This is a genomic window from uncultured Phycicoccus sp. (genome assembly GCF_947495705.1).
In the GTDB taxonomy this organism is placed as follows: domain Bacteria; phylum Actinomycetota; class Actinomycetes; order Actinomycetales; family Dermatophilaceae; genus Phycicoccus.
The window spans coordinates 1-113381 of the sequence record NZ_CANLZR010000002.1; the positions used below are offsets into that span (position 1 = coordinate 1).

At 73.1% G+C, this 113381-nt stretch carries 105 protein-coding genes, 1 other RNA gene and 2 pseudogenes (1 of these 108 running past the window's edge); 30 read left to right on the forward strand and 78 right to left on the reverse strand.

The window, feature by feature from the left end; translation table 11 throughout:
* Nucleotides 1-197: hypothetical protein (locus Q0963_RS03320; RefSeq protein WP_299442497.1), on the reverse strand; the 197-nt coding region annotated here is incomplete at its 3' end.
* A 116-nt stretch (nucleotides 198-313) separates the two neighbouring features.
* Between Q0963_RS03320 and Q0963_RS03325 the strand changes: the two genes are divergently transcribed.
* Complete coding sequence (locus tag Q0963_RS03325) at nucleotides 314-829, forward strand: putative immunity protein (protein WP_299442500.1); 516 nt, start codon at nucleotides 314-316, stop codon at nucleotides 827-829.
* Between the two features lie 39 nt (nucleotides 830-868).
* On the opposite strand, the gene Q0963_RS03330 is transcribed toward Q0963_RS03325, so the two are convergent.
* Nucleotides 869-1045, reverse strand: coding sequence for a hypothetical protein (locus Q0963_RS03330; protein ID WP_299442503.1), 177 nt, complete (start codon nucleotides 1043-1045; stop codon nucleotides 869-871).
* A 100-nt stretch (nucleotides 1046-1145) separates the two neighbouring features.
* On the opposite strand from Q0963_RS03330, the gene Q0963_RS03335 reads away from it, so the two are divergent.
* Together Q0963_RS03335 and fahA are read left to right on the forward strand one after the other, a co-directional pair.
* A complete protein-coding gene (locus tag Q0963_RS03335) occupies nucleotides 1146-2003 on the forward strand; it encodes a hypothetical protein (RefSeq protein ID WP_299442506.1) in 858 nt (285 codons plus the stop codon).
* 16 nt (nucleotides 2004-2019) lie between these two features.
* A complete protein-coding gene (fahA, locus tag Q0963_RS03340; RefSeq protein WP_299442509.1) occupies nucleotides 2020-3240 on the forward strand; it encodes a fumarylacetoacetase in 1221 nt (406 codons plus the stop codon).
* A 1-nt stretch (nucleotide 3241) separates the two neighbouring features.
* Here fahA and Q0963_RS03345 read toward each other — a convergent pair whose 3' ends face one another.
* From Q0963_RS03345 to hppD, 3 genes are read right to left on the reverse strand one after another with little or no spacing between them, the layout of a single operon-like run.
* Nucleotides 3242-4009 (reverse strand): RDD family protein, encoded by a 768-nt coding sequence (locus Q0963_RS03345; RefSeq protein ID WP_299442512.1) that lies wholly within the window; start codon nucleotides 4007-4009, stop codon nucleotides 3242-3244.
* Entirely contained in the window at nucleotides 4006-4704 is a 699-nt protein-coding gene (locus tag Q0963_RS03350) for a hypothetical protein (RefSeq protein WP_299442515.1), read from the reverse strand. The genes Q0963_RS03345 and Q0963_RS03350 overlap by 4 nt, the downstream gene beginning before the upstream one ends.
* A gap of 13 nt (nucleotides 4705-4717) precedes the next feature.
* Nucleotides 4718-5956 carry a 4-hydroxyphenylpyruvate dioxygenase gene (gene hppD, locus Q0963_RS03355; protein WP_299442518.1) on the reverse strand — a complete coding sequence of 413 codons (1239 nt, stop codon included), beginning with the start codon at nucleotides 5954-5956 and terminating at the stop codon, nucleotides 4718-4720.
* Nucleotides 5957-6063: 107 nt separating this feature from the next.
* On the opposite strand from hppD, the gene Q0963_RS03360 reads away from it, so the two are divergent.
* On the forward strand, nucleotides 6064-6561 hold the full coding sequence (locus Q0963_RS03360) for an Lrp/AsnC family transcriptional regulator (protein ID WP_299442521.1): 498 nt from the start codon (nucleotides 6064-6066) through the stop codon (nucleotides 6559-6561).
* A 10-nt stretch (nucleotides 6562-6571) separates the two neighbouring features.
* Here Q0963_RS03360 and Q0963_RS03365 read toward each other — a convergent pair whose 3' ends face one another.
* The 8 genes from Q0963_RS03365 to Q0963_RS03400 all read right to left on the reverse strand — a co-directional run bounded on the left by Q0963_RS03365 (nucleotide 6572) and on the right by Q0963_RS03400 (nucleotide 16491).
* Nucleotides 6572-8416 carry a bifunctional UDP-sugar hydrolase/5'-nucleotidase gene (locus Q0963_RS03365; protein ID WP_299442524.1) on the reverse strand — a complete coding sequence of 615 codons (1845 nt, stop codon included), beginning with the start codon at nucleotides 8414-8416 and terminating at the stop codon, nucleotides 6572-6574.
* Between the two features lie 89 nt (nucleotides 8417-8505).
* A complete protein-coding gene (locus Q0963_RS03370; protein WP_299442527.1) occupies nucleotides 8506-10272 on the reverse strand; it encodes a DEAD/DEAH box helicase in 1767 nt (588 codons plus the stop codon).
* A gap of 95 nt (nucleotides 10273-10367) precedes the next feature.
* A complete protein-coding gene (locus tag Q0963_RS03375; RefSeq protein ID WP_299442530.1) occupies nucleotides 10368-11327 on the reverse strand; it encodes a zinc metalloprotease in 960 nt (319 codons plus the stop codon).
* 122 nt (nucleotides 11328-11449) lie between these two features.
* Nucleotides 11450-11770 (reverse strand): DUF3039 domain-containing protein, encoded by a 321-nt coding sequence (locus tag Q0963_RS03380; RefSeq protein WP_299442532.1) that lies wholly within the window; start codon nucleotides 11768-11770, stop codon nucleotides 11450-11452.
* Between the two features lie 23 nt (nucleotides 11771-11793).
* Complete coding sequence (locus Q0963_RS03385) at nucleotides 11794-12354, reverse strand: YqgE/AlgH family protein (RefSeq protein ID WP_299442535.1); 561 nt, start codon at nucleotides 12352-12354, stop codon at nucleotides 11794-11796.
* The gene (locus tag Q0963_RS03390) at nucleotides 12351-14438 is read right to left on the reverse strand and encodes a DEAD/DEAH box helicase (RefSeq protein WP_367180026.1); all 2088 of its coding nucleotides are present in this window, start codon (nucleotides 14436-14438) and stop codon (nucleotides 12351-12353) included. The genes Q0963_RS03385 and Q0963_RS03390 overlap by 4 nt, the downstream gene beginning before the upstream one ends.
* A gap of 212 nt (nucleotides 14439-14650) precedes the next feature.
* Nucleotides 14651-15031 carry a VanZ family protein gene (locus Q0963_RS03395; protein ID WP_299442538.1) on the reverse strand — a complete coding sequence of 127 codons (381 nt, stop codon included), beginning with the start codon at nucleotides 15029-15031 and terminating at the stop codon, nucleotides 14651-14653.
* Nucleotides 15028-16491 carry an NAD-dependent malic enzyme gene (locus Q0963_RS03400; protein WP_299442541.1) on the reverse strand — a complete coding sequence of 488 codons (1464 nt, stop codon included), beginning with the start codon at nucleotides 16489-16491 and terminating at the stop codon, nucleotides 15028-15030. Before Q0963_RS03400 ends, Q0963_RS03395 begins: the two co-directional genes overlap by 4 nt.
* 82 nt (nucleotides 16492-16573) lie before the next feature.
* Between Q0963_RS03400 and Q0963_RS03405 the strand changes: the two genes are divergently transcribed.
* Nucleotides 16574-17188, forward strand: coding sequence for a hypothetical protein (locus Q0963_RS03405; protein ID WP_299442543.1), 615 nt, complete (start codon nucleotides 16574-16576; stop codon nucleotides 17186-17188).
* Nucleotides 17189-17230: 42 nt separating this feature from the next.
* Here Q0963_RS03405 and Q0963_RS03410 read toward each other — a convergent pair whose 3' ends face one another.
* Nucleotides 17231-17575, reverse strand: a complete 345-nt coding sequence (locus tag Q0963_RS03410) for a J domain-containing protein (protein ID WP_299442546.1) — start codon at nucleotides 17573-17575, stop codon at nucleotides 17231-17233.
* A gap of 451 nt (nucleotides 17576-18026) precedes the next feature.
* Nucleotides 18027-18458 carry an Hsp20/alpha crystallin family protein gene (locus Q0963_RS03415; RefSeq protein ID WP_299442549.1) on the reverse strand — a complete coding sequence of 144 codons (432 nt, stop codon included), beginning with the start codon at nucleotides 18456-18458 and terminating at the stop codon, nucleotides 18027-18029.
* A gap of 185 nt (nucleotides 18459-18643) precedes the next feature.
* Between Q0963_RS03415 and Q0963_RS03420 the strand changes: the two genes are divergently transcribed.
* Nucleotides 18644-18967 carry a MerR family transcriptional regulator gene (locus Q0963_RS03420; protein WP_299442552.1) on the forward strand — a complete coding sequence of 108 codons (324 nt, stop codon included), beginning with the start codon at nucleotides 18644-18646 and terminating at the stop codon, nucleotides 18965-18967.
* A gap of 60 nt (nucleotides 18968-19027) precedes the next feature.
* Nucleotides 19028-21709 (forward strand): pyruvate, phosphate dikinase, encoded by a 2682-nt coding sequence (gene ppdK, locus Q0963_RS03425; protein WP_299442555.1) that lies wholly within the window; start codon nucleotides 19028-19030, stop codon nucleotides 21707-21709.
* On the opposite strand, the gene Q0963_RS03430 is transcribed toward ppdK, so the two are convergent.
* The 3 genes from Q0963_RS03430 to Q0963_RS03440 form a co-directional block, all read right to left on the reverse strand.
* On the reverse strand, nucleotides 21634-22539 hold the full coding sequence (locus Q0963_RS03430; protein ID WP_299442558.1) for a phosphatase PAP2 family protein: 906 nt from the start codon (nucleotides 22537-22539) through the stop codon (nucleotides 21634-21636). The genes ppdK and Q0963_RS03430 overlap by 76 nt on opposite strands.
* A 75-nt stretch (nucleotides 22540-22614) precedes the next feature.
* Nucleotides 22615-22983: a transfer-messenger RNA gene (gene ssrA, locus Q0963_RS03435) on the reverse strand.
* 134 nt (nucleotides 22984-23117) lie between these two features.
* Nucleotides 23118-23939 carry a hypothetical protein gene (locus tag Q0963_RS03440; RefSeq protein WP_299442561.1) on the reverse strand — a complete coding sequence of 274 codons (822 nt, stop codon included), beginning with the start codon at nucleotides 23937-23939 and terminating at the stop codon, nucleotides 23118-23120.
* 166 nt (nucleotides 23940-24105) lie between these two features.
* On the opposite strand from Q0963_RS03440, the gene Q0963_RS03445 reads away from it, so the two are divergent.
* Both Q0963_RS03445 and Q0963_RS03450 read left to right on the forward strand, forming a co-directional pair.
* On the forward strand, nucleotides 24106-27486 hold the full coding sequence (locus tag Q0963_RS03445; protein ID WP_299442564.1) for a pyruvate carboxylase: 3381 nt from the start codon (nucleotides 24106-24108) through the stop codon (nucleotides 27484-27486).
* A gap of 127 nt (nucleotides 27487-27613) precedes the next feature.
* A complete protein-coding gene (locus tag Q0963_RS03450; protein WP_299442567.1) occupies nucleotides 27614-27787 on the forward strand; it encodes a CsbD family protein in 174 nt (57 codons plus the stop codon).
* A gap of 57 nt (nucleotides 27788-27844) precedes the next feature.
* On the opposite strand, the gene Q0963_RS03455 is transcribed toward Q0963_RS03450, so the two are convergent.
* The 5 genes from Q0963_RS03455 to ftsE form a co-directional block, all read right to left on the reverse strand.
* Entirely contained in the window at nucleotides 27845-29815 is a 1971-nt protein-coding gene (locus Q0963_RS03455) for a DUF2207 domain-containing protein (RefSeq protein ID WP_299442570.1), read from the reverse strand.
* Between the two features lies 1 nt (nucleotide 29816).
* The gene (gene smpB, locus Q0963_RS03460) at nucleotides 29817-30293 is read right to left on the reverse strand and encodes an SsrA-binding protein SmpB (protein WP_299442573.1); all 477 of its coding nucleotides are present in this window, start codon (nucleotides 30291-30293) and stop codon (nucleotides 29817-29819) included.
* A 59-nt stretch (nucleotides 30294-30352) separates the two neighbouring features.
* Nucleotides 30353-31702 carry a M23 family metallopeptidase gene (locus Q0963_RS03465; protein WP_299442576.1) on the reverse strand — a complete coding sequence of 450 codons (1350 nt, stop codon included), beginning with the start codon at nucleotides 31700-31702 and terminating at the stop codon, nucleotides 30353-30355.
* Between the two features lie 159 nt (nucleotides 31703-31861).
* Nucleotides 31862-32767: a permease-like cell division protein FtsX gene (ftsX, locus tag Q0963_RS03470; protein WP_299442579.1), complete on the reverse strand. Its 906-nt coding sequence runs from the start codon at nucleotides 32765-32767 to the stop codon at nucleotides 31862-31864.
* Nucleotide 32768: 1 nt separating this feature from the next.
* On the reverse strand, nucleotides 32769-33473 hold the full coding sequence (gene ftsE, locus Q0963_RS03475) for a cell division ATP-binding protein FtsE (RefSeq protein ID WP_299442582.1): 705 nt from the start codon (nucleotides 33471-33473) through the stop codon (nucleotides 32769-32771).
* A 264-nt stretch (nucleotides 33474-33737) separates the two neighbouring features.
* Here ftsE and Q0963_RS03480 point away from each other — a divergent pair, with 264 nt between their 5' ends.
* Nucleotides 33738-35807: a cell wall-binding repeat-containing protein gene (locus Q0963_RS03480; protein ID WP_299442585.1), complete on the forward strand. Its 2070-nt coding sequence runs from the start codon at nucleotides 33738-33740 to the stop codon at nucleotides 35805-35807.
* Nucleotides 35808-35831: 24 nt separating this feature from the next.
* Here the strand turns inward: Q0963_RS03480 and Q0963_RS03485 are convergent, their stop codons facing one another.
* On the reverse strand, nucleotides 35832-36347 hold the full coding sequence (locus tag Q0963_RS03485) for a TY-Chap domain-containing protein (RefSeq protein WP_299442588.1): 516 nt from the start codon (nucleotides 36345-36347) through the stop codon (nucleotides 35832-35834).
* 5 nt (nucleotides 36348-36352) lie between these two features.
* Entirely contained in the window at nucleotides 36353-37468 is a 1116-nt protein-coding gene (gene prfB / locus Q0963_RS03490; RefSeq protein WP_299442591.1) for a peptide chain release factor 2, read from the reverse strand.
* A 125-nt stretch (nucleotides 37469-37593) separates the two neighbouring features.
* Between prfB and Q0963_RS03495 the strand changes: the two genes are divergently transcribed.
* Complete coding sequence (locus tag Q0963_RS03495; protein WP_299442594.1) at nucleotides 37594-38457, forward strand: hypothetical protein; 864 nt, start codon at nucleotides 37594-37596, stop codon at nucleotides 38455-38457.
* Between the two features lie 11 nt (nucleotides 38458-38468).
* On the opposite strand, the gene Q0963_RS03500 is transcribed toward Q0963_RS03495, so the two are convergent.
* The 7 genes and pseudogenes from Q0963_RS03500 to Q0963_RS03530 all read right to left on the reverse strand — a co-directional run.
* Nucleotides 38469-38930, reverse strand: coding sequence for a pilus assembly protein TadG-related protein (locus Q0963_RS03500; RefSeq protein ID WP_299442597.1), 462 nt, complete (start codon nucleotides 38928-38930; stop codon nucleotides 38469-38471).
* Entirely contained in the window at nucleotides 38927-39376 is a 450-nt protein-coding gene (locus Q0963_RS03505; RefSeq protein ID WP_299442600.1) for a pilus assembly protein, read from the reverse strand. Before Q0963_RS03505 ends, Q0963_RS03500 begins: the two co-directional genes overlap by 4 nt.
* Nucleotides 39373-39759 carry a TadE family protein gene (locus Q0963_RS03510; RefSeq protein ID WP_299442603.1) on the reverse strand — a complete coding sequence of 129 codons (387 nt, stop codon included), beginning with the start codon at nucleotides 39757-39759 and terminating at the stop codon, nucleotides 39373-39375. Before Q0963_RS03510 ends, Q0963_RS03505 begins: the two co-directional genes overlap by 4 nt.
* 5 nt (nucleotides 39760-39764) lie before the next feature.
* A complete protein-coding gene (locus tag Q0963_RS03515; RefSeq protein WP_299442606.1) occupies nucleotides 39765-39938 on the reverse strand; it encodes a hypothetical protein in 174 nt (57 codons plus the stop codon).
* A 23-nt stretch (nucleotides 39939-39961) separates the two neighbouring features.
* A complete protein-coding gene (locus Q0963_RS03520) occupies nucleotides 39962-40882 on the reverse strand; it encodes a type II secretion system F family protein (RefSeq protein WP_299443609.1) in 921 nt (306 codons plus the stop codon).
* An 8-nt stretch (nucleotides 40883-40890) separates the two neighbouring features.
* Nucleotides 40891-41757: a type II secretion system F family protein gene (locus Q0963_RS03525; RefSeq protein WP_299442609.1), complete on the reverse strand. Its 867-nt coding sequence runs from the start codon at nucleotides 41755-41757 to the stop codon at nucleotides 40891-40893.
* A pseudogene (locus Q0963_RS03530) lies at nucleotides 41754-42107 on the reverse strand (CpaF family protein); the annotation flags it as partial. The pseudogene Q0963_RS03530 and the gene Q0963_RS03525, both read right to left, overlap by 4 nt.
* A gap of 58 nt (nucleotides 42108-42165) precedes the next feature.
* On the opposite strand from Q0963_RS03530, the gene Q0963_RS03535 reads away from it, so the two are divergent.
* Nucleotides 42166-42300, forward strand: coding sequence for a hypothetical protein (locus tag Q0963_RS03535; protein ID WP_299442612.1), 135 nt, complete (start codon nucleotides 42166-42168; stop codon nucleotides 42298-42300).
* A gap of 173 nt (nucleotides 42301-42473) precedes the next feature.
* On the forward strand, nucleotides 42474-42869 hold the full coding sequence (locus tag Q0963_RS03540; protein WP_299442615.1) for a hypothetical protein: 396 nt from the start codon (nucleotides 42474-42476) through the stop codon (nucleotides 42867-42869).
* A 409-nt stretch (nucleotides 42870-43278) separates the two neighbouring features.
* Here the strand turns inward: Q0963_RS03540 and Q0963_RS03545 are convergent, their stop codons facing one another.
* The 13 genes and pseudogenes from Q0963_RS03545 to Q0963_RS03605 form a co-directional block, all read right to left on the reverse strand.
* Entirely contained in the window at nucleotides 43279-43563 is a 285-nt protein-coding gene (locus tag Q0963_RS03545; protein ID WP_299442618.1) for a hypothetical protein, read from the reverse strand.
* A 483-nt stretch (nucleotides 43564-44046) separates the two neighbouring features.
* Nucleotides 44047-44565: a hypothetical protein gene (locus tag Q0963_RS03550; RefSeq protein ID WP_299442621.1), complete on the reverse strand. Its 519-nt coding sequence runs from the start codon at nucleotides 44563-44565 to the stop codon at nucleotides 44047-44049.
* Between the two features lie 128 nt (nucleotides 44566-44693).
* The gene (locus tag Q0963_RS03555) at nucleotides 44694-44915 is read right to left on the reverse strand and encodes a hypothetical protein (protein ID WP_299442624.1); all 222 of its coding nucleotides are present in this window, start codon (nucleotides 44913-44915) and stop codon (nucleotides 44694-44696) included.
* 193 nt (nucleotides 44916-45108) lie between these two features.
* Nucleotides 45109-45468: a terminase gene (locus Q0963_RS03560; RefSeq protein WP_299442627.1), complete on the reverse strand. Its 360-nt coding sequence runs from the start codon at nucleotides 45466-45468 to the stop codon at nucleotides 45109-45111.
* Between the two features lie 76 nt (nucleotides 45469-45544).
* Nucleotides 45545-46321 carry a hypothetical protein gene (locus Q0963_RS03565; protein WP_299442630.1) on the reverse strand — a complete coding sequence of 259 codons (777 nt, stop codon included), beginning with the start codon at nucleotides 46319-46321 and terminating at the stop codon, nucleotides 45545-45547.
* Nucleotides 46318-46572, reverse strand: a complete 255-nt coding sequence (locus Q0963_RS03570) for a hypothetical protein (protein ID WP_299442634.1) — start codon at nucleotides 46570-46572, stop codon at nucleotides 46318-46320. Before Q0963_RS03570 ends, Q0963_RS03565 begins: the two co-directional genes overlap by 4 nt.
* Nucleotides 46569-46805: a hypothetical protein gene (locus Q0963_RS03575; RefSeq protein WP_299442637.1), complete on the reverse strand. Its 237-nt coding sequence runs from the start codon at nucleotides 46803-46805 to the stop codon at nucleotides 46569-46571. The genes Q0963_RS03570 and Q0963_RS03575 overlap by 4 nt, the downstream gene beginning before the upstream one ends.
* A 17-nt stretch (nucleotides 46806-46822) precedes the next feature.
* Complete coding sequence (locus tag Q0963_RS03580; RefSeq protein ID WP_299442640.1) at nucleotides 46823-47077, reverse strand: hypothetical protein; 255 nt, start codon at nucleotides 47075-47077, stop codon at nucleotides 46823-46825.
* Between the two features lie 154 nt (nucleotides 47078-47231).
* Complete coding sequence (locus Q0963_RS03585; RefSeq protein ID WP_299442643.1) at nucleotides 47232-47897, reverse strand: hypothetical protein; 666 nt, start codon at nucleotides 47895-47897, stop codon at nucleotides 47232-47234.
* A 298-nt stretch (nucleotides 47898-48195) separates the two neighbouring features.
* On the reverse strand, nucleotides 48196-48396 hold the full coding sequence (locus tag Q0963_RS03590; RefSeq protein ID WP_299442646.1) for a hypothetical protein: 201 nt from the start codon (nucleotides 48394-48396) through the stop codon (nucleotides 48196-48198).
* Between the two features lie 118 nt (nucleotides 48397-48514).
* Complete coding sequence (locus tag Q0963_RS03595) at nucleotides 48515-48883, reverse strand: hypothetical protein (RefSeq protein WP_299442648.1); 369 nt, start codon at nucleotides 48881-48883, stop codon at nucleotides 48515-48517.
* Entirely contained in the window at nucleotides 48880-50289 is a 1410-nt protein-coding gene (locus tag Q0963_RS03600; protein ID WP_299442651.1) for a recombinase family protein, read from the reverse strand. The genes Q0963_RS03595 and Q0963_RS03600 overlap by 4 nt, the downstream gene beginning before the upstream one ends.
* A 40-nt stretch (nucleotides 50290-50329) precedes the next feature.
* Nucleotides 50330-51214, reverse strand: a pseudogene (locus tag Q0963_RS03605) (CpaF family protein); the annotation flags it as partial.
* 323 nt (nucleotides 51215-51537) lie between these two features.
* Between Q0963_RS03605 and Q0963_RS03610 the strand changes: the two are divergent.
* Nucleotides 51538-51747 (forward strand): hypothetical protein, encoded by a 210-nt coding sequence (locus Q0963_RS03610; RefSeq protein ID WP_299442654.1) that lies wholly within the window; start codon nucleotides 51538-51540, stop codon nucleotides 51745-51747.
* Nucleotides 51748-51888: 141 nt separating this feature from the next.
* Nucleotides 51889-56019, forward strand: coding sequence for a BTAD domain-containing putative transcriptional regulator (locus Q0963_RS03615; RefSeq protein ID WP_299442657.1), 4131 nt, complete (start codon nucleotides 51889-51891; stop codon nucleotides 56017-56019).
* Between the two features lie 26 nt (nucleotides 56020-56045).
* On the opposite strand, the gene Q0963_RS03620 is transcribed toward Q0963_RS03615, so the two are convergent.
* Nucleotides 56046-56276, reverse strand: a complete 231-nt coding sequence (locus Q0963_RS03620; protein ID WP_299442660.1) for a hypothetical protein — start codon at nucleotides 56274-56276, stop codon at nucleotides 56046-56048.
* Between the two features lie 226 nt (nucleotides 56277-56502).
* On the reverse strand, nucleotides 56503-58059 hold the full coding sequence (locus tag Q0963_RS03625) for a hypothetical protein (protein ID WP_299442662.1): 1557 nt from the start codon (nucleotides 58057-58059) through the stop codon (nucleotides 56503-56505).
* Between the two features lie 171 nt (nucleotides 58060-58230).
* On the opposite strand from Q0963_RS03625, the gene Q0963_RS03630 reads away from it, so the two are divergent.
* From Q0963_RS03630 to Q0963_RS03640, 3 genes are all read left to right on the forward strand, one after another.
* The gene (locus Q0963_RS03630; protein WP_299442665.1) at nucleotides 58231-62214 is read left to right on the forward strand and encodes an FtsK/SpoIIIE domain-containing protein; all 3984 of its coding nucleotides are present in this window, start codon (nucleotides 58231-58233) and stop codon (nucleotides 62212-62214) included.
* A 116-nt stretch (nucleotides 62215-62330) separates the two neighbouring features.
* A complete protein-coding gene (locus Q0963_RS03635; protein WP_299442668.1) occupies nucleotides 62331-62750 on the forward strand; it encodes a hypothetical protein in 420 nt (139 codons plus the stop codon).
* Between the two features lie 85 nt (nucleotides 62751-62835).
* Nucleotides 62836-63564, forward strand: a complete 729-nt coding sequence (locus Q0963_RS03640) for a helix-turn-helix transcriptional regulator (RefSeq protein ID WP_299442671.1) — start codon at nucleotides 62836-62838, stop codon at nucleotides 63562-63564.
* Here Q0963_RS03640 and Q0963_RS03645 read toward each other — a convergent pair.
* A complete protein-coding gene (locus Q0963_RS03645; RefSeq protein WP_299442674.1) occupies nucleotides 63519-63941 on the reverse strand; it encodes a hypothetical protein in 423 nt (140 codons plus the stop codon). The genes Q0963_RS03640 and Q0963_RS03645 overlap by 46 nt on opposite strands.
* Before the next feature lie 285 nt (nucleotides 63942-64226).
* On the opposite strand from Q0963_RS03645, the gene Q0963_RS03650 reads away from it, so the two are divergent.
* Nucleotides 64227-64475 carry a WhiB family transcriptional regulator gene (locus tag Q0963_RS03650; protein WP_030527568.1) on the forward strand — a complete coding sequence of 83 codons (249 nt, stop codon included), beginning with the start codon at nucleotides 64227-64229 and terminating at the stop codon, nucleotides 64473-64475.
* Nucleotides 64476-64501: 26 nt separating this feature from the next.
* Here the strand turns inward: Q0963_RS03650 and Q0963_RS03655 are convergent, their stop codons facing one another.
* From Q0963_RS03655 to Q0963_RS03670, 4 genes are all read right to left on the reverse strand, one after another.
* Nucleotides 64502-65986 carry a sensor histidine kinase gene (locus tag Q0963_RS03655; protein WP_299442685.1) on the reverse strand — a complete coding sequence of 495 codons (1485 nt, stop codon included), beginning with the start codon at nucleotides 65984-65986 and terminating at the stop codon, nucleotides 64502-64504.
* 15 nt (nucleotides 65987-66001) lie between these two features.
* Nucleotides 66002-70909, reverse strand: a complete 4908-nt coding sequence (locus Q0963_RS03660) for an NAD-glutamate dehydrogenase (RefSeq protein ID WP_299442688.1) — start codon at nucleotides 70907-70909, stop codon at nucleotides 66002-66004.
* Between the two features lie 143 nt (nucleotides 70910-71052).
* Nucleotides 71053-72474 (reverse strand): aminotransferase class I/II-fold pyridoxal phosphate-dependent enzyme, encoded by a 1422-nt coding sequence (locus tag Q0963_RS03665; protein WP_299442691.1) that lies wholly within the window; start codon nucleotides 72472-72474, stop codon nucleotides 71053-71055.
* The gene (locus Q0963_RS03670) at nucleotides 72464-73657 is read right to left on the reverse strand and encodes a M20/M25/M40 family metallo-hydrolase (protein WP_299442694.1); all 1194 of its coding nucleotides are present in this window, start codon (nucleotides 73655-73657) and stop codon (nucleotides 72464-72466) included. Before Q0963_RS03670 ends, Q0963_RS03665 begins: the two co-directional genes overlap by 11 nt.
* Before the next feature lie 77 nt (nucleotides 73658-73734).
* Here Q0963_RS03670 and Q0963_RS03675 point away from each other — a divergent pair, with 77 nt between their 5' ends.
* Together Q0963_RS03675 and Q0963_RS03680 are read left to right on the forward strand one after the other, a co-directional pair.
* On the forward strand, nucleotides 73735-74022 hold the full coding sequence (locus tag Q0963_RS03675; RefSeq protein ID WP_299442697.1) for a hypothetical protein: 288 nt from the start codon (nucleotides 73735-73737) through the stop codon (nucleotides 74020-74022).
* Nucleotides 74019-74540 carry a hypothetical protein gene (locus tag Q0963_RS03680; protein WP_299442700.1) on the forward strand — a complete coding sequence of 174 codons (522 nt, stop codon included), beginning with the start codon at nucleotides 74019-74021 and terminating at the stop codon, nucleotides 74538-74540. The genes Q0963_RS03675 and Q0963_RS03680 overlap by 4 nt, the downstream gene beginning before the upstream one ends.
* A 13-nt stretch (nucleotides 74541-74553) precedes the next feature.
* Here the strand turns inward: Q0963_RS03680 and pruA are convergent, their stop codons facing one another.
* From pruA to Q0963_RS03705, 5 genes are all read right to left on the reverse strand, one after another.
* Nucleotides 74554-76182, reverse strand: a complete 1629-nt coding sequence (gene pruA, locus Q0963_RS03685) for an L-glutamate gamma-semialdehyde dehydrogenase (protein WP_299442702.1) — start codon at nucleotides 76180-76182, stop codon at nucleotides 74554-74556.
* 83 nt (nucleotides 76183-76265) lie between these two features.
* On the reverse strand, nucleotides 76266-76691 hold the full coding sequence (locus tag Q0963_RS03690) for a DUF6912 family protein (RefSeq protein ID WP_299442705.1): 426 nt from the start codon (nucleotides 76689-76691) through the stop codon (nucleotides 76266-76268).
* A gap of 25 nt (nucleotides 76692-76716) precedes the next feature.
* On the reverse strand, nucleotides 76717-78156 hold the full coding sequence (locus Q0963_RS03695) for a wax ester/triacylglycerol synthase family O-acyltransferase (protein ID WP_299442708.1): 1440 nt from the start codon (nucleotides 78154-78156) through the stop codon (nucleotides 76717-76719).
* Between the two features lie 12 nt (nucleotides 78157-78168).
* Nucleotides 78169-79431: a P-loop NTPase gene (locus tag Q0963_RS03700; RefSeq protein WP_299442711.1), complete on the reverse strand. Its 1263-nt coding sequence runs from the start codon at nucleotides 79429-79431 to the stop codon at nucleotides 78169-78171.
* Complete coding sequence (locus tag Q0963_RS03705) at nucleotides 79428-80102, reverse strand: SAF domain-containing protein (RefSeq protein ID WP_299442714.1); 675 nt, start codon at nucleotides 80100-80102, stop codon at nucleotides 79428-79430. Before Q0963_RS03705 ends, Q0963_RS03700 begins: the two co-directional genes overlap by 4 nt.
* Before the next feature lie 101 nt (nucleotides 80103-80203).
* On the opposite strand from Q0963_RS03705, the gene Q0963_RS03710 reads away from it, so the two are divergent.
* Nucleotides 80204-80443 carry a helix-turn-helix domain-containing protein gene (locus Q0963_RS03710; protein WP_299442717.1) on the forward strand — a complete coding sequence of 80 codons (240 nt, stop codon included), beginning with the start codon at nucleotides 80204-80206 and terminating at the stop codon, nucleotides 80441-80443.
* A 15-nt stretch (nucleotides 80444-80458) separates the two neighbouring features.
* On the opposite strand, the gene Q0963_RS03715 is transcribed toward Q0963_RS03710, so the two are convergent.
* Nucleotides 80459-81001 (reverse strand): hypothetical protein, encoded by a 543-nt coding sequence (locus tag Q0963_RS03715; RefSeq protein ID WP_299442720.1) that lies wholly within the window; start codon nucleotides 80999-81001, stop codon nucleotides 80459-80461.
* A 97-nt stretch (nucleotides 81002-81098) separates the two neighbouring features.
* On the opposite strand from Q0963_RS03715, the gene Q0963_RS03720 reads away from it, so the two are divergent.
* Together Q0963_RS03720 and Q0963_RS03725 are read left to right on the forward strand one after the other, a co-directional pair.
* On the forward strand, nucleotides 81099-81809 hold the full coding sequence (locus Q0963_RS03720) for a LysM peptidoglycan-binding domain-containing protein (protein ID WP_299442723.1): 711 nt from the start codon (nucleotides 81099-81101) through the stop codon (nucleotides 81807-81809).
* On the forward strand, nucleotides 81806-82318 hold the full coding sequence (locus Q0963_RS03725) for an Rv3235 family protein (protein ID WP_299442726.1): 513 nt from the start codon (nucleotides 81806-81808) through the stop codon (nucleotides 82316-82318). Before Q0963_RS03720 ends, Q0963_RS03725 begins: the two co-directional genes overlap by 4 nt.
* A 15-nt stretch (nucleotides 82319-82333) precedes the next feature.
* On the opposite strand, the gene secA is transcribed toward Q0963_RS03725, so the two are convergent.
* A complete protein-coding gene (gene secA, locus Q0963_RS03730; RefSeq protein WP_299442729.1) occupies nucleotides 82334-85213 on the reverse strand; it encodes a preprotein translocase subunit SecA in 2880 nt (959 codons plus the stop codon).
* Between the two features lie 168 nt (nucleotides 85214-85381).
* Between secA and Q0963_RS03735 the strand changes: the two genes are divergently transcribed.
* The gene (locus Q0963_RS03735; protein ID WP_299442732.1) at nucleotides 85382-86521 is read left to right on the forward strand and encodes a GNAT family N-acetyltransferase; all 1140 of its coding nucleotides are present in this window, start codon (nucleotides 85382-85384) and stop codon (nucleotides 86519-86521) included.
* A gap of 15 nt (nucleotides 86522-86536) precedes the next feature.
* Here the strand turns inward: Q0963_RS03735 and Q0963_RS03740 are convergent, their stop codons facing one another.
* The 9 genes from Q0963_RS03740 to mtrA form a co-directional block, all read right to left on the reverse strand.
* A complete protein-coding gene (locus tag Q0963_RS03740) occupies nucleotides 86537-87616 on the reverse strand; it encodes a TadE/TadG family type IV pilus assembly protein (RefSeq protein WP_299442735.1) in 1080 nt (359 codons plus the stop codon).
* Nucleotides 87601-88140, reverse strand: coding sequence for a TadE/TadG family type IV pilus assembly protein (locus tag Q0963_RS03745; RefSeq protein ID WP_299442738.1), 540 nt, complete (start codon nucleotides 88138-88140; stop codon nucleotides 87601-87603). Before Q0963_RS03745 ends, Q0963_RS03740 begins: the two co-directional genes overlap by 16 nt.
* Nucleotides 88141-88214: 74 nt before the next feature.
* Entirely contained in the window at nucleotides 88215-89414 is a 1200-nt protein-coding gene (locus Q0963_RS03750) for a winged helix-turn-helix domain-containing protein (protein ID WP_299442741.1), read from the reverse strand.
* Nucleotides 89407-90054, reverse strand: a complete 648-nt coding sequence (locus tag Q0963_RS03755; RefSeq protein WP_299442744.1) for a response regulator transcription factor — start codon at nucleotides 90052-90054, stop codon at nucleotides 89407-89409. The genes Q0963_RS03750 and Q0963_RS03755 overlap by 8 nt, the downstream gene beginning before the upstream one ends.
* 123 nt (nucleotides 90055-90177) lie before the next feature.
* Nucleotides 90178-90834 carry a ribosome hibernation-promoting factor, HPF/YfiA family gene (raiA, locus tag Q0963_RS03760; RefSeq protein ID WP_299442747.1) on the reverse strand — a complete coding sequence of 219 codons (657 nt, stop codon included), beginning with the start codon at nucleotides 90832-90834 and terminating at the stop codon, nucleotides 90178-90180.
* A 138-nt stretch (nucleotides 90835-90972) separates the two neighbouring features.
* On the reverse strand, nucleotides 90973-91698 hold the full coding sequence (locus tag Q0963_RS03765; protein WP_299442750.1) for a ComF family protein: 726 nt from the start codon (nucleotides 91696-91698) through the stop codon (nucleotides 90973-90975).
* Between the two features lie 98 nt (nucleotides 91699-91796).
* Nucleotides 91797-93566: an LpqB family beta-propeller domain-containing protein gene (locus Q0963_RS03770; protein ID WP_299442753.1), complete on the reverse strand. Its 1770-nt coding sequence runs from the start codon at nucleotides 93564-93566 to the stop codon at nucleotides 91797-91799.
* On the reverse strand, nucleotides 93566-95218 hold the full coding sequence (mtrB, locus tag Q0963_RS03775; protein ID WP_299442756.1) for an MtrAB system histidine kinase MtrB: 1653 nt from the start codon (nucleotides 95216-95218) through the stop codon (nucleotides 93566-93568). The genes Q0963_RS03770 and mtrB overlap by 1 nt, the downstream gene beginning before the upstream one ends.
* Before the next feature lie 2 nt (nucleotides 95219-95220).
* On the reverse strand, nucleotides 95221-95898 hold the full coding sequence (gene mtrA / locus Q0963_RS03780; RefSeq protein ID WP_299442759.1) for an MtrAB system response regulator MtrA: 678 nt from the start codon (nucleotides 95896-95898) through the stop codon (nucleotides 95221-95223).
* A gap of 117 nt (nucleotides 95899-96015) precedes the next feature.
* On the opposite strand from mtrA, the gene Q0963_RS03785 reads away from it, so the two are divergent.
* Both Q0963_RS03785 and Q0963_RS03790 read left to right on the forward strand, forming a co-directional pair.
* Nucleotides 96016-97614 (forward strand): sensor histidine kinase, encoded by a 1599-nt coding sequence (locus tag Q0963_RS03785; protein WP_299442762.1) that lies wholly within the window; start codon nucleotides 96016-96018, stop codon nucleotides 97612-97614.
* A 17-nt stretch (nucleotides 97615-97631) separates the two neighbouring features.
* A complete protein-coding gene (locus Q0963_RS03790) occupies nucleotides 97632-98288 on the forward strand; it encodes a LuxR C-terminal-related transcriptional regulator (protein WP_299442765.1) in 657 nt (218 codons plus the stop codon).
* Between the two features lie 39 nt (nucleotides 98289-98327).
* Here Q0963_RS03790 and Q0963_RS03795 read toward each other — a convergent pair whose 3' ends face one another.
* The 9 genes from Q0963_RS03795 to Q0963_RS03835 form a co-directional block, all read right to left on the reverse strand.
* Nucleotides 98328-99245, reverse strand: a complete 918-nt coding sequence (locus tag Q0963_RS03795; RefSeq protein WP_299442768.1) for a type II secretion system F family protein — start codon at nucleotides 99243-99245, stop codon at nucleotides 98328-98330.
* Between the two features lies 1 nt (nucleotide 99246).
* A complete protein-coding gene (locus tag Q0963_RS03800; RefSeq protein ID WP_299442771.1) occupies nucleotides 99247-101205 on the reverse strand; it encodes a type II secretion system F family protein in 1959 nt (652 codons plus the stop codon).
* A gap of 41 nt (nucleotides 101206-101246) precedes the next feature.
* Complete coding sequence (locus Q0963_RS03805) at nucleotides 101247-102635, reverse strand: CpaF family protein (protein WP_299442774.1); 1389 nt, start codon at nucleotides 102633-102635, stop codon at nucleotides 101247-101249.
* Nucleotides 102632-103831: an AAA family ATPase gene (locus tag Q0963_RS03810; RefSeq protein ID WP_299442777.1), complete on the reverse strand. Its 1200-nt coding sequence runs from the start codon at nucleotides 103829-103831 to the stop codon at nucleotides 102632-102634. Before Q0963_RS03810 ends, Q0963_RS03805 begins: the two co-directional genes overlap by 4 nt.
* Nucleotides 103828-104607 (reverse strand): RcpC/CpaB family pilus assembly protein, encoded by a 780-nt coding sequence (locus Q0963_RS03815; RefSeq protein ID WP_299442780.1) that lies wholly within the window; start codon nucleotides 104605-104607, stop codon nucleotides 103828-103830. Before Q0963_RS03815 ends, Q0963_RS03810 begins: the two co-directional genes overlap by 4 nt.
* A gap of 56 nt (nucleotides 104608-104663) precedes the next feature.
* Nucleotides 104664-105929, reverse strand: a complete 1266-nt coding sequence (locus Q0963_RS03820) for a pilus assembly protein TadG-related protein (protein ID WP_299442783.1) — start codon at nucleotides 105927-105929, stop codon at nucleotides 104664-104666.
* Nucleotides 105926-106390, reverse strand: coding sequence for a TadE/TadG family type IV pilus assembly protein (locus Q0963_RS03825; protein WP_299442786.1), 465 nt, complete (start codon nucleotides 106388-106390; stop codon nucleotides 105926-105928). Before Q0963_RS03825 ends, Q0963_RS03820 begins: the two co-directional genes overlap by 4 nt.
* Nucleotides 106391-106511: 121 nt before the next feature.
* The gene (locus tag Q0963_RS03830; protein WP_299442788.1) at nucleotides 106512-106685 is read right to left on the reverse strand and encodes a Flp family type IVb pilin; all 174 of its coding nucleotides are present in this window, start codon (nucleotides 106683-106685) and stop codon (nucleotides 106512-106514) included.
* Between the two features lie 92 nt (nucleotides 106686-106777).
* Nucleotides 106778-106945 carry a Flp family type IVb pilin gene (locus Q0963_RS03835; RefSeq protein WP_299442791.1) on the reverse strand — a complete coding sequence of 56 codons (168 nt, stop codon included), beginning with the start codon at nucleotides 106943-106945 and terminating at the stop codon, nucleotides 106778-106780.
* A gap of 249 nt (nucleotides 106946-107194) precedes the next feature.
* Between Q0963_RS03835 and Q0963_RS03840 the strand changes: the two genes are divergently transcribed.
* Nucleotides 107195-108574 (forward strand): hypothetical protein, encoded by a 1380-nt coding sequence (locus Q0963_RS03840; RefSeq protein ID WP_299442794.1) that lies wholly within the window; start codon nucleotides 107195-107197, stop codon nucleotides 108572-108574.
* A gap of 12 nt (nucleotides 108575-108586) precedes the next feature.
* On the opposite strand, the gene Q0963_RS03845 is transcribed toward Q0963_RS03840, so the two are convergent.
* Nucleotides 108587-109942, reverse strand: a complete 1356-nt coding sequence (locus tag Q0963_RS03845; RefSeq protein WP_299442797.1) for a hypothetical protein — start codon at nucleotides 109940-109942, stop codon at nucleotides 108587-108589.
* 57 nt (nucleotides 109943-109999) lie between these two features.
* Between Q0963_RS03845 and Q0963_RS03850 the strand changes: the two genes are divergently transcribed.
* The gene (locus Q0963_RS03850; RefSeq protein ID WP_299442800.1) at nucleotides 110000-112225 is read left to right on the forward strand and encodes a hypothetical protein; all 2226 of its coding nucleotides are present in this window, start codon (nucleotides 110000-110002) and stop codon (nucleotides 112223-112225) included.
* Nucleotides 112222-113381, forward strand: the 5' portion of a protein-coding gene (locus Q0963_RS03855; RefSeq protein ID WP_299442803.1) for a hypothetical protein. 361 nt of this gene lie beyond the right edge of the window; the window shows 1160 of its 1521 coding nt (coding positions 1-1160); the start codon lies at nucleotides 112222-112224; the stop codon falls past the right edge of the window. Before Q0963_RS03850 ends, Q0963_RS03855 begins: the two co-directional genes overlap by 4 nt.

Sequence of the window (113381 nt, forward strand, 5' to 3'; positions counted from 1 at the left end):
GCCTCCACCGCCCGCGCCTGACACGCCGACGCCGCCCCCTTCAACCGCTCCAGCTCGGCCACCAACGCCAACCGGTCCCGATCCGACAACGACCCGACATCGATCCCCGACAACGACTCCCGCACCCCCGCAACCCCCGACACAGCAGACCCACCGACCCGAACCCGGTCGGCGACCTGGCTGCCCATCCCCTCCATGACCCAAACCTAGACGCCACCGCCGACAACCCACTGGGGCCGGAACCGTGTCCGATCACGGAGGATGTGGAGGACGCCGCACTCGCCCCCGCGGCCCACAGCACAGGTGGTGACCCATGATCCTCCCGCCCGTCCGGGATCCCCGGCTGGTGACGGTGCGCCGCGGCGGGACCCTCGCGGACGCCGACCACCACCTTCTGGCCCTCTGGGCGGCCCAGTGCGCGGAGCACGTCCTCCCCCTGTTCGAGTCCGTCCGTCCGTTGGACCACCGGCCACGCGAGGCGATCGAGGCCGCCCGCGCGTGGGTCCGTGGCGAGCTCGCGATGATGCAGACCCGGGCAGCCGGAGGACATGCCATGGGCGCGGCCCGGGACCTCAGCGGCGCACCGCGGTTCGCGGCCTACGCCGCCGGTCAGGCGGCAGCCGTCGCCCACGTGGCCGCCCACGACCTCGGTGCCGCCGCCTACGCCATCAAGGCGGCGCGGGCGGCCGCACCTCCCGGTGCCGAGGAGCTCGCCCGACGAGCGGAGTGCCGGTGGCAGCGCGACCGAATCCCCGACGCGGTGCGTGAGCTCGTGCTCGATGACCAGCGGCTCCGGAACGACCTCTGCTGGTTCCTCTTCGACGCCTGACGGTCGGCGGTCCCCGGAGCTTGCCCGAGCGCACCCCGGTCAGGCGTCGTCCGCCCCCGGGACCTTGGCGTTCGGGCCGGTGGGTCCTTCCTGCACCTCGCCGGACTCGCCGTCAGGCTGGCCGGCCACGGCCTGGTCGTCGCTGATCGGGGTGTCGGCGTCCTCCACCGGCATCTGCTGCACCTCGGACACCTGGCCCTCGTCGTCTCCGCTCATGCCGAGACCGTAACCCGCCGGCCGGCCCCGGTCGGCCGAGCGGAACAGGGGCACCCCCACGCGGTCCGAGGTCAGGAGCCCTCGCGATACGTTTGGCCCCATGCCGACGACGCCCGACCTGCTGCGCGCTCTCGTCGACGACGCGGCGGTCTTCCCGCCCGCCCACAGCCCACTGCCCGACGCCGTCGCCGCCCATGCGCGGCACCGGGACGCCACGTACGGCGCGTGCGTGGGCCCCCTGCTCGTCCCGGCGGCCGCCGCCACGGACCTGCTCGCCCAGCTCGACACCGGCACCTGGGGTCGCCCCGACCCCCTCGGCGTCGGAGTCATCGCCCGCCCCGGCACCGACCCCGCGGTCCTGCGAGACGGCATCGCCCTCCTGGCCGCCGACCCCCGGGTCCGGGTCGCAGGCGCCGAGCTCGGCTGGACCCCGCAGTGGCGCCGCCTCGACCTCCCGGGAGACCTGCCCCTGGCCCTCGAGGTCCCCCGCGGGCGCTCCGCCCAGGACGACGCCGTCGCCGACGTTCGCGCCTCCGTCGCCGAGGGCGACGCCGTCGTCGCGAAGTTCCGCACCGGCCCCACTCCCAGCTGGCCCTGGCCCGACGAGTCCGAGCTCGCCACCTTCCTGCGCGCGGCCACCGGCGCCCCGGTCCCCTTCAAGCTGACCGGCGGCCTCCACCACGCGGTCCGCGGCACCTACGAGGTCGACGGGGTGTCGGAGGAGAACCACGGCGTCCTCAACGTCCTCGTCGCCACCTCGGCCGCCCTCGACGGCGCCAACCACGACACGGTCGCGGGGCTCCTCGCCGTGCGGGACGCCCGGGCCCTCGCCGACGTCGTGGCGGCCTGGACCGACGAGACGACCGCCCGGGCCCGGGCCGCGTTCACCTCCTACGGCTGCTGCACCGTCACCGACCCGCTCACCGAGCTGGCCGCCCTCGGCCTGCTCCCCCGCTGACCCGGAAGGACCCGCCATGACCTGGCTCGACCTGCCCGCCGACCACCCCTTCGGCCTGCACAACCTCCCTTACGGCGTCTTCTCGGTCGGCGACGGCGACCGCCGGGTCGGCGTCCGCATCGGCGACCACGTCCTGGACCTCGTGGCCTGTGCCGAGCGAGGCGGCATGGAGTCGGCCGCCGTGTGGCGCGGCGGCTCGCTCGACGCCTTCCTCGCCGAGGGCCGGCCGGCGTGGGCCGCGGCCCGCGAGTGGCTCACCGAACACCTGTCGAACGACGAGTACCGCGACTGCGTCGAGGCGAACCTCGTCCCGGTCGCCGACGTCACGATGCACCTGCCGTTCGCCGTCGCCGACTACGTCGACTTCTACGCCAGCGAGCACCACGCGACCAACGTCGGTCGCATCTTCCGTCCCGACTCCGAGCCGCTCACCCCCAACTGGAAGCACCTGCCGATCGGGTACCACGGCCGCTCCGGCACCGTCGTCGTGTCCGGCACCGACGTGGTTCGCCCCACCGGGCAGCGCAAGCCGCCGACAGAGACAACCCCCACCTTCGGCCCCAGCGTCCGCCTCGACATCGAGGCCGAGCTCGGCTTCGTCGTCGGCGGCGCCACCACCCTCGGCACCCCCGTCGACCTCGCCGACGCCGACGAGCACCTCTTCGGTGTCGTGCTGCTCAACGACTGGTCGGCCCGCGACCTGCAGGCGTGGGAGTACGTCCCGCTCGGGCCGTTCCTCGGCAAGTCCTTCGCGACGAGCATCAGCCCGTGGGTCGTGACGACGGACGCCCTGCGCGCCGCCCGGGTGCCGCTGCCCGGCCAGGACCCCGAGCCGCTCCCCTACCTGCGCGGCTCCGGCGACGGCCCGGGCACTGCGTACGGTCTCGACATCCACGTCGAGGTCGACTGGAACGGCACCGTCGTCTCCCGCCCGGAGTTCCGGGACATGTACTGGTCCCCCGCCCAGATGCTCGCCCACATGACCATCAACGGCGCCACGGTGCGTCCCGGCGACCTCTTCGGGTCGGGCACCATCTCGGGCGCCGCCACCGACACCCGGGGCAGCTTCCTCGAGCTGAGCTGGAGCGGGCAGGACCCGGTGATCCTGGCCGACGGCAGCGAGCGCACCTTCCTCGAGGACGGCGACACGGTGGTCCTGCGGGCCACCGCGCCCGGCCCCGACGGCTCCGTCATCGGCTTCGGCGAGTGCACCGGGACGATCCGCCCGGCGCGGTAGTTCAGCGCTTGAGGACGACGACGGTGTCGGCGACCTTGTCGTGCAGCGCCTGACGCTTGGGGTCCCACAGCAGCCAGGCGGGGTCGACGACCGAGAGCATCGTCCCGAGCACGCCGAGGACGGCGTGCAGCCCGAGCAGGGAGGACAGGACGGTGATCGCCTGCCGGCGCAGCGCCACGACGAGGGAGACCCCGCCGGGCTGCCCCGTGGGTCGCACGACCGTGCCGAGGACCATCTTCCCGGGAGTGGCGGCGCGCCAGACGAGGAAGGTGGTCTCGTAGAGGAGCCCGGCGGCCAGTCCGACGAGGGTGAGCGGCAGCACCGCCTCCGTCAGCGCCGACTGGAAGGCGTCCTGGTCCGGCGTCCGCCCCGCCAGGGCATCCGCGAAGTACGTCTCGAAGGCCGCCACGAGCGGCCCGAGGAACGGGATGGCCAGCAGCCCCGCCACCAGGCTCGTGAGGATCCAGTCGATGATGCGGGCCAGCAGCCGGCGCCACCACTCGGCGAGGACGGCGCCGTCGGCCAGAGCGCCCTTCGGCGCCGCCCCCCACGAGGGTGGCGCGCTCCACGACGGGGTCTGGGCGGCCTCCGCCTTGCGGGCCCGCTCCTCGACGCTCTGGACGTCCGGCGCCCGCCCGATCGTCGACGACCCGGCCGTCGGGGACAGCAGCGGTGTCGTGTGCCGCGTCCAGACGACCCCGTCGAAGTACCGCAGCTGCAGGGCGTCCTCGGGATCCTCGTACCAGCCGGGCGTCGTGGGGGTACTCATGGGGACAGCGTCCCATGCGGAGCCTGCCCGCCCCGCACCCCCTCGGCGAGTGCGAGCACGGTGTCGGCGACCCCCTCGGGGTCCACGAGGTGGTGCAGGTGCCCCGCCGCGTCCAGCACCGCCACCGGCCAGCCGTGCGCACGGGCGAGGGCCACCTCGTCGGCGTACCCGCCGCCGAACGCGAGGTAGGCCTGCGAGGCAGCGACCCAACCGGCCGGGGCCCCCAACCGTGAGCGGACGTAGGACATCGGCAGCCGAGGCTCCTGGGCGCGGATGGCGGCGAGGGTCCGCGGGTCGGGCAGGAGCGCTGCAACGTCCTCGTCCGGCCACCACCGGGTCCACGGGGGCAGGAGGCCGGAGTCGTCTGCGGTCGCAGCGAGACGCTCGATCAGCGACTCCGGGACCATCGCCACGGCCCCACCCCCGACGGGAGGGAGCGCCCCGTCGAGGTGCACCGTCACGGCGTCCCCGGCGACGTGCGCTGCGTACCGGCCCGCGTTGCTGTGGGTGAGGACGACGTCCGGCCTCACCTCGGCGGCCGCCGCAGCGAAGGTGATGAGCAGGTCCTCGGCCGACGCGGGGGCGGCCTTGGGGTCGGCGACGACGACGCCCCACCCGCGACGCCCGAGAGCGGCCGCGAGTGGGGCGTGGACGAGCCCGGGGAGGAACGGGCTCGGGAGGATCAGGGCGCGCACGCGCCCATCCTCGTCAGAGGTTGCCGCGCTTGTCCTGCTCACGCTCGATCGACTCGAACAGCGCCTTGAAGTTGCCCTTGCCGAAGCCGAGGGAGCCGTGGCGCTCGATGATCTCGAAGAACACCGTCGGGCGGTCGCCGAGCGGGCGGGTGAAGATCTGGAGCAGGTAGCCGTCCTCGTCGCGGTCGACGAGGATCTTGCGCTTCTGGAGCTCCTCGATGGGCACCCGGACCTCGCCGATGCGAGCGCGCATCTCGGGGTCCTCGTAGTAGGCGTCGGGGGTGTCGAGGAACTCGACGCCCTCCTTGCGCAGCTCGTCGACCGTGCGCAGGATGTCGTTCGTCGCGAGCGCGAGGTGCTGGGCGCCGGGGCCCTGGTAGAAGTCGAGGTACTCGTCGATCTGGCTCTTCTTCTTCGCGATGGCCGGCTCGTTGAGCGGGAACTTCACCCGGTGGTTGCCGTTGGCGACGACCTTGGACATCAGTGCCGAGTAGTCGGTGGCGATGTCGTCACCGATGAACTCGGCCATGTTCACGAAGCCCATGACCCGGTTGTAGAAGGAGACCCACTCGTCCATCTTGCCGAGCTCGACGTTGCCGACGATGTGGTCGAGGGCCTGGAAGAGGCGCTTCGGGGCGCCGTCGCGCTTGACGAAGGTCGAGGACGCGGGCTCGTAGCCCGGCAGGTAGGGGCCGGCGTAGGTGACCCCGTCGACGACCCGCTGGACCAGGGTGTGGCGGGTCTCGCCGTAGGTCGCGATGGCCGCGACGCGCACCGTGCCGTGCTCGTCGGAGAGCTCCTGCGGCTCCTGGACGATCGTGGCGCCGGCGCGCCGGGCCTGCTCGATGCACACGTCGACGTCCGGGACCTCGAGGGAGATGTCGACGACGCCGTCGCCGTGCTTGGCGTGGTGCTCGATGAGCGGGCTGGCGGGGCTCACGGCGCCCTGAACGACGAACCGGATCGAGCCGGACTTCAGGACGAAGGCCTTGTGGTCCCGGGTGCCGTTCTCGGGGCCGGCGTAGGCGACGAGCTCCATGCCCCAGACGCTCTGGTAGTAGTGCGCGGTCTGGGTGGCGTTGCCGACGACGAAGACGATGGCGTCCCAGCCGGTGACGGGGAACGGGTCCTGCTTCTCGTCGTAGTCGACCAGACCCACGAGCTGCTTGAGCTGCTCGAGGTCGAGGCCGGCCTGACGCTCCTGCTCGGTGAGGTCGATGTGGCCGCCGGACGTCGTCGTCGTGTCAGTCATCCCACCACTGTCCGGGAGCGAGTACAGATGTGCAACCACACCACGACACGGTGGTCAGCGTGCGCATGCTGTTGCCTCAGGACGGGCTGTACCCGGACAATGTGACCATGGCCAAGAACCACGGGGTGGACGCCCTCGACGCCCGGATCATCGCGCTGTTCACCGACGACCCGCATGTCGGGGTGCTCGGCGCCTCGCGCACCCTCGGGGTGGCCCGCGGCACGGTTCAGGCCCGGCTCGACCGGCTCCAGGAGCGCGGCGTGATCCGCTCCTTCGCCCCGCACGTCGACCCCGCGGCCGTCGGCTACCCCGTGACCGCGTTCTGCACCCTCGAGATCCGCCAGCGCCAGGGCCACGGGCCCGTCGTCGCGCACCTCTCGGCGATCCCGGAGGTGCTCGAGATCCACTCCATCACCGGCGTCGGCGACCTCGTCGTCCGCGTCGCCGCCCGCGACAACGCCGACCTCGGGCGCGTCATCGACGAGATCATCGACGACGTCCACGTGCTGCGGGCGAACACCGCGATCTGCCTCGTCACCCACCTCGAGCACCGCACCGGCCCCCTCGTGGAGGCCGCCGCGGCCGCCGGCACCGAGAGCGCCTGAGCGGCCCGGGTCAGGCCTGGATGACGACCGGCTCGCCGTCCGCGGTGAGCCGCCAGTCGACCGAGAAGAACGTCGGCGGGTCGATCTCGCCGCGCTCGGTGACCCAGTCGATGAGCAGCTGCCGGATCTCGACCTGGCGGTTGTAGACGACGGGGGCGTCCTTGACGTGCGGGAAGCTGCCGCCACCGGACTGCCGGTAGTTGTTGATCGCGATCACGAACTCGTCGGTGTCGGCCACCGGCGCCCCGTCGTACGCCAGGCCGGTGATCCGACCGCCCGGGGCCTGCGCGATGTCGATGTCGTACGTCAGCGGCGCGTCGAGGCCGCCCAGGATGTCGTAGTTGTAGTCGGGCGTGCCGCCCGGAGCCGTCGGGGTGACGGCGTTGGTCACCCGGTCGGGGGGGAACGGCCCGGCCGAGGACACCTGCTGGAAGTACGTCGCCGACTTCTCGAGGTAGTCCTTGACCTGCGCCCCGGTCAGGGTCACGCCGAACAGCGTGTTGTCGTAGATGTACAGCCCCGCGACGTCACGCACCGTCACCTCCCCCTGCGGGATGGCCGCACCCTTGTTGAACGGTGCGGAGATCGACAGCACCGGCAGGTCCGCGGGCTGGGTACCGGCCAGGGCGTCCTGGACCGCCTGCGCCTGGACGAGGTTGACGAAGTCCATCGCGGCCGTGTCCTCGTACCGCGACGTCGCCGCCGACATCGCCTCGGTACAGGTGCCGATGACGGAGTTGACGTAGGTGAGGACCTTCTCGTGCGCGGGCCGCACGAGCGCGGCGATCTCGGCGTCCTCGGGCACGGTGTTGGCGTTCAGGGTCGTGGCCCCGGAGGACGCCACCGACCAGCGCCCGCGCACCTTGACGAGGTCGAGGTCCATGACCGTGACCCGCATCCCCCAGTACAGCGGCTCGCTGAGCAGCACGTCCCGGCCCGTCGCGGTGTTCGTGACCTTGAGCTCGGGGATCTCGACGTGGGCGTGCCCGACGAGGATCGCGTCGATGTCGGGGACCTGCTCGGCGAGCAGCCGGCTCGCGTTCTCGGGGTACGGCAGCGCGTCGCCGTAGCTCGACGACGTCGTGGAGCCGGAGTGGCAGGAGACGACGACGACGTCGGCGCCGGCGGCCTTCATCCGGGGGACCATCACCCTGGCCTGCTCGACGATGCCGGGGAACCGGACCCGGCCCTCCACGTGGGCGGCGTCCCAGATGGCGACGCCGGGGGTCACGAGGCCGAGGATGCCGACCGTGATCGGCTGGTCGCCCGGGATCTTGACCCGCTTGAGGAGGTACGGCGGGAACACGGGCTCGCCGGTGTCCCAGTCGACGGAGTTCGCCGAGAGCAGCGGGAAGTCGCACTGGTCCTCGAAGGCGCGCAGGGTGTCGAGGCCGTAGTTGTACTCGTGGTTGCCGAGCGCGGCGGCGTCGTAGCCGAGGGCGTTCATCGCCGTGGCCATCGGGTGCTCGCTGCCGCCGGTGATCGGGTCGACCTTGGCGTAGTAATACGCGAGCGGCGTGCCCTGGATCGTGTCGCCGGCATCGAGGGTGATGCACGACGCGGCGCCGCGCTCCTGCCGGACGGCCTTGACGAGCGTGGCCGCCTTCGCGGCGCCGATCTCGTTGCCCCGGCTGTCGCTGTAGGCCCGGTTCGCGAAGTAGTTCCAGTTGTAGACGTTGCCGTGCAGGTCGGCCGTGCCGAGCACGGTGAGGCGGAACGTCTTTCCCGGGCCGCCACGGCCCGTGGGCGCACCCGCGTGGGCGGACGGGGCGGCGAAGAGGCCGACCCCGCCGACGGTGGCCATCGTGAGGAGCTGGCGGCGGGAGGCACTGGGGGTGGCGGTGGTGTCGGTCACGGGTCCGGACCCTAGCCGCCGCGACCCTGCCGGCAGGTGGACCCGGGGCGACGGATCGACGACGGCCGGGCGTGGCTCTCAGGCGCCGCTCAGCGACGGCCGACGAACCAGCGCCGGATCGCCGCGATCCGCTCCTGCACCTGCTCCCCCGTGGCCGAGGCGAGCTCCGGCCCGCCGCAGGCGCGTCGCAGGTCGAGGTGGATGGTCGCGTGCGGAGCGGCGGTCTTGCTCGAGTACGCCGCGACGAGCTTGTTCAGCTCCTTGCGCTGCGCCGCGAGCGCCCGGTGGGCCGCGACCGGGCTCGGCCCGGTCGGGTGTGCGGCGGGCCGCCCGCCCTTGGCCTGCTTGGCCTGGCGCTCGTGCAGCAGCGCCGCGACCTGGTCGGGCTCGAGGAGGCCGGGCAGCCCGAGGTAGTCCTGCTCCTCGGCGGAGCCCACCTCGGCGTGCAGCCCGAACTGCTTGGCGTCGAAGAGCACGTGGTCGAAGTGCGCATCGGACTCCAGCGCCTCGAACCGGGTCTCGTCCTCGAGCCCGAGGCTGCGCTCGGTGCGGTTCGCGGCCGCGAGCATCCCCTCCTCCTCGGCCCAGATGGACGCCTCGGACTCGTCGTCGCTGCGGCGGTCGAGGGCGTGGTCGCGCTCCTCCTCCATCGTCGCGGCGAGCTGGAGGATCACCGGGACCGAGGGCAGGAACACCGAGGCGGTCTCGCCGCGGCGGCGGGCCCGCACGAACCGGCCGACGGCCTGTGCGAAGAACAGCGGGGTCGAGGTCGACGTCGCGTACACCCCCACGGCCAGCCGTGGTACGTCGACGCCCTCGGACACCATCCGCACGGCGACCATCCACCGGGACTCGTCGCCGGCGAACTGCTCGATGCGGGCGCTGGCGCCGGCGTCGTCGGACAGCACGACCGTCGCGGCCTGACCGGTGACGGCCTCGAGGATGCGCGCGTAGGCACGGGCCGCCGTCTGGTTCGAGGCGATGACGAGGCCACCGGCGTCCGGGACGTGCCGCCGGACCTCCGAGAGGCGCCGGTCGGCGGCCGCGAGCACCGACGGGATCCACTCCCCCTTCGGGTCCAGCGCGGTGCGCCAGGCGTGCGCGGTCTGGTCCTTGGTCAGCGGCTCCCCGAGGCGCGCGGCGACCTCGTCGCCGGCCTTGGTCCGCCACCGCATCGCGCCGCCGTACGCGAGGAAGAGCACCGGGCGCACGACGCCGTCGCGCAGGGCGGCGGCGTAGCCGTAGGTGTAGTCGGAGGCCGAGCGGAGGATGCCCGCCTCGTCCATCTCGTAGCGGACGAACGGAATGGGGTTGGTGTCGGAGCGGAACGGGGTCCCGGTGAGCGAGAGGCGGCGGGTCGCCGGGGTGAACGCCTCCCGGATGCCGTCGCCCCACGAGCGGGCGTCGCCCCCGTGGTGGATCTCGTCGAGGATCACCAGCGTCGGGGTCGCCTCGGTGCGCCGCCGGTGGAGGGAGGGGTTGGCGGCGACCTGTGCGTAGGTGAGGGCGACGCCGTCGTACTCGCTGGACTGGACCCCGGCCGAGTTGGAGAACGACGGGTTGAGCTGGATGCCGACCTTGCCCGCGGCGTCGGCCCACTGGGTCTTGAGGTGCTCGGTCGGGGCGACGACCGTGACCGCACGGATGACGCCCCGGTCGAGCAGCTCGGTCGCGATCCGCAGCGCGTAGGTCGTCTTGCCCGCGCCCGGCGTCGCGACGGCGAGGAAGTCGGTCGCGTCGCCCCCGAGATAGGCGGCCAGGGCGTCCTCCTGCCAGGCCCGCAGCTTCGCCGCGGTACCCCACGCGGCCCGCTCGGGATAGGCGGGAGGGAGGTGACCGGCGGCTGAGGTACTCATGGGCGGACGCCACCATAGGCGCCCTCGCACCGACATGCCGAAAGCCCCGACGAAACTCGTCGGGGCCCTCGGGGTGTGCTAGCGCGGGGTGCGGGTCAGCCCGCCCGGTACGTGGTCCACAGGGACTGCATCCGCGTCGTCTGGCCGGACGTGAACGTGTTCATGCACGCGTCGTCGGTGTAGTCCATGAAGTTCGTGATCGGGTCGGCACCCGGCGAGGTGCAGGTGTCGCGGCCGGTCGGGCAGCCGTAGGCCGGTGACGCCTCGGGGGCGGTGTCGCTCACGTAGTCGCCCTGGCCGTTACACCCACCCTGGAAGGTGTGGTAGAGCCCGAGCCAGTGCCCGACCTCGTGGGTGCCGGTGTCGCCCTGGTTGTAGGGCGCGGCGCTGCCGCCGGGAAGGCTCTCGTCGAGCATGACGACGCCGTCCATCGGGTCGACCTGCGACTTGGGGAACGTCGCCCAGCCGAGGAGGCCGCCGCCGAGGTCGGCGGTGTACATGTTGAGGTCCCCCTTGCCGCCGGTGTGCAGGGCGTTCTTCATCTGGCGCTCGGCGCTGCTGCCGTTGGTGAGCCCGTTGTACCAGGAGGGGTTGTTCGTGTAGTCGGTGCTGGCCGTCTGGAAGGAGAAGCCGGTGCCGGCGTAGGCGTTGTTGAGCACCGAGAGCTGCGAGGCCAGCTCCGAGCTCGTGAGGTTCCCCTTGCTGCCGTCGGTGATCACGTGCCAGTGCACCGGGATGACCGTCGCGGCGAAGCCCCCGCCGGAGCCGGGCTTCTTGTCACCGCTCTTCGACGAGCCGACGCCCTTGGCGGCCATGTCCCGCTCGAAGCGCCGCTCCATCGCGGCGGCCTGGGCGTCGGTCAGCTCGTGCGGGTCGTGCCGGGTCCTGCCGTCGGCGTGCCGGCCACCGACCTCGTCGGTGTGGGTGAGGCACTCGGCCGCGGCGACGGAGTCGACGCCCGCCATCGGCTGGGCCACGGCGGAGCCGACCGGGAGGACGAGACCGGCGGCTCCGAGGGCCAGCGCGGCGAGCGCAGAGAAGGGACGTGTTCGCATGACGACCTTTCGACGGGGGTCGGTGCGCCGGTCCGGCGCGACCTCCAGGCAACCTAGGGCCGCGTCGTTCAGGTCCGGTTCCCGTGGCCGTAAAGAACCCGTAAGGAAGGTCTGCTGCTCGCCTACTCGCCGCCGTCCTGCGGTGCGCGGAGGCCTTCGTAGATCTCCTTGCACGTCGGGCAGACCGGGAAGCGGTCGGGGTTGCGCCCGGGGATCCAGACCTTGCCGCAGAGCGCCGTGACCGGCTCGCCGGTGACGGCGCTCTCGACGATCTTCTCCTTGCGGACGTAGTGGGCGAACCGCTCGTGGTCACCCGGCTCGGCCACCTCGGGGACGGTCTCGGTGCGCTCGAGGACCGCCGTCTGGGTCTGCGGCCCGTCGGGTCCGTCCGGTCCGCCCGGGCCTCCGGGGGCGGTCGGGTCCTGCGGCATCGTCTCGCTCATGCCGTCGAGGGTACGCCGCACCCTCAGTTGAGGGCGGGATCGGCCGGGAACCACGCAACCCAGCGCAGCGGCTCGGGCTGACGGCGCAGCACCGCCCGCCACAGCGCCTCCGGCTGCTCGGTGAAGACGTCGCCGCCCTCGGCCTCGACGACGAACCAGGAGCCGGTGTCGATCTCGACCTCGAGCTGGCCCGGGGACCACCCGGCGTACCCGGCGAAGATCCGCAGCCCGGCGACCTCCGGAACGACGAGCACCGGAGGGGTGTCGAGGTCGACGAGCGCGACGCTGCCGAAGAGCCGGCGCACCCCCGTGGGCTCCTCGCCGTCGCCGGGGACGGCGACGAGGCCGAGCGCGGAGTCGAGCTGCACCGGCCCGCCCTGGAACATCGTCGCGGGGCGGCTCGCGTGCTCCTCCCACCCGGGCAGGACGGACTGGATCTCAGCCTCGATCGGCCGGTTCAGCACGAGACCCTGCGCACCGTCCTCCCCGTGGTGGAGGACGAGCACGACGCTACGCCGGAAGACGCCGTCCTCGATCTGCGGGGTCGCGACGAGGAGCCTGCCGGTGCGAAAGGGCGCGCTCACGCACCCATTCTGCCCCCGCGTCCCGAGCCGCGTGCGGCACTCGGCGAGGTTCCGCGGCCGCCCTGCGGGCGCCCACTCTGGCCCCGACCACCGCGCGGGCCGCCCCGGTTCCCACCGGGGGCTCCACCGCGGCGACCGCGGGGCTGCCCCTCGAGGATCGGGCGCCACACCTGGTCGGGGACCGGGACGCCGCTGGGGGCCCGGCCGCCGATGGCGGCGATCGTCGCGTCGCCGGGCGAGACCCTGGTCGTCTGCGCCTCGGCGCCGGCGCCCTCGATGATGCGGGTGACCATCTTGCGCTGGTGCGGCAGCGCGATCATGACGACGGCGCCCTGCTCGCCGGCGCGGGCGGTGCGTCCCGCGCGGTGCAGGTAGTCCTTGTGGTCCTTGGGCGGGTCGACCTGGATGACCATGCCGATGTCGTCGACGTGGATGCCGCGGGCGGCGACGTCGGTGGCCACGAGCACGGGCATCTTGCCGTCCCGGAACGCGCCGAGGACGCGGTTGCGGACATTCTGGGTCAGCCCGCCGTGCAGGGCGGCCGCGAGGACGCCCCGCTCCCGCAGCTCGCCGGCGATCCGCTCGGCGCCCAGCTGGGTGCGCGCGAAGACGACCGTGCGCCCACCCCGGTTCGCCAGTTCGGCGGTCAGCGCCTTCTTGTCCTGCGGGTCGATGAGCAGCACGTGGTGCGACATCGTCGTGACGGCGGCCTGGGCCTCGTCGGTGGAGTGCGTGACGGGGTCGACGAGGTAGCGGTCGACGAGGGTGTCGACGCCACGGTCGAGGGTGGCGGAGAAGAGCAGCCGCTGCCCGCCGTCGGGCACGGCGTCGAGGATCGCCGTGACCTCGGGGACGAAGCCCATGTCGGCCATGTGGTCGGCCTCGTCGAGGATGGTGATCTCGATCCCCCCGAGGTCGACGGCGCCGCGGTCCATGAGGTCGACAAGCCGGCCGGGGGTCGCGACGAGCAGGTGCACGCCCCGCTGGAGGCTCTTGATCTGCGGCTCGTACGAGAGCCCGCCGGCGACGAGCCGGTGGGTGATGCCGGTGACGTGCACGAAGGGCTCGAGGGCGTCACTCACCTGCATCGCGAGCTCGCGCGTGGGAACGAGGACCAGGGCCCGGGGCCGCTTCGGCTGCGGCCGGACGCCGTCGTCGAGCCGGGCGATGGTCGGCAGGCCGAACGCCAGCGTCTTGCCGGAGCCGGTGCGCCCGCGACCGAGCACGTCGCGGCCAGCCAGGGCGTCGGGGATCGTCGCCGCCTGGATCGGGAAGGGGTCGGCGATGCCGTCGCGCGCCAGGCGCTCGACGAGGCGCTCGGGCAGCCCGAGCGCGGCGAAGCCGTTGTCGGAGGTCACCTCGCGCGGCCCCCCGGCCGTCGCGGAGCGGTACGTGGTCCAGGTGTCGGCCTCGGCGCGCTCGGCCTCGGCGTCCTCGAAGGAGCGCGGGCGGTCGGTGAACGCCGGGCGCTCGGCGTGGCGGCCCTCGTGCCGGTCGCGGCGGACCGGGTCGGCGACCCGCGGGGTGCGGTCGCGGACGGGACGCTCGCCCCGCTCACGGCGGGGGCGCTCGTCGTGCGGGCGGTGCACGTGGCGGTCGTCGCCGCCGGTGGAGACCCAGCGTGCGGGCCGGTCGTCGCGGCGTCGGTCCTCGTCACGGTCGTCACGGCGCACCTGCGGGCGGTCGTCACGGCGCACCTGCGGGCGGTCGTCGCGGCGCGGCTGCGGGCGGTCGTCGCGACGGAACGCGGGCCGCTCGTCGCGGCGCGGGGTGTCCGCACGGTCGTCGCGGCGGTCCTCGGGGCGGGTCCGGGGCATGCCCTCGCGGCGCTCGGCGCGCGACGGCTTGCCGCCGCGGCGCGGGTCCTCGCGGTCCCAGCGAGGGGAGCGCTCGGCGCGGGGGCGCTTCGGGCGGTCCTCGCCGTCGGCGGGGCGGCCGGCGCCGGGCCCGCTCGTCCGGGGGGCTGCGGCCTGGCCGCGGTGGGGCTTCTTGGGTCCCTTGCGGGACGCGGCCTTCTCCGCCTTCTGGGCAGCGGTCCAACGGGCCTTGGGCCCGGATGCCTTCTTGGGCATGGGAATGTTCACCTGTGTCTCGTCGTGGGGCTTCGCGTTCGGACAGACACGTCGTCGGCCGGTGGCGAAACAGCGATCACAACGAGTCTCTGGACCAGCAGTGGTCCGTGGGGCCGGTTCGACGGAGGGTGTCACCGGCGCCGCGAGGTGGGAGGGAGGTCGACCACGATCTGCGATCGGCCGGGCGCTGCCACGCGCCCGCCACCTCGGTGCGGAGGACGAGTCTACCAGCGGACGGGACCCCGGCCGGACGCCCGCCGGAGCCACCACACTCCGGCCGCCAGCGCGACCCCGGCGAGGTCGGCCAGGGCATCCAGCGGGTCCCCCGACCGGCCGGCCAGCACGACGCCCTGGACGACCTCGCTGACGACGGCGTGTACCGCCAGGAGCGCGACGACCGCGCGGGCCGGCAGTCGCGCGGCGAGCGCCAGCAGGGCCGGGACGAAGAAGACGACGAGGTGGACCACCTTGTCGGCGTGCGGGAACGGCAGATCGCCGGTCCCCTGCGGCGCGTAGAGCACCACGACCTGAACGAGCAGGGCCGCCCCGAGCGCCCCGAGCAGCAGCGGGCGCCGACGACGCGCCCCCCGGCCGGGGGTGGTCATCCGAGGTCGGGCAGGTGGGGACGGGCGTTGGGGTCGGGCAGCACGGGGGGCTCCTCGCTGGTCGCGGCGAGGACGGCCTTGCGGACGGCGTCGGCCACGACCGTGCTGACGTCGGGGTGGAACACGCTGGGGATGATGTAGGTCGCGTTCAGCTCGTCGTCGGTGACGACGGCGGACAGCGCGTCGGCGGCCGCGAGCAGCACATCCATCGTCACGTGCTTGCTCGCCGCGTCGATGAGCCCCCGGAAGACGCCGGGGAAGACGAGCACGTTGTTGATCTGGTTGGCGAAGTCCGAGCGGCCGGTGGCGACGACGGCGGCGTGGCGAGCCGCGAGGTCGGGGTCGATCTCCGGGGTCGGGTTCGCCATCGCGAACACGACCGAGTCAGGGGCCATCGAGGCCACGTCGGCCTCGGTGAGGATGTTCGGCGCGGACACCCCGAGGAAGACGTCGGCGCCGCGGACCGCGTCCGAGAGCGTGCCGGCGACGTCGTCGGCGTTGGTGTGCTCGGCGATCCAGGCGTGGTTCGGGTGGTCGCCGGAGCGCACGTCGGCACGCTGGCGGTGGACGATGCCGTCGACGTCGGTGACGACGACGTGCCGCGCGCCGGCGTGGAGCAGCAGCTTGAGGATGGCGGTGCCGGCGGCCCCGGCGCCGCTCATGACGAGGCGGACGTCCTCCAGCTGCTTGCCGACGACGCGCAGCGCGTTGCGCAGCGCCGCGAGCGCCACGATCGCGGTGCCGTGCTGGTCGTCGTGGAAGACGGGGATGTCCAGCTCCTCGCGCAGCCGCGCCTCGATCTCGAAGCAGCGCGGGGCCGAGATGTCCTCGAGGTTGATGCCGGCGAACCCCGGCGCGATCGCCTTGACGGTGCGGATGATCTCCTCGACGTCGGTGGTGTCGAGGCAGAGCGGGAAGGCGTCGATGTCGGCGAAGCGCTTGAACAGGGCGGCCTTGCCCTCCATCACCGGCAGCGCCGCGAGGGGCCCGATGTCGCCGAGGCCGAGCACCGCGGTGCCGTCGGTGACGACCGCGACGGTGTTGCGCTTGATGGTGAGCCGCCGGGCGTCCTCGGGGTTGCGGGCGATGGCCTCGCAGACCCTCGCCACGCCCGGGGTGTAGATGAGCGACAGGTCGTCACGGGTGCGGATCGGCACCTTGGACTCGACGGTCAGCTTGCCGCCGAGGTGCATGAGGAAGGTGCGGTCCGAGACCCGGCCGATCTCGACGCCCTCGACGGTCCGCATCGTCTCGACGATCGCGTCGGCGTGGTCGGGGTCGCGGGTGAGCATCGTGAGGTCGACCCGCATCCGGGCGTGGCCGGACCCGGTGACGTCCAGGCCGGTGACGACCCCTCCCGCCTCCTCGATCAGGCTCGTCATCTCGCTGACCGCCGTGGGGCGGGCCGGGAGGACGAGGCGGACGGTGACGCTGTTCGCGATGGAGGGTGCGGCGGCCATGGGCCCATCCAACCGCGTACCGGCAGGTAGGCCGAAACGGCGGTCGTGGTGGCGGGGCCGGGTGGGCCCTACAGTGACCCGCATGACGTGGGTCGACGCCATCGGATGGTTCGGTTCCGCGCTGCTCGTGTTCAGCCTGCTCCAGGCGCGCATCCTGCGGCTGCGGGTGCTCAACACCATCGCCTGCGTCATCCTCACGGGCTTCAACGCCATCCTCGAGGTGTGGCCGATGGTCGCGATGAACATCGTGCTCGCCGGGATCAACCTGTACTTCATCGCGCGGATGCTGCGCGAGCGCGGCGACGAGCGCGCGTACGCGGTGCTGCCCGTCCGGGAGGACGACTCCTACCTCCAGCACTTCCTCGGCGTGTACCGGTCCGACATCGCGCGGTACTTCCCCGAGTTCGCCGGGGCAGCGGGCGAGGGCCGCTCGACCTACCTCGTCCAGCACGGCGACGAGACGGCCGGGGTCATCGTCGTCCGGGACGCCGGGGGTGGCACGGCCCAGGTGGAGCTCGACTACGTGACGCCCCGCTTCCGCGACTTCGCTCCGGGCGAGTTCGTGTTCCGCCGCTCGGGCCTGTTCCGCGACCGCGGGTTCACCCGCGTCCTCACCGCACCCGGGATGGTCGCGCCGTACTACGAGCGGCTCGGCTTCGCCCGCGACGGCGACCGCTACCGCCTCGAGCTGGCCTGACACCGCAGGTCGCCGGCGGGCCGGAGCGACCGGACGACACGGTCATCGGCTGGGGTGCCAGCGCACCGGGCCGGCCAGGATCGGCGGCTGGTCCGCACGGCCCGGGGTAGGGCGCGTGACGCGGATCCGGACGCGAGGCGCCGCAGTGGAGGCGGTGGTGCGGCGGTCGAAGCGGGCCCGGCTGGCCGGGTCGCCCAGGACCAGGTACGCGGCGATCGCCTGCTGGAGCGTGGCGTCGGAGACCGCGTCATCGGTCGGGTCGCCCGGCCGGCGCACGTCGGGGTGGTGCTGCCTCAGGAGCGCGAGGTAGGCGCGCCGGACCTCCTCCTGGGTCGCGTGCGCGGTGAGGCCCAGGACGGCGTACGGGTCGCTGCGGTCGGTGGTCATGACGCGGCCGAGGGGTCCTTCCACGGGTGGAGGCCTCGCCTGGGTCGCGAACCTGTACGCCGTCGAGGCGTGGGCGTCGCGCACGATGCGTCTGACGCGACTGTTCCGAACGCGGCCCAGGCGAGGGGTCTGGCAGTGGCTTCGTCGCCAGGGTGCCGGGTCACGGAGGTGACCGCTGCCGGCCCCGCAGTGCGCCACCCGGAGGCCGTGGCCGCCCCCTCGCGGCGCGGTCACCCGGCGGCGCCGGCTCCCGGGCCGCGTGGCCGGTGGTCGTCCACGAGCTCGCCGCGGGCGTGGCGGGTGGACGACTGGAGGGCCATCCCGCAGCGATGATCGCGTCGAACTCCGCTCGCAGCAGCTGGGCGTCGGCGTACACCAGCGCGAGGAAGTCGTCCTCCACCGCCGGTGTCGCCCCGTGGGTGGCCGCGGCCATGAGCCTCGTCCCCATGGGTCAGGCGCTGATGGCCTGCCGGCCCTCGTTCTTGCTGCTGATCTCGACCTTGCGTGGCTTGGCGTGCTCGGCGACGGGGATCTGCAGCGTGAGGACGCCACCGTCGTAGCCGGCCTCGATGTGCTCGGTGTCCAGGTTCTCCCCCAGGACGAGCTGGCGGCTGAACACACCGCGCGGACGTTCGGCGGCCACGAGCTCCGCGTCGCTCGCCCGGCCCGGGCGCTCGGCCCGGATCGTGACCACGTTGCGTTCGACGTCGATGTCGATCGAGTCCCGGCTCACGCCGGGCAGGTCGAGCTCGACGTAGAAGGTCTCGCCCTCACGCCAGGCGTCCATGAGCATGGCGGCGGGTCGGGCCATGGTGCCCTGCGGAGTGAGCAGCTGCTGGGTCAGTCGGTCCAGCTCACGGAAGGGGTCGGTGCGGATCAACACGGTCTTCACCTCCGTTGTGGTTGTGGTTCGTTGTGGTGGTGGTTCCTTGTGGTTGTGGTTCGCTGTGGTTGGCGAGGCCGGCGACCAGAGATCTGTAGCACTCGCCATAGATTTCTTCTAGCACTGCGGGCATACTTGCGCAAGAGGTCAGCGCAGGAAATTCTCTCGAGGAGGTTTCGCTCCCCATGACAGTGCCTGTTCCCGACGGCGACCGTGGCGTGTACGGGATCTCGGTGGCCGCCGACCTGGTCGGGATGGGGGTGCAGAACCTGCGGCTGTACGAGGCCCGCGGCCTGCTCGAGCCGCAGCGCACCGACGGCGGGACGCGCCGCTACAGCGCGAACGACCTGGACCGGCTCCGCCGGATCGGGGATCTGCTCGAGGCCGGTCTCAACCTGGCCGGCATCGGCATGGTCCTGCACCTGGAAGCGGAGAACGCCCGACTGCGTGGCGACCGGCGCGGCGCGGCTCGGAGTGATGGCCCGCGAGGGGGGCCCTCGCCGTACTAGAGTGGCGTCGAATACTACGATTCGTAGTAATCGACGTCGGCGGTGGAGGAGGCGAGAGCCGTGGGGCAGTTCGTCCACGACTTCGAGAACGGTTCGATGGACCAGAAGGACCTGCTCGGGGGTAAGGGGGCCAACCTCGCCGAGATGACCCGGCTCGGCATCCCGGTGCCGCCCGGCTTCACGATCACCACCGACGCCTGCCGCGTCTACCTCGAGTCCGGCGTCGTGCCCGACAGCCTGTGGGACGAGGTCGACGCGCACGTCGCCGGCCTCGAGGCGCGGATGGGGCGGCGCCTCGGGGACCCGGCGGACCCGCTGCTGGTGTCCGTGCGCTCAGGCGCGAAGTTCTCGATGCCGGGAATGATGGAGACCGTCCTCGACATCGGCCTCGGCCGCGCGGCGGTCGACGGCCTGGTCGCCGCCACCGGTGACGCCCGGTTCGCCTGGGACTCCTACCGCCGGCTCCTCCAGATGTTCGGCAAGACGGTGCTCGATGTCGACGGGGACCTCTTCGAGGCGGCGCTCGAGGCGGCCAAGGCGGCCCGGGGGGTCAGCGCCGACGTCGACCTCGACGCGGACGACCTGCGCGCCCTCGCGATGACCTTCGAGGAGATCGTCGAGGACGCCTCCGGCGCCCCGTTCCCCCAGGACCCGCACGAGCAGCTGCGGGCCGCCGTCATGGCGGTGTTCCGGTCCTGGAACTCCCCCCGGTCGGTGCTGTACCGGCGCCGGGAGCGCATCCCCGGCGACCTCGGGACCGCGGTCAACATCCAGGCCATGGTGTTCGGGAACCTCGGCGAGGGGTCCGGCTCCGGGGTCGCCTTCACCCGCGACCCGGCGACCGGCGAGCACGGCGTGTACGGCGACTACCTGCCCGACGCGCAGGGCGAGGACGTCGTCTCAGGGGTGCGCAACACCCTGAGCCTGACCGACCTCGAGCGCCTGGACCCGGCCGGCCACGCCGAGCTCCTCGAGATCATGACCCGCCTCGAGCGCCACTACCGCGACATGTGCGACATCGAGTTCACGGTGGAGCGTGGGCGGCTCTGGATGCTCCAGACCCGGGTCGGCAAGCGCACCGCCGAGGCCGCCTTCCGCATCGCGAGCGACCTCGTCGACGAGGGCGTCATCGACGAGGAGGAGGCGCTCCTGCGGGTGACCGGGGACCAGCTGGCCCAGCTGATGTTCCCCCACTTCACCCACGACGGGGAGCACGAGCCGGTGGCCGTCGGCATGAGCGCCTCCCCAGGCGCCGCCGTCGGTCGGGCCGTCTTCGACTCGAGCCGGGCCGTGGCCCTGGCCGAGCAGGGTGAGCCCGTCGTCCTCGTGCGCCGCGAGACCACCCCGGACGACCTGCACGGCATGGTCGCGGCCCGCGGCATCCTCACGAGCCGCGGCGGCAAGACCTCGCACGCCGCCGTCGTCGCCCGCGGGATGGGCCGAACCTGCGTGTGCGGCGCGGAGTCCCTCGAGGTCGACCTCGCCGGCCGCCGCCTCACGGCTCCGGGGGGCGAGGTCGTCACGGAGGGCGACGTCATCTCCATCGACGGCTCCACGGGTGAGATCTTCCTCGGCGAGGTCCCGGTCATCCCCTCCCCCGTCGTCCGCTACTTCGAGGGCGAGCTCGACCCCGCCGCGGCCGACGCCGCCCCGGTCGTCCGGGCCGTGCACCGGCTCATGACCGTCGCCGACCGGCTACGCCGCCTCCGGGTCCGGGCGAACGCGGACAACGCCGCCGACGCGGCCCGGGCGCGGCGCTTCGGCGCCGAGGGCATCGGGCTGGCCCGCACCGAGCACATGTTCCTCGGCGAGCGGCGGATCCTCGTCGAGCGGCTCGTGCTCGCCGAGACCGACGACGAGCGGCAGGCCGTCTTCGACGACCTGCTCCCGCTGCAGCGCGCCGACTTCGTCGAGCTGTTCGAGGCGATGGACGGGCTCCCCGTCATCGTCCGCCTGCTCGACCCCCCGCTCCACGAGTTCCTGCCGGACGTCACCGAGCTGTCGGTGCGGGTGGCGCTCGAGGACGAGCGCGGGGAGCACTCCGAGCGTCACGCCGCACTGCTGCGCGCGGTCCTGCGGCTCCACGAGCAGAACCCGATGCTCGGCCTGCGCGGCGTCCGGCTCGGGCTCGCCGTGCCCGGTCTCTTCGCGATGCAGGCCCGGGCCGTGCTGGAGGCGGCGGCCGGCGTCGTCGAGCGTGGCGGCTCGGCCCACCCCGAGATCATGATCCCGCTCGTCGGAGCGGTCCAGGAGCTCACCGCGATCCGGGAGGAGATCGACGCGGCGGCCCACGAGGCCCGGGTCGCCCACTCGGTGCACCTCGACCACAGCGTCGGCACGATGATCGAGCTGCCGCGGGCGGCCCTCACCGCGGGCGACCTCGCCGAGGCCGCCGACTTCTTCTCGTTCGGCACCAACGACCTCACCCAGACGGTGTGGGGCTTCTCGCGGGACGACGTCGAGGGGTCGTTCTTCTCCCGCTACCTCGACAAGGGCATCTTCGGGACCTCACCCTTCGAGACCCTCGACCGGGCGGGCGTCGGCCGGCTCGTCCAGATGGCCGCCTGGGAGGGGCGCGAGCGCCGCCCCGGCCTCGGGCTCGGCGTGTGCGGTGAGCACGGCGGCGACCCCGACTCCGTCCACTTCTTCCACGAGGCGGGCCTGGACTACGTGTCGTGCTCGCCGTTCCGGGTGCCCGTCGCGCGGCTCGAGGCGGGGCGCGCGGCCGTGGACGGCGGCTGACCCGAGCGACGCAGGGTGGCACGGACCCGATGCGCGGTGACCACCGTCGCGAGCCAGCCGAGCCCGAGGAGCCAGCCCGCGACGACGTCGGTGAGCCAGTGGTGGCCGAGGTACACCCGCGACAGGCCCATCGAGACGACGAAGAGGACGCCCGAGACGACGACGAGCCAGCGCAGCCACACGCGGGCCGACCCGAGCAGTGCGAGGTAGGCGAGCATCCCGATGAGGACCGTCGCGTTCAGGGTGTGCCCCGAGGGGAAGGACGGCGAGGACTCCAGCGGCGGCACGGCCAGGGTCACCGGCGGCCGCGAGCGGCCGATGAGGTCCTTGCCCACGATTGTCATGAGGACGGAGCCGGCCGCTGCCATGGCCATGAGCAGAACCGGGGTCCAGGAGCGCCGCACGACGGCCAGGGCTCCGGTCAGCGCGACGGCGAGGATGCTCATCCCGACGATGCCGCCGAGGTCGGTGAACGCGCCGACGGCGGCGTCGGCGCCCGGGGTGCGCAGGGCGACCATGGCGTCGAGCACGGGGCGGTCGAGGGTCTCCAGGCCCTCCTGGTCCAGTACCGCGTCGTAGACCTTGGCGGCGAGGAGGTCGAGGACGAGGACGAGCGCTCCCCCGACGAACGCCGTGACGACGAGAGCGAGGTTGTCGCGACCCCATCCCACGAGGCGGGCCAGCCGGGTCGCGGCCACGGTGACGAGCAGGACCAGCCACCGCCCGGCGACGGTGGGCCAGTCGGCGAGGTCACGCGCCCCGATGTGCTCCTCGTCGTGGCGCGGGACCGGCAGGCCGTGGGGGGCGGGTGGGCGGCCGGGGCGATCCATCCAGGCATTCAAGCAGCACGGCCCGGACCACGAGGTGGTCCGGGCCGTGGCTCGACAGCGTGGGAGTGACACCGATGGTGGAGGTGGCGGGAATCGAACCCGCGTCCACTGACGGGAGACCAGGGCTTCTCCGGGTGCAGTGCGCTGTGGATTTTTCTCGGCCCCGGGGCTCGCGCGCACACGTTCCCCGACAGGCCCAGCCGAGCAGGAGTCCCGCGTCGCCCCTCGGCATGACGACGCAGCAAGATCTCTAGCTGACGCTGGTGACTAGGCCGAGATCGAGCCTAGGCCAACGGACTTCGAGCTCGCTCAGGCGGCGAGGGCGAAGTCGGTGCGCTTGGAATCGGCACCTATTGGTTTGCACGGAGCGTTGTACGAGATGACCGTGCGTCCTCGACCCGCTTCCCACTGGACATCCGACCAATGTCGAAACCGATCACCCCCATGAGGGGCTCACTCCCACGCTGTTGAGTTGTGTGCCGGTGGCGACCGTGGCCGAACCACCGACCCCACCAGTATGCCGTCCAACGCCCGATGGACCCAACGGATTCCCCGGACCGGACCGCGGCGGGACCGGACTACGCGTTCTTCTTCGAGCTCGCGGAGGAGGACGAGCTCTTGGCGTCCTTTGTGGTCTGGCCCGGCGGTTGGGTGCCGTCGACGTACCCGTTGCCGTACCCGTTGGACTTGCCGTTGCCCGTGCCGTTGCCGTAGGCGTGGCCGTTGCCCTTCTTGTCCTTGTCCTTGCCGTTCCCGGTGGACGGGGGCTGGGGCGTCGGTGGCGGGGTGGGCGTGCTCTGCGGCGGCTTGGGCGGCTTCGGGGTGGTCGTCGGCGGCTTCGGCGGCTTCGGGGTGGTCGTCGGCGGCTTGGGCGGCTTCGGGGTCGTCGTCGGCGGCTTCGGCGGCTTCGGGGTCGTCGTCGGCGGCTTCGGGGTGGACTTCGGCGGCTTCGGCGGCTCGGGCGTGGTGACCGGCGGCGTGATCGGCGGCGTGATCGTGTCGGGGGTCTCGGGTCCGGGCGGCAGGTCGGTGGGCCCCGGGACGACACGCTGGGGCCAGGGCATGTCGGTGGACTGCGGCTGCCACGGCTCGGTCTCGTCGGTCGTCGTCTCGGTGGGCGGCGTGGCGGGCTCGTCCTCCGGCGGCGTCGTGGGCGCCGGCTCCGGGGTGGTGCCGGGGCCCGGAGGCGTCACGGGGCTGGGCCGTAGCGGAGGGGGCAGCACGGGCCCCTCGGAGGCGATGATGGAGGGCGTCTGCCCCAGGATCCCGAGGCCGGCCATGACCTCGGGCTGGAAGACGAGGGTGCCCGTGAGGGTGGCGACGCCGGCACATGCGACACCCACGGCCGTCAGCGCGTTCGTCCGCGCCGAGGCCGGGTGTCGCTGCCCGGGCTGAGCCATACCATGCAGCGTATCCGTGCGCAGCGGAATCGGGGCATCGGCCGAAGGGCCCAGGGCCCACACCCCGGGTCGGGGAGCGCCGGTCCACGTCGGGAACGACCCGCCCGTCCCGACGGATCCCTCACTAGGGTTGGGCCGTTCCGCGCCCCGACCCGGAGGTCCTGCCGTGTTCCAGAAGATCCTCGTCGCCAACCGCGGTGAGATCGCCGTCCGCGCCTTCCGGGCCGCGACCGAGCTCGGCGCCAAGACCGTCGCGGTGTTCCCGCACGAGGACCGCACCTCCGAGCACCGCCTCAAGGCCGACGAGTCGTACCAGATCGGCGAGGAGGGCCACCCGGTGCGGGCCTACCTCGACCACGAGAACATCGTGCGGGTGGCCGTCGAGTGCGGCGCCGACGCCATCTACCCCGGGTACGGGTTCCTGTCCGAGAACCCCGACCTGGCCGAGGCCTGCGCCGCCAACGGCATCACCTTCATCGGCCCGCCGGCTTCGGCCCTGCACCTCGCCGGCAACAAGGCCCGGGCCATCGCCGCGGCCCGGGAGGCGGGGCTGCCGACGTTGCGCGGCGCCGAGCCGACGACCGACCTCGACGCCCTCACCGCCGCCGCCGAGGAGATCGGCTTCCCGGTCTTCGTCAAGGCCGTGTCCGGCGGCGGCGGTCGCGGGATGCGCCGGGTCGACGACCCGAAGACCCTGCGCGAGTCGCTGGAGGCGGCCCAGCGCGAGGCCGACGCCGCCTTCGGCGACCCGACGCTCTACCTCGAGGAGGCCGTGGTCCGCCCCCGGCACATCGAGGTCCAGATCCTCGCCGACGCCGAGGGCACCGTCCTGCACCTGTACGAGCGGGACTGCTCGGTCCAGCGGCGCCACCAGAAGGTCGTCGAGATCGCCCCCGCACCCAACCTCGACCCGGCGCTGCGGGACCGCATGTGCGCCGACGCGGTGGCGTTCGCGCGGGCCATCGGCTACCGCAACGCCGGCACGGTCGAGTTCCTGCTCGGGGAGGACGGCCGCTACGTCTTCATCGAGATGAACCCCCGCATCCAGGTCGAGCACACGGTCACCGAGGAGGTCACCGACATCGACCTCGTCGCGTCCCAGATGCGGATCGCCAGTGGGGAGACCTTCGAGCGGCTCGACCTGCGCCAGGAGGACATCCGGACCCGCGGGTTCGCGATGCAGTGCCGGATCACGACCGAGGACCCGGCCAACGGCTTCCGCCCGGACGCCGGCCAGATCACGGTCTACCGGTCGGCCGGCGGCGGCGGGGTCCGGCTCGACGGCGGCACCGTCTTCGTCGGGGCGCAGGTGAGCCCGCACTTCGACTCGATGCTCGTCAAGCTGATCTGCCGCGGTCGGGACTTCTTCACCGCGGTCCGACGCGCCCGGCGCGCCCTGGCGGAGTTCCGCATCCGCGGCGTCTCGACGAACATCCCGTTCCTCGAGGCCGTGCTCGACGACCCCACCTTCCAGCGCGGTGAGGCCACGACCGGGTTCATCGACGAGCGCCCCGAGCTGCTCGAGGCGCGCACCCCGGCCGACCGCGGCACCAAGCTGCTCCAGTACCTCGCCGACGTCACGGTGAACCAGCCGCACGGCCCGGCGACGACCCACCTCACCCCCCGCACCAAGCTGCCCCCGCTCGACACCGACGCTCCGCTGCCGCCGGGGACCCGCGACCTGCTGCAGCGCGTCGGCCCGGCCGAGTTCGCCCGTCAGCTGCGCGCGCGCACCGACGTGCCGGTCACCGACACGACGTTCCGCGACGCCCACCAGAGCCTGCTCGCGACCCGGATGCGGACCCCGGACCTGCTGCACGTCGCCGGCCACGTGGCCCGCACGACGCCGCAGCTGCTGTCGATGGAGGCCTGGGGCGGCGCCACCTACGACGTCGCGCTCCGCTTCCTGCACGAGGACCCCTGGGAGCGGCTCGCCCTGCTGCGCGAGGCGATGCCCAACATCCCCCTCCAGATGCTGCTGCGCGGCCGCAACACCGTCGGGTACACCCCCTACCCCACGAAGGTCACTGACGCCTTCGTCCACGAGGCGGCCCGGACCGGCCTCGACATCTTCCGGATCTTCGACTCCCTCAACGACGTCGAGCAGATGCGACCCGCCGTCGACGCCGTGCTCGAGACCGGCACCGCGGTCGCCGAGGTCGCCCTCTGCTACACCGGCAACCTCCTCGACCCGCGCGAGGAGCTCTACACCCTCGACTACTACCTGCGGCTCGCCGAGAAGATCGTCGGTACTGGGGCGCACGTCCTGGCGATCAAGGACATGGCCGGCCTGCTGCGGGCCCCGGCCGCCCGCCGCCTCGTGACGGCCCTGCGCGAGAACTTCGACCTGCCCGTGCACCTGCACACCCACGACACCGCGGGCGGTCAGATCGGCACGCTCCTCGCGGCCATCGACGCCGGGGTCGACGCCGTCGACGCCGCGACCGCGACCATGTCGGGGACGACGAGCCAGCCCAGCCTGTCGGCGCTGGTCGCCGCGACGGACCACACCGACCGGCCCACCGGTCTCGACCTCGACGCCGTGTTCGCCCTGGAGCCCTACTGGGAGGCCGTGCGTCACCTCTACCGGCCCTTCGAGTCCGGGCTCGCCTCCCCCACGGGCCGCGTCTACGTCCACGAGATCCCCGGCGGCCAGCTCTCGAACCTGCGCCAGCAGGCGATCGCCCTGGGCCTCGGCGACCGTTTCGAGGACATCGAGGACATGTACGCGGCGGCCAACGCCATCCTCGGCAACCTCGTCAAGGTCACCCCGTCCAGCAAGGTCGTCGGTGACCTCGCCCTCGCTCTCGTCGGTGCCGGCGCCGACCCGGCGGACTTCGAGGAGAACCCGACGAAGTACGACATCCCCGACTCGGTCATCGGCTTCCTCGGCGGCGAGCTCGGCGACCCGCCCGGAGGCTGGCCCGAGCCGTTCCGGACCAAGGCCCTCCAGGGGCGCACCGTCAAGCCCCGGGTCACCGAGCTCACCCCCGAGCAGGAGGAGTCGCTCGTCACCGACACCCGGCGCACGCTCAACCACCTGCTCTTCCCCGGCCCGTCGGCGGACTACGAGCAGACCCGGGACCTGTACGGCGACCTGTCGGTGCTCGGCACGATCGAGTTCCTCCACGGGCTCGAGTACAACGTCGAGTACGAGGCCGAGATCGAGGCCGGCAAGCGGCTGCTGCTCGGCATCAGCTCGGTCGGCGAGGCGGACCGCCAGGGCATGCGCACCGTCATGTGCACCCTCAACGGCCAGTTCCGGCCCGTGCAGGTACGCGACCGCTCCATCGAGGCCGAGACCAAGGCCGCCGAGAAGGCCGACCCCGCCAAGCCCGGGCACGTCCCCGCCCCGTTCGCCGGGGTCGTCACCGCCACGGTGGCCGAGGGCGACCCGGTCGAGGCCGGCGCGGTCGTCGCGACGATCGAGGCGATGAAGATGGAGGCCAACATCACGACCCCCACCGGTGGCACCGTCGAGCGGCTCGCCATCGACGGGCACCAGCAGGTGGAGGGCGGCGACCTCGTCGTCGTCATCGCGCCCTAGCGTCGCCGGCGGCCGCGAAACCGCCGTGCACCGATCCACCCGCTGCGCCGGGCGACCGTCGTACCGTGACGGGACCGCACCGGGTCAAGAAACGGCTTCGTGCCCCGACGAGTGGATGGAGACCATCATGGGATTCGACGACAAGCTGGAGAACACCGCACGCGACGCCGAGGGGAAGGCCAAGGAGGCCGCCGGCAAGGCCACCGACGACGAGCGCCTCGAGGCCGAGGGCCGGACCGAGCAGTCGGAGGCCGACCTGCGGTCCGCCGGCGAGAAGGTGAAGGACGCCTTCAAGCACTGACCCCCGCCAGGGAGCAGACCGGGCCGCCCCGCACGGGGCGGCCCGGTGTCGTGCCCGCTACCAGCTGCCGCCGGAGGACCCGCCGCCGCCGCCACCGCTGAAGCCCCCGCCGCCGCTGAAGCCCGAGGACCCCGACGACCCGGGCGTCGAGACGAACGTGCCGGCGGCGACGGTGGAGAACGAGTCCATGCTCGACGCCACCCCCCGGAAGCCGGCGTCGCCCCAGGACCCCGCGTACCACCACGGGCTCGCGACGACGTGGCCCGCGGCGGCCGCTGCGGTCGCGACCTCCTCGAACACCTCGGCCCAGCGGTCGGCGACCCCGAAGACGATCGCGTAGGGCAGGTAGCGGCTGAAGACGTCCTGGGCCTCCTCCCACCGGATCTGGTTCGCCTCGGCGGTCGTGAGGTAGCGCTCGAAGCCACGGGCCTGGGCGAGCACCGCGGACCCCTCGGCGGTCCGGGCGGCCATCCGGCGGCCGAGCGAGCGCACGACGAGGCCTGCCACGACGAGGCCGCCGAACAGGACCCAACCGGGGTTCACCGGGTAGTCCGCCTCGGCGAACACCCCCGCCATCGGGCCGACGGCGAAGAAGAACCCCAGCACCCCGAGCCCCATGAGGGCGGTCCCCAGCCCCACCCAGCCGGCGCGTTGCCGCTCGGGGCTGCGCCGGAACCAGCCCCGCTCGACGACCTCCTCGTACATCAGCCGCTGGACGGCCTCGAGCGTCGGCTTGAAGTGGTTCTTCAGCGACGAGAGGCGGACGGCCTCGCCGCCGGCGAACAGTGCGTCGAGCAGGACCTGCTCGTAGCCGGCGAGCGGCGCGGCCGTGGCGGGCGGGGCGGCGCGGGTGAGCACCCAGTCGTCGGACCGGAACGTCCCCCGGTCCTCCCGGGCGATGGTCAGGTGCCCGCGCACGGCGAGGTCGACGATCGTCGCGCTCACGTCGACGACGTTGGCCTCCTCGTCGACGACGGTGCCGACGAGGCCCGGCTGGACCCCCGACGGGGCGGTGAACTGCACCGCGACGGTCGGCTGCGCCCCGCCGTAGACCACCTGGGCCTCCTCGCCGCGCCCGGGCGAGAGGCCCGGGGTCAGCCCGGCGTACTGCTCGTCCCGCCCGCGGGTCCACACGAGCAGACCCATGAGGGCCGCCGCCAGGAGCGGCACGAGGATGCCGGCGCCGACGGTCAGCCCCGCCAGGGCCCGGGACACCGCCGGCGGCACGCTGCTGCCGCTGGAGGACTCCGCGCTGCCGGTGCGCAGGTCGGGCGCGAGGTCGCCGAAGGCCTCGCGGGGGAAGGCCGCCACGACGGAGGCGCCCTCGTCGGCCGCGAGGTCGGGGATGCTGAAGGTGGCGGTGGGGCCGGCCGTCGCCTCGCACGCCGTGGTGGACCCGGACGGGCCGTAGAAGCAGGCGGCCCGGGTGACGTCCGCGGGCCCGCTGACGGTGGCCCGCACGTCACGCTGCGGGAAGGTGCTCGCCGGGTCGACGACGTCGTAGTAGACCTCGGCAGTGCCGTCACCGATGTCGTTGACGAGGTGGGCGAGCCGGTAGCGCACGACGTACCGCGCGGTCCCCGTCACCGTCTCGGACGGGCTGCCGATGCGGATCTTGCGGAAGGCCCCGAAGTCCTGGACGACGATGTCGGTGGGCGCCCCCGTGGGCGAGCTGACCTCGACCCCGGACAGCTCGTAGTACCGGTACTCGCTCTCGCTGTCCTGGTACCCGGCCCGGACGCGCACATTGCGGTAGATGCCGTGCCGCTCCTCGCCGTCGGGGAAGCGCCAGGTGATGTCCTCGGTGACGACGACCGAGCCGTCCTCCTGGGCCTCGATGCGTGTGTGGAGCGCGTCCGCCTGCTCCTCGGCCGCGAGGGCAGACGGCAGTGCGGCGCCCCAGGCGCCCAGGCCGGGGGCCGCCGGCTCGGCGGACGCCGCCGGAGCGCCGATCAGGGCGAGCGTGGCCAGCAGGAGGCCGGCCAGGGCCGTGCGCGCCCCCCGGGTCGACCCGCCCGCGGCGGACATGTCAGGCCTCGCCGCGGCGCCGGGCGGCGATGGCGCGGTCGGCCTCGCGCCGGTCCTGGCGTTCCCGGAGCGAGTGCCGCTTGTCGTAGGACTTCTTGCCGGTGACGACGGCGATCTCGACCTTCGCGCGGCCGTCCTTGAAGTAGAGCGACAACGGCACCACGGTGCGCCCGGACTCGCGGGTGGCGTGGGCGATCTTCTCGAGCTCGCGGCGGTGCAGCAGCAGCTTGCGCTTGCGCCGCGGCGTGTGGTTGGTCCAGGTGCCGTTGAGGTACTCGGGGATGTGGACGCCCTCGAGCCACAGCTCGTCCCGGTCGAAGCCGGCCCACCCGTCGACGAGCGAGGCGCGGCCCATCCGTAGGGCCTTCACCTCGGTACCCATGAGGACCAGGCCCGCCTCGTACGTGTCCTCGATGAGGTAGTCGTGACGGGCCTTGCGGTTGCTCGCGACGAGCTTCTTCCCGGTCTCCTTGGCCACGACAGGTCAGGCTACCCGCCGGCCGGCCCCCGGCACCTGCGGGTTCCCGCGGCGCCTGGTCAGCCCAGGGTGTTGAGCCACTTGCGGGGGTCGACGAAGTCGCCGTTCTCGAGGGTCTCGAAGTGCAGGTGGCAGCCGGTGGACGTCCCGGTGTCCCCGACGTAGCCGATGAGCTGCCCGCGGCTGACGCTGCCCCCGCCGACGGTGACCCGCGACAGGTGGTTGTAGGCGCTGGCCAGCCCGACGTTGCTCTGCAGGCCGTGGTCGATGACGACGCGGTTGCCGTAGCCCCCGCCCCAGCCGGCCATGATGACCGAGCCCGACGCCGAGGCGTACACCGGCACGCCGCAGTTGGCGGCGTAGTCGCGGCCGGAGTGCAGCCGCCAGTACTTGTACACGGGGTGGAAGCGCATGCCGTACTCCGAGCTGACCCACCCGCTGCGCACCGGCCGGCTGAGGACCCCGGACGAGGACGACCCGCCGCTGGAGGAGCCGCCGCTGGAGGAGCCACTGGAGGACCCGCTGCTCGAGCTGCCCTGCTGCTTGCGCTTCTTCTCGGCCGCCGCCCGGCGCTTGGCCTCGGCCGCCGCGGCAGCGGCGGCCCGGGCGCGGGCCTCGGCCGCGCGCTTGGCGAGGATCTTCTTGAGGCGGGACTGCTCGGCCTGCATCTGCTTGAGCTGCTTCTTGTCCGCGGCGAGCTGGTCCTCGTAGGACTTGGCCTGCTTCTCCTGGCTGGCGGCGAGCGCGTCGAGCTGTGCCTTCGCCGCGGCAGCCGCGTCGCGGGCCTTCTCGGCCCGGGCGAGGGCGGCCTCGGCGGCCTTCTTCTTCGCCGCGGAGTCCGCTCGCAGCGCCGAGAGGTGGTCCTCGAGCGCGGTGAGGTTGGCCTGCTCGGTCGTCAGCCGCGCCATGGTGCTCGTCTGCACGTCGAGCACGGTGTCGACCATCGCGAGGCGGTCCGCGAAGTCCTGCGGCTCGGTGCTCGACAGCGCGACGTCGAGCTGACCGAAGCCCTGCTCCTGGTAGATCTGCGCCGCGAACTGCGCGATCCGCTTGCGGCCTGCGGCGACCTCGGCGGTCGCGGACTTCAGGTCGGTCCGGGCCTTGGCCTCGTTGGCACGCGCGACCTCGAGCTCCTGGGTCGCGACGGCCTGCGCGTGGTCGGCCGCCTCGGCGGCGGCGCGGGCCTTCTCGAGGACGGTGCGGGCGGCGGGCAGCTTGTCCTGGGTCGCCTTGAGGTTCTTGTAGGCCTTCGACAGGGCCGCACTCGTCTCGTCGAGGTGGTCCTCGAGCTGGTTGATCTTGCGGTCGACGCTCTTCTTCTGCGCGCCCGGGTCCGGCGCGGCAGGAGCCGGTAGGGCTCCCGTCGTGAGGAGCCCGGCGGAGCAGACCAGGGCCGCGCCGGCCCCCACGAGACGCCTCGGGGCGCGAGCAAGTGCACGGTCACGACGTCCCATAGTCACCATTGGTAACACGAATCACAAGAGTTCGCCTACCCGACGCGGAAAAAGGGCACCTTCGACGGTACTCCCGCATCAGCGCGCTCTCAGGAGAACGGCGGGTCCCGGGGCTCAGACGCGCAGGTACCGGCGCAGCGTGACCAGGCTCGTCGCCATCGCGATGACCAGCACTCCCCCGAACATCCAGGGCGCGAGGAGCCACACGTCCGAGACCCCGATGAACGCCTGGGACAGCGCGATCTTGCTCGCGCCCTCGGTGAACACGTACTGGGTGAGCCCGACGAGCAGCGACACGGCGAGCAGGACGCCGGCGGTGGACACCAGGACCATCTCGGACACGAACGGCATCCGGATCGTCCAGTTCGAGGCGCCGACGAGACGCATGATCCCGATCTCACGACGTCGGATGAACGCCGCCTGCCGGATGGTCGTCGCCATGAGGAGCGCGGCGCACGCGGCCATGAGGGCGGCGAGCAGCACGGCGAAGAAGGTGACGTAGTTGATGATCGTGAAGAACTTGCTGAGGACCTTCTCCTGGTCCTGGACGGTGGCCACGCCGGGGGCGTTCTCGAACTGGGTGGTCACGATGTCGAACTTCGTGGGGTCCTGGAGCTGGACGCGCAGGCTCTGCGGGATGTCGCCCACCTGCACGTTGCCGGCGATGGGGCTGTTGCGGAACTGCTCCTTGAACCGGTCGAAGGCCTGCTCCTCGGACTCGTAGAAGACGGCCTTGACCTCCGGCAGCGCCTCGAGCTGGGACTGCAGGGCCGCCTTCTGGGCGTCGGTGACCTCCTTGCCCTCGCAGTTCGGCTGGAGCGAGTCGGCGGTGCAGAGGTACATCGACACCTGGATGCGGTCGTACCAGTAGCCCTTCATCGTGTCGGCCTGGCGCTGCGCGAGCAGCCCGAGGCCGAGGAGGAACATCGAGACCATCGTGACGAGCACGACCGAGACGGCCATCGAGATGTTGCGACGCAGGCCGGAGCCGACCTCGGAGGCGAGGAAGCGCATCTGCATGTCAGGCCCCCTCCGCCGCGGCCGTCTGGTTGTACGAGGCCTCCTGCTCGTCGCGCACGATGCGGCCGTCCTCGAGCTGGAGGACCCGGCGCCGCAGGTCGTTGACGATGTCGTGGTCGTGGGTGGCCATGACCACCGTCGTGCCGGTGCGGTTGATGCGCTCGAGGAGCCGCACGATCTCGATGCTGATCCTCCGGTCGAGGTTCCCCGTCGGCTCGTCGCACAACAGGATCTGGGGACGGTTGACGACCGCCCGGGCGATGGCGACGCGCTGCTGCTCGCCACCGGACAGCTGGTGCGGGAAGCGCTTCTCCTTGCCGGCGAGGCCGACCATCTCGAGGGTCTCGGGCACGAGCTGGCGGATGGCGTGCCGCGGCTTGCCGATGACCTGGAGCGCGTACGCGACGTTCTGGTGGACGGTCTTGTTCGGCAGGAGGCGGAAGTCCTGGAACACCGCACCCATCTCGCGGCGCAGGCGGGGCACCTGGCGCATCGGCATCTTGCCGAGGTCGTGGCCCGCGACGAGGACGAGGCCGCTCGTGGCGGCCTCCTCGCGCAGGGCCAGACGCAGCATCGTGGACTTGCCCGAGCCGGAGGGGCCGACGACGAACACGAACTCGCCCCGGTCGATGTCGACGCTGACGTCGTCGACGGCCGCGCGGGTCGACCTCGGGTAGACCTTCGTGACGTTCTCGAAGCGGATCATGCGGTGGGGGTGGCCTCGGTGCTCGGGGGTGGGAGCCGCAACGGATGCGCGGCACCTCCGAGGATAGGTCGGCGACCCGGAAGACGCGGTGAGGACGCCCCCTTTCGGCGCGTTCGGCCGACCCGCGGCGGCCACTCGGCCGTCCCGGCGACGCGAACTCCGCGAGTTCTCGCAGAAGCCGGGCGATCCGCCATCGGTGCGGTTACATTGCTCGCGACCGGCGTGGGGGGACCACCTCCGGCCGAGGTCGCGAAAGGACCCGTCGTGCCCCCTCTCCGCCCTTCGATCGCGCTCGCCCTGGCGGCGGCGGTCATCGTCCCCCTGGTTGCCGGCTCCACCGCAGCGGTCGCGAGGCCGGCCCCGGCGCCCCAAGCGGACGCCGCCGGTGCCGGGGACTCCGCCCCCCTCAGCGCGCGCGCGACCCTGGCGCGCCTGGCCGCTCGCTCGGGCACCGCCGAGGCCGCCGCCACGGGGGTCCCTGCCGCAGCGGCCCTGTACGTCTCCGACGGGGTGGGCTCGGTGCGGGTCCCGGTCAGCGCCGGCGGCACCGCCGGCACGCCGACCACCAGCACGAGCCGCACCGACGTCGTCGTCGGGCCGGCCGGCGACGTCATCGCCTACACCCCGATGCCCGCCGCCGACCGCACCGTCGTCAGCGGCATCGGCTCCGGCGTGAGCACCACGTACCCGGCCTCCCAGGAGCCGGTGGCGTGGGGCCCGCTCGGCGACGGGTTCCTCCAGCTCGTCGACGGCGGCTACGTCGCGCAGGCCACGAACCCCGGGTACACCGAACCGGTCAGCATGCCCTCGGGCGCCGGTGACCCGGCGATCACCCCGTACGGCGGCACCACGATCGTCCGGGTCCCGGCCGCGGGTGGCGGGTCCGACCTCACGGCCGTCCCGAGCCCGTTCTACGGCTCCGACCACTCGAGCTCGACGCCGATCCCCCTCGGGCTCGAGCAGTACGCGCCCGGTCCCCCGGCCGTCGACCAGCAGCCGGGCGCCGGCGTCTGGGTCGGCGAGAACGACGGTGCGACCTACCTCGCGTTCCTCGGGGACCGCCCCGGTGGCGGCGACGGCAGCCACCGCCTGTTCGTCGACCACCAGGACGGGCCCACCGGCACCGCCCTCGGCTACGGCGCGCCCGTGGACGTCGCCGACGCCGGCTTCAGCTGCGACGTCGCGGCTCCGCGGTTCAGCCCCGACCGGCGTTTCCTCGCCTACGTCCGCGCCCAGGACGAGGAGTGCACCCGCTTCCAGGTTCGCGCGGTCAAGGTGAACACCGCGGGCCGCTTCGACCCGCCCGCGTCCGACGTCCTCCTCCGGCAGGTGGACACCGGCGCGCCGGCGCCCACGGTCCTGTCCTGGGAGCCCGCTAACCCTGTCGCCGCGAACTACCGGATCAGCGGTGCGAACCGGTACGAGGTGGCGGCCGAGGTCGCGTTCGGCTACCCCGAGAACCGGTCCAAGGGGGTCGTGCTCGCCGGCGGCAAGGCGTTCGCCGACGCGCTCGCCGGGGGCCCGCTCGCGGTCGCCGTCGACGGCCCGAGCCTGCTGACCGCCCCCGACCGGCTGCGACCCGAGACCCGCGCCGCCGTCCAGCACGCGCTCGAGCCCGGCGGCACCGTGTACATCCTCGGCGGCACGGCATCGGTGTCGTCCGCCGTGCAGACCTCGCTGAAGAACCTGGGCCTGCGGACCGAGCGGATCGGCGGGTCGAGCCGGTACGAGGTGGCCGTCAACGTGGCCCGCAAGCTGGACTCGCTGAACGGGCGCCCCGCCCCGCGGGCCGCCTTCGTCGCGTCCGGCAAGGCGTTCGCCGACGCGCTCGTCGCGGGTCCGCCGTCGGCGCTGTACGACGCGCCGATCCTGCTGTCGAACGGGCCGACGCTGCCGGCGGTGACGAAGAGCTACCTCGACGCGATGGCCGACGAGGCCGAGATCTTCGCGATCGGCGGCAGCGGGGCCCAGTCGGTCATCGCCGACCCGCGCACCGAGGTCGTGGGGGGCGCCTCCCGCTACGACGTGGCCGGTAACGTCGCGAGCCGCTTCTTCACCTCCACGTGGTACGCCGGGATCGCCGACGGCCGCAACTGGCCCGACGCGGTGGCCGGGGGCACGCTCATGGCGACCTTCGGTGAGCCGATCCTCCTCACGAACGGGTCGGGCACGCTGCCGGCCGGCACGTCGACCTTCCTGCTCCGCTCCCGGGCCTCGGCAGACCTCGTGTACGCCTTCGGCGGGTCGGCCTCGATCCCGACGAGCGCCTTCACCGCGGCGCTCAAGGCTGCCGGGGACCAGACGACGTACTACGGCATCGACACCCAGCCCTGAGACAACGGCCGGGGGCGACCGCCCTCAGCCCTCGTCGCGCCGGACGGCGGGCAGCCCACCATCGGGCTGCCCGCCGTCCGGCGTCACGGCGAGCACCTCGCGGAAGGTCCGCGCGACCACGGCGGCGGCGCGCCGCGCGTCCTCGAGCGGCAGGTACGGGCCCTGCGGCACGTCGTCGGGCCAGAACCGGATGAAGTCGTCACCGTCGGCGACGGTGGGCCGGTGCCACCCGAGGGCGGTGATGGCGTCCTCCTCGTCGCGCGTCCACGGGAAAGGGCCGCCGAAGCGCTCCGCCCCGGCCCAGTGCCCCCGCAGGTGGTCCTCGACCCGCACGAGCCGCACCGCCGGGAGTACCGGGCGGCGGCGGGCGCTCACGAGGAAGCGCACGCGGGTGCCGCGCGGCCGGCCGGGCCGGGCGTGCTCGGCCGCCGGGCTGACGGTCAGCGAGCCGCCGTCGGGCAGGGCGAGCACGGCGTCGACGAGGGCGGCCTCCCAGGCCTGCCAGGCGGGCTGGGCGGCCGGGCCGGGGGCGGTGCTCATCGGGCTCAGGCCCCGGCGGCCTTGTCCTGGGCGATGCGCCACCGGATGCCGGCCTCGATGAAGGCGTCGATGTCGCCGTCGAAGACCGCCGAGGTGTTGCCCACCTCGTGCTCGGTGCGTAGGTCCTTGACCATCTGGTACGGGTGCAGGACGTAGGAGCGCATCTGCTCGCCCCAGCTCGCCTTGACGTCCCCGGCCAGCTCCTTGCGCTCGGCGGCCTCCTCGGCCTTCTTGAGCAGCAGGAGCCGGGACTGCATGACGCGCAGGGCGGCGGCGCGGTTCTGGATCTGGCTCTTCTCGTTCTGCATCGACACGACGGTGCCGGTGGGGAGGTGGGTCATCCGCACGGCCGAGTCGGTGGTGTTGACCGACTGGCCGCCGGGGCCCGAGGAGCGGAAGACGTCGATCTTCAGGTCGTTCTCGGGGATCTCGATGGAGTCGGTGCCCTCGATGAGCGGCACGACCTCGACGGCGGCGAAGCTGGTCTGCCGCCGGCCCTGGTTGTCGAACGGGCTGATCCGCACGAGGCGGTGGGTGCCGCCCTCGACCGAAAGGTTGCCGTAGGCGTAGGGGACGTCGACCTCGAAGGTCGCGGACTTCAACCCGGCCTCCTCCGCGTAGGAGGTGTCGAGGACCTTGACAGGGAAGCCGTGGCGCTCGGCCCAGCGCAGGTACATCCGCATGAGCATCTCGGCGAAGTCCGCGGCGTCCACTCCCCCGGCGCCCGCGCGGATGGTGACGACGGCGGCGCGCTCGTCGTACTCGCCGGCCAGCAGGGTGCGCACCTCGAGCTCGCCGACGGCCTTCTTCAGGCTCGTCAGCTCGCGCTCGGCCTCGGCGAGGGTGTCGGCGTCGTTCTCCTCCTCGGCCATCTGGACGAGGACCTCGAGGTCCTCGACCCGCTGGTCCATCCCGGTGACGCGCTCGTGCTCGGCCTTGGCGCGGGAGAGCCCGGAGGTCACCTGCTGGGCGCGCTCCTGGTCGTCCCAGAGGCTCGGGTCGGAGGCCTCCTTCTCGAACGCCGCGATCTGCTGCTCGAGCTTGGCGAGGTCGGTGACCTCGCGGACCGATGCCATCGTGCCGCGCAGGTGCTTGATCTCCTGGGAGAAGTCGGTGGCCACGAGGGGCAAGCCTACGCGAGGAGCGCCGGGCGTCGGTGCCCGCGGGGGCCGGTCCCGCGGAACGCCGGACGGCGGGCGACACCCGGACGTAGGCTCGGAGCAGGCTCGGCAGGGAGGTGGGATCGGTGGCTCCGGCACGCACGACGGCCGCGCTGGGCGCGGTCCTGTCCCTCGGCCTGCTCGTGGCCTGTAGCAGCGGCGACCCGGCCGACGCGCCCACCTCGGGGGCGAGCGCCCCCACCGGCACGCAGGCCACCCCCGGCCCGTCGGGCACCTCCAGCGCCACGACCTCGGCGCCGGAGTCGCCCGGCCCCGGGGGCACGTCCGGTCCCGGCACGGTGCCACCCACCACCGGCACCACCTCCCCCGGTGCCACGGCGTCCCCCGGCGGCGGGGCCACCCCCACCCCGGGCACCTCGCCGACCGCCACGCCCGTCGTCATCGACGTGCTCGGCTCGTTCCGCGACTCCGGCAGCACCGCGAGCAAGGGCGGGGTCGGGCCGGCGTCGGCGTCGACGGCGAGGAAGATCGGCAGCCGTACCGGGTTCTTCGGCGACGCCCGGGCCTCGGTCGACGCGGGCAAGGCCGGCGAGACCTACGCGTACGCCCGCGGGGCCACCAAGGCCTCGCTGACGATCCCGCGCTCCGGCACCTACGCCTACGACTGGCGGGCGCGCTACCACGTCGAGGGCCGCGCGCCGGGCGGCCCGGACGACGACGCGAACGTGCGGGTGTCCAGCTGGGTCGACCCCGGGGTGTTCGGTGAGCGCGGCCCGGAGGTCGGGGCCGACCTGACGTTCGGGCCGGGAATCGAGCTGCCCATCGACGGCACGCTGGCCCGCACCGGCCAGGTCACCGTCAAGGCCGGGCAGCGGGTCGACATCCGGCTCGAGTCGTCGTGCACCGTCTACAGCGGTGGCCTGTCGAAGGCGTCGACGTGCCGGTCGTGGATCGGGTTCGACCGCTTCGTCCTGCGCCTCGTCCCCTGACCCGCGCCCGCTCAGGGCTGGACGACGTCGGCCCGGGCGCTGGAGACGACGGTGATGGTGATGCTCAGCCCGAGCTCGCGCAGCGCTCCCCCGGCCAACGGCAGCTCGGCCTCACCGCCGAGGGCGACGACGGCGGTCCGCCCGTCGGGGCTCCCGGTGCCGGGCGCCAGCCACCAGCGCAGCACCGACCGCGGCCGGTCGGCACCCGCCAGGTACTCGGCCGCCCGCCGGCGGACCGAGGCGTCGCTGAGCGGGACGGCGTCGTCGAGGCCCCGCTCGTAGGCGGCGGCGTCGAGGGCGTTGGCGGCCGCGAGCGCCGCCCCGTCGGCCGCGTCGAGGAGGCGCATCCGGGACAGGTGTGCCGAGGTGACCGCGACCGTCCCGGCGACGAGCACCATCGCGATGACCGCGAGACCGAGGATGAACACGCTGATCGTCCCGCGCTCGTCGCGCGGCTCCGGTGGCGTCGTCACGGCAGCACCCGGAACCGGTCGACGGTCGAGACCTGGCTCGCCGACACCGGGATGCTCACCGGGAGGGCGTCTCGCACGAACGCCGGCACGAGCGGCAGCGGCACCCGGACGGTGGCCGTCGTGCGGACCGTCCCGTCGGGCCGCAGGCACGGGGTCCCGTCGCAGGCGATCTCGAGGGTGCCGACGTCCTCGAACCGGTGGTCGCCGAAAGCGATGAGGGCCGCCGCCCGCGCCCGCGCCGCGGCGTCCTCCCCCGCATCGGTGGTGACGTAGGCCCGGCCCGCCTCCCGGCTGGCTTGGCTGACCGCGAAGGCGCCGGCCTGCACCCGGGCGAGCCCCAGGACGAGATACACGAGCGGGACGAGGAGGAGCACCCCGAGCGTGACGAACTCGACCACGGCGCTGCCGCGTTCGTCCCGGCGCAGCGGCGCCCGGGCCCGGTTCACTGGTCCTCCGCGAAGGCGCGGCCGACGACGTCGAGGCGGCCCTCGGGGCCCAGGAGCCCGAGCACCGGGACCGGTGCCACGATGCGCACCTCGACGACCCGTACACCGCCGACGACGGCCTCGCGTGAGGTCACGGCCCGCGCGTACCGCGCCGAGAGCGAAGCCGAGACGAGCGCCGAGGTCCGGGCCGCCCCCTCGCCAGGTCGGGCGTCGGCGCGCGCCCCGAACCGGGCACCCTCGGAGGCGCAGGAGATGAGCGTGTTGCGGGTGTGCAGGGCCAGACCGAGCTGGACGACGGCGAGGAAGATCGCGAGGAGCAGGACGGACACCATCGAGAAGTCGACGACGGCCGCGCCCGCCTCGCGTCCGCGACGGGCCGGCATCTCGCTCAGCTGCCGACCGAGGACAGGGCGCTCTTGAACAGCGAGACGAGCTGGTCCTCGGCCACGGCCCACAGCGCCGCGACGAGGGCGGCCGTCATGAGGGTGATGAGCACCCATCCGGGCACGTCCCCGCGCTCCCGACGACGGGCCCCCCGGGCGAGATGGTTGGTTCTGGTCATGGTCGTTCCTTCCATCGGGCGGTCTAGAGGGTGAAGCGGAAGAAGCTGAAGCCGGGGAAGACCGCGAAGAGCACCGTGACCGGGAGGATGAGGAAGACGACCGGGACCATCATCGCGATCTCCTTGCGCCCCCCTGCCTCCATGAGGGTCCGCCGGCCCTCCTCGCGCACGTCCTGCGCCTGGGCCCGCAGCACCTCGGCCAGCGGTGTGCCGCGCTCGACCGCCACGACGACACCGTCGACGAAGCGCCGCAGGCTCGAGAGCCCCGTGCGGTCGGCGAGCCCGTTGAGCGCCGTCGGCAGGTTCGCCCCGGCCCGGGCGTCGGCCAGGCACCGGCCGAGCTCGGTGGCCAGCTCCCCGTGCGAGAGCCTGCAGACCCGCTCCAGCGCACCGACGGCGCCCTCGCCGGCACCCACTGCCAGCGCGAGCAGCTCGGCGACAGTGGGGAACTCCGCCAGCATCCGTCGCTCGCGGCGGACGGCCCGGACCGTGAGCAGGTAGTCGGCACCGGCCACCCCCAGGCCGAAGCCGAGCCCCGTGAGGAGCAGGACGGGCACGACCGAGGTACCGCGCGCCAGCGCCACCAGTGTGCCGAACGCCGCTCCGCCGGCGGCACCCGCGACTCCCCAGAGCACCTGTTCGGCGCGGAAGCGGTCCACGTCGGGGGTCGACCCGGCCCGGAGCTGGCGGCTGCGGACCGACGCTGCCCCGCCGAGGACGCGTTCCGCTGCCTGGGCCAGCTCACGGACCAGGGGCGTCGCCACTATGCGCACGAGACCGGTGCCGCGGTCGTCGTCGGCGAGGAGGCGGGACGGACGGGGTGTGTCGCGGAGGTAGGGCAGGACCCGGTCTGCGAGACGGGGCCGCCGGTGGCGCGGCAGCCCGGCCCACACGAGGACGAGGCCGAGCCCCGCGACGAACCCCAGCGCGGCGCCGTCCCGCATGAGACCGGTCACCGGAGCACTCGCTGGTCGTCGGGCAGCCGCCCGATCCGCATCATGAGCCAGTACGCGACCCCGCTGACCGCCGCCCCCGCCGCCAGGACCCCGGCGCCCAGGGGTGTCGAGTACGCGGCCACGGACTCGGGGTTGCTCGAGAGCATCGCCAGGACGAGCCAGGGCGCGGCGACCGCGAGGCGAGCAGCGTTGACCGTCCACGACTGTCGCGTCTCGAGCTCGGCGCGAGTGCGCGCGTCCTCGCGCAGGAACCCGCTGAGGGTGCGCAGGAGCCGGCCGAGGTCGGTGCCCCCGACCTCGCGGGCGATGCGCAGACTCTCGACGAGACGGTCTGCGACCGGGTCGCTCAGCCGTTCCTTGAGCCGGTCGAGACAGTCCGAGAACCGGCCGGTGAGCCGGTAGTCGTCGCCGAACCGGCGGAACGGCTCGCGCAGCGGTTCGGGGCCGCGCTGCCCCAGCTGGGCGAGGGCCTCGGGCAGCGCCATCCCGGCCCGGACCGCCGAGGTGATGTTGTCGACCGCGTCGGGCCACAGGTCGCGCAGCAGCGCCCGCCGGCGCCGAGCACGTCGCCGGACGAGCACGACCGGCCCCGCCCCGGCGATCGCCGCGAAGCACAGGGCGATGGGGAGGACCCCGACGGTGATCTGCACGATGGCCAGGACGAGGGCGAACGCGACGGCACAGGCGACGAGCAGCGTGCGCACCGTGAGGCCCACGAACCCGGCCTGGACCACCTCGTCCGAGAGCCGGCGCAGGGCTGCGGGCCGGCGGCGGGGGCCGTCGCCGGGCAGCGGCACCCAGCAGCTCCACCACACGAGGAACAGCCCCACCCCGAGGGTCAGCCCCACGAGGAGCCCGTTCACGACGTGTCCTGGGCGAGCAGTGCGGCGAGGTCGAACCCCGCCTGTGCGAAGCGCTCGGCGTGCGGCGGGAACCCGTCGGCCCGGACGAGGGAGCCACCACGCCTGACGAACAGCGCACCGATCTCGACGACGTCCTCCTCCGCGCGGCCCGGGACGGCAGCGATCTCGCGGACGGTGCGACGGCCGTCGCGCTCGAGCGCCGCATGGACGACGAGGTCGATCGAGGACGCGACGGTCGGGACGACGAAGCGCGCCGACACGTTCTCGCCCGCCAGGAGCGGCAGGGTGCACATCTTCGTCACCGCCTCGCGCGCGCTGTTCGCGTGGATCGTGCACATCCCGGGCAGCCCTAATAGTGTCGAGACACGTTGTAGCGGACCAGCGCTACGAGACCCCCGAGGGGAAGCCATGAGCGAGCAGCACGCGACGGACAACCGGCCCGCACAGGAGCTCGTGTGGCGCCCCGGCTTCGGTTGGGTCGAGCGCCCGATCGAGCCACAGGACAGCGCGGAGCGCACCTCGAGCGCAACGCGGGCCGCCTGAGGATATTGCCCCTGAGCTTCCCCCACCGCGCGCATATCGGCGGATGGGGGCAGAAAATAAGAGCGGCCCCGGCCCGGTGCGCTAACACCTGCCCGAGGCCTGGACCGAATCCCCTGAGTAGTAGGAGAACGATCTTGTCAACAGTGTCCCCTGATATCTCGCAGCGGCTACAGATGCTCCGCGACGAGTCCGACAACCTTGGCTCGAGGCTGGACGACGGCAGCCTTGATGGCGAAGACTTCCGCACCGGGATCGTTCTGGTCCTCTCGGATCTGCGGTCCCTCGTGGACTACGTCGAGCCCCCAAGCGACTGCCCGGACTGGTGCAACGACCACATCACCCACCTCGACCTCGAGCCTGAGGAGGACGCCTCGTCCTGCCGGCTGCACGTCGAGGGCAACGGATGGCTGTTCGACGTCCAGGAGGCCGTTGGCGAGGACGACATGGTTTTGGTCCCGTCCGACAGCAGCGAGATGTCTCTCTCGCAGGCACGTGCCTACGCCGCGGCGATCCTGTCCGCTTGCGACGCGACCCAGGGAAGCGCAACTTCCCCCATGGACACGGACTGACCAAGGGCGCGCGTGCACGCACGGCGCAGCACCCGCCTCGGCCGACTGTCGGCATGGTGCAACTCGCACTGGATCTTCTACGGCCAGGCGCCCGGGGGTACCGCGGCGTCCACCGACTGCAAACCCAGGCTGGCGGCTGCCTCGTCGAGCTCGAGGAGGCCGAGTGAGGCGCGGTTCAGTTCGTGGGCTCAGACGGACTGGAGATGGCGGCTGACCAGGCCCGCAGGTTTACTCCGGCGCGGTTGGCGGGCATCGAAGACTCACCGCGCCTCTCGCCCCCAATGCTTGCCTGCCACAGGTTGCCGGTAAGCGCGCACTCGAGCACTAGGTTCGGGCGGGCCGTGCCAGGTTGGCAGGTTGTGGCCTGCGATACGGGGTGCCCCAAGTCAGAGCGATACGGGGGTCCGGCTCAGGCCGGAGTGTGGTCCAGCCGTTCGGGCGCCACTTGGTGGGGCGCCTCCTCCCACCCGGGCGTGTTGCCGCCTGTTGCGTGGATGGCGGCACGGATGCAGCTATTCACGCGCGCGAGGGCTACGTTCTCGTCCTCGTCTTCGGTGGCAACCTCGATTTCGATCATCTCGCGGTCAAGGTCTAGAGACACCGCTGCGGAGTGGATGCCGCACCCGGCTGCCTCCAGGTCCAATAGCTCTTGCATCAGATCCTGCGCGTTGGACTCGAGGGCTTCGCTGCTCATGTCTGTGACATGGATCTCAACATGGAAGGACCAACCGATTCTCATCTGTCCGCCTCCTCTTCTTCCATCATGCAGGGCTGTCGCTCGAGCCACTTGCGAGTGTTCGTTACGTAGTACGGATCGCTCGGCGTCAAGTGGACCCACCTCATGTGGCGTCCGCAAGGGCACTTGACCTTGTAGTACGTGGGCGGGTCCTCGATGGACCAACCTCGCTTGTGGAACGTCTGAAGGACTGCCTCCAGTTCCTTTCGGGGGTGCTTCTTCCAGTAGCGCCCCGTACCCATACGTTCGGACTATAGGGCACGAGCATGGAGCCTCTAGCAGCAGGATGCGTCAGAGTTTCGGCCACACGTCTCGGCCGAACGGCTGATCCGAGTCGGTCGTTCAGCCGATGGCGGAGGGCCGGCTGAACGGCTACTCGGGCTGCACCTGAAACCGTTAGGGCCCCCCGCCGGTCCCCGTCGTCGGCAGCGGCATGGACGTTCACTGCTCCGTCACCCGCTTGCACTGCGAGGCTCCCTGAGGGCCGCCCCGCGTGTCCAGCGGGATCAATTCATCGGTACGCATGTCTCGGACCTCGACCCACTCAGTGGCCGGGATCGGGCGCTCGATCACCCGCCAGCGCCGCACATGTCCGTTGGTAGTCATTGTCCTGATCACAACCTCCGACTCGCCCCAGGTCCGCGCGAACTCCTCCCACGGGATCGTCTCCTGCTCCGGCACCGACACCGTGAACCTCACCGCAGTCCGGCTGTAGTCGATCAGCTCGTGGCCGTCCGTCACCAGCTTGAACCTGCCAGGCCGCCAGTTCGCCGTAAGCCACACGACCTCCGGGGCATCCAGCTCCCGCCTCGGCGACGTACTGGGGTTCGTGACGTCGATGAACCCAGCCTCCAGAATCCTCGGCAGGTTGGCCAGGCTCGTGTAGTGATAGAGGCGGGGCTCAGCCCGTCCAAGCGTCGGATACAGGAGCCGCATCGCAGCCGCATCAGTCGGTGCCATCTGGTTTGCCTTCGTCTCGTCGCTGACGGCCGCCGCGACCCCTGGGGAGGGGCCCCCGCGGCGGCCATGCAGGACACACCCGTCCGGCCGTGAGATATCCCCCCGTCGCTGAATAGATCGGCCCTTGCTCATCCGCGCCAGCCCTCGTCTGCGCGGCCCTGCTGGAGCCACAGCCGTGCGCGCATTGCCTGCAGGGGGTTTGTCCCGTGTAGGGCCAGCACGTCTCGCACGTAGGTGGCGCGTGTCGCGGAGTCGGCGTCGAGTGCGGCGGCGTCGGTCTTGACTCGGGCGTACAGCGCCACGATCTCGGCCGCGCTGCCGGTCTCGTGATCGTCCTTGCGGCGGCGCATTAGATCCGCTCCGGGTGAAACGGCGTGTCGGGGCCGGCGCCGAGTGGGGCCGCGGTGTCCGGGTGCTTCTCATGCCACGCGGTGGCTTCTGCCCAGTAGGCGCACTCCCAATGGCATGCGGGGTGTGGGAAGTCGTCGGGTCGCGGCTCGAGGAGCCACCGGGGCGGAGTCCGGTCTTCGCTGACTCGTCGCCTCATGACGTACCGCCGATGGGGTAGACGCCTCGAGCTCCGGGGCGAGCCTGTGCGCGGCCCTCGGATGCCTCTCCGCTGGGGATGCGCAGCGCGGTCATGAGGCGCGCTAGGGCGATGCCTTGCTGGCGCAGCTCGACGGCGGCAGGGTGGACGCGGGTGCCTTGCGAGGACTCGGACATGATGCCGTCGGCGTCGAGGGTGCCTTGGAGGGTGTCGCACAGATCGGCGATGCGGCATGCCTGGGTGAGGATCGCGCTTTCGTGCTCGTCCAGGTCGAAGGTCGTCAGGACAGCGGTCCACAGGGAGCGCCCGCTCTGGCGCAGTCCCCGCGGAGGGGGTGGGGTCTTCTGGGTTGCCATTGTTGGCTCTCTATCGGTGTGGTTGTGTGCCGGCCGACCCCGTTGGCTGTGCGAGGTCGGCCGGCGTTCTTGGAAGTCAGGCGATGAAGCGGTGACGAGCGCCTTGGGTCGCTGACTGCGTGGCGAGGCGCTCGGTCTCGAGGGCTGCTCGGCCGTCCACGACCCGTCGGACCCGCTCGGTGAACACTTCTGGCGTGGCGAGGGAGATTCGGTGCCCGGCGTGGAGCGCGGCGTCGGCTTTGGCCTCCCGTCCTAGTGCGTCGCGCTCGGTGGCGGTGAGGTCGGCGAGGATGAGCGGTCGGTGGGAGGGGTACTCGCGGCCGAAGTTCAGCGCGGAGGCCAGGAGAGTCCAGGTCTGGGCTGCGGTGCTGGCACGGTCGGCGGCCCGGCGGGCATTGCCCCACAGGGGGAGCTTCGACGGCGGGACGAGCGAGCCGAACGCAGGGTCTGTGAGGTCGAGGCCCGGGATGGCTTCTCGTGCCTCGTGCAGCGCGGCGTCGGCTTCCTTCACGACGCCGGCCAGGGCGTCGATGATGGCCGGTAGGTGCGCGTTCACGAGGGCTGCTCGTCGTCGCTCGATCACAGCGTCTAGGTGTTCGCTGATTCGCAGCGTGGCGAGCTGCTGGCGCTTGAGCTCGAGGTCCACCGCCGGATCGGTCAGCGGGTCGCGGCCGTCGATCATGGCTTCGGCCGTGGCGTTTCCGAGGGCCTCGAGATTCGGCGTGAATGCGCCTCGGTCGGCGAGTGCGGCCGTGACGCGTGCGATTTCGTCCGTCATCTTCTTGGGCAGGCTGAGCCCGAGGTTGCGGAATGCCTGCTCGGTGAGGTTGATGGTGGCTCGGGTGGTGTTCATGGGGTCTTCTCCTTGGGCGTGTTGTCGCTGGGGGGTAGCGGGTGGGTCAGCACGACGCAGCGGCCGTACGTGTACGCGAGGGCGGCCACGCAGAACGCGGCAGCGGCTTGGGGGTCTCTCGTGCGGGCTGTCCGGGCGATGACGGCGAGCACGGCTGCCTCGTCGCCGGCCACGCGGGCCAGGGCCTCGGCGAGCTCGTGGGCGTCCTGGACGAGTGCGTCGGGCAGCCTGCCGGGCGTGGTCATGCTCACCAGTCCCTCCCGAACAGTGCCCGTGCAAACGCAGCCATGTCGGCCCTGGGGTCCGCGGGCTGCGCGGCTCCCATGCCTTCGCGGGGCGAGACATTGCCCAGGGCCGGGTCGCCCTCGTCGGCCTCGGCGTCTGTCTCGGCGGGTGCGTCGGGATCGCTGAACAGCCGGCGGGCGAACGTGCGCAGCGTTTCGCGGTCGTCGTCCGGGGTCGGGTGTGAATTGGTCGGGGTCATGGGGTGCTCTCTTCGTGTCATGCCGCTGTCGTCTTCCTCTGTCGGGTCGTCTTGCTGCGGTCGATACCGCCCCAGACGCCGTGGCTCTCGGTGACTCCGGCGGCTCGGCACTCGCTGAGGGCGGGGCAGCCGCCGACGCACTCGAAGATCGCGAAGGCTCTGGCGGTCGGGTCGTCTCCGATCCACCTCTCGGGGTCGGTAGCGCATGGTGGGCGGGTGCCGTTTTCGGCGAGGGTGGTCAGTCGTCGCTCGAGGATCTGGTGGGGGGTCATCGGGACCTCCTGCGGTTGCTCGCTGCGGTGAGGCGGCTCTGGAGGATCCTGCGGCGCTGTGCGGCCTTCGCGCGGCCGTGAATGGCCCGTTCGGAACGGCAGGCGTCGCAGAGGGCTGGCCGTTCGGTGGCGATGCCTCCGCAGGACTGGCAGGTCATGACGCCACCCCTGCCGTGCTGCTGAGGTCTTGCCATGCCGCGGTGCACTCGTCGGTCTCGCATTGCCCGAGGAAGATGCCGTTCGTGACTCCGTGCGGGCAGGTTTCTCCGCGCCGTGGCGACGTAGCTCCAGCGGAGTCGCCCTCGGCGCCTCTCCCAGACCCAGACCTCCGGTCTGGTCTGGTCGAGTCTGGTCTGGTCTGGTCTAGGCGTGAGCCTCCACCAGGGGATTCCACGGTGGAATCCGGAGTGGAGTCCGCGGTCAGTTCCGCCTTGCGGACCTCGCAGAACTTCGGGTCCACGCACAACTCGTGATCGCCGATGGAGTGCTGCCGCCTGCGCGCCTTGTCCCGAGCCCACCTCTCTCGCGTCCGCTTCACTTGGTTCGCTGGGAAGGCGTGCTCGAGGTAGTCAACGATCACGTAGCCGTCGCCGTCCTCGACCCAGAAACCGTGCTCGGTGAGGGTTGCGACCGCCTCAGCCACGCGCTCGAGCGGCACAGCCAGGGCGCAACGAAGGGCCATAGACCGTGAGATCCGGCCATCGGTGAGCCGGCGATCGCACCAGACCATCGCCGCGCAGTGCACCGCGAAGGCGTCCGAACCGGCGTCGATCCAGCGCTCGTCGTCAAGGTCGGTGTGCGGGAGCTTGATGTACGTCATGCGGCGAACCTCCGCGACGGGTGGCAGCCATCCAGGGAGTGGCGAAGGCGGCGGGAGCGGACCGGCCGGCGACCACTGGCGGACAGGCAGGGCTCACCCGGGTCGGCGTGGCACCAAGGACAGGACACCGCGGGAGGCCGTGCAAGCCAGCCCAGTTCGGCACGGATCGCGTCGCCGGGCGAGAACGTTGCCAGCGGCGGGACGTGCAGCCGTCGTACACTTGAGGAGTCGCCAGCCCAGCGAACTTCAGCGGTCTCGGTCCTCTGCCGGGGCCGCTGTTCGCTGCCCGGGGGGCCAGTCACGCGACATCACCGCCGCGGAGGAGGATGCTCAGCCGGTCAAGTTGAGCCTGCGACAGCGGCGGCCACTCGGCTACTCGCTTGGCGATGTGCTCCTCGAGGCGCTCAGCCTTGAGGAGTCGTCGCAGCTCGGTTACGTCGGCGTTGGGATCGCGCTTCTTGGCATGTGCGATCTGGGATCGGGTCTTGGTCCAGCCCATGAAAATGGCCTCCGGGCAAGTGGTTTCCCACCTCTACTGGAGGCGCTTCAAGTGGATTTGTGAACGGCCATACCTGACCGGCTTGCGCTATTCGTTGCTAAGTATAGCGCACCCCGCTCTACGGGATCTCACGCAACCGCACTCGGCGCGCCCCCACCTCGGCCAACTTCAGTCCAAGGGCAACGACATTCACGTCACGCAGCTTCTTGTCCCGGCCGCAGTCGCGGCAGGGAAAGGCACGGGTCATGTGACTCAGCGAACCTGCCGGGCGCACGGGAAAAGTGCGGTCGTTGTCCTCAGGGTCGTCGTCGACGCGCACATACTCGACGCGCACGGCATATCCGCCGTTCAGGTCGCCCAGGTCGGGGCGGGGAGTGAGGCGAACCCGAGCGATTCGGCGAACGCTATGCGACCGCGAGCCGTCGCACTCAATGTCAAAGCGGATCGCGTCGGGGATCGGGCGCGGCGTGCGCTGTCGCCTACTCACTGCTGCCCCCTCGGCTCGATCCTGACTAGGTCAGGGTCATAGACCTTGCCCCGGCGCCCGGACGGCAGCACTCTAACGGTCATCACCTCGCGCACTACGTCGCGTTTGCGGTCGATGCTGAGCGACTTCCAAACCTTCACCGGGTCACGGCCGGCGAACCACGCCAGGGCGCTGCCCCGGGCAGTCCGAGCCATTGCGGCCTCGGCGTCGTCCAACCGTTCCTGTAGCCGCGCGTTGATCTTGGCGAGCTGGGCCCCGGTGATCTTCGTTTCTGCGTACATGTCCGCGGCCTCCCCCATCTGTGCCCGCAGTGCGACAGCCTCAAGCCTTAGCGCCTCGGGCGACGTCGCGGCATCCTCTCCCGCCAGGGCGGGCGCGTTCTCCGGCTTCGACAGCACCCCGAGCAGCACCCCGACCACGTGCGCCTCCAGGGCGTCGGCGTCTCGGGCGACGTGGCCCGGGCCGGTGGCTGGGCATCGGTAGACCGTGCGATAGGTGCCCGGCCTGCTTGTCGTGACTGACGCCGATTTGAGCGGCAGCCCGCACCCTTCGGCGCCACAGGTTGCGATGCCGGCCAGGAGGTGCCGCACCCGGTTGCTTGTCGAGCGCTTGCGGCTCGGGTCGCGCAGCACGGCGCACACCCCGCGCCACGTCGATTCACTGACAATCGCCGGCCACGTCGACTTGCCGACCACCTCCCCGCGCAGCATGGATAGCCCCGCATTCCTCGGCCGCTCCAGAACCTGCCGCAGACTCGTGTAGTTCCACGGCCTCCCGGTCGACGTGGTGACGCCTCGCCGGTTCAGGTCGGCCACGATGCTGCCTAACGACGCCCCGGCCAATATCGCCTCGGACGCCTTGCGGACCTCCCGGGCCTCGGCCCGGTTCAGCGTGGCCGACCCATCGGCTTGCACGCGCCATCCGAACGGTGGCGCCCCCCCGAGCCACTTGCCTGCCTGGGCGGCCTGTAGTTGTGCGCGCCGGATGCGCTCCGACTTGTGCTCGGACTCCTGCCGTGACACCGCCCCGCGGATTCGTGCAGTCATGCGACCCGACGCGCTCGACAGGTCGAGCTGTCCCGCTTGGGCAAAGTGCGTCACAACCGCACGAGGTTCGCACGCGTCGATGTAGTCCTCGAGCTCACGCGGGGACCGGTGTAGGCGGTCCTCATGCCACGAGAGCACGACATCGACGTCGCCGGCCCGCATTGCATCGAGCAGCGCGACATAGCCGGCCCTCGTGCGCCCTGAGTACGCGGATACGTCGTTGTCGGTGTACGTCGCCACAACCGCTACGCCGAGACGCTCGGCTAGGCGCTCGCAGTCCTCGCGCTGACGCTCGACACCAAGGCCAGCGCCCGTGCGGTCCTCGGATATGCGGCAGTAGATCGCGGCGCGCTGGCTCATCTAGGCAGTATGTCACAGTGAATTGTCTATTGACAATATCCGGCAGCCCGCTGTTCAGCGCGATGAGCAGGTCGAGGCTCTCGGCCTGGCGGACCTCGCCGACGATGATCCGCGAGGGCCGCATCCGCAGCGCCTCCTTCACGAGGCGACGCAGGGGGATCTCCCCCGTCCCCTCGAGTGACGACTGCCGACACTGCATGGCAGCGACGTCCCGGTGCGGGATGCGCAGCTCGAAGACCTCCTCGCAGGTGACCAGGCGCTCGCGCGCGGGCACTGCGGCGGCGAGGCAGTTCAGAAGGGTCGTCTTTCCTGCTTGGGTTCCGCCCGCCACGAGGATGTTGAGCCCCGACACCACGGCGGCCTCGAGGAACCGGGCCGCCTGGGCCGTCAGGGTGCCGAGGCGGACGAGGTCGTCGAGCGAGTCGGCCTTGACGACGAACTTGCGGATGTTGAGGAACCAGTGCTCCCGGCTGATGTCGGGGATGACGACGTGCAGCCGGCTGCCGTCGGGCAGGACCGCGTCGACGAACGGGGAGCTGAGGTCGACGCGCCGCCCCGACGACTTGAGCATCCGTTCGACGAGGTCACGGACCTGGTCGCGGGTGAGCAGCGTCGTCGTCAGCTCGGCCACTCCGTCGCGCGCGACGAACACCCGGGACGGCTCGTTGACCCAGATCTCCTCGACCCGCGGGTCGTCGAAGTACTGCTGCAGCGGCCCGTATCCGGCCACGGTGTCCCACAGCGTCTTCGCCATGGAGTCGAGGTCGTCGAGCAGCGGGAGCCCGCCGTGCATCGACCGCTCGTCGTAGTCGGTGACGGCGTCGCGCACGAGGCTGCGCACCGCGGCCTCGTCCCGCGCGGGGTCCAGCCCCGACCGGCGGATCAGTTCGCGCACCTCGCCCTCGAGCGTGTGGCCGGCATCCATGCAACCCCCTCCCCTTCGGACGCAGGCCCCACCCCCGTCCATGTCGTGCACGCCCAGCGAACCGCACCGCCCGCCGATCCGCACCCCGGGCGGTCGAGCCTGTGGACAAGTCGTTTCCCAAGTGACTGGCGTGTCGTCAGGTGCTGGTGGAACGGAGTCCAGCGCTGATCCGTGGACCCGTCCTGGTTGCCGGCGGACCGTGACCAGGCCGGCCCCGACGACTGTTTCCGAGCCGATACCGCGTGACGCGGCGACGACACCGGGTCGAGAGACACCTGTCCCCATCGGATCACCAGGGTCCGCGACCGAAAAGGAGCGATCTCATGCTTCCCACCGTGATGTTCGTCGTTGTCCTCCTCGCCTTCTTCGCAGCACTGGGAAGAAGCGCCATGCCTCCCGCCGAACGCCGCCCCGTGACGCGGTGGACGACCCGGGACCTGCTCGGGAACGCGCTCGCCGGCGGCCGGCGACTCGCCCAGCTGCACCAGCGCGACCCGATGACGCCGCACAGGCGCACGCCCCTCCACCGCTGAGTGAGTCGTGCGCAGGGCCCTGCACGCCACCTCGGGCCCGCAGGGGTGGCGCGCCGCGGCGGTGGTGTTGGCCCTGACGTGCGGTAACGGCACGGTAACGACGGTGTTGACGGCTCGCGGCCGGGCCGTGACCCTCGATATATGGGCGTGAACGTGCTCGGTCCGGTGTCGCTCGACGGCAACGCCGCGCGGGTCGCGCCGAGAGACCGGATAGTCCTGGCGGCGCTCGCGATGCAGCCGCATGAAGCGGTGAGCGCCGCCCGGCTGGCGGACGCCATCTGGGGCGAGTCCCCGCCGGCGACGTGGCACAAGGTGGTGCAGGGCTGCGTCGTCCGCATCCGCAGGCTCCTCGGCCCGGAGTCGGTCGCCACGACCGACCACGGTTACGTCCTCGCACTCCCCGACGAGGAGATCGACGCCGTCCGCTTCGAGCGGTTGGTCCGCCGGGGTGAGGAGCTGCTGACGCTCGGCGAACCGGAGCGTGCCCGGTTCACCCTCACGCAGGCCCTCGGGCTGTGGCGCGGCCCGGCCTTCACCGACCTCGAGCACTGGGAGCCCGCGGCGGCCGCCACCGGCCGCCTGGAGGCGCTCCACCACGACGCCGAGGAGCTCAGGGTGGAGGCCTCACTCCGAGCGGGAGCCTGGCGGGAGGTCCTCCCCGAAGCGGCCGCGCTGGTCACCGCTCAGCCCCTCCGGGAACCGCGGTGGGGACTGTTGGCGCGGGCGCAGTACCAGGCCGGACGCCAGGGCGAGGCACTGGCCACACTGCGGCGGGCCCGGACGGTGCTGGTCGGCGAGCTCGGGCTCGACCCCGGTCCGGACCTGCTGGCCCTGGAGCGGGCGATCCTGGACCAGGACCCGTCGCTCACGCCTCGCCCCGCCGAGAGCGCATCGCCGGTGTGCCCGTACCGCGGCCTGCTGCCCTACGGGATCGACCAGGCGGAGGACTTCTTCGGACGGGACGGCGACATCGAGGCGTGCCACGCCATCCTCGACCGTGAGGGGGCCCTCGTCGTGGTGGGTCCGTCCGGCGCGGGCAAGTCGTCGCTCGTGCGCGCCGGGGTCGCTGCGGCCGCCCAGCGTGACGGGGACGACGTCGCGATCATCTCCCCGGGTGCCCACCCTGTCGCCGCGCTGACCGACGCGGGGGTGATCGGGACCTCGCGGACGCTCGTGGTCGACCAGGTCGAGGAGCTCGTGACGGTCTGTCGGGACGGTCGGCAACGCAGCGCCTTCCTGGACGCCGTCGTGGGACACACCGCCTCCGGCGCCGCCGTCGTGGCCGCGCTGCGCGCGGACCGCCTCGGGGAGCTCACGGAGCACCGCGACTTCGCCCGGCTGGTGGAGCGTGGCCTGTACCTCCTGGCACCGATGAGCGAGCCTGACCTGCGCTCCGCCATCGAGGGGCCGGCGCGACGGGCGGGGCTCCTCCTCGAGCCCGGCCTGGTGGACCTGCTGGTGGAGGAGGTCTCCCACGAGCCCGGCGCCCTGCCGTTGCTCTCGCACGCCCTGGCGCAGACCTGGGGCCAGCGGGAAGGACGGACCCTGACCGTGGCCGGATACCGCGCCGCCGGAGGGATCCGCGGAGCCGTAGCCCGCACCGCAGAGAACGTCTACCAGGGTCTCGACGCGGAGCAGCGACAGGGACTGCGCGAGCTCCTGCTCCGGCTGGTCACCTCCACGGACGACCACGCGGTCCGCAGTCCCCTCCCCCGCCGGGTCATCCCGGGCGGCAGCCCATGGGAGTCGCTGGTCGAGGTCCTGGTCGCGGCGCGCCTGGTGACCAGCGACGGGAAGGTGGTCGAGCTCGCCCACGAGTCCCTGATCGCAGCCTGGCCGCGGCTTCGCAGCTGGCTCGACGAGGACGTCGAGGGGCAGCGCATCCTGCGGCATCTCACCGTCGCGTCGGCCTCCTGGGAGGCCATGGGTCGTCCGCCGAGTGAGCTGTACCGGGGCACCCGGCTGGTGAGAGCACTCGAGTGGCGCGGGGAGACGAGCGCCGAGCTGACCCCGACGGAACGGGCCTTCCTCGAGGAGGGGAAGGCACTGGCGGACGAGGAGTCCAGGTCCGCGGAGGAGCGGCTGCGCGAGCAGCGGCGCGCCAACCGCCGCCTCAGGCTCGCGCTCGGAGGAGTCGCCGCAGTGCTCGTCGTTGCCCTCGGCGCCGGAGCCGTCGCGCTCCAGGAAGGACGGCGCGCCGACGCACAGGCTCTGGTCGCCCAGGTGCGCGAGCTGTCCGCCGCCTCCCGAGCGGCGGCCGAGAGTGACCCCCAGCTCGCCATCCTGCTCGGGCTCGAGGCCGCCCGCCTCTCGGAAGGCGGCACCGAGGCCCCCGAGCGCGAGGCCCTCGAGGCCCTCCACACCGCGGTCACCTCCTCCAGGATCGACCTCGTCGTGCCGGGGCTGGGCGGCCCCGTGGCCTGGGCCCCGGGCGGCAATGTGTTCGTCACCGAGGGCCCGGAGGACTCCGGCCTCGTCGACATCCGTGACGCCGACACCGGGGAGTCGGTGCTCTCCTTCGTCGGTCACGAGATCGACGTCAACGACGTCGCGTTCGGCCCCGACGGCCTGCTCGCCACCACCGGCGACGACGGCGCACTGCGCGTGTGGGACGCGGCCGACGGCCGGCTCGTGGCGGAGGTGCTCGGCACCGAGGAGGTGCGGGGCCCGTCCTTCGCCGCCGACTCGGGGCGACTCTCCGCAGCGTGGACGGACGAGGGTGTGGTCCGGGTCGTGGACGCCGCCTCGGGCGGTGACGTCGTCGAGCTCGAGGTCCCGGAAGGACCTGCATGGACGTCACTGAGCCCGGACGGTCGGTCCGTCGCCGTCTCGACCTACGGCGAGACGGACGCCCGGGTCCTGGACGTGCGGACCGGGAGCATCGAGTACCTCATCCCGGACCGTGACGAGCCGGTGGGCACGGTGCGCTACAGCCCCGACGGCTCCTGGCTGGCGGCTGCCCGAGACGACGCCACCGTGCGGATCCGCGATGCCCGGACCGGTGACACCGTGCACGTGGTGGACCAGATGGTCAGCGTGGCCCGCAGCCTGGCCTGGTCACCCGACTCGGACCGGCTGGCAGCCGCTGGGGTCGACGGCGCCGTGCACGTGTTCGACGTCACCACCCGCGCGGTCGAGCCTGCGTTCGTTCTCGCCGGTGGCGCGACCGGACCGATCAACGGGCTCTCCTTCTCTCCCGACGGCCTCCGGCTGCTGAGTGGCCAGGAGAACATCGGCGCCGTCACCGTCTGGGACCTCGGTATCGGTGGTGACGCCGAGGTGGCCAACGTGCCGGCGAACTCGTCCACCTGGAGCGATGTCGCGTTCACGCCGGACGGGCACGTCGCGACGACCAGCGGCGAGGGGTCGGTCACGGTCTGGGACACGAGCGACCAGAGCGAGGTACAGCGTCTCGTCCCCGCGGAGCCGGGGCGATCGCCGGACGCCGTTCGGGAGATCACCATCAGTCCGGACGGGACGATGCTGGCGGCGGGTGGTGGCATCACCGCGCGGCTGTGGGACCTGCGTACCGGCGAGGAGCTCTTCGACGAGGCTCCCGGGGGGTGGCTGCACCGTCCCTCGTTCAGCCAGGACGACCAGCGGCTCGCCTTCGCGACGGACAGTGGCGTTGCGGTCCTCGGCATCGACGGGGCGGTGTTGGCCTTCCGCGGCGCGGAGCCGGGCAGGCCGCTGCTGTCGGGCCCCAAGTTCGCCCCCGGCGGACGCGTGGTCAGCGTCGTCGAGGCCAACCCGACGCCCGGAGGGGCGACCGACGGGAGGTTGCTGCTCTGGGACTGGCAGTCCGACACGGTCGAGAGGTGGGACGTCCCGATCGGGGACAGGCACGCGTACTCACCCGACGGCACCCTGCTCGCGACGAGGACGTTCCACGCCACGGTCGAGGTCTACGACGCCGCCTCGAAGGAGCACGTGTCGAGCCTCGGCGGTCACACCGCGAACATCGTCGACATGGCCTTCAGCCCCGACGGCACCACCGTCGCCGTCGCCGGTGCGGACGGTGCCACGGCGCTCTACGACGCCACCACCGGCGAGACCGTCCTCCGACTCCCGAGGCTGGCGGCGGGGATCGACAACGTCGCCTTCTCCCGGGACGGTCGGCGGCTGGCCACCGCCTCGCAACCGGACGACGTCGTCCGCATCTGGGCTCTGGACCCGGCCGAGCTCGTCGCCATCGCACGCGACAGGGTCCACCGCTCCCTCACGCCCGCAGAGTGCGAGCAGTACCTGCACACCCTCGAGTGCCCCTCGTAGGGAAGCCCGCGCGCCGCGGACAGACCTCATCCTCGTGATGACGTCTCGTCGGGGCCGGATCCGTACGGCCTCGTGATGATCTCCCACCCGACGTCGGTGTTCGGATCGCTGAAGTAGACGCCGCGTCCCCCGTCGTGGTGGTTGATCCGGCCCGGCTGTGACCGGCGAGGGTCGGCCCAGTACGGGAGCTCCTCGGCCTTGATCCGGCCGACGATCTCGTCGAACTGACGCTCGGTGACCAGGAACGCGAGGTGCATGCCGCTCGCGGTGCCGTCCGAGTCGGCGAAGTCGAGCGTGACGCCGCTCCGGTCTCGACCTGCGTGAAGTGACCGAACTCGGTCGGCGGTCCCATCGCCGTGATGTCGGCGAAGAACTCGGCGGCGACCCGGCGGTCGCTCGCCCAGACGATGAGGTGGTTGAGCTGCGGCTTCATGCAGCGACTCCGATCGCTCGTGCCCCGTCAGCGGGGCGCCGCGTGCCAGGTCAGGAGCCCGGGACCTTCAGCAGCATGAGCTGGCCTGACTCGAGCTTGCGCAGCACGCCGTCCTGGAGGCTCTCCCGGACGTTGCGGCCGTGGCCCTGCACGTCGAGCAGCCAGGTGCCGCCGCCGAACCACGCCGACACGTCGACGATGCCGCTGGACTCGCCGTCGGGGTCGTTCACGGTCGCCACCGGCGCCCAGGTGCCCTGCCGCAGCCGGTGCTGCCACACCTTCGCGTCGTCGGCGTCCTCCTGGACCATGAGGCTGTTCCGGCTCGTGTCGAGGTTGTCGGGACTGACGAACGGGACGTAGGCGCCGGCACCCGGGTCGTCGCCCTGGGCGAGCTTGCCGAAGCTCGTGACCACGGTCGGGTCGTCGTGGTCGAACTCGAACCGGAAGACGGCACCGTTCGGCGAGACGCCGGCCCCCGGACCGCGGGCGAGCCGCCCGGTGGCCGGGTCCGGCACCACGCCGCCACCGCCGGTGTCGGCCATGTAGACCACGTGCGGGTCGTTCTTGTCGTACGCGATGTCCTCGGCCCGCACGAACTGGAAGACGTTGTGCGCGTTCGACCACGACTCGAGCGCGGCCTGCGGCAGCGCGCCCGTCTGGCCGCGCGCGATGTCGTCGGGGACGGGGATGAACTCGCCGGTGAGGTCGTCCCCGGGCCGGACGTCGCCGTAGTCGTTGGCGCCGTTGAACGGGTCCGCCGGGTCGACGGGGGCACCGTTCTTGCCGGTGACCCGGAACGCCCACAGATGCCCGTCGTCGGCGAAGACCCCGGCTTGGTCGGCCGCCCGGTACAGGTACACCTGGGCCGAGGGCCGGTTGAACGTGTCGTCGGTCGTCAGCATCGCGATCTCGTCGTACCCGGGGAGGGCGATGGTGTTCTCGTGGTTGAGCCGGCCCATGCCGGCGACGCTCGTGGACTCGCCGGTGGCGGTGTCGAGGACGACGGCGTACCCGCCCTGGCGGGTCCCGTCACCGGGGAACGGGTCGGGCCCGTAGGGCGCCCCGGCCGGCACCGCGAGCCCCGCGTCGTCGGTCTCCTCACCGGTGACGAAGACGTCGGTGTCGAAGCCCTCGGCGGGGCCGACCATCTCGGCCGAGCAGAAGCGGAGGAAGCCGACCTCCGGGCCGAGCGCGACCTCGGCGGCGAGGACGCCACCGCGCCCCTTGCCGCCGACGGTGCTCAGCGTGAGCTTGGCGACCGAGGCGTCCTCGAAGTCGGCCGTGCCGCGGAAGGGCACCGTCGTCTGCTCGTGCGCCACGTACACCTCGACGGTGTGCGGGGCCTCCCCCGAGCGCACCCCGATGCCGTCGGGCAGACCCTGGAACTCGAAGGCGCCGAGGGTGTCGCCGGAGGAGATGATCGGGGTCACGGACGCCCCCTTGGGTACGCCCGGAGCCAGCGTGATGTAGGGGTCCTCCCCGGTGAGGAACCCGGCACGGTCGGGGGCTCCCAGGGCCGGGGCCGACGCCGCCGCGACGAAGGACGCGGTCACGACGATGGCCCCTGCGGCCCGCGCCACGGACGTGCTGCGTGTACGGATGGGCATGACCAACACCACCTCAGGACGCGGAACGGGGCCCGCGAAGCCCGTCACGTTACCGCTCCCCGGGCGCCTTGGCGACCCCCCGGCTCCGCGGCCTCCGGCCACTCCCCGTCGCCTGGCGACCTGTGGATAACTTCCCGGCGGGGTCGGCCGGGATGCCTAGTGTGGTGCGGCATGGAGATCCGGATGACGGTCCACGTGCCGAGGCGTCGCCCGGCCCCCGTGGACCTCGTCGTCGAGGCCCGTGGCGGCGCGAACGTCGGGCGGCTGCGCGCTGCGCTGGCCGACCACCTGCGGATGCCGGTCGCGGGTCTCGCCGTCGCCGGCCGTCCGCTCCCCGACGAGTCGCTCGTGGGCCACCCGCCCCTGCTCGACGGGGTGTCGGTGGCGGTCCTCGGCGCACCGGGTGCCACGGGTCCGGCCGCGGGTGGTGCAGGGGACCGCCCGCGGCCGGTGCTGTCTCTCGTGTGCGTCGGCGGCCCCGACGCCGGGCGCAGCCATCCGCTGGCACCACCGGGGCTGGAGGTCGGCCGGTCCCCCCAGCGCGGGATGTCCCTGGCCGACCCGTCGCTCAGCCGCTCACACGCCCGGGTCGACGTCGGTGCCGACGGCGTGTTCGTCACCGACCTCGGGTCGACGAACGGCGTGAGCGTCGACGGCGAGCCCGTCGGCGGTCGCGTCGCCATCGACACCGGCTCCACGGTCGTCATCGGGGCGAGCACGCTGAGGCTCCGCCGGGCACCGGGCCCCGGAACCCCGGTGGTGCACCCCGGGGACGGGACGGTGCTGGTGTCCCCCGGGTGCGTCCCCGCGCCGGACGTGCCCGACGTCCGGGTGGAGGCCCCGGCCCCGCCGGCCGAGCCACCTCGCACCCGGATCCCCTGGGTCGCGGCCCTCGCCCCCGTCCCGGTCGTCGCCGTCCTGGCCGTCTTCCTCGGCCCGCATCTGCTGGCCTTCGCGCTCATCGGGCCGGTCGCACTGCTCGCCACCGGCCTCGCCGACCGGGTCGGCAGCCGACGGCGCCGGGCGCGGATCCGCGCCGAGCATGTGGTGGCGAGGGCGCTGGCGCGCCGTCGGTTCGAGGACGCGGTCGCGCACGAGTGCCGCGCCCGCCTCCTCGCCCGCCCCGACCCGGACGAGATCCTGCGACGGGCCGAGCACCGCCTCCCCGGCCTGTGGTCGGGGCCGCACGACCTCGTGGTGCGCCTCGGCCTCGGCGACGTCCCCTCTCGCGCCATGTGGGCCGAGGGCGGCGAGGTCGCCCCTGGCACGGCCCGGCACGTCCCCGTCCTCGCCGACCTCGAGGCCGTCCGCTGCCTCGGGGTCACCGGGCCCGCCCAGCGGACCACTCCCGTGCTGGCGGCCGTGCTCGGCCAGCTGCTCGTCCGCTCGCCCCCGACCCGGCTGCTCCTCCGGCATTCCGGCGCGCGCCCTGCTGCCGCCGGCCTGCACCCCTGGAGCCACTTGGCCCCCCACGTCACCGGCGCGGGCCGCCCGGTGCTCGCCGTCGAGGACGCCGCCGACGTCCCGGACGTGCCCGCGCTGGTCGCGCGGGCCCTGGCCGCCAGGGGCGTGGCCGTCCTGGCGGCCCGCAGCCGCGGCGACCTCCCCGACGGCTGCGGAGGCGTCCTCGAGACGACCGCCGGCGGCGGCGGGGTCCTGCACCTGCCGGACGGGGCGGTGCGGCTCGTCGTCGACGGGGTGGGGGCGCCCTGGCGGGACCGGCTCGCCCGGGCCCTCGCGCCGCTGCGGGAGTCCAATGGCGACGGGGGCGCCCTGCCCACCAGCGTCGACCTGCCCGACCTGCACCCCTTCCCGATCAGCACCGAGGCGGTCCTCGCGGGCTGGGCGGCCGCGCGCGGCCCGGTCGCGGCGGTGGGCGTCGGCACGGCCGGCACCCACGCCATCGACCTCGAGGCGGACGGCCCGCACGTCCTGGTGGGCGGCACGACCGGGTCGGGCAAGTCCGAGTTCTTGCGCACGCTCGTCACCGGCCTGGCGCTCGGCTCACCGCCCGCGGACCTGACGGTCCTGCTCGTCGACTTCAAGGGCGGGGCGGCGTTCGGCCCCTGCGCGTCGCTCCCGCACGTCGTCGGCCTCGTCACCGACCTCGACGACCACCTCGTCGGCCGGGTGCTGAGGTCGCTCACCGCGGAGGTCCGCCGGCGCGAGCGCCTGCTCGCGGAGGTCGGCGCCGGCGACCTCGCCGACTACCGGAGCCGCCCGGGGCTGCAGCCGCTCCCGCGGCTCGTCGTCGTCGTCGACGAGCTGCGGACCCTCGTCGACGAGCTGCCGGACTTCGTCCGTGGGCTCGTCCGCCTCGCAGCCCAGGGCCGGTCCCTCGGCATCCACCTCGTGCTCGCGACCCAGCGGCCGAGCGGGGCCGTCACCCCAGAGGTCCACGCGAACGTCAACCTCCGAGTCGCCTTCCGGGTGCGCGACCGGGCCGACTCGGTCAGCGTCGTCGACGACCCGGCAGCGGCCGAGCTGCCGGGCGAGACACCCGGACGGGCGGTCGCGCGAGGTGGCGACGGCGTCCTGCGCACCTTCCAGACCGCTCTGGTGCGGCCCGCGCGCCCGGGCGGGCCGACGGTCGCGATCCGCGGTGCGGCAGGCGGCGCCCCGGTCACCGGCGGCGGTCTCGACGACCGCGCCGCCGAGACCGCCGCCGTCGTCGCGGTCGTCGCAGCGGCCCACCGCCGCAGCGGTGGCACCCCGCCGCGCAAGGCTTGGCTGCCGCCCCTCCCGGATCTGGTGAGCCCGGGGTCGGTGGGACCCGGTGGTGTCGGCCTCGTCGACGACCCCGACCGGCAGCGCCGGACGGCGCTCACCTGGACGCCTGCCGTGCCCCTCTGGCGCGTCGTCGGCACTCCGCGCAGTGGGCGCAGCACGGCCCTGCGGGCCCTCGTCGTCGCGGCCTGCGGCAGCCTCCCCCGGTCCGCGCTGCACGTACACGTGCTGGCCCGCGGTGACGAGCACGACGACCTCGCAGCCCTGCCCCACCTGGGCACCCTCGCGCGCCTCGACGACGACGCCGCGGTCCGGGCGCTGGTCGAGCACCTCGACGCGGTGACCCGGCGGAGGCCCCCGGGGCCGAGCGCGACGGCGGTCACGACGCTCCTCGTCGTCGACGGCTGGGACCGGCTGACCGACCTCGACGACCCGCACGACCCGACTCCGGTGTCGCAGGACCTGCTCCGGGTGGCGCGCGACGGTGCGGCGTGCGGCCTCGTCGTCGCTGTCTCGGGCGGGCGCGAGCTGCTGCGGTCGACGTGGTCGGCGCTCGGCGGGGAGGTCCTGGCCCTCGGCCAGCTGGACCCTCTCGACACCGCGCTCCTGGGGCTGCCGGTCGGCCTGGCCGTGCCCCCGGGTCGCCCCGGTCGGGCGGTCCGGGCCGGCGACGGCCTGGAGGTCCAGCTCGCCCGTCCCGGCGAGGCCGATCTCGCGGCCCTGGTCCGGGGCGCGGGCCCGGGCGACGGGCCGCCGCCATGGCGGTTCCGGCCCCTCCCCCCCTCGGTGCGCCGCGAGGACGCCCGGCCGGTGGCGGCGGACGACGCCAGGGCGCTGCCGCTCGGCATCGCGGGCCCCACGGGTGAGCCCTGGGCCTGGGTCCCGGCCACGCACGGCCGCCGCCTGCTCGTCGCCGGGGCCCCGGGCTCCGGCCGGTCCAGCGCCCTCGACGTCCTCGCCCGCTCGGCCGCGGACGTCGGCCGGCCGGTCGTCCTGGTCCGGGGCAGGCCCCGGCCTCCCCGGTCGCGCCCCGACGGCTCGTGGCCCGCCCTGCGCCCCGACGACGTCGACGTCCTCGTCGCGCTCCGGCGCGACCACCCGGACCTCCTCGTGCTCGTCGACGACGCGGACCGGCTCGACGGTGCGGCGATCCTCCCGGTGCTCATCGAGGTCGCCGACCTCGCCGACCGGGACGGGGGCGCGGTCGTCGTCGCGACCACCACCTCGGCCCTGCGCACCCGCTTCCGCGGGCTCGACGTCGACGCCGCCCGCCACCGCCTCGCCCTGCTCCTCCAGCCCGACCCCGGCGACGGGGACGTCGTCGGCATCCGTCGCCTCGCGGTCCCCGCGCCGGCCCAACCGGGGCGGGGCGTGCTCGTCCTTGCCGGGGCCCCGACCCCGATCCAGGTCATCGACCCCGGCCGGTGATGCGGCCCGGGTGGGCTACGTAGAAGTCCTGATTCCGCAGCCGGTCGCCAGCGGCTTCGATGGCTGGTCGGGGCCGACCGGCTCCGCTGTGCAGGAGGGAACACACCATGACCGTCATGACCACTCTTCGCCGACGCGTGCTCGTCGGCACCGCCGCGGCCGGGGCTCTCGTCCTCGGCGCCGCGCCCGCGATGGCGCACCACTGTTACGTGCCGATGTACAGCCTCAGCGGCCCGTCCTCGCCGAACTGGCTCGTCTTCAGCGCCGAAGCGGGCGCGGCCGAGCTCGCCGGCTTCGAGGCCGCCTGCCCGGAGGCCTCCGACGCCGGCTACGACGCCCTGCGCGCCGCGGGGATGCCGGTCGGGATCAAGATCTTCGCGAAGATGACGATCGGCGACCCGAAGGAGACCGGCCGGACGAACCCGAACGGGGCCAACGGCAAGGGCCTGGAGTACTTCGGTGCGGGCTCGACCCTCGCCGAGGACATGGTCATGACCTGGATCGACGCCGCCGCCGCGTACGACTGCACCGGCTGAGCCGGGGCCGGGCCGCCCGCGGCCGGGGACCGGGGTGACGACATAGCCCCTGGTCACGGGCGGTCCGAGGCCCTACCCTGCGGGGATGGGGAGCGGGGACCTCACCGTCGAGGCCGTCACGGGCCTCCTCGCCGCGATGGCGGCGACGCACGACCCGGCGTGCCGGCGCGCCGCGATGCTCGACGCGCTCACCGGGCTCGCCGACGCCCGTGTCGGCCTGCTCCTGCGCGGCGGCCCGGCGAGCGCCGCCGAGGCCTGCTGGGTCCCCGCCGCGCTGCTCGCCGACGCGACCCGCGGCGACCTCACCCCCCGCTCGGCGGAACGCACCTGGGGCAGGCGGGTGTGGCGCGGCTCCCCGGAGCGGGCTGCCGCCCTCGAGGCCCACGGGGTCGACCAGGTGTGCACCGTGCCGCTGCGCGGGGGCCTGGACGTCACCGCCGTCGCCCTCGGCCGGGCCGGGGCGGACTTCACCGAGCCGGTGCTGCGCCGCCTCACCACGCTGCAGCCGTGCCTCGCCGGCCTGGCCGCCCTGGCCGGCCTGCTGCCGCCCCCGGGGCGCGGGCCCAGCCTGACCCGCCGGGAGCACGAGGTGCTCGCCCTGCTGGCCGCCGGCCACACCACCCAGCGGATCGGCCGTGAGCTGGGGTCGTCGCCGCGGACGGTGGAGGTGCATCTGCGCCGCATCTACACCAAGCTCGGCGTCGCGGACCGGCTCGGCGCGGTGCTGCACGCACTCGACCTCGGGCTCGTGGCCCCGCGGCCCCCGGCTCAGACCGGGTCGGCGTCGGTGTCGTCCGGGCGGGGTGCGACGTAGGCCGCCCCCAGCGCGACGAGCGCGACCGCGAGGACGGCGGCGCCGAGCCCCGGCCGCCCCGCCTGCGCCACGCTCCATCCGACCGGGACCAGGAGCAGGTGCCAGACGACCGTGGGGGTCCGCGGCCACCGGGTCCACCGCAGCCACCCCCGCGCCAGGACCGCCAGCCCCGCCGCGGCCAGCACGATGAGCACCGCTGACATCACGACACGCGCGGGGTCAGTGCCCAGTCCCAGGGCCAGCTCGTAGACGTAGAAGCCCGCGAAGGCGACCAGGGCCACGGCCTCCAGCCCGCACAGCACCGCGGCTACGGTCCGGGCGCGGTGCACCGGCCGGACGGCCCGCGCTGCGTCGGGGACGGGGGAAGGGTCGGACACGCGCCCGAGGATAACCAGCGGCCGCACGGGAACACCCCGGCGGGCCCGCCCGTTGACCGTGGGTGATCCGCTCGACACTGCGCCCCACAACGTGAGGTACATCCCCCTAGGCTGTGCTGCGCATCCCCCTAGGCGCGCTGGGAGGGTCACGGTAGAGTAACAACTCGGACGTCTGCGTTTACCACGTCCGCTACATGGTTGCAGCGACGCAACCCAGGACCACCCTCGCCCCGGGTGGTCCCCTTTTCACCCCTCTGTAGTACCCCCGACCAAGGAGCCCCATCCATGGATTGGCGCGACCGCGCTGCCTGCCTCGACGAGGACCCCGAGCTGTTCTTCCCGATCGGGAACACCGGCCCGGCGATCGCTCAGATCGAGGAGGCCAAGGCCGTGTGCCGGCGGTGCGAGGTTCTCGACACCTGCCTCAAGTGGGCCATCGAGTCCGGGCAGGACGCCGGCGTCTGGGGCGGCATGTCCGAGGACGAGCGCCGTGCCCTCAAGCGACGTAACGCCCGGGCCCGCCGCGCCGGCTGACCCCACCCCCCGCACGTGACGGCCGGTCAGCGCCCGCTGACCGGCCGTAGCTTTGCCACGAAGACCACCGTCGTCCCCGTCGGCGACCCGTTCTCCCACCGGATCCGCCCGCGCAGGTCCTGGACGAACGAGGTGACGATCCGGGTCCCGAGACCCGCGAGCACCGGCCGGAACCCCGCCGGCAGCCCCACCCCGTCGTCGGTCACCGTCACCGTCAGCTCGTCCCCGCCCTCGGCCGGCTGCCGCTGCGCCTCGACGGTGACGGTGCCGTCCCGGTCCGCGAGGCCGTGCTCGACGGCGTTCTGCACGAGCTCGGAGATCACCATCGCCAGGGCCGTCGCGTCCTCGGCGCGGACCCGCCCGAAGGACCCCACGAACCGCGACTCCACGTGGTGCTCCCGGGTGGTGGCGACCTCGACGACGGCCCGGAACCCCCGCCGCGCGATCTCGTCGAAGCTCACCATCTCGTCGAACCCGGCGCTCAGCGTCTCGTGGACCAGCGCGATCGTCCCCACCCGCCGCACCGCCTCGTCGAGCGCCGAGCGGGCACCGGCCTCGGGCACCCGGCGCGCCTGCAGCCGCAGCAGCGCCGCCACGGTCTGCAGGTTGTTCTTCACCCGGTGGTGGATCTCGCGGATCGTCGCGTCCTTGGTCAGCAGCTCCTGCTCGCGGCGTCGCAGCTCGGACACGTCGCGCAGCAGGATCATCGCCCCGCGCCGTACGCCGTTCGTCGTCAGCGGGATCGCCCGCATCGTCACGGTCGCGGTCCGGGTCTCGACCTCGGTGCGCCACGCGGCCCGGCCCATGACGACGACAGCGAGGGACTCGTCGACGTTCCGGCCGCTCTCGGCCGCGAGGTCGGCGACGACCTTGGCCAGCGTCTCGCCGATGACGTCCCCGAGGTGGCCCATCCGGTGGATCGCCGACACCGCGTTGGGGCTCGCGTAGCGCACGACCCCGTCGACGTCGAGGTCGATGACGCCGTCACCGACCCGCGGCGCACCCCGGCGCAGCCCCGTCGGCGACGACGGCGCCGGGAACTCGCCGGCCGCCACCATCTGCAGCAGGCCTTCCGCGAGGTCGCGGTACGTCAGCTCGAGCCGGCTCGGGGTGCGGCCACCGGTGAGGTTGGTGTGCCGGGTGAGGACGGCGACGAGGCGGCCCTCGGCGACGACGGGCACGGCCTCCTCACGGATCGCCATCTCCTCGCGGATGGCCGGCGTCGGCGACGCGACGATCCGCCGCTGCCGGGCGGCCTCGTCGAGCATCGCGGCCCGGGACCGGGAGGACGAGCGACCGACGATGTCGTCGTAGAACACCATCGGCCCGGTGTTCGGCCGGACGTGCGCCACGGCCCGCCACCCGTCGGGCCCGCCGCGGACCCACAGCACGAGGTCGGCGAAGGACAGGTCGGCGATGAGCTGCCAGTCCCCGACGAGCAGATGCAGCCACTCGGACTCCGCGGGCTCGAGGTCCGTCGTCGTCCGCAGCATCCCGGCCAGCGTGCTCACGACTCGCAGCCTAGGTCAGGACGAGGCGCCGACCCGCACCACCGAGCGCAGGGTGCGCAGCGCGACCGACAGCGCCGCGATGTTCGGCGCGTCGAGCCGCTTGATCCCGGCCAGCGCCGAGCGCGCCCGGGTGATCGAGTCCTCGTTCGCGTCCGCCCACGCCTCGTACTGCGCGTTGGGGTCGTCCGTGGCGACGTCGGCCGCCCCCGAGGTCTCGATGACCGACCGGGTCAGGGACTCGAGCACGGCGTACAGGTCGTCGCGCAGCGCGCCCCGGGCCAGCGCGTCCCACGGGTCCTCCCGCGGCAGGCGGGTCACCTTGCTGAGCATCGTGTCGATGCCGAACCGCTCCGAGACGAGGTAGTACAGCGGCGCGACCTCCCGCGGGTCCCGGCCGGTGTCGGTGGCGATGTCGATGATGTCGAGGAGCGAGTACTGGTCGAGCAGCGAGGCCGCCCACAGGGCGAGGTCCTCGGGCACCCCGGTCTCCTCCAGCTCGGCCGCACGCTGCTCCAGCCGCTGCTGCTCGTCGCCGCGCAGCAGCTCCTGCACCGTCGGCGCCAGCTCGCGGACCACGGAGGCGAAGCGCTCGACCTCGGCCGAGATGTCGAGCACCGACGGGCGCGAGGTGAGGATCCACCGCACCGACCGGTCCAGGAGCCGCCGGAACTCCAGGTAGAGCGCGGTCTGCGCGGCCGTCGGGACGACGTTGTCGAGCGCCTCGACCCGGCGCACGTAGTCGGCGAGATCGAACACCTCCCGCGCGACGACGAAGGCCCGGGTGATCTGCTCGGCGCTGGCGCCGGCCTCGGACTGGGCGCGGAAGGCGAAGGTGATGCCGCCGCGGTTGATCATCGAGTTGACGAGCGAGTTCGTGATGATCTCGCGGCGCAGCGGGTGGCCGGCCAGCTGGTCGGCGTACCGCTCCTGGATCGGGCCGGGGAAGTACTCGGCCAGGGTCGCCTCGAAGTACGGGTCGTCGGGGATCGAGCTGGCCAGCACGTCCTCCTTGAGCGCCAGCTTCGCGTACGCCACGAGCACCGAGAACTCGGGGCTCTTCAGCCCGAGACCGGCCTTGTGGCGCTTCTCTAGCTCGGCGTCCGAGGGCAGGAACTCCAGCGCGCGGTCGAGCAGACCGCGCTCCTCGAGCCAATGCATGAAGCGCTCGTGGACCGTGACCATCGTGTGCTCCTGCGCCCGGGCGTTGCCGAGGAGGACGTTCTGCTCGTAGTTGTCGCGCAGCACGTGGTCGGCCACGTCGTCGGTCATCGACGCGAGCAGCTCGTTGCGTTGCTCCAGGGTGAGGTCGCCGGAGCGGACGACCTCGCCGAGGAGGATCTTGATGTTCACCTCGTGGTCGGAGGTGTCGACGCCGGCCGAGTTGTCGATGGCGTCGGTGTTGACCCGGACGCCGTGGAACGCGGCCTCGATCCGGCCCAGCTGGGACAGACCGAGGTTGCCGCCCTCCCCCACGACCCGGACGCGCAGCTCGTTGCCGTCGACCCGGATCGGGTCGTTCGCGCGGTCCCCGATGGCGAGGTCGTCCTCGGAGGAAGCCTTGACGTAGGTGCCGATGCCGCCGTTCCACAACAGGTCGACCGGCGCGAGCAGGATCGCGTGGATCAGCTCGGACGGCGTCATCTTCTCGACCCCCGCGGGGATCCCGAGGGCCTCGCGCATCTGCGGCGTGATGGCCACCGACTTCAGGGTCCGCGGGAACACCCCGCCGCCCTTGCTGATGAGCGACCGCTCGTAGTCGTCCCACGAGGAGCGCGGCAGGTCGAACAGCCGCCGGCGCTCGGCGTACGACGTCGCCGCGTCGGGCGAGGGGTCGACGAAGACGTGCCGGTGGTCGAAGGCCGCGACGAGCCGGATGTGCTCGGACAGGAGCATCCCGTTGCCGAACACGTCGCCGCTCATGTCGCCGACCCCGACGACGGTGAAGTCCTGGCTCTGGGTGTCCACGCCCATCTCGCGGAAGTGGCGCTTGACCGACTCCCAGGCGCCGCGGGCGGTGATGCCCATCGCCTTGTGGTCGTAGCCCGCGGAGCCGCCGGAGGCGAACGCGTCGTCGAGCCAGAACCCGTAGGACTGCGCGACCCCGTTGGCGATGTCCGAGAAGGTGGCGGTGCCCTTGTCGGCGGCGACGACGAGGTAGGGGTCGTCCCCGTCGTGGCGCACGACCCGCTCGGGCGCGACGATGTCGCCGGACACCCGGTTGTCGGTGATGTCGAGCAGCCCGGAGATGAAGGTGCGGTACGCGGCCTTGCCCTCCTCGAACCAGGCCTCGCGGTCGACCGCCGGGTCGGGCAGCTGCTTGGCGTAGAAGCCGCCCTTGGAGCCGGTGGGCACGATGACGGCGTTCTTGACCATCTGCGCCTTGACGAGGCCCAGCACCTCGGTGCGGAAGTCCTCGCGACGGTCCGACCAGCGGAGCCCGCCGCGGGCGACCGGCCCGAAACGCAGGTGCACGCCCTCGACGCGCGGGCTGTAGACGAAGACCTCGTACTGCGGCCGGGGCGCCGGCAGGTCGGGGACCTTGCGCGGGTCGAGCTTGAGCGAGACGTACGGCAGGTGCTCGGCCCCGTCGCGGCCCTGCTGGTAGAAGTTCGTGCGCAGCCCGGCCCGCACGACGCCCAGGAAGGCCCGGATGATGCGGTCGTGGTCGAGGCTCGACACCTCGTCGAGGGCCTCGAGCACCCGCCCGGCGGCGGCCTCCTCGGCCTCGGCCCGCGGGCCGGTCTCGTCGGGGCCGAAGCGGTCGGCGTCGAAGCGCGCCTCCCACACCTCGACGAGCCCCCGGGCGATGTCGGGATGTGTGACGAGGGCGTCCTCGAGGTAGTCCTGCGAGTACGTGGCCCGGGTCTGGCGCAGGTACTTGGCGACCGTGCGGAGGATGACCACCTGCCGCCACCGGAGCCGGGCGCCGAGGACGAGCCGGTTGAAGCCGTCGGACTCGGCCCGGCCGTCCCACACCGCCGACACCGCGCCCTCGAACAGCTCGCGGAGCTGCTCGTGCGGGCAGTCCTCCCAGATCGCGACGTCCGGGACCCGGAGCCCGAAGTCGTAGACGTGCAGCGCGTCGCCGTCGACCCCCGCGATCTCGAACGGCTGCTCGTCGACGACCTCGACGCCCATGTGCGAGAAGATCGGCAGGATGTCGGTGAGCGAGAGCGGGTCGACCCGGAACAGCTTGAAGCGGCGGATGTCGTCGGGGGCCTCGAGCGGCCGGTACAGCGCGACGCTCGTGCCCTGGCCGTCGCCGAGCCGGTCGAGGTGGCTGATGTCGGCCACGCCCTGGACGACGCTGAAGCGCTCCTCGTAGGCCGTGGGGAAGGCCCGGCCGAACCGGTCCATGAGCCGGTCGCCTCGTTCCTCGCCGTACGCGCTGGTCAGGGCGTCGCCGAGCCGGTCGGTCCACGTGCGGCTCGTCTCGACGAGCCGCTTCTCGAGCGCCTCGACCTCGCTCCGGTCGAGGGTGCGCACCCGGCGGCCGCGGGGCACCCGGACGACGAACTGCAGGCGCGCGAGGGCGGACTCGCTGACCCGGGCCGCGAACTCCACCTCTTTGCCGCCGAAGGTCTCCTTGAGGATGTCGGCCATCCGGGTCCGGACGGCGGTGTTGTACCGGTCCCGGGGGATGAAGACCAGGCACGAGGCGAAGCGACCGAAGTCGTCCTCCCGGATGAAGAGCTTCGTGCGACGCCGCTCCTGGAGCTGGGTGACGGCGAGCGCGGTCTCGTAGAGCTGGTCGATGCTCGCCTGGAACAGCTCGTCGCGCGGGTAGGACTCGAGCACCTCGAGCAGGTCCTTGCCGGTGTGGCTGTCGGGGGCGAGGCCCGAGCGGTCGAGGACGGCGCTGACCTTCTCGGCGACGAGCGGCACCCGCAGCACCGACTCGGTGTAGGCCGTCGAGGCGTAGAGGCCGAGGAAGCGGTGCTCCCCGACGACGTTGCCGTCGGCGTCGTGGCTCTTGACCCCGACGTAGTCGAGGTGGGTGACGCGGTGCACGGTGGACTTCGAGTTGGCCTTCGTGAGGACGAGCAGGTTCGGGGAGTGCGCGATCTCGGCCGCCTGCGGGGTGAGGACGTCGGGGTCCTTGTCCTGCTCGGGGTCGGCCCGCAGCAGCCCGAGGCCGGAGCCGATGACCGGGGCGATGAACTCGCCCTCGTCCGAACGCCCCAGGGTGTAGTCGCGGTAGCCGAGGAAGGTGAAGTGGTTGTCGGCCATCCATCGCAGGAAGGTCGTGGCGAGGGTCACCTCGCCGGGGTCGACCCCCCGCGGCGGGCTGCCCTCGAGCTCGGCGGCCAGCACGAGGCACCGGCTGCGCATCTTCGGCCAGTCCTCGACCGCCTGCCGGACGTCCTCGAGCACCGAGCGCACGGTGTGCTCGATCTCGGCACGCCGCTCCTCGTCACCCTCGCGGTCGATGGACAGGAGCATCCACGACTCGGCCAGCTCGCCGACCGCGCCGGGGCGGAAGTCCTTGGAGATGTCGCGGTTCTCGACCTTCTGGAGCAGGCCGACCGCGTCGCGGGTCACGACGAGCTGGGGGTGGATGATGAGGTGGATGTCGATGCCGGCCTGGACCAGGGCCCCGGTGACGGAGTCGACGAGGAAGGGCATGTCGTCGGTGACGATCTGGATGATCGTGCGCGGGTTGGACCAGCCGTCGACCTCGGTCGTCGGGTTGTAGACGCGGACGTTGGCCGTGCCCGGGGGCCGCTCCTCGGCGAGCCGCAGGTGGGTGTGGGCGGCACCCGCGAAGGTGTCGGGGGTCCGCGACGTGAGGTCGTCGAGCGGGATGTGGCGGAAGTACCGCTGGACGAAGTCGCGGCCCCAGCCGTCCGGCGACAGCTCCTCGAACGCGGTCGCGATCGGCGCGAGGACGTCCTCGCGGGCGGTGGCCGGGGCGGTCGACATCGTGCGGTCGCACTCCTTCGTCGGGTGGCACCGCGGTCGGCGGCGAGCCACGTCCTCGTGTCGTCCTCCTGAGCCTATCCACCCCGGCAGGCGCGGTGCGGCCGGGTGCCCCGCCGCGGTGTCTCGACCACGGGACAGCCGGGTCAGCGGGCGACGACGTCGAGCGTCGCCAGGGTCGGGTCGGCCGCGTACGCGATCCGGCTGCCCGCTGCCCGGGCCGCCTCCAGTGCCGCCAGGGTCGCCGCCGTGACGACCTCCCCGGGGGCGAGCACCGGCACGCCCGGCGGGTACGGGGCCACGAGCTCAGCGGCGACCCGGCCGACGGCGGCCGCGAACGGCACGGTCTCCCGCGGGGCGAAGAACGCCTCTCGCGGACTTGTGGCGACCTCGGGGGCGACCGCCCACACCCCGGACCCCGCGACCGGACGGGGCGCACCCCGGCGCTCCTCGACGGCGGCGCCGAGGGCGGCGACGAGCCCGCCGACCGTCTCGGGGGTGTCGGCCATCGTGACCATGGCGACGACCGTGTCGCGGTCGGCCATCTCGACGGGCCGGCCCCGGGCGAGCAGGTCGGCCTCGACGGCCACGCCGTCGGCCCCGGTGCCGGCGAGGACGACGACGAGCCGGGTCGGGTCCACCCCCGCCCCGTCGAGGACGACGAGGCCCGGGACGGCCGCGAGGCGTCGCCGGGCGTCCGCGACGGTCGCGACGAGATCGCCGAGCAGGCGGCGGCCGTCCCGCTCGAGCAGCGCGCGCGCGGCGTCGATGCTCGCCAGGATCGCGCCGTTGGGGCTCGTCGTGGCGGTGGCCTCGACGGCGGCGTCGAAGCGGGCCGGGTCGATCCGCCCGGACCGGGCGAGGACGAGCGCCCCCTGCGAGACGGCGGGCAGGGTCTTGTGCGCGCTCGTCACGAGGGCGTCCGCGCCGGCGTCCAGCGCGTGGCGCGGCAGGTCGGGGTGGAAGCCCAGGTGCGCACCCCAGGCGGCGTCGACGACGAGCGGGACGTCCCGGGCGTGAGCCACCGCCGCGAGCGCTCCGACGTCGCCGACCGTGCCGACGTACGACGGGTCGCCGACGAACACGGCGACCGCATCGGGCGCGGCGGCGAGCGTGGCCTCGAGGTCGTCGGCGACGACGCCGACGGGCAGCCCCACCGCGGGGTCGACCCGCGGGCGCACCCACACCGGCTCGAGCCCGGCCAGCACCAGGCCCAGCAGCATCGAGCGGTGCAGGGTCCTCGCGACGACCACCCGGTCCCCGGGGCGGCCCACCGCCAGGGCGAGGGCCTGGTTGCCGTGGGTGGAGCCGCCGACGGAGAAGCGGCACAGGTCCACCCCCCAGGCGCGGGCGGCCCGGGCCTCGGCGTCGGCGAGCACTCCGGCGCTCAGCCTCATCGTGTCGAGGCCGGCGTACAGCGGCACGTCGCCGGCGACGACGTCCCCGACGAGGTCGGTGCGGTGCTTGTGCCCGGGGATCGTGAACGGGGTCGGGGCGGACTCGTGGAACCGGAGCCAGGCGTCCAGGAGCGGGGCGTCGGCGCGCAGGCCGCGGGGGTCAGTGGGCACGGGCCGCCGCGCCCCACGCCGTGACCGCGTCGACGACGGCGGCCGTGAACGCCCGGACCTGCCGCAGGTCGACCCACTCGTCGGCCGCGTGCAGGCCGCCGCCGGCCGGTCCGCAGACGAGCGCCGGGACCCCCGCGGCCTGCCAGAGCGGCGCCTCCATCCAGTACGGGGCGGCGAACGGGTCGGCCGGGCACGCGTCCCCGAGGGCGTGCTCGAGGGCGGCGGCCAGGTCGGCCGCGGGGCCGTCGACGTCGAGCCTCCAGGCCTCGCGCGCCACGAGCAGGGTGAGCCGTGCGTCGACGTCCGGGTCGTCGCGGCGCAGGCCGTCGACGAGCGCCTGCGCCTCGGCCAGGGCGTCGGCGGCCCGCTCGCCGGGCACCGTGCGCCGCTCGAGCACCGCCCGCGCCTGCTGCGCGAGGACGAAGGGGGACTCCCCTCCCCCGGCGACGGTGACGAGCAGTGACCCCCCGCCGGCGGCCGTCTCGCGCCCCCGCGCCTCGACCGCCGCGAGCAGCCGGCCGAGGTGGGCGACGGCGTTGACGCCCTGGGCCGGCTGGGACGAGTGCGCCGCGCGCCCCCGCAGCACGACCTCAACGAGGGCGTAGCCGCGCAGCGACGTCGTGCGGGCGAGCCAGGTCGGCTCGGCGACGAGCGCGACGTCGGGCCGGACCCCCAGGCCCGGCAGGGCGTCGAGCACCGCCTCGGTGCCGAGGCTCAGGTCCTCCTCGTCGGCGACGAGCGCGAGGACGACCCGCACCGGGTCCGCCCGGCGTGCCAGGTGCTCGGCCGCGACCACGAGTGCCGCCACGCCACCCTTCATGTCGCACGCCCCCCGGCCGTGCAGCCGGTCACCCTCGATGCGGGCGGCGAACGGCTCGTCCATCCCCTCGGTGCCGACCGTGTCGAGGTGACCGGTGAGGGCCACGGTGGGGCCGCCCCCGCCGCCGGGCGAGATCGCGACGAGGCTGGGCCGGTCGGGGCGGCCCGGCGGGGTGACGATCGAGGTGGCGAAGCCCGCCGCCGTCAGTCGGGCGCTGAGCAGGGCGACGACCTCGCCCTCCCCCGGGGCCCCGGGGACGAGGCCGGGGTTGACCGAGTCGACCTCGACGAGCGCGGCGGCGAGCCGGACCGCGTCGTCACCGGCCTCGGGCGGCGGGGGCGGCGGGCCGGTGGTCGCGGTCACGTCGCCACCCTAGGCCCGCCGCTCCAGCCTGTGGGAAAGCCCGCTGAGGCGTTGCCGTGCGCCGCTACCGTGGGCACGTGCCCCTCGGACCGGACCCCGCTCGCGCGCAGGAGGCCCGCGCCGGGCTCGCCGCGCTGCGCGACGTCGCGGCCGAGGGCGAGGACGACGTCCTCGCCGCGCTGGCCGTCACGGGCGAGCCGGCCGCGCAGCGGGTCCTCGACGACTGGCTCGACCAGGTCGCCGACACGCTGCGGGCCCTCGGCGAGGCCGCCGGCGAGCTCGGCCTCGCGCTCACCGGAGCCGCGCCGCCGCTCGCCGACCCGACGACCCCGGTGCCGACCTCCCCCGGGGAGGTCGAGCGATGACCCCCGTCCCCGGCGACCCCGGCTCGCTGTCGTCGTGCGCGGCCGCGGTGGGGGCGGTCGGCACGCGCCTCGCGGTGCACGGCGAGACGGTCCGGCGGGCGTTCGCAGACCTCGCCGAGGGCTGGCCGGGGCCCCGCTCGGTGCGGACCCGCCGTCGGGGCGCTGCCCTGGGGGTGGCCGCCGGAGCCGCGGCCGACGAGCTGGCCGAGGTCGCGCGTGTCCTCCAGGACCAGGCCACCGACCTCGCCGAGCTCGTGGCCCGGGCGCGCGGGGTGGGCGAGCGGGCGCGGGCGCACGGGCTCGAGGTCCGCGACGGCCGGGTCGTGCCGGCGCTCGGGGTGCTCGGCGAGGCCGACCTCGACGCCGACCGGCGCCGGGCCGAGACGGCGGCGACGCTGCAGGCCGAGCTCGACCTCGTCCTCGCCCGGCACCGCCGTCGCCGCGACGCCGTCGTCGCGGCCCTGCGCGCCTCGACGCACCGGCTGGACGTGCTCGCCCACGACGTGCGCCTCCGGTGACCCGCTGCGCGCCTCAGCCCATGTGCGGGTAGCGGTGGTCGGTGGGCGGGTCGAAGGTCTCCTTGATCGACCGGGTCGAGGTCCAGCGCATGAGGTTGGCCGCGGAGCCCGCCTTGTCGTTGGTGCCCGACGCCCGGCCGCCGCCGAACGGCTGCTGCCCCACGACGGCCCCGGTGGGCTTGTCGTTGACGTAGAAGTTGCCGGCCGCGAAGCGCAGCCGGTGCGTCGCGTCGGCGATGACCGCGCGGTCCTGCGCGATGACGGCACCGGTGAGCGCGTAGGCGGCGACCGACTCCATCTGGTCCAGGACCTTGTCGTACTGGCGGTCCGGGTACACGTGGACGGTGAGGATCGGGCCGAAGTACTCGGTCGTGAGCATCTCGTCGGTCGGGTCGCTGCTCTCGACGATCGTCGGCCGCACGAACCAGCCGTCGGTGTCGTCGTAGGTGCCCCCCGCGACGACATCGAGGTGGGGCGTCGCGTGCGCCCGGTCGATGGCGGCCTTGTGCTTGGCGAAGGCCCGGTCGTCGATGACGGCGCCCATGAAGTTCGACAGGTCGGTGACGTCGCCCTGGGTCAGCCCCTCGGTGAGCGCGACGAGGTCGCCCTTGATCTGCTTCCACAGCGAGCGCGGCACGTACGCGCGGGACGCCGCGGAGCACTTCTGGCCCTGGTACTCGAACGCGCCGCGGATCATCGCGGTGCGCAGGACGTCGGGGTCGGCACTGGGGTGGGCGAGGATGAAGTCCTTGCCGCCGGTCTCGCCGACGATCCGCGGGTAGTGCCGGTAGCCGGTGAGGTTCTCGCCGATGGTCCGCCACAGGTGCTGGAACGTCGGGGTCGACCCGGTGAAGTGCAGGCCGGCGAACTCGGGGTGGGCCAGGACGACGTCGGACACGGCGATGCCGTCGCCGGTGACGAGGTTGATGACGCCCGGGGGCAGCCCGGCCGCCTCGAGCAGCTCCATCGTCACCTGCGCCGCGAGCTGCTGGGACGGCGACGGCTTCCACACGACGGTGTTGCCCATGAGCGCCGGAGCCGTCGGCAGGTTGCCGGCGATGGCCGTGAAGTTGAACGGGGTGACCGCGTAGACGAAGCCCTCGAGCGAGCGGTGGTCGCTGCGGTTCCAGATGCCCTTGGAGTTGGCCGGCGGCTGCTCCTCGAGGATCTGGCGGGCGAAGTGGACGTTGAAGCGCCAGAAGTCGATGAGCTCGCACGCGGCGTCGATCTCGGCCTGGTAGGCGGTCTTGCTCTGGCCGAGCATCGTCGCGGCGTTGAGCCGGGAGCGCCACGGGCCCGACAGCAGCTCCGCGGCCTTGAGGATGACCCCCGCCCGGTCGTCGAAGGACAGGTCGCGCCACGCCGGCGCGGCGGCCGTCGCGGCGTCGACCGCGGCCGTCGCGTCGGCCTTCGTCGCGCCCTTGGACACGCCGAGGACCTTGCGGTGGGCGTGCGGCTGACGCACCTCGAAGCGCTTGCCTCCGCCCATGACCCGGCGACCGCCGATCGTGTGCGGCAGCTCGTGCTGGGTGGAACCGAGCTCGGCCAGCGCCACCTCGAGCGACGCGCGTTCGGGACTGCCGGGCGCGTAGTCGAGGACGGTCTCGTTGGTCGGGCTGGGGACGTGCGTCACTGCGTCCATGGGATGGGGCACCTCGTTCGGGTCACGATGTCGGAGTGCTGCCCACTCTCGCGCCCCCGGTCAGCCGGGCGCAACTCGCCGGGTCAGGAAGAGAGGAGGTCCAGGACGTCACCGAGCTCGGTGACGTCGTACCAGAGCAGGTCGGCCGTGCCCGTGCCACCCGGCTCCTCGTCGACGTGGAACGACACGACCCGGGTGCGCCCAATCGGCTCGGTCACCTCGACGCGGGACGGGACGTCCCCGTGCGGCGGCACCGCGACCGCTCCGGCGTCGACGTCCGCCGAGGCGACGACCCGCCGGGCGTCGCCGGCGCGTCGGGCGTCGGCCTCCTCGGTGGCCGCGACCCAGGCGAGGTGCTCCAGCTCCTCGTCGTCGGTCACCCCGCCCGTGCGACCGAGCGCGGCCGTCACCCCGTGCGCGGCCAGGGGCGGCGGGCCGAGGTCGGTGCCGTCACGGAGCGCCTCCAGGTCGGGGGCGGTGAGCGGGACGTAGACCCGGGTCAGCGGCATCGGTGCTCCTCGGTGGTCGGGACGGTCAGCTGGTGCGGGCCCGCGGAGCGTCGAGCAGCTCCTGGAGGGAGTCCACGAGGCCCCGGCCGAGGACGTCGGCGTCGGGCATCGCGTCGCGGTCGGCGTACAGGCCGTAGTAGACCCCGCCGTCGTAGGAGGTGAGGCCGATCGAGAGGGCCTGGCCGGGCACGAGCGGGGTGACCGGGTACGTCGCGACCATCTGGGCGCCGTCCGCGTACCGGGGGGTCTGCGGGCCGGGGACGTTGGTGATGACGACGTTGTGCATCCGACGCGAGACCATGCCCCCGAGCCGGGCACCGAGGGCGTGCATCGTGGGCGGCGCGAACCCGCCGACCCCGGCCAGCGCCTCCGCCGAGACCGCCCGGTGCCGGCCGCTCTCGGTCTGCTGGCGCATCGAGAACGCGATCTGGTGCAGGCGCATCGACGGCTTCGGCTCCCCCACGGGCAGGTCGACGAAGCACGCGACGATCTCGGCGCCGGGCGGTGAGTGCTCCTCGGTCTCGGCCGGGCGCACCGACACCGGGACGAGGGCCCGGACGGTGGTCCCCGGGTACACCGGCTCGCCGCGGGTCAGCAGCCACGAGCGGAAGGCCCCCGCCACCGTCGCGAGGACGACGTCGTTGACGGTGACCTCCTCGGCGAAGGAGCCCTGGCCCAGCCGCGAGCGGATGGCGCGGTAGTCGTCGAGGTCGGTTCCGACCATGATGTAGCGCCGGGCGCGCCCGACATCGGCGTTGAGCGGCGAGGTCGGGGCCGGCCGGGCCGAGAACCGAGCCAGGGTCGAGACGACGTCACCGGCCACCGACGCCACCTTGCCGATGGTCTTGGTGACGTCCTCGATGCCGCCGCGCACCGAGTCGACGAGGTGGCTCGGGGTGCGGACGGCGTCGACGAGCGCGCCGACGACCAGCTCGGCCGCGGTGGGCTCGGTGCGAGGCCGCCATGTGGCCAGCACGCCGTCGGCCCCCGAGGGGTTGCCGTCGACGAGCACGTTGGCGATGTCGACGCCGTGCACCCCGTCGACGAGGCTGTGGTGGCTCTTGGTGATGATCGCGAAGCGATCATCGGCGAGCCCCTCGACGAGGTACACCTCCCAGAGCGGTCGCGATCGGTCGAGCGCCCGCGGCAGGATCCGCGCCACGAGCTCCTCGAGCTGCTCGTCCGAGCCCGGGCGTGGCAGGGCGCTGCGCCGCACGTGGTAGCTGAGGTCGAACGCGGTGTCGTCGACCCACACCGGGTTCGCCAGTCCGGCCGGGACGGTCTTGATCCGCTGCCGGTAGCGCGGCACGTAGGCGATGCGCTCGCTGATGAGGTCGACGAGGCTCTCGTAGTCGAAGCCGCCCTGCGGCACGTCGAAGAGCAGGACCGACCCGACGTGCATGGGTGTCGTCGCGTCCTCGAGGTGGAGGAACGAGGAGTCGAGCGCGCTGAGCCGGTCTGCCACGGTCCTATCGTGTCAGACCCGCGCCCGGGGCCGACGGCCGTGGCGGGAGCCGGCCGCCGCAGCGGCGCAGCGCGGGTCGACCTCGGCGGCGATCCCGGTGACCGCGGTGGCGAGCGCCGAGCGCGGCCTGACCTCCGGCACCGCGCGCCCCGCGAGCAGCGCGGCGTCGCAGTCGTCGGGCGCCCACGGCAGCATCCGGACGTCCTCGAGCCCGGCGAACCGGCCGAGGACGTCGCGGATGGAGCGTTCCGGGCGGGGCCCGGCGACCCCGGGCCGCACCTTGTTGACGACGACGAGCGGGGGTGGCGACGGGACGAGCGCGACGTCCTGGACGGCGCGGACGAGGCGCTGCAGCGAGACGGGGTCGGCGGCGCCGACGACGACGAGCCGGTCGGCGGCCTCGAGGGCGGCGAGGGTGGCCGCGTTGCGTCGCGGGGCGGCGGTGTCGTAGCTGAGCTCCTCGTCGTCCTCGATGGCGAACCCGGCGTCGACGACCACGTGGTCGGCCACCGACCGGGCCAGCCGCAGCACGTCCTCGACGGCGGCCGGGCGCAGCTCGGGCCAGCGGTCGGCGCGCGGCAGCCCGGTGAGCACGCGCAGCCCGGGCAGCGCCTCGGGGGCCAGCCGGGCGAGCGCCGGGACGTCGAGGGCGCCCTGCTCGGAGGCGCGGGCCGCGGCCGCCACGCCCGGGGCCTCGTCGACGAGGCCGAGGAGCTGGGCGACCGACGCGCCCCAGGTGTCGAGGTCGACGAGCAGGGTGCGCACCCCGGCCGCGGCGAGCGTGGCGGCGAGCGCGACGGCCACCGTGCTGCGGCCGGGGGCCCCGGCGGGCCCCCAGACGACGGTGACGGGAGCCGGGACGGCGGGGCGCACGTCGCCGGCCGGGTCCTCGGGGGCGGGGGCGGGGAGCGGCCGGGAGGTCGTCGCGTCGGCGAGGCCGACGAGGGCCGCGGCCACCGCGTCGGGGGCGTCGCCGGGGCGCAGGAGCGTCGCGACACCGAGCTGCCTCAGCCGCCGCTCGCCGTCCTCGTCGGCCGCCGCGACGAACCCGGCGACCCGCACGCCGTGGCCGGCCAGGTGCCGCAGGGCGTCGCGGTCGAGCCCCCGCAGGTCGGGCGAGACCACCGCCACCCGGGCGACGCCCGCGGCACCCGTGGACAGCAGCTCGGCGAGGTCGGCGCACCGGCGGACGAGGGTGAGCCCGGGGGCCTGCCCGATGGCCCCGACGAGGTCGGTCTCGTGCCGGTGGGTGACGGCCGTGAGGACGGTCGTCACGACTCCGCCCCGCCCGTCGGGCTGCCCGGCACCGGCACGAGGGTGATGCGGGCGCCGAGGTCGACGTCGGCGACGAGATCGCGGACGGACTCCCGCGGCACCATGACCCGCACCGCGCGGGTCTGGTCCGCCCCGCCGAGCACCGAGTCCTCGGCGGCCACCCGGACCACCGAGACCCGTTCGAGGACCCGTTCCGGGCCGACGTACCGGGCCCGGCCGACGCCGTCGCCCTCGGCGGGCCGGTTGACGTACACGTCGACGACCGACCCGCGCTCCAGCGCCCCCGCGGACGTCGCGTCGACGAGCAGCGAGACCTGCTGCACCTCGACCATCGCGGCCGGACCGACCCCCGCCGCCGGTACCAGCTCGCCCGCGGGGAGGTCCCGCAGCGCGAAGGTGCCCGCCGGGAGCGCCCGGTCGGCCGCGAGGTAGCGGGCGGCCTGCTCCCCCAGCTGCACCTGGACCACGGTGAGGTCCTCGCTCGTCAGCTGCTCCCCCGGGCTCACGTGCGCCCGCGCCGCGTAGACCGGCACCCGGTCGTCCGCCCGCTGGACGACGACCGCGCCGAGGACGGTCGACGCGACGACGAGCAGGACCCCCACGAGCAGTCGCGAGTCCCGCCACGACGGGGCGCGCAGCCGAGCGGCCGACGGGGTCGGTAGTTCGGTCATGGCCGCGATTCTCGTGCAGGAGAGCCCGCCCCGCCCGTCGAGGACGACGGCCTGTGGACAACCTTCCCGGCCCCGGACGGCCGGGGTGGCACACTGGCGGGGTGGCTCGACGCTTCATCCCCCTCACCGAGGTGTCCGAGATCCTCGACGTCTCGGCCGCCCAGGCCTACGCCCTCGTCCGCAGCGGCGACCTGCCGGCGATCAAGGTCGGTGGCCGGGGGCAGTGGCGGGTCGAGACCAGCGAGCTGGAGAGCTACATCGAGCGGATGTACGCGCAGACCCGCGACTTCGTCGCCACCCGCGGCGACCAGCAGGACCCCGACGCCCCCACCGCACCGTGAGGACCGCCGCGGCGTTCAGTGCCTCGACTCCACGGCTCGCAGGGCCGCGAACGGGACCGTGAGCCGGCGGCGCACGTTCTCCTTCCGTCGCGGCTCCCCGTCGGGGTGCTCGGCCAGGACGAGGTGGTCGGCCCCCACGACGTCGACGGTGCCGACGACGGGCGGGCCGCCGGTGAGGTCCAGCGCCACGGTGGCGCGGTCCCGCGCGAGGGCCCGCAGCGCGTAGCCGAGCCCGAACCGGCGCGCCGTGCGCGGCTCCTCCGCGTGCCCGGCCAGGCCCGATGCCGCCGCCACGGCCCCGAGCGGGACGAGGGTCTCGCGCGCCGGGTCGCCGAGCAGCAGCCAGCCGTCGCCGAGGTCGCGCAGGACCCCGTCGACGCTGCGGCCCCCGACGAGGACGAGCCCGAGCCGCTGCCCCCGCGCGGCGCCGAGCCGCGCGAGCAGGTCGACGAGCGCCCGCTCCCGACGGGTGCGCTCGGCCACCTCGCTGTCGAGCTCGCGCCGCGCCTCGGCGTCGAGCTGCCCCTCGAGGTCCGCGAACAGCCCCTCCCACCTCATGCGCCCACAGGCTACGCGCGAGCGCTTGCAACGGCCCGCCGAGGCACCTAACGTCATTCGCATGCAAACGACGGCAAACGATCTCAAACGTCGCTCCATGTCAGTAGCGGCTGGGCTCGCGGGAGTCGCCGTGGCCGGCGGTGCCGCCCTCCTGCTCGCGCGGGTCGGCCTGGGCGTCGCCGCCGACGCCGTGGCCGGGGCGCCGGTCCCGCCGGCGACGGCCCTGACCGGCGCGCTGGCGGCGGTCGGGGTCGGCGGGCTCGGGTGGCTGCTGCTCGGGGTGGCCCTCGAGACGCTGTCGCTGCTCCCCGGGGCCCTCGGCCGCGCCGCCGGGTCGGCGTCCACGGCGCTGAGCCCCCGGCTGGCCCGCCGCGCCGTCGCCGTCGTCCTCGGGCTCGGCGTGGGGGCCGGGGTCGGTGGCGGGGGTGCGCACGCGGCCCCCCAGCGGGTCCTCGCCGCCCTGCACGCCGGCGTCGCCACAGCGCTGCCCGACCCGTCATGGTGCGCCGCCCCCGACCCGGGCTGGACCCCGGAGCCGCCCAGGGTCCGGCCGCAACCCGACGTGGGGGTGCTCGCGGGCCGGCCCGCGGGCGAGGACGAGGACGAGGCCGGCGTCGTCGTGCGCCGGGGCGACTCGCTGTGGGCCATCGCCGCCCGTCACCTGGGCGAGGGCGCGACCGACGCGGAGGTCGCCGCGCAGTGGCCCCGCTGGTACGCGGCCAACCGCGACGTCGTGGGCCCCGACCCCGACCTCATCCGGCCGGGTCAGGTGCTCCGGCCCCCGGCTGCGGCGGGCGGCGCCTCGTGACGCACGGTCCGGCCCCGCTCCCCCCGGCCGTCCCGCTCGCCGAGGCGCTGCGGCGGGCCCGCGGCCACAGCCCGCGGGTGCCGGGGTACGTCCAGGACGCGCTCGCCGTCGATCTCGCCTGCGGCTCCGACGAGCAGGTCTTCGGGCCGCAGCCCACGCCGCGCACCGACCTGCCGGACCCGCGCGAGTGGGCCGGCCGGATGGCCCTCGCCCTGCTCGAGGTCATGTCGGGCCAGCGCCCCGCCCCGCAGGTGGTCCGCTGGACCACCCCCGAGGTGTACGCGGTCCTGGCCCGCCGGGCTGCGCGGGTCGCGCGGCGCGGCATCGAGGGCCGCCGGCCCCAGGTGCGGCACCGGGTGGCCGTCCGCCGGGTCCGGGTGTGCGAGCCCGCCGACGGGGTCGCCGAGGCGAGCGTCGTGGTCCAGCACGGCCCGCGGGTCCGGGCCGTCGCCCTCCGGCTCGTCGGCCGGGACGGCAAGTGGCGGGTCAGCGCCCTTCAGGTCGGCTGACCCCGCCGGGCCGGCTCACCGTCGGCCGTGGCACATCTTGAACTTCTTGCCCGAGCCGCACGGGCAGGGCGAGTTCTTCGGGGTCGTCGTCAGCTGCTCGTCGGTGAGCACCGTCTCGGCGGAGCCGTACTCGTCGCGCACCTCGACCTCACCGGTCTCGGTGGGCGCGGAGTAGTGCAGGCGGCCCCGGCGGGGACGCCCCACCCCGACTCCGGAGACCTCGACGTGCGGCGCCGCGTCGTCGCCGCCCCCGGCACCGACCGGCACCGGCTCGGGCTCGACCGGCCCGGTGGGGGCGTCGGCCGTCGCCTGCGCCCCACCGGACATGGCCCCGAGCATCTGCGACACGTGCACCGGCTCGACCGTGGGCGTCTCGGCGGGCTCGTCGACCTTGACGTCGACGTGGAACAGCATCCCGACGGACTCCTCCTTGACCGACTCGTTCATCGTCTGCCACAGGAGGAAGCCCTCACGCTGGTACTCGACGAGCGGGTCGCGCTGGGCCATGGCCCGCAGCCCGATGCCCTCCTGGAGGTAGTCCATCTCGTAGAGGTGCTCGCGCCACTTGCGGTCCAGGACCGAGAGCATGACGCGCCGCTCGACCTCCCGCATGACCTCCGACCCCAGCGCCGCCTCGCGCTCGTCGTAGCTGCGGTGGGCGTCCGAGAGGATCTCCTCCTTGAGGATCTCCGGGGTCAGCCCGCTGCGGCCGCCGGCGGCCTCCTCGAGCTGCTCGGGGGTGAGCGAGATCGGGTACAGCGCTCGCAGCGCACCCCACAGCCGCTCGAGGTTCCAGTCCTCCGGCACGCCCTGGGCGGTCTCGGAGTCGATGTAGCCCTCGATGACGTCGTTGGTGAAGAACCGCAGCTGCTCGTGCAGGTCCTCGCCGTCGAGCACCCGGCGGCGCTCGTCGTAGATGACGGTGCGCTGACGGTTGAGGACGTCGTCGTACTTGAGGACGTTCTTGCGGATCTCGAAGTTCTGCGCCTCCACCTGCGCCTGCGCCGACTGGATGGAGCGGGTGACCATCTTGGACTCGATGGGCTGGTCGTCCTCGAGCTTCGCGGTCGTCATGACCCGGTCGACGAGGCCGGCGTTGAAGAGCCGCATCAGGTGGTCCTGGAGCGAGAGGTAGAAGCGCGACTCGCCCGGGTCCCCCTGGCGGCCGGAGCGGCCGCGCAGCTGGTTGTCGATGCGGCGGGACTCGTGCCGTTCGGTGCCGAGGACGTACAGGCCGCCGGCAGCGGTGACCTCGTCGTGCTCGGCGGCGACGTCCTGCTCGGCCTTCGCGAGCGCCTCGTCCCAGGCCGCCTCGTACTCCTCGGGCGTCTCGTGCGGGTCCAGGCCCCGGTCCTTGAGGGTGGCGACGGCCCGGAACTCGGGGTTGCCGCCGAGCATGATGTCGGTGCCGCGGCCGGCCATGTTCGTCGCGACGGTCACCGCGCCCTTGCGCCCGGCGTCGGCGACGATCGCGGCCTCGCGCTCGTGGTGCTTGGCGTTGAGGACCTCGTGCCGGATGCCGCGGCGGCGCAGCTGCTCGGACAGGTACTCGGACTTCTCGACCGACACGGTGCCGACGAGCACCGGCTGGCCCTTCTCGTGGCGCTTCACGATGTCGTCGACGACGGCCGCGTACTTCGCCTCCTCGGTGCGGTACACGAGGTCGGCCTCGTCCTTGCGGATCATCGGGCGGTTCGTCGGGATCGGCACGACGCCGAGGCCGTAGATCGAGTTGAGCTCGGCGGCCTCGGTCATCGCCGTGCCGGTCATGCCCGAGAGCTTGTCGTACATCCGGAAGTAGTTCTGGAGGGTGATCGTCGCGAGGGTCTGGTTCTCGTTCTTGATCTCCACCCCCTCCTTGGCCTCGATGGCCTGGTGCATGCCCTCGTTGTAGCGGCGGCCGGCGAGCATGCGCCCGGTGTGCTCGTCGACGATGAGGACCTCGCCGTTCATGACGACGTAGTCCTTGTCGCGGGTGAAGAGCTCCTTGGCCTTGATCGCGTTGTTGAGGTAGCCGATGAGCGGGGTGTTGGCCGACTCGTAGAGGTTGTCGATGCCGAGGTGGTCCTCGACCTTGTCGATGCCGCGCTCGAGCACCCCGACGGTCTTCTTCTTCTCGTCGACCTCGTAGTCGCCGCGGCCGGACTCGAGCTCGCCACGCTCGAGGCGCTTGGCGATCTTGGCGAACTCCTGGTACCACTTCGCCGGGGCGTCGGCCGGGCCGGAGATGATCAGCGGCGTGCGGGCCTCGTCGATGAGGATCGAGTCGACCTCGTCGACGACGCAGAAGTTGTGGCCGCGCTGGACGAGCTCCGCGGTCGACCACGCCATGTTGTCGCGCAGATAGTCGAAGCCGAACTCGTTGTTCGTGCCGTACGTGATGTCCTTGGCGTACTCGGCCCGGCGCTGCTCGGGGTTCATCGACGCGAGGATGCAGCCCGTCTCGAGCCCGAGGAAGCGGTGGACCCGGCCCATGAGCTCGGACTGGTACTCGGCGAGGTAGTCGTTGACCGTGATGACGTGGACGCCCTTGCCCGCGAGGGCGTTGAGGTAGCTGGGGAGGGTCGCGACGAGCGTCTTGCCCTCACCGGTCTTCATCTCGGCGACGTTGCCGAGGTGCAGGGCGGCCCCGCCCATGATCTGGACGTCGAAGTGCCGCTTGCCGATGGTCCGCTTGCTCGCCTCGCGGACCGCCGCGAAGGCCTCCGGGAGGATGTCGTCGAGGGTCTCGCCGTCGGCGAGCCGCTTCTTGAAGACGTCCGTCTCGGCGCGCAGCTCGGCGTCGGTGAGCTTCGCGAAGTCGTCCTCGATGGCGTTGACCTGAGCCGCGATGTTGTCGAGCTTCTTGAGAATGCGCCCCTCACCGGCACGCAGCAGCTTCTCGACGATCTTCACGAGTAGGTCTCCTCAGGCAGACGGATGCTGGCGGTCGCACGACCACCGGACCCGCCCAGGGTAGTCGAGCGGGTGCGGGCCCACCCACCGTGTGGTGGCATCGTCCGGTCAACGGCTCGGCCGCCGCGGCGAGTTCCCTCGACGCGGGGTCGGTGGTTGGCTGGGCCCATGACCGACCCGACGTTCCCCCAGGGCGTCCCTCAGCTCACCGACGGGCACGTCCTGCTGCGCGCCCACCGGCCGGAGGACCTCGAGCGCATCGTCGAGCAGAGCACCGACCCGGACTCGCTCCGGTGGACCACCGTGCCCCGGCCGTACGGCGAGTCGGACGGTCGCGAGTGGCTCGCCGGCATCGAGGCCGCCTGGAACGACCCCGGCGGCGTCCGGTACTGGGCCGTGACCGCCGCCGACGACCCCGGGCAGCGCTACCTCGGCACGATCGACCTGCGCCCGCAGCGGAGTCCCGACGTCGCCGAGGTCGGTTACGGGCTGCACCCCGACGGGCGGGGCCGCGGGCTCATGGCCGGCGCGCTCCGGCTCATCTGCGAGCGGTGGTTCGACGGCGGCGGCACCCGGGTGCACTGGCGGGCGATCCGCGGCAACTTCGCGTCCTGGCGGGTGGCGTGGGCGTGCGGCTTCACCCACCACGGGACGCTGCCGGGGTCGCACCCGGACGCGGAGGGCGGGCCGGCCCTGGACACCTGGCAGGCGAGCCTCGCCGCCGCCGACGTCATGGAGGCCCACACCCCGTGGGTCGACCCGCCGACGCTGCGGACCGACGACGGCGGTGGGCTGTGGTTGCGGCCGTGGCGCGACGACGACGTCGACGCCCTCGAGCCGCGCGACCAGCCCGCCCACCACATGCCGCCACGGGGGGTCCTGGACGCCGACACCTTCCCCGAGTGGCTCATGACGCGGCGCGAGAAGATGTCCGTCGGGACGATGCTCAGCTGGTGCGTCGCCGACGCCGACACCGACCGGGCGCTCGGCGAGGTCCTCGTCTTCGTGACGGCCGGGACCCTGGACGACGACACTGCCGAGCTCGGCTACCAGGTGCTGCCCAGCGCCCGCCGCCGCGGCGTGGCCACGGCGGCGAGCCGCCTCGTCGTGGACCACGCCCTCACCCCGAGCGCCGGCGGCGGGCTCGGGCTGCGTCGCCTCGTCGCGACGACCGCCGAGGACAACGCCGGCAGCAACCGCGTCCTGGACGCGCTGGGGTTCGAGATCTGGGGCCGCGAGAGCGCCGCCGACGTCCTGCCGGGCGGCAAGGCGGTCGAGGCCCTGCACTGGGAGCTGCTCCGCGGCTGACCCGCGTCGCCGCCGTCAGTTGACGAGGCTCGTCGCCCAGGTGTTGTAGCTGGCGCAGTTCGCGACGCCGATCCCGCACGAGGTGTTGAGCTGGCCGACCGGGCTGTAGCTGACGTACTGGACGTCGATGTTCCCGTTGGTGTCGTAGGCCATGATCTTCAGCTCGATGAACCCGATGACCTTGTACACGGTGTTCGCCCCGTTGCCGGTGATCGTCGTGTACACGGGGAAGGCGTAGGTCCCGCCCAGCACCCCGTCCAGGGCCGTCTTGATGTTGTTCGAGTTGATCTTGTTACCCGGGGTCCCGTCGAGGTTGATCGTCGGAGGGGTCCCGGAGAGGGTGAACTGCGAGGCGCACCCGTTGGTGATCGCGTCCGCGAGAGCCGGCACGCTGACCCCGCCGCCGCAGTCGATCCAGCCCCAGTTGCCGGAGCCGTTGCCGCTGACGTCACATCCGGGCTTCCAGACCTTGTCGACCTCGATCGTCTCGGTCTTGTACGGAGCACCGAGGGCCGCGTTGGCCATGATGAGGTCCGCGGTGACGTTGCAGATGGCGAGCGGGAACAGGCCGTTGACGCTCTTGGCCGCCCCGACGGCCGCCGCGGAGGACTTGGTCGCGGTGATGGCCGAGACGCCCGCGAGCTGACCGAAGGTCGTCGGGACCTGCCGCTTGACGGTGACGTCGGCCTGGAGCATCCCGGTGGCGCTGAGGTTGCCGAACTTGTCCACACACTTGAGGTTGACGCTCACGTCGAACTGGCTGCTCGCCGACGTGAGCCCGAACGGGCCGTTGGCGTCGGCCTGCTTCTTGGCGATGGCCAGGGACTGGCCGCCGTCGGCCAGGGCCAGCTGCTGGCAGGTGGCGTACAGCCCGGGGTTCGCCGTGAGCTGCGAGCGCTTGGCCTTCGCGATGGCCAGCGCAGCACTGTCCGAGCCGGAGGCGAAGGCCTGGGCCTGGGCGTACGCCATGCCGTAGTCGAGGACGAACGCGGTCACGAGCATGAAGGGCACGAGGAGGAAGGCCACCACCATCGCGACCCCGCCGCGCTCGTCGCGACGGGTGGAGCGGGGGCGGCGGCTCAGGTGTACTCGCACTCGAAGTCACCCTTCGTGGTGAGGTTCATCGTGCCCATGAACGGCACCGGGAACGGCGGGCTGGACGCGTAGCTGAGCGTCACGGAGAGGTTCGTCTTCGTCGCCGACGGCGCGCCGGAGCCGGTGCACGGGGTGCTGGTCGCGGCGCCGCCGGCGCTCCCGGACCCGGCGGCCAGGGTGCAGGTGCCGCCCTGGCCGGTGACCGTGACGGCGACGTTGGTCTTGTTGAGCCCGATCCCGCCGAGCGCCGCGCCGTCGCGTGCCTTCGTGGCGATGGCGGAGCACGTGGTGCCCGAGCCGGACAGGCTCGAGGTGACCCCGGAGCGCGAGGCGTCCCGCGCGGCGGTGTTCATCGCGATCTGCTGGGAGAACACGAAGCCGAAGTCGATGATCGCGCCGAGCACGAGGATGAGCGCCGGCAGGACGAGGGCGAACTCGACGGCGGACGCACCGCGCTCCGCGGCGCGTCGCGGGCCCGACGTGGGGGTGTGGTGGGGCGTGCATCGCCCCCTGCGAGATATCACCAATCCGACGCTGCCAGAACCGTGATCGAACCACATCCGCCGAAGGGACTACGGAAGCAACGACGTTCGGCCCTTCAAGCCCACACGACCCCCATCAGTCCCAGCCAGCACGCGAGGAGGTCCAGCTCGTCGTCGAGCTCGTCCCGGTCGCCTGGGCTTCCGCGCCCCGGCTCCCACGTGAGGCGGCGGACCCGCAGCACTCCTGCGGCCCGGTCGCTCTTGAGGTCGACCCGCCCGACCAGCTCGTCGCCGACGAGGAAGGGCAGGACGTAGTAGCCGTGGACGCGCTGCTCCTGCGGGACGTAGATCTCGAGGCGGAAGTCGAAGCCGAACAGCGCCCGGGTCCGGTCCCGCTGCCAGACGAGGGAGTCGAACGGCGACAGCAGGGCACGGGCGTTCACCCGGCGGGGCCGGCGGGCGTCCCGGTGCAGGTAGGCCGGCCGACGCCAGCCGTCGACGGTGGCCGGGAGCAGGACGCCGTCGGCGACGAGCGCCTCGATCGCGGGGCGGGCCTGCTCGGGTCTGAGCCGGAAGTAGTCGCGCAGGCACTGCTCGCTGCCGACACCGTGGGCGCGCGCCGAGATCTCGACGAGGCGACGGAACGCCTCGTCGTCGGACGGCCGCCGGGCCGGGTCCAGGGCCTCGGCACGCACCCCGGGCGGCAGCACCCGGGCCGGATGGGCGTAGCGCCGCTCGAACTGGCCGGTCCGCCCGGCGCTGGACAGCTCACCGGCCCAGAACAGGTGCTCGAGCGCGTTCTTCACCAGTGACCAGTTCCAGCCCCACTCGTCCCGCTCCCGGGGCAGGTCGTGAGCAAGCGCGGCCTCCACCTCACGGCTCGTCATCGGCCCCCGGGCCGTCACCTCGGCGCGGACGACGTCGACGAGCTCGGGGTGGTCGCGGGCCACCCTCCGCATCCCGCCCCACGCGTCGTCGCGCGCCCGCCGCATCCGGAAGTCCAGCAGCGGCCAGGCCGCCGGCGCCACGAGCGAAGCCTCGTGCGCCCAGTACTCGACCACGCGTCGGGGCGCGGTGTCGCGGGCCCGGTCGAGGAGCGCGCGGTCGTACGGCCCGAGCCGAGAGAAGAACGGCAGGTAGTGGCTGCGGACGACGACGTTGACGCTGTCGATCTGGACGACGGCGACCGTGTCGATGACCCGCTGCACGTCCCGGATGCCGGGACGCTCGGGCCGCGGGCGGGCGAAGCCCTGCGCGGCGAGGGCGACCCGGCGCGCGGCGGGGCGGGAGAGCCGGACCGGGGCCCGGTCAGCCATCCGTGGGCATGAGGCGCTGGCGGTGGGCGTACACCGCGGCCTCGACCCGGGAGTGCAGGTGCAGCTTCTCGAGGATGTTCCGCACGTGGTTCTTCACGGTGTTCTCGGCGATGCCGAGGTCGTCGGCGATCTCGCGGTTCACCAGCCCCCGGGCGACGAGCCGGAGCACCTCGACCTCGCGGTCGGTGAGCCGGACGTGCTCGCCGGCGGCCGGCTCGGTCTCGTGGCTCAGCCGGGTGAACTCCTGGAGCAGGGTCGCGGCCATCCCGGGCGGGATGATCGCCTGCCCGTCGTGCACCCGCCGGATGGCGTCGGCGACCTCCTCACCCGGCAGGTCCTTGAGCAGGTACCCGCTGGCGCCGGCCTTGACGGCCTCGAAGAGGTCCCCCTCGTCGTCGCTCATGGTGAGCATGAGGATGCGGACCTCCGGGACGAGCGCATGGAGGCGCCGGCACGCCTCGATCCCCCCGACCCCGGGCATCCGCACGTCCATGAGCACGACGTCCGGCTTCAGCCGGACGCACAGCTCCACGGCTTCGTCACCGTTGCTCGCCTGCCCCACCACCCGGGCGACGCCATCGAGCTCGACGACCACGGCCATGCCCTGGCGGTACATGGCGTGGTCGTCGGCGATGGCCACCCGGATGACCCCCGGTACGCGACTGTCGTCGCGACCGGGGGTTCGTTCATCCCTCGACATGTCCACGGGCCTATCGTCGCAGGTAGAAAGCGCGATGGACAGTCCTGGGCGGATGACCGGGTGTCAGGACGCCGCGGCCCGCACGTCGTCGGTGCCGGCCGGGTCCCCGACCTCGAGGGTGCCGTCGAGGTCGAGGTGGAGCACCCCGTAGGACCACCCGCGTCGCCGGTACAGCACACTCGCGCGGTCGGTGTCGACGTCGTGGAAGAGGTAGAAGTCGTGCCCGACGGCCTCCATCTCGGCGAGCGCCTCGGTGAGCGACATCGGCGCCGACCGGTGCACCTTCTCGCGGACCTCGATCGGCGAGTCGCCGAAGGGGCCCTCCTCGACCGTGTCGGAGTGGGAGTGGTCGGTCTCGAGCGGGGTCTGGATCCGGGCCGTGGCGCGCGCCACCGACTCGGGGATCTTGCGGCCGCGGTGGACCTGCCGCCGGTCGCTGCGCCGCCTGAGCCGCTCCATGAGCTTGTCGACGACGACGTCGAGCGCGGCGTACTTGTCGTCCGCACACGCCTCGGCCCGCACGACGGGGCCCTTGGCGTAGCAGGTGATCTCGACGCGGTCGCAGGCCTTGGCCTGGCGGCGGTTGGGCTCGTGACTGACCTTCACCTCGACGCGCCGCGTCCGGGGCTCGAGCTGGGTGACCTTCCCCAGCTTCTCCTCGATGTGGTCGCGGAAACGGTCGGAGACGTTCAGGTGCCGTCCGGTGACAACAATGTCCATACGGTCCTCCTCATGCACGGTGATGTGGGGGCTCAGCGCGGATCCGGCGTCAGTGGCACCACCTCCCGAGAACGGGGTCCATACCCAGACGCTAGCCAACGCGGGGGTGCCCCACAACCGAGAGTACGGACTCGCAGGTCACCGGTGGGGGGTAGCGGCCACGGTGGCCGCGGCGACGTGCCGCGCCCCGGCTGCGCGCAGTGCGCGGGCGGCCTCGGCGAGGGTGGCCCCGGTGGTGACGACGTCGTCGAGCAGCAGGCATCCAGCGCCGTCGACCAGGCCTCGGCGGCCCGGCCGCACCGCGAGTGCCCCGGCGAGGTTGGCGCCTCGCGCGGCCCGCCCGAGGCCGCTCTGGTCGGCGACCCGCCGGGTGTGGCGGAGCACGTCGCCGAGGACGAGGGCGTCGGGGTCGACGGCCGTCGCCGCGGCCTCCGCGAGGGCCGCCACGGGGTCGCCACCCCGGCGCCTACGGGCGGCACCGGAGCACGGGACGGGCACGACGAGCACCTCGCTCCCCCGCCCGCGCAGGGTGCGGAGCCCGTCGTCCTCGGCGAGGGCCCGGACGAGAGCGGATGCGAGCAGCGGCGCGAGGACGGCCCGCAGGTCGCGCCGGTCGCCGTCCTTGTGGGCGGTCACCGCGGCCCGGACGGGACCCTCCAGCACCGTGGCCGACCAGGTGCGCGGCGCCCCCGGCGCCATCGAGGACCCGAGCGGCGGCACGGGGGGCGGCGGGCGGCGGGCGGCACCCCGGCACGCGCCGCACCACGGGTGCCCGGCCCGGCCGCACCCCGCGCACCGGGCGGGCAGCACGAGCCTGGCGGCGGCGCGGGCGGTGCGGGCCAGCCCACCGATGACGTGGTCCATGCCCTCCAGGCTGCGCGGCCGGGCCGCGGCGTGCCACAGGTGTGCCCGGGGTGTGGACAGCGAGCGGGAACCCCTGACGGGATGTGGACGACGGACGGTCAGCCGGCAGCCGAGGCCAGGTCGTCGGCGGGGCCGCTGTCGACCCACCGCGGCCCGGACCGCATGAACAGCCGCCCCTCGTCGGTGACGACGTACAGGTTCCGCTCGCCGCCCGTCGTCGCGACCTCCAGCGCCCCGTCGACCTCCTCGAGGGCGGTCAGCTCGCCGCCGACCGAGAGCAGGGTCGGGCGCGGGTCGGCACCGCGGATCGCCGCGACCGTCGCGAGGGTCTGGTCGTCGAGCCACACCAGCCCCCGGGCCGACGCGAAGCCCACCCCGAGCCGCAACGGCGCGGAGAGCCGCTGCGGCCGGTCCGCCTCGTCCCGCTGGATCCCCGCCAGGTCGACCCGGGGACTGCGGCCCGCCATCGTCGTCGACAGCACGGCCACCCGGTCGCCGTCGGCGGCGACGCGGACCTCGACGACGCGACGCCCCTGGAGCCAGGGCGCGACCACCGGGCTGGGGGCTGCCCTGGCCTCGTCGGAGGCGTCGGACCGGGCGTCGACGACGAAGAGCCGGTCCTCGGACGAGCGGACCGCTCCCACCCAGAGGAACCCACGCCGGTCGTACGCCGGGGCGGAGACCCGCGTCCCGAGGCCGGGGACCTCGCTGCGGGCGCCGGCTCGCCAGCGCGAGACGCCGTCGCCGTCGGGGTCGACCGCGGCGAGCTCGGCGCCGTCCGCGGAGAGCGCCAGGTGCGAGTACCCCTCGGGGACGGCCGGATAGTCCGAGGTGGGAGGGCCCGCCTGCCTCCCCTGCTCCTGGGCGTTGGCCCCCGGGTCGAACACGGAGACCTCCGAGCCGCGGCGCACCACGGGCTTGGTCGTCGAGGTGTCCGGCGCGGGGGCCGGGAAGCCGACCCTGCTGAGCGTCGAGACCGGCCCGGCCACCCCGTCGAGATCCACCGGGACTCCGTCGACGGCCAGTGTCACCGCCGACACCGCCGGGTCCTGGGTCAGGGTCGTGACGAACTGGGCCCACAGGTTCTGCCGGGTCGCCTGGCCCGGCTCGAGGCTGCCCGCGATGAGGTTGACCTCGGCGACGCCGTTCTCGACCGAGACCGCGTCCCCGAGCAGCCGGGCGCCGACCGGGACCGCGGACACGGCGGCCCCCTGGAGGAAACCGGGGACGGGGTCGATCTGGGCCCGGGCGAGCCGGGCGGCCAGCCGGTCCAGCGGGAACCACCGCACGTCCGGCACCGTCGCGCGCCGGCTCAGCGAGACGTAGTGCACCGCGAAGGGCCGGACGAGCCGCGGCACGTCGCTGCGCTTGATCCAGCGCCCGAAGGTCTCGGGCAGGCCGTCGACACGCCACTCCCCGTTGACGGAGGTCAAGGAGAACGTCGAGGTCACCGTCGTGCCCGGCAGCGCCGCCTCGTACCGCCCGGAGGCGCTGACCGTCCCCGCGACCCGCACCGTCAGCGCGACCGTGGCCGGGTCGACCTGGGTGACGGTGGGCGCATCGTCACCGCTCTGGAGGACCAGGGTGCGGTCGGGGTTCCACGCCTCGCTGGCCGAGGCGGTGAGGAACCGCCGGGCCGTCTCGTACGCCCCGTCGCTGGCGGCCCCGGCGCGGATGAAGCCGAGGACGATGCCTTCCTGGCCGGCCCCGGGCTGGGGACCGGGGAAGAACTGCCGCAGCTCGATGCTCTCGCCCGAGCCCACCTCGAGGCCCGAGCGCACCGGCCCGCTGCTCGCCAGGCCGCCGCACCCCGCCAGCAGGGCACCGACGAGCACGGCCGCCAGGGCGGTGAGCCGGCGCCCGCGCATCACAGGTCCTTCGGGCTCAGGGGCAGCGGGGACCCGTGCAGCGTGCCGCCCGCCGCACGCGGCAGGGTGAGCCGGAAGCGGGACCCGACCCCCGGCTCGCCCCAGGCCTGGAGCCACCCGTTGTGCAGCCGGGCGTCCTCGAGCGAGATCGACAGGCCGAGCCCGGTGCCGCCGGTGGTACGGGCCCGGGCCGGGTCCGCCCGCCAGAAGCGGGTGAACACGTTCGCCGCGTCGCCCGGACGCAGCCCGACGCCGTGGTCCTCGACGACGACCGCGACCGCGTCGTCGGCGACCCCGACGTGGACGTCGACGGGGCGGCCCTCGCCGTGCTCGACGGCGTTGACGACGAGGTTGCGCAGGATGCGCTCGACCCGCCGCTCGTCGACCTCGACCTCGGCGGGGCCGGGGGCGTGGATCGTCACGGTGCTCCCGCGCCGCTCGGCGAGCGGGCCTGCTGCGGCGACGACCCGCTCGAGTGTGCCCACGAGGTCGACCGGCTCGACGTCCAGGGCGGCGGCGCCGGCGTCGAAGCGGCTGATCTCGAGGAGGTCGGCGAGGAGCTCCTCGAACCGGTCGAGCTCGCCGGCCAGCAGCTCGGCGGAGCGGGAGACCGAGGGCTCGGCGAAGCCCTCGCGGCTGGAGTGGATGACGTCGACCGCCATCCGGATCGTCGTGAGCGGGGTCCGCAGCTCGTGCGAGACGTCGGAGACGAACCGCTGCTGGACCGCCGATAGTCCCTCGAGCTGGCGGATCTGGGACTGGAGGCTGTCGGCCATGTTGTTGAACGACGTCGCGAGGAGCGCGAGGTCGTCCTCGCCGCGCGCCGGCATCCGCTCGTTGAGCCGGCCGGCGGACAGCCGCTGCGCCACCTCCCCCGCCCGGCGGACCGGGGTGACGACCTGGCGGGTCACGACCCAGGCGACCGCGCCCACGAGGAGGGTGAGGATGACCCCGGCGATGAGGAACGCCCGGCCGATGAGGTCCATCGTCGCGACCTCCTGCTCCATCGGGAAGATGAAGTACAGGTCGTGCGGCCCGGCGTTCGGCACCTGCACGACGCTGCCGACGACGACGGCGGGCACGTCCCGGCCGCCGACGGTCACCTCGGTGAGCTGGGTCTGCAGCCGGGTCGGCTGCGCCGCGACCGCCTGCTGGAGCTCGGTGCTGACGACGGATAGGTCGAGGGCCCCGCTCGTGACGCTGGCGAGGACGACGTCGCTCTGGTTCTCGAGCGACCGGCTCATGACGACGTACCGGGTGGGGTCGGGCCCGGGGGCGCTGAGGATCCGGCCCATGATGTCGCGCGCGGACTGGTTGAGCTCGTCGACGGTGGTCGAGGTGGACCCGTCCCAGTAGGTCTGGGCCTGGGCGGTCAGGGCCAGGGCCTCCTGCTGCGAGCTCTCGACGCGGCTGCGTTCGAGGCCCGAGGCGATCTGCGCGTGCAGCACCGAGCCGAGGATCGACACGACGAGCAGGCCGAGCAGCATCGTCGTCGTGACGACCCGCAGCCGCAGCGACTGCCGCCACCGCCGGCGCAGGGCCACGAGCCCTGCCCGCACGGCGCGCCCGGCCTCGCCCAGCGAGCGGCCCGCGTGGGTGAGCCGGAGGCGCGTCGCCGTGGGACGTACGCCGAGGCCGGCCGAGCCGGACACGATCAGCCCTTACCCGCCTTGTAGCCGACCCCGCGCACGGTCACGACGATCTCGGGGTGTTCCGGGTCGTGCTCGATCTTGGACCGCAGGCGCTGCACGTGGACGTTGACGAGCCGGGTGTCGCCGGCGTGCCGGTAGCCCCAGACCTGCTCGAGGAGCACCTCACGGGTGAACACCTGCCACGGCTTGCGGGCGAGCGCGACGAGCAGGTCGAACTCGAGCGGGGTCAGCGAGAGCGGGGCCCCGTCGCGGGTCACCGAGTGCCCGGCCACGTCGACCTCGAGGTCGCCGATCGTCAGGCGTTCGGGCTCCGGCTCGTCCCCGCGGCGCAGCCGGGCCCGCACCCGGGCGATGAGCTCCTGGGGCTTGAAGGGCTTGACGACGTAGTCGTCGGCCCCGGACTCGAGACCGACGACGACGTCGACGGTGTCGGTGCGCGCGGTGAGCATGACGATGGGGACGCCGGACTCAGCCCGGATCTGGCGGCACACCTCGAGGCCGTCGATGCCCGGGAGCATGACGTCGAGGAGCACGAGGTCGGGCCGGTAGTGGCGGAACACGTCCATCGCCGACGAGCCGTCGGCGACGTGCTCGGAGTCCAGGCCTTCTGAGCGCAGCACGATGCCCAGCATCTCGGCGAGCGCCAGATCGTCGTCGACGACGAGCACGCGTCCCTTCACTCCGTCTCGTCCTTCCCCAGGTCACATCGGTTGCGGCGAGCCAATCATCACACAGCACCGTGGACTAGCCCCCCTGATTCGGGGTGGCGGGCCGCCTTGCCCACGTACCCTGAGCACGTGGCCCGTACCTTCTCCCTGCTGAGGACGGACGCATCGGCGAAGATCCGCCTGGCCTTCGCGGTGCTCAGCATCTTCCTCGCCGTCGCGACGCAGTCCTTCGTCGTCGTCCTGCCGTGGTTCCTCCTCGTCGTGGTCCTCGACCTCGTCGTCGACGCGCTCGACCGGATGCCCATCGCGCGGCAGGGCCTGCTCGACTCCGTCGTCCTCACGCTGCTGGCCCTGGCCGCCGGCGCCGCGGGCACCGGCTACGCGACCACCGGCATCGGCGCCGCCCTGCTCATCCTCATCCCGGCGTACCACTTCGGCACCCGCTTCGGCCGGGCCGGCTACCTGTTCGCCGCCGTCGTCGCCGGCCTCGCCTTCGCCGCGGTGCTGGCCAGCCCGGCGAGCCGGGCCGAGTACGTGGGCGCCGGCTTCCTCGCGTGGGTCGCCGCGGCACTCGTCCTCGGCGCGCTCGGTTCCTGGAACCAGCGGCTCATCTTTGAGCAGGAGCTCGACGACGCGGACCCGGCTGCCCGCGAGGCGATCCAGCTGATCGAGCGGCTCCACGACCTGTCCGAGGAGATGGCCACCGGGCTCGACGCCCCGGCGGGCGCCACCCTCGCGCTCGACCTGCTGTCGGCCGAGGTGCCCTCGGCCCGCAGCGCCGTGCTCGTCTCCTCCGACGCCGAGCACCTCGTGCCGGTCGCCCTCCGCGGGTCGACGCGCGCGCCATGGCACCTCGCCGACGCGCTCTCCCAGATCCTCACGTCCAACGCCGCCAGCTGGAAGCCCACCGAGGTGCCGTTCGAGGACGAGCTCGGTCCTCGTCTGGCGCTCGTCGTCCCGTTCGCCTACGGCACCGGCCCCACCACGGTCGTCATCGTCGAGCGCAGCGTCGAGCACGGCTTCACCGAGGCCGAGCGGCGAGCGGTGTCCGAGGTGACCAAGCGGCTCGCGCCCACCGTCCAGGCCGGTCTTCTCTTCGGCAACCTGCGGCAGTACGCCAGTCTCGAGGAGCGCAACCGGATCGCCCGCGACATCCACGACGGCATCGCCCAGGAGCTGGCAGCGCTCGGCTACCAGATCGACGCCCTGCGCGCCCAGTCCGGGCCGCCCGGGACCCACGTCCGGGACGCCCTCGACGGCCTGCGCGAGCGCCTGAGCGAGGCGATGGCCGACCTGCGGCTGCACATCACGGACCTGCGGGTCGCCGAACGGCCGGGCTCCGGCCTCGGCGCGGTCCTCGGCGCCGCCGTGCAGAGCTTCGGCAGCATGACCGGGGTCCGCACGACCATCACCGTCAGTGAGGGCCGGCGCCGACTGGACCCGCGCGTCGAGATGCTCGTGCACCGCCTCGTCATGGACGTGCTCGCCGACGCCCAGGCCTCCGGGGCCCGCAACGCCTGGGTCAGCCTCAGCAGCTCGGTCGTCGGGCCGGCCAACGTCGACGTCTCGCACGACGGCGACCCCAAGCGGGCTCGACGCACCTATTCGGCGCCGTCGATCGGAGAGCTCGGCGGGACACTCCACGTGCGCAACGAGTCGAACGGCCGGTTGACCGTTAGCCTGAGCGTCGAGGAGCCCAGCCCCGTCGGGGCGAGCCGGGCTACCTGAAGACCGTAGGAGGGTCCGTGGCCATCAGTGTCGTACTCGTCGACGACCATGCGGTGGTCCGGGAGGCCGTCGCCGGGATGCTCGGCGCGCAGCAGGAGGTCTCGGTCGTCGGTCAGGCCGGGTCCCTCACCGAGGGGCGAGCGCTCTTCGACAAGCTCCTGCGCACCCCGCCGCCCGGCAAGGTCGTCGCCGTCATCGACGTGACGATGCCCGACGGCAGCGGGCTCGACCTCGTGCGGCTCGTCCGGGAGCAGTCCAAGGACATCGGCCTCGTCGTGCTCACGATGCTCAACGACGACTCCACGCTGCTGGAGGCCCTGGACGCCGGCGCGTCGGCGCTCGTGCGCAAGAGCGCCCCGTCCGACCAGGTGGTCTCGGCCGTGCGCCGAGCCGCGGACTTCCCGCTCGAGTTCTCGGCCAGCGGCCTCGCCGAGGCGATGCGCCGGCGCCACGAGCAGCCCCCCACCACCCTGACGAGTCGCGAGACCGAGGTGCTCAAGCTCCTCGTCGAGGGCTCGTCGGTGGCGCAGGTCGGCAAGTCCCTGTACATGAGCCCGTCGACGGTCAAGACGCACATCGGCAAGATCTACGAGAAGCTCGGCGCCCACAACCGCGCCAGCGCCGTCATCGCTGCCGTGCGGCTCGGGCTCGTCCAGGACGTCGAGCGCACCTGACCCGCGGTGCCGGCCCTCGGGCCGGCCGCTCCCTCGCGCTCAGAGACCGCCGCCCGAGAAGGCGTCGACGATCTTGATGGCGCCGGGCCCGATGATGACGATGAAGAGGGCCGGGAAGATGCAGAGCAGCAGCGGGAAGAGGATCTTGACGGTCACCTTCTGAGCGGCTTCTTCGGCCTTCTGCCGGCGGACGACACGCATCTCCTTGGTCTGCTCTCGCAGCACCGCGGCGATGGGGAGGCCGAGGCGGTCGGCCTGCACCAGGGTGCTCACGAAGTTCTTCACCTCGGGGGCCGTCGTGCGGTCGCCGAGAGCCGAGAACGCCTCGCCGCGCGACTTGCCGATCTGCATCTCGGAGAGCACGCGGGCGAACTCACCGGCGATCGGGCCCTCGACGGTGCGGGCGACCTGGAGGATGGCGGCGTCGAAGCCCTGACCGGCCTCGACGCAGACGGTGAGCATGTCGAGGGAGTCGGCAAGACCCTTGCCCAGCTCCTTCTGCCGCTTGAGGCCGAGGTTGTAGACGAGGAGGTCGGGAACGAAGAAACCGACCGCGGCCGCGGCCGCCGCGGCGAGCACGCTCGTGACGTCCAGCCCCATGACCGCGAACACGACGACCGGCCCGATGAGCAGGGCGAGCCCCTTGGCGCCCATGACCCGCTCCACGGTCCAGGCGGCGGGGTTGCCGGCCTTGTCGAGCGAGCGCGCGATCCGGCCGCCGGTGCCGGCCGGCGACAGCCGCACGGCCATCGCGCGCAGCCGGTCCTGGAGGGGCGCGACGAGGCGGTCCCGGGCGCCGAGCTGGTTGCGGCCCACCTCGCGGCTCGACGCCTTGTAGTTGAGCATCTCGAGCGACTTGGCGACCCCGGTGGTGCTGCCACCGCCGGCGGAGACGGCCAGCACGATGACGAGGATCGCGACGGTGACGAAGACGAGTCCGGCGACGAGGAGGAACATCTCAGACCTCGATCTTGACGACTTGGCGCATCCAGAGGATGCCGACGAACAGGGAGACGATGCCGGCGCCGAGCATGGCCAGCCCCATCGCGCGGGTCCACAGCAAGCTGACGTACTCGTAGTTCGTCCACATGCTGTAGAAGAACAGCCCGATCGGCAGGGCGACGAGGATGTAGGCCGACAGCCGGCCCTCGGCGGAGAGCGCCTTCACCTGGCGCTTGAGCATCTCGCGCTCGCGCAGGGTGGCGGCCGTCGTGCGCAGGGTCTCGGCGAGGTTGCCACCCACCTCGCGCTGGATCCGGATGGCCATCGTCGTCCACCGCATGTTCGGGCTGTCGAGACGCACCGCCATGTGGTCCAGGGCGTCGCTGACGTCGGAGCCGATGCGCGCCTCGGCCAGGGCTCGCGAGAACTCCTTGGCCGCCGGCTCGGGGGCGTCCTTGGCCACCGAGTCCAGCGCCTGGAGCAGGCTGAAGCCCGAGCTCAGCGAGGTCGCGACGAGCATCATGACGTCGGGGAGGATCGTCTCGAACTTGCGGGCCCGCCGGGCGGCGAGGAACCGGAGGATCACCGGGGGCACGATGAACCCGAGCACGGCACCGAGGGCAGCCCCGACGAGCGCCTGCGCTTCCCACAGCACCCCGCCGGCGATGGCCGCGATGACCATGGCGAGCAGCCGCAGGACCAGCCACTCCCCGGCCCGCCACGGCAGGTCGGCGCGTTCGAGCAGAGCCATCGTCTTGGTCGTCGACTCCCGCCCCTCCATGATCTGGTCGCCCATGTGCACGAGCGACTCGCTGATCACGGCGGTCGGAGCGGCCTGCTTCTGCGCCTGGCGCGCCTTGCCGAAGCCGTAGGCCTCGACGTCCTGGAGCCGCTCGCTGCGCTTGCTGCGGAACGTCGGGCCGGCGAGGGCGATGGACATGAGGAATATCCCGAGGAACACGACGACGACGGCCGGGATGAGCAGCTGAGGCGCCACCGCGGAGAAGGCGCTGGTGTCGCCGCGTGACCCACCGGCTCCGAGCACGGGGTCGGGATCGGCATCGACCTCCACCGGGGCGGTGTCGCCGAGGTCGACGTCGGAGGTGAGCGTGAACGACTCCCCCGACGCGGTCCCGGACACGACGACCGGCTGCGTGCCGGACACCCCGGACGGCCGCTCGACGGTGAGGACGACCTGGGATACCAGGGCCTGGGCGGCGGCGTTGAACGCCGTCGAGACCGCGGAGGTGTTGCCGGCGTTGACGACGGAGCCGCCACCGATCTCGGCGAACTGCTCGAGCACGTCCGTGTTGGAGTCCGGGGACCTGAAGGCCACCACCTCGGCGCGCACCTTGGCGTTCTTCAGCGCGTTGAGGGCCTTGTTGCGTTCGCTCTTCTCCCGAGCGGCGCCACCCTCGATGCGCGAGACGGTGTCACCGCCGTCGCTGAGCAGGACGATGCTGCGCTCACCGTCGGTGCCGAGGCCGCGCACGGCGTCCTGGACGGCCTCGTAGAGCGAGGTCTCGCCCTTGGACCGCAGCGACCCCACCGCCTTGCTCACCTTCGCGTGGTCGGTGGTCGGCGCGACGTCGACCCCGGAGGTCGAGGCGAACGAGACGACTCCGACCTTGACGTCGTCGGGCACGGTGGCGAGGAACTCCTTGACGGCGGCGCGCACCGTCGCCATCCCGGAGGCCTCCATCGACCCGCTCGTGTCGATGACGAGCATCGTCGACCGGTCCTTGCGCTCGGCCGGCTCCACGCTGACCTTCGCGCGCTCGCCGCCGATGGTCGCCTCGACGGACGAGGGGTTGACCTTGAGCGCCTTGGAGGTGGAGCGCAGGACGAGCGTCGCCGTCAGCGTGCTGTCGGTGACCCGGACGTCGCTGAGCGTCGACGGCACGTCCGCGGACGCCGCCGGAGCGGCGAGCACGGGCAGCACGAGGGTCGTGGCGACGACGGCCCCCAGTCCCATCCGGGAGAAGGCCGTCCGAGCGATGGATCGGGCACCCACGGTCAGCGAGCCCCGTTGATGAAGAGCGTCGGGGGCACGTCGACGCCGAGGTCCTGGAGGTCCTGGAGGAACTTGGGTCGCAGCCCGGTGGAGATGAGGGTGCCCTTGAAGCGCCCGTTCTCGTCGCGGCCGGCCGCCCAGTCGAAGGCGAAGATGTCCTGGAGGGTGATGATCTCGCCCTCCATGCCGACGACCTCGCTGATCGCGGTGATGCGGCGCGATCCGTCCTTGAGGCGTGCCTGCTGGACGACGAGGTCGAGCGCGCCGGCCACCTGCTCGCGGATGGCACGCACCGGCAGGTCGACGCCGGCCATGAGCACCATGGTCTCGAGGCGGGCCAGGGAGTCACGTGGGGTGTTGGCGTGGACGGTGGTGATCGACCCGTCGTGGCCGGTGTTCATGGCCTGGAGCATGTCGAGCGCGGCGCCGTCGCGGACCTCGCCGACGACGATGCGGTCGGGGCGCATACGCAGGGAGTTGCGGACGAGCTCGCGGATCGAGATGGACCCGCGCCCCTCGATGTTCGCGGGGCGGGACTCGAGCCGCAGGACGTGGTCCTGGTTCAGCTGGAGCTCGGCGGCGTCCTCGATGGTGACGATGCGCTCGTCCTCGGGGATGAACGAGGAGATGACGTTGAGCGTCGTCGTCTTACCGGAGCCGGTACCACCAGAGATGATGATGTTGCGACGGCCGAGCACGCACGCCTTGAGGAAGTCGCGCACCGGCGGGGTGATCGTCCCGAAGGCGATGAGGTCGGCGTCGGTGTACGGGTCCTGGCTGAACTTACGGATCGTGAGCATCGCGCCGTCGAGGGCGATGGGGGCGATGACCGCGTTGACACGGGAGCCGTCGGGCAGGCGGGCGTCCACCAGCGGGCTGGCCTCGTCGACGCGCCGGCCGACCCGGCCGACGATCTTGTCGATGACGCGGCGCAGGTGGGCCTCGTTCGAGAAGTGGGTGTCGACGTTGTACAGCTTGCCGCTGCGCTCGACGTAGATCATGTCGGCGCCGTTGACCATGATCTCGCTGATGTCCGGGTCACGCAGCAGCGGCTCGAGCGGGCCGTGGCCGAGGATCTCGTCCGAGACCTCCTGGGCGATCCGGGTGCGGTCGGCGTGCGAGAGCGGGGTCTGCTCGGCGTCGATCGTCGACTGGAGGGTCTGGCGCACCTGGGCCGCCAACTCGTTCTCGGGCAGGTGCGGGTCGTAGAGCCGCGGGCCCAGGGTGTCGATGAGGCCCTGGTGGACGCGGTTCTTCACCTCCTGGAACGGGTCGTGGCCGCGCCGCTTGGCGGCGGCCCCGGCCCGGGGCCCGTTGACGTTCTGGGTGGTCGGCGCCTCGGCTGCGGCCTGGGCCCGGCGAACACTGTCAAGACGGTCGGCGAGACTCACTTACGCCCCCTGAAAAGGCTCTTGCGCGCGGACGGGGTGGCACCGTCGGCGGACCCGTTGAGGCCTGCCGGGGTGTCGTCCGCCCGCGCGACGCGGATGTGGGAGTCGACGAGTTCCTTGATGGAGGTCGCGACGGGTGCCTTCGGCTCGTCGAGCACGATGGCGACGCCTCGGTTCACCGACGCGGGGACGGTGAGCGAGTTGGGGATGTTGACCGCGATCGGTGCCTTGATCGCCGCCTCGACGTCCTCGGCCCGCAGCCCCACCTTGGCGTCCGCCCGGTTGAGCACGATGATCCGGGAGTCCTTGGGGCTGCCGATCATGTCGAGGGTGTCGATGGCCACCCGGAGGTTCTTGACCGCCGGGATGTCGAGGGTCGCGATGAGGATGAGGGAGTCGGAGAGGTCGACGGCGGCGAGCACGTGCTCGGTGAACGACGGCGGGGTGTCGACGATGACGTAGTCGTAGCTGCGCCGGGCGACCTTGAGGATCTCGGTGATCGTCGGCACCGGGATCCGGTCGGCGTCACCGGGGTCGTTCGGGGCACACAGCACGTGCAGCCCGCTCTCCTCGTGGGTGACGACGATGCTGGCCAGCGCCTGGTCGTCGAGGTTGCCGCTCATCGAGACCGCGTCGAACACCGACTGGGCCGGCACGAGCTGGAGGCTGATCGCGACGTCGCCGAAGGACAGGTCGAGGTCGACGAGCAGGGTCTTCAGCCCGCTGTGGGCCAGGTGCACGGCGGTGTTCGTCGAGAGCGTGGTCTTGCCGACCCCGCCCTTGGCGGAGAACACGGTGACGACCCGACCCTCGCGCACGGTCCCACCAGAGGCGTGGCCGATGAGCCGGGAGGTGAGGTCGCGGCTGCGCCGGAGCGCCTCGGCGATCGCCGTGTGGTCGTCGGCGGACACGACCTCGCGCACCCCGGCGCGCAGCGCCTGGGAGAGCGCCGTGACGTCGACCCGGGTGCGTAGCAGGATGACGCCGAGCTCGGGCCGCTCGAGTCGCGCGCCCTCGGCCAGCTGGCAGGCCTGGTCCAGCGGCACGTCGGAGCCGATGATGACCTGCTCGACCTGGGTGTTGTCGTGGATGGCGCGGGTGACCATCCCCGACGAGTCGAGGGCCTGCGTGTCGGGGCCGAGCGCGAACCGGTACCGCTCGATCGCGCTGGGGTCGGGATCCCAGAGGATGTTCACCGGGTCTTGTCCGTCAGCATCGTCAGGTCGCTGACCGCCAGGTCGGGGTCGATCTTCAGCTCGGAGCCGCGCAGGCCGGCGTACAGCGTGTAGTTGTTGACGCCGTGGACGAGGCGGGCGGCCTGCTGGGCGTCCACCTCGAGGGTGACGAGGAAGCTCGGTGCGGTGGCCGGGGCCTCCTCGCCCTCGGGCGTCTGGGCCGGGGTGAGCGACGCGTCGCCCATCGCGATGACCTTGACGTTGTCGAGGAGGATCGAGGTGCCCTTGACGTCCTGCTCGTTGAAGACCTCGGCCTTGGCGTCGGTGTTGAGGTCCTTGAGCTGGTAGGTCATGAAGATCGTGATGTACGAGCCGGGCGTCACGAAGGTGCCGACCCGGGCCGGGTCCTGCAGCTGCACCGAGACGGCGAGCTTGCCGGAGGCCACCTGGAGCGCCTTCTCGCCGAGCGGGGTCTCGCCGAAGGCGGCGTCGAGGACGTACTGGCCGGGGGCGATGTCGGTGAGCGCGACGAGGGCCCCGTTGGTGTCGTCGATGGTCTCGAGCGCGCCGAGGGGCTTGGCGCGGGTGGCGACCTCGGTCTGGGTCATCTGACCGAGCCGGACCGCGTCCTTCATCGACGTGCCGGCGGGGACGACCGCGTTGGTCACGTAGACCACGGAGGGGCTGGCCGCTTCGACCGCCCGGGCGTCGGCCCCGCGTGCGTAGAGCAGCACGAGGACGGCACCGACGAGCGCGATGACGGCGGCAGCGAGGATGGCGAGGATGCGTCGACCCATCAGAGTGTTTCCTTACCGAGGATGCGAGGAAGGGAGTGCAGGGATGAAGTTGTGGACTAGCCGGCCGGGACGGCCGCGATGGTGCCGAAGTTACCTGCCGTGGGGGGCCCGGACAGGGCGGTTGCGGAGAGCGAGCCCTTGAGGAACCACCCGGAGAGGCAGCGGTTCGCCCCGTTGCACGGGAAGCTGTTGCTGACCAGGCTCTTGACCTTGTTGGGGATGCCGCCGGTGACGTTCATGCTGTAGCCGCTGAGGTAGAACTGGGCGTACCCGACCCGGTGGTAGAAGGCGTTGCTGCCGTTGCCGGTGTCGCAGTTGCCGATCGGCGGCTCGGCGCCGGGCGCGGACGTGTGCGTGCAGTCGAAGATCGGGAGGTTCACGACCTTGCCCACGTACGCCGACAGGTCGCACGAGGTGTTGTTGCCGGGGTCGGTCTTCATCCAGTGGAACGGGTATTCCTTGATGCTGCACGGGTCGCCGCCGTTGGTCTCGAGGACCCCGAAGCCGCCGGGCAGGGCGTGGCCGTTCCAGTTCGGGCAGGTGCCGGCCGGGGTGGCGCCGCCGGGCGGGTTCTGTGACAGGAGGATGACCTCGTTGCCCGGCAGGAAGCCGGGAGCCGGCACGGCGGGCAGCGGCCACGAGGGCTGGCCGGCGCCGGTGTACCCGTACGGGTTCGCGCCGTTGTAGACCGGCGAGGCGTAGTAGAGGCCGCCGCCACCGCCGGTGGTGCCGAGGGTGGCGCGCTGCCAGTCGCAGGCCGAGAACGTGATCGGCAGCGTGGCGATGCCCGAAGCGGGAGTGCCGACCGCTGCACGGGCGCAGGCGCCCGCGCTGCTGGTGGAGGGACCGCCGAAGGCGGCACCCGCGAGCCAGTTCGAGAACGAGCTGCCGCCGCTCGTCGTGCGGGTCCGGGTCCGGACCTCGACGTAGGGCAGGCCCGACATCGCGCCGAACGCCGGCGGCAGGGGCGCGCAGTCGGCGAAGGTCGCCGTCGAGACAGGGCAGCCGTTGACCGGGCTGCCCGCGATGTTGACCGAACAGACGGACTGGATCGTGCTCGTCCCGTCGGAGGCGTTGCGGTTGGTCAGCCCGACCGCGGTCGCCTCGGTGGCCTTGCAGTTGGCGGGGGTGAGCCAGCAGTCGCGGGCGAGCGACACCGCCGCTGCGTCGGCGGAGTTCTGCAGCTCACGCTTCTCGACGAGGATGCGGCCGACGTCCATCGAGATGCTCGCCATCCCGAGGAACACCCCGGTGGCCAGCATGATGCCGACGATCGTCATGACTCCGCCGCGCTCGGCGCGCGTCCGGCTGGACCTGGTCATCCGCCACACCTCACATCTGCGGTACCGCTGGGCTTGGGCTGGGCGATGCTGCCGCCCAGGATCTTGAAGGCGGGGTCGAGCACCATGAACGAGAAGGTGTCGACCGTGACCGTGACGTCGACGTGGTCGCCGGGCTGGGCGCCCGAGGTGGGGCACGCGCCGTTGACCACAGGCGAGCCGGAGGCCGGGATGAAGCGGTAGGTGGCCGTGTACGTCGGCGTCGCGATCATCGCCTGGGACACGCGCCGGGCGGCCGACGGGTTGGTGGCGGGAGTGCCGACCGGGTACCCGAGGGCCATCATCCGGGCGCCTTCGCGGGCCGCGTTGACGGTGATGTTCTGGGTGTAGAAGAAGCGGCCGAAGTCGATCGTCGCGCCGATGATGAGGAAGAGGACGGGCAGGAGCAGGGCGAACTCGACGGCGGCGGCGCCGCGGTCGGTCCGGTCTCGGCGTGCGGTCACAGCGTGTCTCCTCTCGGGAGAGTCCGGCGGTCGGGCAGCCTCGGCTGCGCCCGCGTCCAAAGTCAACGAATAGTAAACTGCGCAGCGATCGCGCGTCAGGGGTTTCGGCTGTGCTACTGGATCAGATGCTCGTCGCCGCTCCGCTGAAGAAGGTCGAGAGGTTGGTGCCGAGCAGGGTGACGGCGACGATGATGACCAGGGCGATCATCCCGACCATCAGCGCGTACTCGACGGCAGTGGCGCCGTCGTCCGACCGGGTGGCGCGTGCAACGCGAACGCGGAGCGTGTGGGGCATGGCAGGGGCTTCTTTCTGGTGCGGTGACGAGGAAGGCGCCGACCGGGCCGGGTGATCCGACCGCGGCCGACGCCCTCGGGAGCCCGTCCGGCTCAGACGCTGCCGGCGACCGAGTTGAAGAGGGTGCTGAGGTTGCCACCCAGGAGGGCGACGGCGACGATGATGACGATCGCGATGAGGGCGACCATGAGGCCGTACTCGACCGCGGTCGCACCCTTCTCGGAGCGGAGCTGCTGAAGCTTGATGAGTGCCTTGGTCATGGCAGTGGAACCTTTCGGGTGTAGGTCTCGGGAAGCCGAGTGGTTGTCGAGCAAGAACCAGTCTCCCGATCAAGCGGCTCGCGCACATGGCCCAAGCGGGTCTACCTCCGCTGTCCGAACGTCGCGGGAGGATCGTCCGTTCGGCCGATCGTGCCGAGTCCGCTTGCGTGGGCCCGCATGGAATGCTCCTGAGGCGTGCCCCCCATCCGCCCCGCCGGCACCGGACGCACAGAGGCGCCCGCGCCTGCCGTGCGCCGGCGGTTCGATCGCGCCCTTGCCGACCACTGGGTCCTCGCGGCGGCGCTGGCGGCGCTCACCGCCCTTCTGTTGCGCTTCCGCAATGCCGTCGACGTCGACGTGTGGCTCCACCTGCGGATCGGGCGCGAGCTGCGGCGGGGTGAGTGGTTCGGCTCGCTGCCGGACCCCCTCGTCGTCCTGGCGGACCGGGCCTACCTCCCCACCCAATGGCTCGCCGAGATCCTCGGCTCCCTGATCGTCGACGCCGCGGGTCTCGCGGGCCTGCGGGTCCTGCGCCTGCTCGCGCTGCTCGTCCTCTTCGCCGCCACGTACGCCACGGCCCGCCGGGCGATGACCCCGGCGCGGGCCACTGGTGTCGTCGTCCTCGTCGCCGCCACGACCGCCGCCGCCTGGGCGGAGCGGCCGCAGGTGGCGGGTCTGGCTCTCGCTGCCGTCACCGTCCTGCTGTGGGACCGCACGCTCGCCGACGGCCGTCCTCGCTGGGTGCTCGTGCCGATCGCCTGGGTGTGGGCCATGCTGCACGGCACGTGGGCCCTCGGCCTGGCGTTCGGCGGCCTCGCGGTGCTCGTCGCCCTTCTCACCCGGCGCTCGACGACGCGGTGGCCCGGGGTCATGGGGGTGCTTGCCGCGGCGGTCGCCGTCACGGCGGCCACTCCCCTGGGCCCCCGCCTGCTCCTCGAGCCGTTCGCCGTCAGTGCCAGCGCGCGGGCGGGCGTCAACGAGTGGCAGCCACCGACCGTCACCAACCCCCTGTACCTCCTGGTCCTCGCCGCGGTGGCCGTCATCGTCCTGCGCACCCTGACGCGGCGCCCGGTCGACCCGGCAGCGCTCGCCTTCGCGCTCGCCGCTGCCGGACTGGCGGCCTACTCCGTCCGCACGGTCGCCTTCGCTGCGCTGCTGCTGGTCCCGGCGCTGGTCCGGGCGTTCCCGTCGGCGCGGTCCCCGTCGTTCTCGCGGCGCGAGGCCGGCCCGCTGGTCGCCGCGGCCGTCGTCATCGCTCTCGCCCCCGGCGTCGTTTGGGGTGCCCCCTCGTCGGGGCCGCTCGGCTCGAGCGTCGACGCCGCCCTCGCCGGGCTCCCGGGGGGAACCGTCGCCGCCGTGGACGTCCGGGTGTCCGGCTGGGTCCTCGCCGAGCATCCGGGCCTCCGGCCGCTGCGGGACCTGCGGGCCGAGGTCTACACCCCCTCGACAGCAGCGGCGTACGAGTCGTTCACGGACGCCGAGCCGGGCTGGCAGGCGTACGCCGACGAGCACGGCGTCGAGGTCGTCGTCGCCGCCGAGGACGAGGCGCTCGACCGGGCCCTGTCCGCAGACCCGGGATGGGTGCCCGCGGCGGACGACGGCACGTACCGGCTCTGGCGCCGCAGCTGACCCGAGGGGTCCTCACGGTGCCGGGGTGAGCAGCACGTAGCCGTCGACCCGCAGGCTCGGCGTCCAGTCCCCACCCCGCTCGACGGCGGGAGCCGCGTCCGCCCCGACGACGACGAGGGCGATGTCCGGGTCGTCGGGCACGGTGCCGTCGTGGAGGAAGTCCAGGAAGCTCGCCTGGACGTCACGCGGGAAGGCGTCGATGGGGTTGGCCGCCCACACGGTGACACCGGCCTGGGCGAGCGTCTCGGCGAGCGGCTCGGACGCCAGCACCGGTCGGCCCTGCGCTGCCTTGCGGACCACGTCGACGACCTCGCTGCCGGGCGGCCCCACCGCTGCGCCTCGGACGGTGAACGCCGCGGCGGCCGAGGCCGCCACCGCGACCAGCGTGACGATCGCGACGACGCGGGCGGCAACGGGAGCGAGCGCGACGCGGGCCGGCTCACGCGCCCGCATCGCCGCCGGGGCGAGGAACAGCAGGAGCCAGATCCCGTGACGGCCGGCCGAGGCCGTTCCCAGCACGAGGCCCGCCGTGGCCAGCCACTCCCACAGTGGGGGACGCCCCCGCACCGCGAGCACGGCCAGGACGACCGCGGCCGCGATCATCGCGACGTCGAGCGGGTGGGTCAGGCTGGGCCGGGCCCAGAGGTCGGTGCCGCGCGCCGCCGCCTCGTTCCCCAGGGCGGAGATGTAGTACGCCGGGGTGTGGACACCGGCCGAGGTGACGACGAAGGTCAGCGCACAACCCGCCCCGACGCCGACGCGGCGCAGCAGCGGCCCCCCGCCAGGCGAGGCCACGAGGAACACGCCGAGAACCGCGAGCCCGACCAGCACTCCCCCGTGCAGGTTGCCCCACACGATGAACAGCGGCACGAGCCACCAGATGGCCCGGCTCGGCCGGTCGTGCTGGTGCCGCAGGACGGCCATCGCGACGACGAAGGGGACGAGTGAGAGCGAGGGCAGCCGCGCGATGACGAGGTGGACCGACGCGCCGATGACGACGAGGGAGACGACGAGGGCGCCGCGGCCCTCGCCGCCGCCGAGCCGACGCCCCTCGGCGAGCACCACCGTGAGCGTCACGGCGACGATGAGCAGCTGGAACGAGGCCAGGCCGGCAGGGCCCAACCCGTGGACCGCCGAGAAGAGCACCTGGGCGAGCGCGATGGGGTTGTGCCACTCGGCCTGCGGGGCCGACGCGAACGGCAGGCTGCTGGGCACCCCCCCGCCCGAGCGCACGACGTCGCCGAGGGCCACGACCCACATGAGGTCGGAGCCAACGATGACGAACCATGCGGCCACCGCCACCCACAGGCCCACGGCCACCGTCCCGACGGCCAACCGCCGCTCCGCGACCACGCCGGAGACCGACATCACGTGAATTCCTCGAGGTGCCGGGGATCGGGGGCCGGGTCGACCATAATCCATGCCATGGCGGCGGACACGGAGGTTCGAACGCGCTCCGCCGAATCGACCCCGCACGTCGGCATCCGCCCCCGTGTCGAGGCCGGGTGGGCGGCCGTCACCGCGGTCGTCGCCTTCCTGGCCGCCGTTCCGTCGCTGGGGCTGCTCTCGTGGGACCCCTCGACCCCGTTCGGGCTGGGCCTCGACGAGACGTCGATCTCGATGCAGCTCAAGACCATCCACGAGCACGGCTGGTACTGGTCGAACCCCGACCTCGGCTTCCCCGCCGGAATGACGGCCTCCTGGTTCCCGGAGCTCAACGTGCTGCACGTCGCGGCCATCAAGGTCATCGCGCTGGTCGTGGGCAGCGGGTTCACCGCCGGGGGGCTGTACTTCGTCGCCGCCTTCCCGCTCACGGGCGTCACGATGTACCTGCTGGCGCGGAGCCAGGGCCTGTCGCCCATCGCCGGGTTCGTCGCGGGAGTCCTGCTCGCCAACGCCCCGGGTCACGCCGACCGGTTCGGCCACCTGTACCTCGCCCAGTACTGGGTCGTCCCGGTCGCGCTGTGGCTCGTGCTCGAGGTCGGCCGCGGCCGTCCCCTGTGGACGGGTCCGGTCGCGGGCAGCCGGTCCCGGCGGACCGTGGTCGTCGCGGCCGTCCTCGTCGTCGGGCTGAGCGGGGCGTACTACGTCGGCTACACCCTGCTGCTCCTGGTGGCCGCCACCCTCGCGCGGCGGGTCGTGGGTGCCCCACGCGACCTGTTCCGTGGCCTCGCCGTGGCTGTCGGGCTCGCGGTGACCATCGCCGTGCCGCTCGTGCTCGCCAAGCTCGGCACCGCCGGCGACCTCGTGACCGGCCGGGTCCCGGCGACCCGGCTGCCGAGCGAGTCCGAGGTCTTCTCGGGCAAGCTCATGGACCTGCTCCTGCCGTGGCCCGAGCACCGCCTGGAGCCGCTCGCCTTCCTGTCGCAGGCGTACAACGGGACGACGCGGGCGACCGTCGAGGTCTCTGCACTCGGCATCGTCGGAGTCGCCGGTCTCGTCGTGCTCACCGGGGTCGGGCTCGCGGCGCTGCTCGCGGGGCGCCGCACCGACCCCGCCCTCCGGCACTGGTCCGGGCTCGCCCTCGTCTCCTTCCTGCTCTACACGGTGGGCGGGCTCGGCTCGTTCATCGCGTTCTTCGGGACGCCACAGCTGCGCACCTGGTCGCGGATGTCGCTGTACCTCCTCGTCCTCGCGCTCCTCGCCGTCGGCCTGCTGCTGACCAGGCTGGAGCGCCGTCGCGGACTGGTGACCGCCCTCGTCGTGGGTGGCCTCGTCACGGTCGTCGGCGTCGCGGACCAGACCAACCCCGACGCCGCACCGGACCACGCGGCCGCGGCGACGACGATGGCTCGACTCCAGGACTACGTGTCGACGCTGCAGGGGGCCACCGGGCCGGGGTGCGGCGTGTTCCAGGTCCCGGTCGTCGCCTACCCCGAGAGCGGCCCGTACCTGGGCATGGACGACTACGACCAGCTGAGGCCGTACCTCGCGGACTCCGACCTGCGGTTCTCGGCCGGGGCGATGCGCGGCACCGCGGCGTCGACGTGGATGAGGGCGGTCGACGTCACCGACCTGGCCGCCCTCGGCGAGCAGCTGCGGGCCGCCGGCTTCTGCGCGCTCGAGGTCGACACGCAGGGATTCACCCCCGAGCAGGACCCGTCGGACCGGCTGCGTTCTGCGTTCGGCGAGCCGGTCGCGAGTACCGTTGACGAGGAGTTCGTCGCTTACCGGCTGCCGGAGGGCGATGTCAGCGATGGCCGGTCCGGCGACCCGCGCGGCCTGCTCGAGCCGGTGCTGGTCACGGTCGCGGCATACGAGGTGGAGAAGGTCGGCGGCGTGCCCGGGCAGAAGGTCGGCCCGGTCGCCGGACTCTCCATCGCGAACCTCACCGCGGAGACTCACGAGGTGACGCTCACTCTCGAGGTGACCGGGCTGGGAGCCGCGCGACGCACGGTTCGCGTCGAAGACGGTGGAGAGCTGCTGGCCACCGCCGCGGTGTCCGCCGACGCGGCGACGCCGCTGAGTGTGACGGTGGCAGCGCCCCGCGGCCTGACGACCCTGTCCATCGAGGTGAGTGGCCCGGGTGAGCGCGACCCCGAGGGCCTGCTCTCCACGGCCTTCGTGTCCGTGGTGTCGGCCACCTCGCCCGCTGACGTCCGCGTCGCCGTCGACCAGCTCCAGGTGGCGACGGGCTGGATCGTTCCGTGACCGGCTCGGTCCCCGTCGGCAAGGTGCGCGACTGGCTACTCGCGGGGGTCGCCATCGCCTTCCTCGCCGTCGTGCGAGCCGGCGTCCTCCAGGAGCGGGACCCCTACTGGCAGGTCCGGGCCGGGACCGAGAACCTCGCCGGACTGCCGACGATCCGGCCGGATTCGTGGAGCTGGGCGCCGGTCGAGGGCCCTTTCGTCCAAACGTCGCCATGGTGGAACGACGTCCTCGCACTCGCCTGGCAGGCAGGCGGCTTCGCCGGCTTCTTCGCCGTAGGGTTCGCCTCGGTCCTCTGCTACGGGCTGATCGCTCTCGGCCTCTCGCGCGCGCTCGGGGCTCGTGGACTCCCTGCCCTCGCCGGGGTCCTCGTCGCCGTGCTGCCGGTGCTGCCCATGCTCTCTCCGCGCGGGGCGCTCGTCGCACAGACCCTGTTCCTGCTCGCCATGGGGCTGGCTCACCTGAGCGTTCCGCACCTCGCGCGGATAGCGACGCCCGTCGGCGTGGTCGCCCTCGCGAGCGCCGGCTTCGGAGTGGCAGTCCTCGGGATCGGCATCCACCTGTCGTGGGCGGTCCTTGCGCCCGCTCTCGTCGTCGCCGTCGTCATCCTGCTGTCCCTCACGCCCTCCGTCCCGGCCCGTCGGACACTCGCCTTCAGCGCCGCCCTCGCCGTCGGCCTCGGCGCCGGGGTCGTCTCAGGTCCGTACGGGATACAGGTGTTCCGACTCTCCCGGCGGGTCCAGGACGCCGCATCAGGCGTGGTGCTGGAGTGGCTGCCGACGTGGACTCCCGGCTTGTGGCCACGGTGGGTGCCGGTGGCGACCCTTGCGCTGGCGCTCTGCGCCGGCAGCGCGGCGTGGCTGTGGCGGCACCGGGATCTTCGCGACGACGGTCGGCTGCCGCTGGCCGCAGCGCTGCTCTGCGTCGCCGCCCCTGCCGCGGTTGCCGGTTTCTTCACGATCCGCGTCCTGGGGCTCGCCCTGCTGACCATGGCGCCCCTCGTGGCGGCTGGAGCCACCGTCGTCGTCGACCGCCTGCGCCTCCGCGCCTTCGACCCAGGCTCCCGCGCTCACCCGCGCCTGCGTCACTGGATGGGCGGACGGCCGTGGCGCGTCGTCGTCACGACCGTCCTGGTCCTCGTGTCGCCACTGGTGTTCGT

Excerpts from the sequence above, each read along its gene's own strand:
- Q0963_RS03430 (WP_299442558.1), bottom strand. The coding sequence starts at position 22,539 with ATGGATCGCCCCGGCCGCCCACCCGCCCCCCACGGCCTGCCGGTCCCG.
- Q0963_RS03640 (WP_299442671.1), top strand. The coding sequence starts at position 62,836 with ATGGGGAGCGGGGACCTCACCGTCGAGGCCGTCACGGGCCTCCTCGCC.
- Q0963_RS03585 (WP_299442643.1), bottom strand. The coding sequence starts at position 47,897 with ATGACGTACATCAAGCTCCCGCACACCGACCTTGACGACGAGCGCTGG.
- Q0963_RS03600 (WP_299442651.1), bottom strand. The coding sequence starts at position 50,289 with ATGAGCCAGCGCGCCGCGATCTACTGCCGCATATCCGAGGACCGCACG.
- Q0963_RS03770 (WP_299442753.1), bottom strand. The coding sequence starts at position 93,566 with ATGCGCGGGCGCCGGCTCACCGCCCTGGCGGCCGTGCTCGTCGGTGCC.
- ftsX (WP_299442579.1), bottom strand. The coding sequence starts at position 32,767 with ATGCAGATGCGCTTCCTCGCCTCCGAGGTCGGCTCCGGCCTGCGTCGC.
- Q0963_RS03520 (WP_299443609.1), bottom strand. The coding sequence starts at position 40,882 with ATGCGGGACGGCGCCGCGCTGGGGTTCGTCGCGGGGCTCGGCCTCGTC.
- Q0963_RS03615 (WP_299442657.1), top strand. The coding sequence starts at position 51,889 with ATGGGCGTGAACGTGCTCGGTCCGGTGTCGCTCGACGGCAACGCCGCG.
- Q0963_RS03735 (WP_299442732.1), top strand. The coding sequence starts at position 85,382 with ATGACCGACCCGACGTTCCCCCAGGGCGTCCCTCAGCTCACCGACGGG.
- Q0963_RS03515 (WP_299442606.1), bottom strand. The coding sequence starts at position 39,938 with ATGACCAGAACCAACCATCTCGCCCGGGGGGCCCGTCGTCGGGAGCGC.
- Q0963_RS03650 (WP_030527568.1), top strand. The coding sequence starts at position 64,227 with ATGGATTGGCGCGACCGCGCTGCCTGCCTCGACGAGGACCCCGAGCTG.
- Q0963_RS03555 (WP_299442624.1), bottom strand. The coding sequence starts at position 44,915 with ATGCGCCGCCGCAAGGACGATCACGAGACCGGCAGCGCGGCCGAGATC.
- Q0963_RS03835 (WP_299442791.1), bottom strand. The coding sequence starts at position 106,945 with ATGACCAAGGCACTCATCAAGCTTCAGCAGCTCCGCTCCGAGAAGGGT.
- Q0963_RS03410 (WP_299442546.1), bottom strand. The coding sequence starts at position 17,575 with ATGACCACCGACCGCAGCGACCCGTACGCCGTCCTGGGCCTCACCGCG.
- Q0963_RS03660 (WP_299442688.1), bottom strand. The coding sequence starts at position 70,909 with ATGTCGACCGCCCCGGCCACCGCCCGCGAGGACGTCCTCGCGCCGATC.
- Q0963_RS03450 (WP_299442567.1), top strand. The coding sequence starts at position 27,614 with ATGGGATTCGACGACAAGCTGGAGAACACCGCACGCGACGCCGAGGGG.
- Q0963_RS03560 (WP_299442627.1), bottom strand. The coding sequence starts at position 45,468 with ATGGCAACCCAGAAGACCCCACCCCCTCCGCGGGGACTGCGCCAGAGC.
- Q0963_RS03715 (WP_299442720.1), bottom strand. The coding sequence starts at position 81,001 with ATGAGGTGGGAGGGGCTGTTCGCGGACCTCGAGGGGCAGCTCGACGCC.
- Q0963_RS03580 (WP_299442640.1), bottom strand. The coding sequence starts at position 47,077 with ATGACCCCCCACCAGATCCTCGAGCGACGACTGACCACCCTCGCCGAA.
- Q0963_RS03535 (WP_299442612.1), top strand. The coding sequence starts at position 42,166 with ATGAGCGAGCAGCACGCGACGGACAACCGGCCCGCACAGGAGCTCGTG.
- Q0963_RS03550 (WP_299442621.1), bottom strand. The coding sequence starts at position 44,565 with ATGGCACCGACTGATGCGGCTGCGATGCGGCTCCTGTATCCGACGCTT.
- fahA (WP_299442509.1), top strand. The coding sequence starts at position 2,020 with ATGACCTGGCTCGACCTGCCCGCCGACCACCCCTTCGGCCTGCACAAC.
- raiA (WP_299442747.1), bottom strand. The coding sequence starts at position 90,834 with ATGGACATTGTTGTCACCGGACGGCACCTGAACGTCTCCGACCGTTTC.
- Q0963_RS03765 (WP_299442750.1), bottom strand. The coding sequence starts at position 91,698 with ATGGACCACGTCATCGGTGGGCTGGCCCGCACCGCCCGCGCCGCCGCC.
- Q0963_RS03820 (WP_299442783.1), bottom strand. The coding sequence starts at position 105,929 with ATGACCAGGTCCAGCCGGACGCGCGCCGAGCGCGGCGGAGTCATGACG.
- Q0963_RS03420 (WP_299442552.1), top strand. The coding sequence starts at position 18,644 with ATGACAGTGCCTGTTCCCGACGGCGACCGTGGCGTGTACGGGATCTCG.
- Q0963_RS03630 (WP_299442665.1), top strand. The coding sequence starts at position 58,231 with ATGGAGATCCGGATGACGGTCCACGTGCCGAGGCGTCGCCCGGCCCCC.
- Q0963_RS03545 (WP_299442618.1), bottom strand. The coding sequence starts at position 43,563 with ATGAGCAGCGAAGCCCTCGAGTCCAACGCGCAGGATCTGATGCAAGAG.
- Q0963_RS03690 (WP_299442705.1), bottom strand. The coding sequence starts at position 76,691 with ATGCCGCTGACCCGGGTCTACGTCCCGCTCACCGCCCCCGACCTGGAG.
- Q0963_RS03440 (WP_299442561.1), bottom strand. The coding sequence starts at position 23,939 with ATGGCTCAGCCCGGGCAGCGACACCCGGCCTCGGCGCGGACGAACGCG.
- Q0963_RS03565 (WP_299442630.1), bottom strand. The coding sequence starts at position 46,321 with ATGAACACCACCCGAGCCACCATCAACCTCACCGAGCAGGCATTCCGC.
- Q0963_RS03325 (WP_299442500.1), top strand. The coding sequence starts at position 314 with ATGATCCTCCCGCCCGTCCGGGATCCCCGGCTGGTGACGGTGCGCCGC.
- Q0963_RS03610 (WP_299442654.1), top strand. The coding sequence starts at position 51,538 with ATGCTTCCCACCGTGATGTTCGTCGTTGTCCTCCTCGCCTTCTTCGCA.
- Q0963_RS03455 (WP_299442570.1), bottom strand. The coding sequence starts at position 29,815 with ATGTCCGCCGCGGGCGGGTCGACCCGGGGGGCGCGCACGGCCCTGGCC.
- Q0963_RS03830 (WP_299442788.1), bottom strand. The coding sequence starts at position 106,685 with ATGCCCCACACGCTCCGCGTTCGCGTTGCACGCGCCACCCGGTCGGAC.
- Q0963_RS03485 (WP_299442588.1), bottom strand. The coding sequence starts at position 36,347 with ATGAGCACCGCCCCCGGCCCGGCCGCCCAGCCCGCCTGGCAGGCCTGG.
- Q0963_RS03575 (WP_299442637.1), bottom strand. The coding sequence starts at position 46,805 with ATGACCCCGACCAATTCACACCCGACCCCGGACGACGACCGCGAAACG.
- Q0963_RS03795 (WP_299442768.1), bottom strand. The coding sequence starts at position 99,245 with ATGTTCCTCCTCGTCGCCGGACTCGTCTTCGTCACCGTCGCGATCCTC.
- Q0963_RS03395 (WP_299442538.1), bottom strand. The coding sequence starts at position 15,031 with ATGACCACCCCCGGCCGGGGGGCGCGTCGTCGGCGCCCGCTGCTGCTC.
- Q0963_RS03330 (WP_299442503.1), bottom strand. The coding sequence starts at position 1,045 with ATGAGCGGAGACGACGAGGGCCAGGTGTCCGAGGTGCAGCAGATGCCG.
- Q0963_RS03540 (WP_299442615.1), top strand. The coding sequence starts at position 42,474 with ATGCTCCGCGACGAGTCCGACAACCTTGGCTCGAGGCTGGACGACGGC.
- Q0963_RS03720 (WP_299442723.1), top strand. The coding sequence starts at position 81,099 with ATGTCAGTAGCGGCTGGGCTCGCGGGAGTCGCCGTGGCCGGCGGTGCC.
- Q0963_RS03590 (WP_299442646.1), bottom strand. The coding sequence starts at position 48,396 with ATGGGCTGGACCAAGACCCGATCCCAGATCGCACATGCCAAGAAGCGC.
- pruA (WP_299442702.1), bottom strand. The coding sequence starts at position 76,182 with ATGGACGCAGTGACGCACGTCCCCAGCCCGACCAACGAGACCGTCCTC.
- Q0963_RS03345 (WP_299442512.1), bottom strand. The coding sequence starts at position 4,009 with ATGAGTACCCCCACGACGCCCGGCTGGTACGAGGATCCCGAGGACGCC.
- Q0963_RS03360 (WP_299442521.1), top strand. The coding sequence starts at position 6,064 with ATGGCCAAGAACCACGGGGTGGACGCCCTCGACGCCCGGATCATCGCG.
- Q0963_RS03850 (WP_299442800.1), top strand. The coding sequence starts at position 110,000 with ATGGCGGCGGACACGGAGGTTCGAACGCGCTCCGCCGAATCGACCCCG.
- Q0963_RS03815 (WP_299442780.1), bottom strand. The coding sequence starts at position 104,607 with ATGGGTCGACGCATCCTCGCCATCCTCGCTGCCGCCGTCATCGCGCTC.
- Q0963_RS03370 (WP_299442527.1), bottom strand. The coding sequence starts at position 10,272 with ATGAGTACCTCAGCCGCCGGTCACCTCCCTCCCGCCTATCCCGAGCGG.
- Q0963_RS03335 (WP_299442506.1), top strand. The coding sequence starts at position 1,146 with ATGCCGACGACGCCCGACCTGCTGCGCGCTCTCGTCGACGACGCGGCG.
- Q0963_RS03620 (WP_299442660.1), bottom strand. The coding sequence starts at position 56,276 with ATGCACCTCGCGTTCCTGGTCACCGAGCGTCAGTTCGACGAGATCGTC.
- Q0963_RS03635 (WP_299442668.1), top strand. The coding sequence starts at position 62,331 with ATGACCACTCTTCGCCGACGCGTGCTCGTCGGCACCGCCGCGGCCGGG.
- ftsE (WP_299442582.1), bottom strand. The coding sequence starts at position 33,473 with ATGATCCGCTTCGAGAACGTCACGAAGGTCTACCCGAGGTCGACCCGC.
- Q0963_RS03705 (WP_299442714.1), bottom strand. The coding sequence starts at position 80,102 with ATGACCGAACTACCGACCCCGTCGGCCGCTCGGCTGCGCGCCCCGTCG.
- Q0963_RS03845 (WP_299442797.1), bottom strand. The coding sequence starts at position 109,942 with ATGTCGGTCTCCGGCGTGGTCGCGGAGCGGCGGTTGGCCGTCGGGACG.
- Q0963_RS03625 (WP_299442662.1), bottom strand. The coding sequence starts at position 58,059 with ATGCCCATCCGTACACGCAGCACGTCCGTGGCGCGGGCCGCAGGGGCC.
- Q0963_RS03510 (WP_299442603.1), bottom strand. The coding sequence starts at position 39,759 with ATGCCGGCCCGTCGCGGACGCGAGGCGGGCGCGGCCGTCGTCGACTTC.
- Q0963_RS03375 (WP_299442530.1), bottom strand. The coding sequence starts at position 11,327 with ATGCGAACACGTCCCTTCTCTGCGCTCGCCGCGCTGGCCCTCGGAGCC.
- Q0963_RS03400 (WP_299442541.1), bottom strand. The coding sequence starts at position 16,491 with ATGGCCGCCGCACCCTCCATCGCGAACAGCGTCACCGTCCGCCTCGTC.
- hppD (WP_299442518.1), bottom strand. The coding sequence starts at position 5,956 with ATGACTGACACGACGACGACGTCCGGCGGCCACATCGACCTCACCGAG.
- Q0963_RS03680 (WP_299442700.1), top strand. The coding sequence starts at position 74,019 with ATGACCCCCGTCCCCGGCGACCCCGGCTCGCTGTCGTCGTGCGCGGCC.
- Q0963_RS03800 (WP_299442771.1), bottom strand. The coding sequence starts at position 101,205 with ATGGGACTGGGGGCCGTCGTCGCCACGACCCTCGTGCTGCCCGTGCTC.
- Q0963_RS03750 (WP_299442741.1), bottom strand. The coding sequence starts at position 89,414 with ATGGCTGACCGGGCCCCGGTCCGGCTCTCCCGCCCCGCCGCGCGCCGG.
- Q0963_RS03405 (WP_299442543.1), top strand. The coding sequence starts at position 16,574 with ATGACGTGGGTCGACGCCATCGGATGGTTCGGTTCCGCGCTGCTCGTG.
- Q0963_RS03380 (WP_299442532.1), bottom strand. The coding sequence starts at position 11,770 with ATGAGCGAGACGATGCCGCAGGACCCGACCGCCCCCGGAGGCCCGGGC.